Here is a 112,798-nt window from a genome sequence, read left to right as displayed (position 1 = left end):
ACTTGATCACATGGGCTCCGATGACGCCCCCGAAGGGGCGCGGGGAACTGCGCGAGCAACCCCCCACGACCCCGCACACGCCTATGGCGAACAGCACAACGGCGAATAGGCGAACACCAACCCCGGCCCACCCCTCAGAGACACGTACCCTTTCCCTCGTGGCAAACCCAGCCGTACGGATCCCGGACGCGAAGGTCGCCCTCTCGACCGCCTCCGTCTACCCGGAGTCGACTGCGACGGCCTTCGAGATCGCCGCGCGCCTCGGGTACGACGGTGTCGAGGTCATGGTGTGGACCGACCCGGTCAGCCAGGACATCGAGGCCCTGCGCCGCCTCTCGGACTACCACCGCATCCCGATCCTGGCCGTGCACGCCCCCTGCCTGCTCATCACGCAGCGCGTCTGGTCCACCGACCCCTGGGTCAAGCTCCAGCGCGCCCGGGCGGCGGCCGAGAAGCTGGGCGCGAGCACGGTCGTCGTACACCCGCCGTTCCGCTGGCAGCGCCAGTACGCCCGTGACTTCGTCACCGGGATCTGGCGGATGGCCGGCGAAACGGATGTGCGGTTCGCGGTGGAGAACATGTACCCCTGGCGCTACCGCGACCGCGAGATGCTCGCGTACGCCCCCGACTGGGACGTCACCAAGGACGACTACCGCCACTTCACGATCGATCTCAGCCATACGGCGACGGCGCGCTCGGACGCGATCCAGATGATCGACCGCATGGGGGACCGTCTCGGCCACGTCCACCTCGCGGACGGCAGGGGCTCGGCGAAGGACGAGCACCTCGTGCCGGGTCGCGGCACCCAGCCCTGCGCCGAGCTGCTGGAACGGCTCGCCCTGACCGGTTTCGACGGCCACGTCGTCATCGAGGTCAACACCCGGCGCGCGATGTCCAGCGCCGAACGCGAGGCCGACCTCGCGGAGGCGCTCGCCTTCACCCGCCTCCATCTGGCGTCGGCCGTGCAGGTGCCCCGGCGATGACCGACGCGACCGCCCGGAGGCGCGGCAGACCCCGTCGTACGGAATCCGCCGACACCCGCGACCGCATCCTGAACGCGGCCCGCGAGGAGTTCTCCGAGCGGGGCTACGAGAAGACGTCCGTGCGCGCCATCGCCAAGGCGGCCGGGGTCGACTCGGCCCTGGTCCACCACTACTACGGCACCAAGGAGCAGGTCTTCGAGGCGGCCGTCGAGGTCGCCTTCGCGCCGGCCCTGAAGGTGCGTGACGCGGTCGTCGAGGGCCCGCTCGACGACGTCGGGGAGCGCATGACCCGCGTGATCTTCGGGCTCTGGGAGAACCCGGTCACCCGCGCACCGCTGCTCGCGATCGTGCGGTCCGCGGTGAACACCGAGGCCGCGGCGGCCGTCTTCCGCCGACTCGTCTCCGCGCAGCTGATGCGCCGCATCGCCGGTCAGCTCGACGCCCCGGACGCGGAGCTGCGCACCGAGCTGGCGGCGTCGCAACTCGTCGGCGTGGCGATGATGCGGTACGTGATCAAGATCGAGCCGGTGGCGTCGGTGGACGTGGAACAGATCATTACGCGGGTGGCGCCGGTGGTGCAGGGGCACCTGACGAATCCCTGAATGCCTGAATCCCTGAATCCCTGGAGTCCCAGGAAGGCCAGTGGCCCTGCGGCCATCCGAATCCCTGAGACGTGCATCCCGCATTCCGGACATGGTGTCCGGCTGTCAGTGCCCCGGCGTACGCTCGAAGCAGTCAATATTCTCGGCAGAATTCTCCGAAGGAGCGAGCGACGATGCCCGAGCTGAGGTCCCGCACAGTCACCCACGGCCGCAACATGGCGGGCGCCCGCGCCCTTATGCGCGCCTCCGGTGTACCCGGTGCGGACATCGGCCGAAAGCCGATCATCGCGGTCGCCAACAGCTTCACGGAGTTCGTGCCGGGCCACACCCACCTCCAGCCGGTGGGCCGGATCGTCAGCCAGGCGATCGTCGAGGCCGGCGGCATCCCGCGCGAGTTCAACACCATCGCGGTCGACGACGGCATCGCGATGGGGCACGGCGGCATGCTGTACTCCCTGCCCTCCCGCGACCTGATCGCGGACTCGGTCGAGTACATGGTGGAGGCCCACTGCGCCGACGCCCTGATCTGCATCTCCAACTGCGACAAGATCACCCCGGGCATGCTGAACGCGGCCCTGCGGCTGAACATCCCCACGGTCTTCGTCTCCGGCGGCCCGATGGAGTCCGGCCGCGCCACGCTGGTCGACGGCACGGTCCGTACGCTCGACCTGGTCGACGCGATCTCCGACGCTGTGAACGACAAGATCTCGGACGAGGACATCCTCCGTATCGAGGAGAACGCCTGTCCGACCTGCGGCTCGTGCTCCGGCATGTTCACCGCCAACTCGATGAACTGCCTGACCGAGGCCATCGGCCTCTCGCTGCCCGGCAACGGCTCGGTGCTCGCGACCCACACGGCCCGCAAGGGACTGTACGAGGCGGCGGCCCGCACGGTCATGGACATCACCCGGCGCTACTACGAGCAGGACGACGAGACGGTCCTGCCGCGCAACGTCGCCACCTTCGCCGCCTTCCAGAACGCGATGGCGCTGGACATCGCGATGGGCGGCTCCACCAACACGATCCTGCACCTGCTGGCCGCGGCCCAGGAAGCGGGCGTCCCGTTCGGCCTGGAGGAGATCAACGAGGTCTCGCGCCGCGTGCCCTGCCTGGCGAAGGTCGCTCCGAACGTCGCCAAGGACCGCACGTACTACATGGAGGACGTGCACCGCGCCGGCGGCATCCCCGCCCTCCTCGGCGAACTGCACCGCGCGGGCCTGCTGAACGAGGACGTGCACGCCGTGCACAGCCCGTCGCTCGCGGACTGGCTCAAGACGTGGGACGTGCGCGGCGGCTCCCCGTCGGCGGAGGCTCTCGAACTGTGGCACGCGGCCCCGGGCTGCGTCCGCTCCGCCGAGGCCTTCTCCCAGTCCGAGCGCTGGGAAGCCCTGGACGAGGACGCCGAGGGCGGCTGCATCCGCTCCGCCGAGCACGCGTACTCCAAGGACGGCGGCCTGGCGGTCCTCAAGGGCAACCTGGCGGTCGACGGCTGCGTGGTGAAGACGGCCGGCGTCGACGAGTCGATCTGGACCTTCGAGGGCCCGGCCGTCGTCTGCGAGTCGCAGGAAGAGGCCGTAGAGAAGATCCTCAACAAACAGATCACCGACGGCGACGTCGTCGTCATCCGCTACGAGGGCCCCAAGGGCGGCCCCGGCATGCAGGAGATGCTCTACCCCACCTCCTTCCTGAAGGGCCGCGGCCTCGGCAAGACCTGCGCCCTGATCACCGACGGCCGCTTCTCCGGCGGCACCTCCGGCCTCTCCATCGGCCACGCCTCCCCGGAGGCCGCGTCCGGCGGCACGATCGCGCTGGTCGAGAACGGCGACCGCATCCGCATCGACATCCCCAACCGGACCATCGAACTGCTCGTCGACGACGCCGAGCTGGCCCGCCGCGAGCAGGCGCTGAACGGGGTGTACGCCCCGAAGAACCGAGACCGAAAGGTGTCGGCGGCGCTGCGGGCGTACGCGGCGATGGCCACCAGCGCGGACAAGGGTGCTGTGCGGGATGTGTCGATGTTGGGCTGAGGGGTTGAGGCTTTGAGGGCCTGAGATTTCGGTGCCCGGGTTTGAGGGCCGCCTCCGTGAGGGGGCGGCCCTTTCGTGTGCGACCTGGGCTGGCTGCCTGTGCGACCTGTGCTACCAGGTGGCCGGGTCGCGTGCGTCGAGGGCGAAGACGGTGCCGTCGGGGGCGGCGGCGTAGATATGGCCGTCGGCGAGGACGGGCTGCGGCGGTGAGGTCGTGACCACCTCCGAGTTCGCCCCGAGGCGCGCCGGTGTCTGCCCGACGAATCTGCCCTTCCGGGCGTCGGCGGCGAGCAGTCGTCCGTCGGCGGCGGTGAAGTACACATGGCGGCTGTCGGCGACCGGCGTCGAACTGCGGCTCACGGAGGTTTCGAGATGCCACAGCGGCTTCCGTGCCTCCATGCCGATGGCGTCGAGCGAACCGCCGGCGGCCAGCACGTAGACGTTGTTCCCGTGCACGGTGGCCTCGGCGGCCGTGCGCGGGACGGGCAGATCGACCCGGCGCGCGGCGCCGGACTCGGGGGTGTAGCGAACCACCGCTCGGGCATCCCCTGTGGCCCTGTCGAGGGAGAGGAAGAAGACGGATCCCCCGTTGGTGCCGACGGGCGTCAGGATCCCGTTCAGCCGGGTCTCCCATCGAACGGCACCCGTGTCCGGGTCCACCCCGGCGACCCGGGTGCTGGACCCGTCAAGGGAAGGGCTGGTCGCATAGGTCACCGGGTCACCGGCGAACCACGCGAAGGTGGGGTTGCTCTGGCCGGCTATCGGGTGGTTCCACTTGGTGCTGCCCGACGCGCTGTCGACGGCGGTGACCGTGCCGTCGGCGCCCGTGAGCAGCAGCATGCTGCCGGTGTATTCCACGGCGCTGTCGGCGGGCACGTTCTGTTGCCAGCGCAGTGTGCCCGAAGCGGGATCGAGGGCCTTCAGGCGTCGGTCCCCGTTCGTCAGGAGCTGCACCAGACCGCCCGACAGGACCGGTGGCCCGCTCTTGCGCACATCGGCGACGGGCCGACGCCACAGCAGGCTGCCGTCGGACGGGTCGAGAGCGAAGACCAGCCCGGATCGCGCGCAGAACAACTTGCCTGCTCCATACGAGCATTGGGACACGCCGGCGCCATTGGCCTGCGGCCTGGCCTCCCAGGAGCTGAACTCGCCCGATGTGGTCCGGGGCGCGGCGTCCTGCGGCGTGGAGCTGTCATCCAGTAGTTGAGCCGAGGCGAACCCACCGCCGACGACAAGGCCGAGGACTCCGGCTGCGATGCCCACCCGTCTGCGAAGACGTTTCCCGAACCGTCGTTCCTGCTGCATGGCGCGAGGTTCGGGCCTCGGCGCCGTATCGACCGTTCGCTGCGTCGGTATGAACGCCTGGGTGTCGTACGACGCTGCCACCGACCGCAGTTCCCGCATGAGTTCGTCCGGCGTGATCCGGTCCTCAGGCTCTTTGGCGAGGCAACGCAGCACCAATGGCGCGAGATTGTCCGGTACATCCTTCAAGTCCGGCTCATCGTGTACGACCTGATAGGCAACGACGTACGGGCTGTCGGAGTCGAACGGGCCGCGTCCGGTCGCCGCGTGGACCATCACGGAGCCGAGAGCGAAGATGTCGGCGGCGGGTCCGACCTCCCTCGGCCGCCGGAACTGCTCGGGTGCCATGAAGGGCGGCGTACCGATCAATTTCCCGGTCTCGGTACGCAGTTCGCTGTCCTTCGGCCGAGAAATACCGAAGTCGATGACCTTCGGCCCGTCCTCGGCGAGCAGTACATTGCTCGGCTTCAGATCGCGGTGCACGACCCCGACGCGGTGAATGTCGCGCAGCGCCTCCGCCAGCCCGGCCATCAACCGACGTAGCTCGGCGGGGGCCAGAGGGCCGTTCCGCTTCACCTGGTCGGCCAGCGTCGGACCGGGTATGAACAGCGTGGCCATCCAGGGGCGTTCGGCCTCCGGATCGGCGTCGACGACGGGTGCGGTGAAGGCACCGCTCACCCTCCGTGCTGCTGCTACTTCTTGCCGGAACCGCCCTCTGAACTCAGGGTCCTTGGCGAATTCGGCATGTACGACCTTCACCGCGAGCTTCAGTCCCGAGGTGCTCCGCGCGAGGTGCACCACACCCATGCCGCCCGACCCCAGACAGGACTCCAGACGGTAGTGGCCGGCGTATTCGGGAAGTTCCGCTTCCGCGCCCGCTCCGGCGTTCCGCTGTGGCGCCATGGGACCACCCCCGTGCTGTTCGTCGGCGCGCGCGACGCACGGAGCCTAGTCGATGACTCGTGCGAGACAGAGGCGACTTGCTAGCCTCCGTGTGCGAGTTACGTACATGTGTTTCTTGACTCGTTTTGAGGGAATCAACGGGGCCCATGGAATGCATGGGTTCAACGGGGGAGGTTTTCCATGGCGCTTGACCATGTCGAAGAGGCCCAGGGTGACGAGGGGGAGGCCGTCACGACGGCCGCAGCCGCGGCCGTGCGCTATTACTCGGTAGCCCCGGGCGTCCGCCTGAATGTCCGTAGCGGTCCTGGCACCAGCTACACCATCGTGCGTGTCCTGCCGACAGGCTCCCGCGTCCCGATCTTCTGCCAGACGCCGGGCTCGACGGTCACGGGCCCGTACGGCACGTCGAACATCTGGGACAACATCGCCAACGGCCAATTCGTCTCGGACGCGTATGTGAACACCGGCAGCGACGGCTACATCGCGTCGCGCTGCGACTGATCCCTTCTCGGAGAGAGAACGATGACATCCCGAAGACGCAGATCCATCATGCTCGCAGGCGCCACGGCGGCCTTTCTCATGGCGCTTACGCCTGTGGCCGAGTCCGCGACCCTGCGCTACTACCCGGTTGCCGAGGACGTCCGGCTGAACGTCCGGAGAGGACCCGGCACCAACTTCGCCGTGGTCCGGGTTCTACCCGAGGGCGCCAGAGTCCCCATTTTCTGTCAGACGCCGGGTACGACAGTGACGGGTCCGTACGGCACGTCGAACATCTGGGACAACATCGACGACGGCGAGTTCGTGGCGGACGCATACGTGAACACGGGCAGTGACGGTTACATCGCCCCGCGCTGCGGCTGAACCCACGAGGAGCCCGCGGCCACCCCGGCGCCATAATCGACCCGTGAGCGACGATTCCGGCACCCCGGCCACCCCCGCGGGCTCCAACGGCACCCCCGACACCCCGGCCCCCCGCCCCGAGCCCATCCGCTTCTTCGGCACGACGTGGGTGAACCACGACAAGGGCTACACGACCCGCCGCATCGCAGCCGCCGCAGGCTCCCTCGCGACGACAATGGCCGCCTGCCTCGTCCTCCGCTTCGCCTACGAGGGCCTCCAGATCGCCGACACCGGCAGCTTCGTCAACCTCCTGGTCGTCGCCATGTTCGCCGTCTGCACCGCACTCGCCTTCCGACACACCTGGGACGCCTTCGGCAACCGCCCCGACCCCGACCGCCACTCCTCCCTCCGCGGCCTCCTGGCCATCGGCTTCGTCGGCTCCCTCCTCGCCTACTTCATCCGCTCCCTCGTCGAGGCCCCCGGCGAGAGACTCCACCGCAAGGAGTACGCAGCGGCCCGCGAGCGCCACGAGAAGCGGACGACACGACGCTCGGGCAACCCGTCGAAGAAGAAGCGGCGGGGGAAGGGCTAGGACCGGGCCGCGCTGAGGGCCCCGGTGGGCGCGCCGAAGGCTCAGGCGGCCGTGGTCCAGCAGGCTCGACGTACGGCCATCGGCTGGAGGAGATACGTAGAGGCCCGTAGGACGACAGCGCGCCCCACACCCCTCTCACCTCTTTTCTCTCACCGGAATCTCACCGCTGCCGCCCCACCCCCGTCCACCATGTCCCTATGACGGCCTCCTCCCACCTCACCCGAGCCCTCTCCTTCAACGCAGCCGCAGCCCAGTACGCCGCCAACCGCCCCTCCTACCCGCCCGCCCTCTCCGACGCGATCGAGGATCTCGCCGGCCGCCCGCTCACCGGCGCCCGCGTCGCAGACATCGGCGCCGGCACCGGCATAGCGACCGCCCTCCTGCACGCCCGCGGCGCGGACGTGATCGGCGTCGAACCGGGCGACGGCATGGCGGCCCAGTTCCACCGCACCAACCCCGGAATCCCCCTCGTCCGAGGCACCGGCAACGCCCTCCCCCTGGCCACCGCCTCCGTCGACTTCCTCACCTACGCGCAGGCTTGGCACTGGACCGACCCGGACCACTCTGTCCCGGAGGCACTCCGCGTCCTGCGCCCCGGCGGTGCACTCGCCCTGTGGTGGAACACGTACGCCTTGGACGTCCCCTGGATCGCCGCCCAGACGCGCCGCATCGGACACGCCTTCGGCACCGACCCGGTCGTCGATACGAACGGCGCCAGCACCCGCGCCGCCGACCCCTCCGGCCGCCTCGACTTCACCCGCCGCATGGTCCGCTGGAGCCGCCGCATCCCCATCGACACCCACCTGGCCAACATCGGCAGCCACTCGATCTTCCTGGTCCAGAGCGACGAAACCCGCACCGCCTTCCTGGCCGAGGAGAAGCAGCACACCTCCTGACCCTCTTCCCCCACGGAACCGTCGAGGAGACCTACGACGTGGACCTCCTCGTCGCCACGCACTCCTGACCCCGCACAACCGTCCCCGTCCCGCCCACGTATGACGGCAGCGCAACGAGGAACCCGCGGGGGAGACAGAACAAGCGAGCCGCATCCACAGGGCACACGCGCAGAGCGCCGGAGACGCACCCCCCCGCCCCAGGAGCAGACAGACCGGAGCCCCAACCGGCTCCCGCGCCCCCGGACCAACCCCGCGCGCCCCTACACAAACCGCGCGCCCGCACGCACCCCGCGCCTACATGCCCTCCCGCGCTCACCCCACGCCCGCAACCCCCCGCCGTGGCCGCACCCCGACACGCACCCCACCCCCGACACGCACCCGCACTCCCCAACGACGCATCCCCGCCCCCCAACCCCTCGACCTTGACGCCCACCCCCCACCAGAGCATTATTCACCGCATGATGAATTACACGTCAGGCCCACCCACCCCAACCCCAAAGTCGCCCACAATCCAAGCCGCCGACCTCACCGTCGCCCGAGGCCCCCGAAGGGTCCTGCGCAGCCTCGACTTCACGGTCCCCCCAGGCCAGATCACCGGCCTCCTCGGCCCCTCCGGATGCGGCAAGTCGACGCTCATGCGGGCGATCGTCGGCACGCAGGCCAAGGTCACGGGCACCCTGGACGTCCTGGGCCGCCCGGCCGGCCACCCCAGCCTCCGCACCCGCATCGGCTACGTCACCCAGGCCCCGTCGGTCTACGACGACCTCACCGTCCGCCAGAACCTGGCCTACTTCGCGGCGATCCTGAACCCGGGCCGCGCAGCCGCAGCGCACCGGCACGAGGACGTCACCCGAGTCATCTCCGACGTCGACCTGACCAGCCACGCCGACGCCCTGGCAGGCAACCTCTCCGGCGGCCAGCGCAGCCGTGTCTCCCTGGCCGTAGCCCTCCTCGGCACTCCGGAACTCCTGGTCCTGGACGAACCGACCGTGGGCCTGGACCCGGTGCTCCGCCGAGACCTCTGGAACCTCTTCCACGACATCGCGGCCACACGCGGCGCAACCCTCCTCATCTCCTCCCACGTCATGGACGAGGCCGAACGCTGCCACCGCCTGCTGCTCATGCGCGAGGGCGAGATCCTCGCCGACGACACCCCGGACGCCCTCCGCACCCGTACCGGATCCGAGACGGTGGAAGCGGCCTTCCTGCACCTGGTCGACGAGGCAGTCGAGGCCGCCCGCACGAAGAAGACGACGCGATGAGTACGACCACGACGCCTACGACGATGAGGCCCGCCCCCACCAGCGCCCTGAACGTCTCCCGCACCACCGCCACCGCGGCGCGCGTCCTCAGCCAGCTCCGCCACGACCCGCGCACGATCGCGCTGATGATCCTGGTCCCGTGCGTGATGCTGTTCCTGCTGCGCTATGTCTTCGACGGCAACGCGCGCACCTTCGACAGCATCGGCGCGTCGCTCCTGGGGATCTTCCCCCTCATCACGATGTTCCTGGTCACGTCGATCGCCACGCTCCGCGAACGCACGTCGGGCACGCTGGAACGCCTCCTCGCGATGCCCCTGGGCAAAGGCGACCTGATCGCGGGCTATGCCCTGGCCTTCGGCACGCTGGCGATCATCCAGTCGGCGCTGGCGACGGGTCTGGCGGTCTGGTTCCTGGGCCTGGACGTCACCGGCTCCCCGTGGCTCCTCCTCCTGGTGGCCCTCCTCGACGCCCTCCTGGGCACGGCCCTCGGCCTCTTCGTCTCGGCCTTCGCGGCCTCCGAGTTCCAGGCGGTCCAGTTCATGCCGGCGGTGATCTTCCCCCAACTCCTGCTCTGCGGCCTCTTCACGCCCCGCGACAACATGCACCCCGCCCTCGAGGTCATCTCCAACGTCCTCCCCATGTCCTACGCCGTCGACGGCATGAACGAAGTCCTCAAACACACCGACATGACAGCCAACTTCATCCGAGACATCCTCATCGTCGCCGGCTGCGCCCTCCTCGTCCTCACCCTCGGCGCAGCAACCCTCCGCCGCCGAACTACCTGACGCCCCCGCCCCCCAACATCCCGCCCACCGGACACCCACCCCCGCACCCCACCCCGAATGCGAGGATGACCCCGGACGACAACCCCCGGAGGGCACCCCAGCCATGACCCAGAAAGTCGCAGTCCTCGGCACCGGCAAAATCGGCGAAGCCCTGCTCAGCGGAATGATCCGAGCCGGCTGGACCCCGGCCGACCTCCTCGTCACCGCCCGCCGCCAGGAACGAGCCGAAGAACTCCGTACCCGCTACGGCGTCACCCCGGTCACCAACCCGGAAGCCGCCAAGACCGCCGACACCCTCATCCTCACGGTCAAACCGCAGGACATGGGCGCCCTCCTCGACGAACTCGCCCCCCACGTCCCCACCGACCGCCTGGTCATCAGCGGAGCCGCCGGCATCCCCACCTCCTTCTTCGAGGCCCGCCTCGCCACCGGCACCCCGGTCGTCCGCGTCATGACGAACACCCCGGCCCTGGTCGACGAGGCCATGTCGGTCATCTCCGCCGGCACGCACGCCAGCGAAGCCGACCTCGCGCACGCCGAGGAGATCTTCGGCGCCGTCGGCAAGACCCTCCGCGTCCCGGAGTCCCAGCAGGACGCCTGCACGGCCCTTTCCGGCTCGGGACCGGCGTACTTCTTCTACCTCGTCGAAGCGATGACGGACGCCGGCATCCTCCTCGGCCTGCCCCGCGACAAGGCCCACGACCTGATCGTCCAGTCCGCGATCGGCGCCGCGACGATGCTCCGCGACAGCGGCGAACACCCGGTCAAGCTCCGCGAGAACGTCACCTCACCGGCCGGCACCACCATCAACGCCATCCGCGAACTCGAGAACCACGGCGTACGAGCCGCCCTCATCGCCGCCCTCGAAGCCGCCCGCGACCGCAGCCGCGAACTGGCCTCCGGCAACAACGCCTGAGCCGACGGCCTCCGGCATACGCGGCTTAGCCGAGCCGCCCCCGGCCCCCGCGGCTTAGCCGAGCCCCGGCACTCCGTCGCCTCACCACCTTCCAGCATGCGGAAATCCCCACGCGGAAATCCCCTCCCCGTGTTGGAAGTTGTTGATCACTGATCGCGACGCGCGTCTTGTCCCATCCTCGGGTGCGTGCATAACGTCGGACGAAGCAGCGGAAAGCGCTTTCCCTCCGGCCTTCCTGAGGTGCCCTCTATGCCATCCAGCTCCACCTCCCCCCTCCGGGCAGCAGTCGTCGGCACCGGCGCCATCGTCACCGGCAGCCACCTCCCCGCCCTCCGCGCCCACGCCGACCGCATCGAACTCGTAGCCGCAGTCGACGTAGACGCCACCCGCCTCACGGAATTCCAGAAACTGGCCGGTGAGCGGGTCACCGGCTACCACGACCTGCCCACCATGCTGGACACCGAGCACCCCGACGTCGTCCTCATCGGCACCCCACCCGCCCTCCACCAGCAGCAGACCCTCGCCGCCCTCAAGTCCGGCGCCTGGGCCCTGTGCGAGAAACCGCTCACCCTCTCCCTGGCTGAATACGACGAGCTCGCCGCCGCCGAGGAAGCCACCGGCGCCTACGCCTCCGTCGTCTTCCAGCACCGCTACGGCTCCGGCGCCGTCCACGCCCGCGACCTCATCCAGAACGGCACCCTCGGCACCCCGCGCGTAGCCCACTGCCAGACCACCTGGCACCGCGACGCCGCCTACTACTCCGTACCGTGGCGCGGCCGCTGGGCCTCCGAGGGCGGCGGCCCCACCATGGGCCACGGCATCCACCAGTACGACCTCCTCCTACACCTCCTCGGCGACTGGACCGAGATCCGCGCGATGGCCGCCCGTCTCGTCCACGCCACCGAGAGCGAGGACGTCTCCACCGCCCTCGTCCGGTTCGCGAACGGCGCCCTCGCCACCGTCGTCAACAGCGTCCTCTCACCCGACGAGGTCAGCCGCATCCGCATCGACTGCGACCGCGCCACCGTCGAACTCACCCACCTCTACGGCCACTCCAACACCGACTGGACCTACACCCCCTCTCCCGGCACCACTCCCATTCCACCACCCACCACTGACATTCCCAGCTCCCACAAGGCCCAGCTCGGCGCCCTCCTCGACGCCCACGACAAGGGCGTACGCCCCCCAGGCAGCGGCCCCGAAGCCCGCCGCACCCTCGAATTCGCCGCCGCCCTCTACAAGTCGGCCTTCACCGGCGCGACCGTCCGGGCCGGCGAGATCGCGCCCGGCGACCCGTTCTACTCAGCGATGCACGGCAACCACCCGGAATGGAGCCCCAAGTGACCGCCCCCCACACCGCCGAGCCGCAGATCCAGGTGACCCACGTCCACGGCGAACGCATCACGGTCGCATCCGGCGATGTCCGGTTGATGGAGTACGTCTACAAGCCCGACCCCGATCCGTACGAGTCCCGCAAGCCGTACATCCACCCCCTGCGCACCCTCGCCGGCCACCCCGTCTCCGGCTACCGCCCCAACGACCACCGCTGGCACAAGGGCGTACAGATGACCGCCAGCCACCTCTCCGGCCAGAACTTCTGGGGCGGCCACTCCTACATCCACGGCGAGGGCTATCTCCCCCTCCGCGACCGCATCGGCTCGATGCGCCACGACGGCTTCGACACCCTCGACGTCTCCGCCGACCGCCTCGCCTTCACCGAGCGCCTCACCTGGATCGAGAACCAGGGCGCCGAATGGGCCCGCGAAAGGCGCACGCTCACCCTCCACGACGTAGACCTGGACTCCGGATCCTGGGCCCTCGACTGGTCCATCCACCTGACCAACGTCCGCGCGGACGGCGAGCCTCTCACCTTCGGCTCCCCGACCACCGCCGGCCGCGAGCACGCCGGCTACACCGGTCTCCACTGGCGCGGCCCCCGCGACTTCACCGGCGGCCGCGCCTTCGGCCCCGACGGCCCGGACGACCGCGACGCCTCCGACGACCTCATGGGCACCCACACCCCCTGGCTCGCCTTCACCGCCGAACACGACGACATCGACGGCCACTCCACCCTCGTCTTCGCCCACGCCCCCGAGAACGACAACTCCATCCACTCCTCCCACTGGTTCGTCCGCTCCGAACCCATCCCCACCGTCGCCTTCTCCTGGGCGTTCCACGAGGAGTTCGCGCTCCCACCGGGGGAGTCCTTCTCGTACCGCTACCGGATCCTCGTCGCCGACGGCGCCTGGGACACCTCGCGCGTGGCGGCCCGACTGAAGGAGCTGAGCTGGTGACACTCCCCAACACCCCCCCACTCCCCGGCGGCATCGCCCTCTCCCATCTCTCTCCGTACGACTGGCAGGCCGCCGACGGCGTCTGCGGCGGCAGCCCCCACCTCCACCTGGTCTGCACCGAGGCCTACGTCGTCACCGGCGGCACCGGCAGCGTGCAGACCCTCAGCCCCGACGGCTACCGCGAACTCCCGCTCCAGGCAGGCACAGTCGCCTGGTTCACCCCCGGCACTGTCCACCGCATGGTCCAGGGCGAGGACCTCCGCATCACCGTCCTGATGCAGAACAGCGGCCTGCCCGAAGCCGGCGACGCCGTTTTCACCTTCCCTTCCGACTACCTGGACGACCCCGACCGCTACGCCGCCGCGGCCACCCTCCCGCCCCTCGACAGCCCCGACATCGAGGCCGCCGCCCGCAAACGCCGCGACCTCGCCGTCGAGGGCTACCTCACCCTGCGCGAGTCCCTCCGCGCCGGCGACCCCGCCCCGTACCGCGCCTTCCAGGAAGCCGCCGCCCGCCTGGTCGCCCCCAAGGCCGCCGCCTGGCGCGGGATCTGGGAACGCGGCGCCCTCGCCGCCGCCCAGCACACCGGCGCCCAACTCGACGCCCTGGCCACCGGCACCGCGGGTGACTACCTCGCCACCGCCACCGCCCTGAGCACCGACCCCCTCCGCCTCGGCGGCTACGGCATGTGCGGCCGCCGCGACGAATACCAACTCCCCAGCGGCTGACAGTCCGCGCACCACGTCCCCCCACCTCCGAGAGGAGACGCGACACCCCATGCCCGGCAATAGGACAACGATGTCCTGGGCTCTGGCCCTCACGCTCGCACTCAGTGCCCTCGGCACCGGCTGCAGCGGAGGATCGGACCAGGCCACCGGCGACAAGACCGTTCTGCGCTACACCTGGTGGGGCAACCCCGACCGGGCCGAACGCACCGAGAAGGCCATCTCCCTCTTCGAAAAGCAACACCCCCGCATCGACATCCAGACCTCCTTCGCGGGCTACGAGGCCTACAAACAGAAACTCGCCACCCAGGCCGCCGGCGGCGACGCCCCCGACGTCATGCAGCTCGACTACCGCCAGATCGACCAGTACGCCCAGGGCGGCATCCTCCTCGACCTCGGCACCCAGTCCAGCGTCCTGGACACCAGCGACATCGACCCCGGCCTCCTCGCCACCGGCAAGGTCGACGACACCCAGTACGCCATCCCACAGGGCCGCGGCACGGAGACCTTCGCCTACGACGCCCAGCAGTGGAAGAAGGCAGGCGTCGGCCTCCCGGCCAACGGCTGGACCTGGGACGACTGGGCCGACGCCGTACGCAACGTCTCCGAACGCACCGGCAAGCCCGGCTCCGTCGACCCCGGCCAGAGCGAGGACGTCTTCGAGGTGTGGCTGCGCGGCCAGGGCAAGTCCCTCTACACCAAGGACGGCGACCCCGGCTTCACCGCCGACGACCTCACCCGCTTCTGGACCTTCACCGACGGACTGCGCCGCGAGGGAGCCGTCTCCTCGGCGGAGGACACCACCCAGGTCGACGGCACCGTCGAGAACACCCCACTCGGCCGCGGCACCGCCTCCGGCGACTTCAACTGGGACGCCCCCACCGCCGGCTTGGTCCCGATCGTCGGTGACAACCTCGTCCTCGGCCCCCTTCCCGCCGGCCCTTCCGGCGTCGGTCAGTACTTCAAGCCCTCCATGTTCATGGCCGTGGCCGACTCCACCGGCCACCCCAAGGAAGCCGCCGAGTTCATCGACTTCATGGTCAACGACCTCGACGCGGCCCGCGTCCTCGGCGCCACCCGCAGCATCCCGGTCAACGACACCGCCCGCGACACCGTCGTCCCCGAACTCACCGGCATCGACAAGCAGATCGCCGACTACCAGCAGTCCGTCGAAGGCGAACTCAAACCGCCACCCCAGGCACCACCCTCAGGCGACAGCGGCCTGCAGACCACCTTCATGCGCGACTACGACCAGGTGTCCTTCGGCAAACTGTCGCCCCGCGAGGCGGCCGAGAACTACCTCACCGAGGCGAAGGCGGAGCTGAGGCAATGACCACCACCGAAACCCCCGTCGCCCGCACCGCCCAGACCGACAAGGCCCCCGCCCCGCGCCGCTCCCGACGCCGCCGCGAAGGAGCCGCCTGGGTCTTCCTCTCCCCATGGGTGCTCGGCGCGAGCGTGCTCACCCTGCTCCCGATGGCCGTGTCGCTGTACCTGTCGTTCACCGACTACGACATGTTCACCGCCCCCCGCTGGATCGGCCTGCGCAACTACACCCAGATGTTCACCGAGGACCCCCGCTACTGGCGCTCCGTCCTCGCCACCCTCACCTACGTCGTCATAGCCGTCCCCCTCCAGCTCGCGCTCGCCCTGGCAGTGGCCCTGGCCCTGAAATCGATGCGCCGCGGCAAGGCCTTCTACCGCTCCGCCTTCTACGCCCCCTCCCTCCTCGGCGCCTCCATGTCCATCGCCCTCGTCTGGCGGGCCCTGTTCAACGACGGCGGCACCGTCGACCGACTCCTCGGCACCGGCGGCTGGGTCAACCGCCCCGACTGGGCCCTCCTGGCCGTCGCCCTCCTCACCATCTGGCAGTTCGGCGCCCCCATGGTCATCTTCCTGGCCGGGCTCCAGCAGATCCCCGCCGAGTTGTACGAGGCAGCCGCCGTCGACGGCGCCGGCACCTGGCGCCGCTTCACCTCGATCACCATCCCCATGCTGTCCCCGGTGCTCTTCTTCAACCTGGTGCTCCAGACCATCCAGGCCTTCCAGGTCTTCACACCCGCCTTCGCCATCAGCGCAGGCAAGGGCGGCCCCGCCGACTCGACGCTCTTCTACACGCTCTACCTCTACGACCGCGGCTTCGTCGCCTCCCATATGGGCTACGCCTCAGCCATGGCCTGGGTCCTGCTCGCCGCCATCGGCCTGGTCACCGCCGTCCTCTTCAAGACCTCACGCAGCTGGGTCTTCTACGCCAACGAGACCGAGGGAGGGGCCCGATGACCCTCGCCACCGACGCCCCCCGCAAGACCGATCCCCACCCGGACTCACGGCGGCGCCTGCCGCTGAACCGCATCGCCCTGCACATCGGCTGCCTCGCCGCCCTGCTGGTGATGCTCTATCCGCTGGTCTGGCTGCTCGCGACCTCGCTCAAGCCCGCCGACGAGGTGATCACCAGCCTCAAGCTGCTGCCGTCCCACCTGGAGTGGTCCAACTACAGCACCGCGCTGGACGGCGTGAACGACGTCTCCATCAGCCGTCTGCTGTTCAACTCCCTGCTCGTCGCAGGCGGCGCGGTCCTCGGCAACGTCATCAGCTGCTCGCTCGCCGCATACGCCTTCGCCCGGCTGAAGTTCCGTATGCGAGGGCCCCTGTTCGCCTTCATGATCGCCACGATCATGCTGCCGCACCACGCCGTACTGATCCCGCAGTACATCGTCTTCAACCAACTCGGCATGGTGAACACATACTGGCCGCTGATCCTGCCGAAGTTCCTGGCCACAGAGGCGTTCTTCGTCTTCCTCATCGTCCAGTTCATGCGCGGTCTGCCACGAGAACTCGAGGAAGCGGCGACGATCGACGGCTGCGGCCCCTTCCGCACCTTCTTCTCGGTCATCCTCCCGCTGACCCGCCCCGCCCTGATCACCACCGCCATCTTCACCTTCATCTGGACCTGGAACGACTTCTTCACCCAGCTCATCTACCTCTTCAGCCCCGAGAAGTTCACGCTCACCCTTGCTCTCCGACAGTTCGTCGACGCGTCCAGCCAGTCCTCCTTCGGCCCCATGTTCGCGATGTCGGTGATCGCCCTCCTCCCGATCGTCCTGTTCTTCCTCGCCTTCCAACGCTTCCTCGTCGAAGGCATGGCCTCCTCGGGGGTCAAGGGATGAGCACGACACCCCACCGCGAGCCCGGCGAACTCTTCGGCCCGCGCGCCACCCTCTTCGCCGACGTCCTCAGCATCGGCCTGGCCACCACCCTCACCTGCCTCCCTCTGATCACCGCACCGGCCGCCCTCTCCACGGCCTGCGCGGTACTCAGGGGCGCGGCCAACCACGAACCCACCACCGCCGGCCGCTACTTCGCCCTGCTCCGCCAACGCCTGCGCCCCGGCGACCTGGCCGCGGGCGCACTCGCCCTGGCCGCCACCCTGCTGGTGATTGCGGACCTGGCCCTGGCCGGCGCGGGCCTGCCAGGAGCACGACTGTTCGCCACAGCGGCCACAGCACTCACAGCAGTGGCCCTCACCGTCGCCCTACGGGCCTGCGCCCGCCCCGAGTCCCTCACCGACTGGCGGGCGGCACTCCGCGCAGCCGCCACCGACACAGCACGTGACCCCGCGGGCAGCGCCCTGGTCCTGCTCGCGGTGGCCACAGCTGCACTCTGCGCCTGGATGATGCTGCCGCTCGCCCTCCTGACCCCGGGCCCCCTCGCACTAGCCCTGGCCGGAGTGGCAAGGCGAAGGGAGACAGCCGGGACTAAAGGACTAAAGGACGGGACCTAGGACGACAGCCGCCTGGCTATCTCAGGCAGGCGGCAGCAGCCCGATCGCGCGGTAGGCGGTATCCACAGTCGGCCGCGCCATCGCCCGTGCCTTCTCAGCCCCATCCCGCAACACCCCCTCCACATGACCAGGATCCGCGCACAACTCCTTGTGCCTCTCCTGTACGGGCCTGAGGAACTCCACCACGGCGTCAGCGGTGTCCTTCTTCAACGCGCCATACGACTCATATACACCGCTCAAGCCCTCCGGGTTCCCACCCGTACAGGCCGCAAGGATCTCCAGCAGATTCGCGACCCCGGGCCGCCCCTCCCGGTCGTACACGACCTCCTGCCCGCTGTCGGTCACGGCCCGCATGACCTTCTTCCGCACCACCTCGGGCTCATCCAGGAGATAGACGATCCCCGGCCCGACGTCCTCGCTCTTCCCCATCTTCGACGTCGGCTCCTGCAGGTTCATCACCCGCGCCCCCACCTTCGGATGCGTCGCCCGAGGCACCACGAACGTATGCCCGTACCGCTGGTTGAACCGCACGGCCAGATCCCGCGCCAGCTCCACATGCTGCACCTGGTCATCCCCCACCGGCACCTCATCGGTCCCATACGCCAGGATGTCCGCCGCCATCAGCACGGGATACGTCAGCAACGACAGCCGCACACTCCCGCCCCGCTCGCGCTCACGCGCCGCCTTCTCCTTGTACTGGATCATCCGCCGCATCTCACCGTCGGTGGCCACGCACTCCAGCACATACGACAGCCGCGCATGCTCATCCACGTGGCTCTGCACGAACACGGTGCACAACGCCGGATCCAGCCCCGCAGCGAGCAACAGCGTCGCCGCCTGCCGACTGAGCCGTCGCACCCGCGCCGGATCGTGATCCACGGTCAGCGCATGCAGGTCGACGATGCAGAACAGCGCATCCGCCTGATGCTGATCCACCGCGGCCCACTGCCGCATGGCTCCCAGATAGTTCCCCAGCGTCAGATGCCCGGTCGGCTTGACCCCACTGAAGACCCGCGTCATCTCTCCACCTCCTGGTCGAGACCGCCGCACCCGGCCGGCCGACCCTCCCGGAGGGAGATACGAGAACGGCCGCCGAAGCGGCGGCCGTTGGTTGCATACGTGAGTACGGCCGCCGTCAGGCGGCCCACCACAGCTGGGTACACGTACGCGTCATCACGCAGGCCAGGCTACGCCTCGACAGCCCGCCGCGGACCCAAGTTGACACGCCCAGACCCGGTACGTACTGTTCTCCGAGTTGTCCGACGTGAGCGCCGACTCCGGTCGGTCCCCGGACAGCCAATCCGTAAGTACCAACCACTACTCGACGAGCAGTGATCATTCTGCCGTCGCGTCATTGGTATGCGTATTTACGGAATGAGGAATCCGCGTTCGAGAGATCGCAGCCCCCGATTAGCTCGGGAGCCAGGAATCCGCTAAAGTCTCACTCGTCGGAACGGCTCAACGGCCGGGAAGGCAAACCCCGCTGACTGGGGATCAGGTCGAGAAAGGATCTGATAGAGTCGGAAACGCAAGACCGAAGGGAAGCGCCCGGAGGAAAGCCGCGAGAGAGAGTTTCTCGGGTGAGTACGAAGGAAGCGTCCGTTCCTTGAGAACTCAACAGCGTGCCAAAAATCAACGCCAGATATGTTGATACCCCGTCTCTCTCAATTTGAGAGGGCGTGGTTCCTTTGAAGAAATACACAGCGAGGACGCTGTGAACGGTCGGGCTTATTCCGCTCGGCGGTTCCGCTCTCGTGGTGTCGACCCGGATGACCGGGAATACATTCACGGAGAGTTTGATCCTGGCTCAGGACGAACGCTGGCGGCGTGCTTAACACATGCAAGTCGAACGATGAACCACTTCGGTGGGGATTAGTGGCGAACGGGTGAGTAACACGTGGGCAATCTGCCCTTCACTCTGGGACAAGCCCTGGAAACGGGGTCTAATACCGGATAGCACTTCCACGGGCATCTGTGGGGGTTGAAAGCTCCGGCGGTGAAGGATGGGCCCGCGGCCTATCAGCTTGTTGGTGAGGTAATGGCTCACCAAGGCGACGACGGGTAGCCGGCCTGAGAGGGCGACCGGCCACACTGGGACTGAGACACGGCCCAGACTCCTACGGGAGGCAGCAGTGGGGAATATTGCACAATGGGCGCAAGCCTGATGCAGCGACGCCGCGTGAGGGATGACGGCCTTCGGGTTGTAAACCTCTTTCAGCAGGGAAGAAGCGCAAGTGACGGTACCTGCAGAAGAAGCGCCGGCTAACTACGTGCCAGCAGCCGCGGTAATACGTAGGGCGCAAGCGTTGTCCGGAATTATTGGGCGTAAAGAGCTCGTAGGCGGCTTGTCACGTCGGGTGTGAAAGCCCGGGGCTTAACCCCGGGTCTGCATTCGATACGGGCTAGCTAGAGTGTGGTAGGGGAGATCGGAATTCCTGGTGTAGCGGTGAAATGCGCAGATATCAGGAGGAACACCGGTGGCGAAGGCGGATCTCTGGGCCATTACTGACGCTGAGGAGCGAAAGCGTGGGGAGCGAACAGGATTAGATACCCTGGTAGTCCACGCCGTAAACGGTGGGAACTAGGTGTTGGCGACATTCCACGTCGTCGGTGCCGCAGCTAACGCATTAAGTTCCCCGCCTGGGGAGTACGGCCGCAAGGCTAAAACTCAAAGGAATTGACGGGGGCCCGCACAAGCAGCGGAGCATGTGGCTTAATTCGACGCAACGCGAAGAACCTTACCAAGGCTTGACATCGCCCGGAAAGCATCAGAGATGGTGCCCCCCTTGTGGCCGGGTGACAGGTGGTGCATGGCTGTCGTCAGCTCGTGTCGTGAGATGTTGGGTTAAGTCCCGCAACGAGCGCAACCCTTGTCCTGTGTTGCCAGCATGCCCTTCGGGGTGATGGGGACTCACAGGAGACCGCCGGGGTCAACTCGGAGGAAGGTGGGGACGACGTCAAGTCATCATGCCCCTTATGTCTTGGGCTGCACACGTGCTACAATGGCCGGTACAATGAGCTGCGATGCCGTGAGGTGGAGCGAATCTCAAAAAGCCGGTCTCAGTTCGGATTGGGGTCTGCAACTCGACCCCATGAAGTCGGAGTTGCTAGTAATCGCAGATCAGCAGTGCTGCGGTGAATACGTTCCCGGGCCTTGTACACACCGCCCGTCACGTCACGAAAGTCGGTAACACCCGAAGCCGGTGGCCCAACCCCTTGTGGGAGGGAGCTGTCGAAGGTGGGACTGGCGATTGGGACGAAGTCGTAACAAGGTAGCCGTACCGGAAGGTGCGGCTGGATCACCTCCTTTCTAAGGAGCAATAGCCGACTGCGAGCAAATGTCTCGCACGGTTGCTCATGGGTGGAACGTTGATTATTCGGCACTCTCAGTCATCTCGGGCTGCCAGTACTGCTCTTCGGAGCGTGGAAAGCTGATCACGAGTGGCGAGGGTGCCGGGCACGCTGTTGGGTGTCTGAGGGAATGAACCCCCTCGATGCCGGCCCCGGTGCAGCATTGCGTAAGCGGTGCGTGACGGGTGGCTGGTCGTTGTTTGAGAACTGCACAGTGGACGCGAGCATCTGTGGCCAAGTTTTTAAGGGCGCACGGTGGATGCCTTGGCACCAGGAACCGATGAAGGACGTGGGAGGCCACGATAGGCCCCGGGGAGTCGTCAACCAGGCTTTGATCCGGGGGTGTCCGAATGGGGAAACCCGGCAGTCGTCATGGGCTGTCACCCATACCTGAACACATAGGGTATGTGGAGGGAACGCGGGGAAGTGAAACATCTCAGTACCCGCAGGAAGAGAAAACAACCGTGATTCCGGGAGTAGTGGCGAGCGAAACCGGATGAGGCCAAACCGTATGCGTGTGAGACCCGGCAGGGGTTGCGTATACGGGGTTGTGGGTTTTTTCTTGATCAGTCTGCCGGCTGGTCGGCGAGTCAGAAACCGTATGGATAGGCGAAGGGCATGCGAAAGGCCCGGCGTAGAGGGTAAGACCCCCGTAGTCGAAATCTGTACGGCTCGCTTGAAGAATACCCAAGTAGCACGGGGCCCGAGAAATCCCGTGTGAATCTGGCGGGACCACCCGCTAAGCCTAAATATTCCCTGGTGACCGATAGCGGATAGTACCGTGAGGGAATGGTGAAAAGTACCGCGGGAGCGGAGTGAAATAGTACCTGAAACCGTGTGCCTACAAGCCGTGGGAGCGTCGGAACAAGGCTTGCCTTGTTCTCGTGACTGCGTGCCTTTTGAAGAATGAGCCTGCGAGTTTGCGGTGTGTTGCGAGGTTAACCCGTGTGGGGAAGCCGTAGCGAAAGCGAGTCCGAACAGGGCGGTGGAGTAGCGCGCTCAAGACCCGAAGCGGAGTGATCTAGCCATGGGCAGGTTGAAGCGGCTGTAAGAGGTCGTGGAGGACCGAACCCACCAGGGTTGAAAACCTGGGGGATGACCTGTGGTTAGGGGTGAAAGGCCAATCAAACTCCGTGATAGCTGGTTCTCCCCGAAATGCATTTAGGTGCAGCGTCGTGTGTTTCTTGCCGGAGGTAGAGCACTGGATAGGCGATGGGCCCTACCGGGTTACTGACCTTAGCCAAACTCCGAATGCCGGTAAGTGAGAGCGCGGCAGTGAGACTGTGGGGGATAAGCTCCATGGTCGAGAGGGAAACAGCCCAGAGCATCGACTAAGGCCCCTAAGCGTACGCTAAGTGGGAAAGGATGTGGAGTCGCACAGACAACCAGGAGGTTGGCTTAGAAGCAGCCACCCTTGAAAGAGTGCGTAATAGCTCACTGGTCTAGTGATTCCGCGCCGACAATGTAGCGGGGCTCAAGCGTACCGCCGAAGTCGTGTCATTCCAGCATGTACCCCCAACGGGGGCTGGGATGGGTAGGGGAGCGTCGTCTGCCGGGTGAAGCAGCCGCGGAAGCGAGTTGTGGACGGTTGACGAGTGAGAATGCAGGCATGAGTAGCGATTCACACGTGGGAAACGTGTGCGCCGATTGACTAAGGGTTCCTGGGTCAAGCTGATCTGCCCAGGGTAAGTCGGGACCTAAGGCGAGGCCGACAGGCGTAGTCGATGGATAACCGGTTGATATTCCGGTACCCGCTGTAAAGCGTCTAACACTGAACCGGGCGATGCTAAGTCCGTGAAGCCGCCCCGGAGCCTTCGGGCAAGGGGGAGTGGTGGAGCCGGCGAACCAGACCTGTAGTAGGTGAGTGATGGGGTGACGCAGGAAGGTAGTCCATCCCGGGCGGTGGTTGTCCCGGGGTAAGGGTGTAGGACGTCAGGTAGGTAAATCCGCCTGGCAGGAGTCTGAGACCTGATGCCGAGCCGATTGTGGTGAAGTGGATGATCCTATGCTGTCGAGAAAAGCCTCTAGCGAGTTTTATGGCGGCCCGTACCCTAAACCGACTCAGGTGGTCAGGTAGAGAATACCGAGGCGTTCGGGTGAACTATGGTTAAGGAACTCGGCAAAATGCCCCCGTAACTTCGGGAGAAGGGGGGCCATCGCCGGTGATCCGATTTACTCGGTGAGCTGGGGGTGGCCGCAGAGACCAGCGAGAAGCGACTGTTTACTAAAAACACAGGTCCGTGCGAAGCCGTAAGGCGATGTATACGGACTGACGCCTGCCCGGTGCTGGAACGTTAAGGGGACCGGTTAGTCATCCTTCGGGGTGGCGAAGCTGAGAACTTAAGCGCCAGTAAACGGCGGTGGTAACTATAACCATCCTAAGGTAGCGAAATTCCTTGTCGGGTAAGTTCCGACCTGCACGAATGGCGTAACGACTTCTCGACTGTCTCAACCATAGGCCCGGTGAAATTGCACTACGAGTAAAGATGCTCGTTTCGCGCAGCAGGACGGAAAGACCCCGGGACCTTTACTACAGTTTGATATTGGTGTTCGGTTCGGCTTGTGTAGGATAGCTGGGAGACTGTGAACTCTGGACGCCAGTTCAGGGGGAGTCGTCGTTGAAATACCAGTCTGGTCGTGCTGGATGTCTAACCTGGGTCCGTGATCCGGATCAGGGACAGTGTCTGATGGGTAGTTTAACTGGGGCGGTTGCCTCCTAAAGAGTAACGGAGGCGCCCAAAGGTTCCCTCAGCCTGGTTGGCAATCAGGTGTTGAGTGTAAGTGCACAAGGGAGCTTGACTGTGAGACCGACGGGTCGAGCAGGGACGAAAGTCGGGACTAGTGATCCGGCGGTGGCTTGTGGAAGCGCCGTCGCTCAACGGATAAAAGGTACCCCGGGGATAACAGGCTGATCTTCCCCAAGAGTCCATATCGACGGGATGGTTTGGCACCTCGATGTCGGCTCGTCGCATCCTGGGGCTGGAGTCGGTCCCAAGGGTTGGGCTGTTCGCCCATTAAAGCGGTACGCGAGCTGGGTTTAGAACGTCGTGAGACAGTTCGGTCCCTATCCGCTGCGCGCGCAGGAACATTGAGAAGGGCTGTCCCTAGTACGAGAGGACCGGGACGGACGAACCTCTGGTGTGCCAGTTGTTCTGCCAAGGGCATGGCTGGTTGGCTACGTTCGGGAGGGATAACCGCTGAAAGCATCTAAGCGGGAAGCCTGCTTCGAGATGAGTGTTCCCACCCCCATGAGGGGTTAAGGCTCCCAGGAGACGACTGGGTTGATAGGCCGGATCTGGAAGGCGGGTAACCGCTGGAGGTGACCGGTACTAATAGGCCGAGGGCTTGTCCTCAGTTGCTCGCGTCCACTGTGTTAGTTCTGAGGCAACGACCGTGTTGTGTCCGGTCGTAACTTCATAGTGTTTCGGTGGTCATAGCGTGAGGGAAACGCCCGGTTACATTCCGAACCCGGAAGCTAAGCCTTACAGCGCCGATGGTACTGCAGGGGGGACCCTGTGGGAGAGTAGGACACCGCCGAACAAAACTTGAGAAAACCCCCGTGCTTTTCAGCGCGGGGGTTTTCTGCGTTCGGGGTCGGTTTAGGCTCGTAGGCATGCGCTATGACCTCGTGATCTTCGACAACGATGGAGTGCTCGTCGACAGCGAGCCCATCTCCAACAGGCTGTTGGCCGCCTATCTCACCGAGCTCGGGCATCCGACCTCGTACGAGGACTCCCTTCGCGACTACATGGGCGCCGCCATGCACCGCGTACACGATCTGGTGGAGGAACGGACCGGGCGGCGGTTGCCGGCGGATTTTGATGATGTGTTTCATGCTCGGGTGTTCGCGGCGTTCGAGCGGGAGTTGAAGCCGGTGGACGGGGCCGTGGGGGTGCTCGAGAAGTTTGCGGGGGAGGGGGTGCCGTACTGCGTGGCCTCGTCGGGGAGTCATGAGCGGATTCGGGTGGGGCATCGGGCGACCGGGTTGGACCGGTGGTTCGATGACGGGCGGATCTTCAGTTCGGAGGATGTGGGGCGAGGGAAGCCGGCGCCTGATCTGTTTCTGTACGCGGCCGAGCGGATGGGGGTCGCGCCGGAGCGGTGTGTGGTGGTGGAGGACAGTCCGTTGGGGGTGGAGGCGGCGGTTGCGGCTGGGATGGACGTGTATGGGTTCACCGCCATGACTCCTGTGGCGAGGTTGTCGGGGGCGACTCACGTGTTCGCCGGGATGGGGGAGTTGGCCGGACTGCTCGCCGCCGACCCCGCCTCCGGCAAACTTGAGGGAAATTCATCTTTGGCTTGATATACCCAGCGGTACGCCTGGGCCCTACGCTCGCCGCCATGACTGATGTGCTGCGGCGCGGTAGGGCCTCGTTGGCGTTCGGCTTCTTCGTTCAGGGTGTTGCCTTTGCGCTGCTCGTGACGCGCATCCCTGCCATCCAGGACCGGTACGGCGTCTCCGACGCGCTGCTGCCTGCCTTCCTGGCGGCGGTGCCGATTCTCGCCGGGGTGGGGAGTGTCACGACCGAGCGGCTGGTGAAGCGCATACGGCCCAGTGTGGTGCTGCGGTGGTCCCAGCCTGTGGTGCTCCTCGCGCTGCTCGGGGTCGGGGCCGGTGAGCGGACGGTTGAACTGGGCATCGCGCTGGCCGCGTTCGGGCTCGCCGTGGGGGCGCTGGACGCCTCGATGAACATGCTCGGGGTGAGTCTGCAGCGGTCGTACGGGCGCAGCATCATGCTCAGCTTCCATGCCGCGTTCAGCCTGGGCGGGATTCTCGGGGCCTCGCTCGCGTGGGTGGGGGCGCACTGGGATCTGGCGCTGTTCGTGTCGTATCTGCCGGTTGTGGTGGTGCTTCTGCCGGCTGCGCTGGTGGGGAGTCGGTGGTACGTCGACGGGGTGGCGGAGAGGAAAGGGGCGGACGTCGAGGGGGGTGGGGGTGGCGCCGTCAGTTTCAAGGTGCTGTTGCCGCTGTGTCTGGTGATGACCTTCGCGTACATCGGGGACTCGACCGTCTCCAACTGGAGTGCGAAGTATCTGGAGGATGTGCTGGGGAGTTCGGAGGAGCTGGCCACCGTTCCGTACAACGTCTACATGGTGACGACGCTGGTGGGGCGGGCCCTCGGGGACTTCGGGGTGCGGCGGTTCGGGGCCGTGGCTGTCGTACGGGGTGGGGCGGTGGTGGCTGCTGTGGGGTTTGCTGTGGTGGCTGTGGCGCCTGGGGCGTGGGTGGGGATGCTCGGGTTCACCTTGTTGGGGCTGGGGTTGTGTGTGCTGGTGCCGCAGACCTTTGCGGCGGCCGGGCGGTTGTTTCCCGGGGCTTCGGATGCGGCCGTCGCTCGGCTGAATGTCTTCAACTATGTGGGGTTCTTGATCGGTTCGCCGTTGGTGGGGGCGTTGGGGGATGCCTGGAGCTATCGCGGGGCGATGCTTGTGCCGATGGTGTTGGTGCTGGTGACGTTGGTGTACGCCCGGTCGTTCGAGAGTCAACCGGACCGATACGGTGGCGGGCATGAGCGGCCGCGCACAGCTGATGTGGGACGAGGCAGTAACGGGCTATGACTTCGGTCCGGAGCATCCGATGGATCCGGTTCGGCTTGCGCTGACCCGGGGGCTGGTGGGTGCGTTCGGGCTCGACCGGGATGTGGAGGTCGTGGCGGCGAAGCCTGCCGGGGAGTCGACGTTGCGGCTGGTCCATCGGGAGGATTACATCGCCGCGGTGAAGGCGGCGTCGGAGGATCCCGGGGCGGCGGACGGGTCGTACGGGATCGGGACGATCGATGATCCGGCGTTCGCCGGGATGCATGAGGTGTCCGCGTTGATCGCCGGGCAGTCGGTGGGGGCGGCGGAGGCTGTGTGGCATGGGGATGTGCTGCATGCGGTGAACTTCGCGGGTGGGTTGCATCATGCGATGCCGGGGGGTGCGTCGGGGTTCTGTATTTACAACGACGCGTCGCTGGCTATTGCTCGGTTGCTGGAGCTGGGGGCTGAGCGGGTCGCGTATGTGGATGTCGATGTGCATCACGGGGATGGGGTGCAGGCGGCGTTCTGGGAGGATCCGCGGGTTGTGACGATTTCGCTGCATGAGCATCCTCGGACCTTGTTTCCGCAGACCGGGTGGGCTGAGGAGACGGGGGCGGAGGGGGTCGCTGAGGGGTCGGCGGTGAATGTGGCGTTGCCGGCGGGGACCGGGGATGCGGGGTGGTTGCGGGCGTTTCATGCGGTTGTGCCGGAGTTGATTGCGGACTTTCGGCCGGATGTGCTGGTGACTCAGCATGGGGCGGATACGCATTTCGAGGATCCGTTGGCTCATTTGGCGGTTTCGCTGGATGCGCAGCGGGCGGTGCAGGTTGCTTGTCATGAGTTGGCGCATGAGTACGCCGGGGGGAAGTGGGTCGCGTTGGGTGGGGGTGGGTACGCGGTGGTGGATGTGGTGCCGCGGTCGTGGACGCATCTGGTGGGGATTGCGGCTGGGCGGGCGGTGGAGCCTGAGGCGGTGATTCCTGAGGGGTGGCGGCGGGAGGTGTTTGCTCGTACGCGGCAGTTGGGGCCTGTGCGGATGACTGATGGGCGGTGGCCTGTGGGCTTTGCTGCGTGGGAGGCGGGGTACGACCCTGCGGATCGGTTGGATCAGGCGGTGTTGGCTACGCGGAGGGCTGTGTTTCCGTTGCGGGGGTTGCTGGCGTAGGGGTTTCGCCCCCGCCGCCCCTACCCGTCCCATCCTGAAGGGGCTCCGCCCCTTCGACCCCGCCAAGGGGCTTCGCCCCCTGGACCCCCTGCGGGGCTTCGCCCCTGGACCCCCTGCGGGGCTTCGCCCCTGGACCCCCTGCGGGGCTTCGCCCCTGCACCCCACCGGGGCTTCGCCCCTGCACCCCATCGGCCTGCGGCCTCGTCCTCAAACGCCGGACGGGCTGGGGGTGGCTGAGGTGGGCTCGGCGGCGGCGGCGGCCGGGTGTGGCTGTGGCGGTCTCGTTCTCGTACGTCGGAGGGGCTGGGTGTGGCTGTGATGGGCTCGTCCTCTAGCGCCGGATGGCCTGGGTGTGGCTGAGGGGGCTCGGCTTCCGGCTGTGGGTGGGCTTCGTGTGTCAGGCAGCGCCGGGATGGTCTCCGCTACGCCAACTGTGCGGTCTTCCTCCGTTCCCCTGACGGCCATCACGCTCGTCCGTCAGCATCGCTCCCGTGTTGAGTACCGGTGCACTGCGTGCGCATCTGTTGGCTGCTCGGTTGGCTGGGGTGGTGGCTACTTCTCGGGAGGAGAGTCTGCGGAGTTATCGGTTGTTTGCGGCTCGGGATCCTCGGGTTTTGATCGGGATTGATCCTGAGTGGGCTTGGGGGGTGCGGGAATTGGTTGGGTTGATGGCGGAGAAGTGTGGGGTTTCGGATGATTTGGGGTGTGTGGACGGGCCTGATGTGATCGATCCTGGGCTGACTTTGGACGCGCTTGATGCCTTCGCCGATCGGATCGGGGCCGTCGCGGAGCGTGGCGCGCCTGTGCTGTTCGGTACCGGGCATCCGCACCGTCTGCTCGGGTTCTACGCGGCCTTGGCAGACGCTTTGTCGGCGGCGGGATGTGCCGTACTCACACCGGCGCAGGGTCGCTGTGTCGACATAACGACCCGGTTCGGTCTACGCACGTACAACCTTGACTACGTACGAGGAGTCGCGCTGATGCGAGAACCGGATGCCTTCCGCTCCGGTTGTGAGACCGGCGCACACACGCACTCACCGCTCCCGGTTCGTACCGCGCTGGCGGCGGCGGCCGAGGCCGGCGGGCCGTTGCCCGAGTTGGTGATCGGGGATCACGGGTGGGTCTGCGGAGCAGGTCAGCTGGGGTTTGAGGCCATTGGTCTTGCGGATACCGATGACCCCGCGCTCTTCGTGGGGGAGGCCGAGGGGTCCGTGTCCGTCGTCGTTCCACTTGATGACGCTGTGCGGTCTGATTACTACCTGCCGCTTACCCGCTACGTACTCAATCGAGCGTGTCTGTCACAGTAGGCCGCCGATGGGTGCACCTCTTCCCCACTCGCATCACCCGCCCCTACATTGGGGAGTGAGCACGCAGCGACGAAGAGTCACCGGAAGGGGAAGCCGGTGGCCGTCGGTCGAGTGCGGAAGGTTCAGGTGTGTCATGGCTGCTGAGCAGAGGCCTCTGAGCGAGGTTCAGTTCCTTACCGTGGCGGAAGTCGCCTCGGTGATGCGAGTGTCGAAGATGACCGTGTACCGACTGGTGCACAGTGGTCATCTGCCTGCGATCCGGGTGGGGCGGTCCTTCCGCGTCCCCGAGAACGCGGTTCACGAGTACCTCCGCGAGAGCTACGTGGGGGTGGAAACCGCCTGACGACGGTGGTCCGGGGAGATCCTCAGGGCACCATTGGATCTGCCCGGCCCCCTCGATTACGACCTCAGCGCTCGGACGGGTAGGCTAGCCCCTCGTAGGTCGTATGGGCCCATGGCGCCCAAACGCCGAGTGATGAGAAGTGAGCGAGGGTAGTCGTGGGCTCTGTTATCAAGAAGCGGCGCAAGCGGATGGCTAAGAAGAAGCACCGCAAGCTGCTCAAGCGCACGCGCGTTCAGCGTCGTAACAAGAAGTAGTCCGCCCGTCCGCGAGGACGAGGACTACGGACGGCGCAGAAGACGTCGCGAGAGCGTGACCGTGGCCCCCCACCGCACCCGGTGGGGGGCCACGTGTGTCTCCACAGGCCCAGGTGTTCTGTGCGTACGCCGGTGTTTCACATGGCTTGGTCTGTTCGTACGTCTGTGGATGCCGTCACTTCGTGCATTGGGTGGTCATCACAGCGCAACATCGAGCCGCTAAGTTGGCGACACACGGGGAACACGGCAGGGTAACGAGCAGCGGTGTGTCGGGGCAGGACGATTCCTGGAAGGAAGGCGCTGATCTTGGGGAAGGTCGTGCTCGTGACCGGAGTGGCCCGTCAGCTGGGGGGCCGGTTCGTACGACGGATCCAGCGTGACCCACAGGTGGACCGGGTGGTCGCCGTGGACGCGGTCCCGCCCGCGCATCACCTGGGCGGCGCCGACTTCATCCAGGCCGACATCCGGCAGCCGACCATCGCGCGCGTGCTCGCCGAGACGGCCGCCGACACGGTCGTCCACATGGATGTGACGGCCACCGCGCTCGGCAGCGGCAGCCGGGCGACGGTCAAGGAGACCAACGTCATCGGGACGATGCAGCTGCTGGGTGCCTGTCAGAAGTCGCCCAGCGTCAAACGGCTCGTCGTGAAGTCCAGTACGAATGTGTACGGGTCCGCGCCGCGCGATCCTGCCGTCTTCACCGAGACGACCCCGCCGAAGTCCCTGCCCAGCGGCGGCTTCGCGAAGGACACGGTCGAGGTCGAGGGCTATGTACGGGGCTTCGCGCGCCGGCGGCCGGACGTCGCCGTGTGTGTGCTGCGGTTCGCCAACATCCTCGGCCCCACCGCCGACACCCCGCTCGCCTCGTACTTCTCGCTGCCGATCCTGCCGACCGTGTTCGGCTACGACCCCCGGCTGCAGTTCGTGCACGAGGACGACGTGATCGACGTCCTGCGGATCGCCTCGCACGAGCCGGAGCGCGGCACCCTCAACAGCGGCACCTTCAACATCGCCGGCGACGGCGTCCTGCTGCTCTCCCAGTGCTCCAGGCGGCTCGGGCGGCCCACCCTGCCGCTGCTGCTGCCCGCCGTCACCTGGGCGGGCTCGGCGGTGCGTACGCTGGGGATGACGGACTTCTCGCCCGAGCAGATCCGGCTGCTGACCCACGGCCGGGTCGTGGCGACGGACCAGATGCGGGAGACGCTCGGATTCAAGCCGAAGTACACGACCGCCGAGACCTTCGCGGAGTTCGCGCGCAGTCACGGTCCCGGACTCCTGCCCCCGGAGGCCCTCGCGGGGGCTGTCGACCGGATCGCCGCGCTGCCTTTCCCGGGCAGCGGCCACCCCCCGACGCAGAGCGCCAACTGAGGAGCGCATCAACGATGGCGGATGCCAAGGTCATTCCGTTCGACGACGACCGGTCCCGCGGGAGCGCCGTACAGCGGCCGCCGCGGCGCCGGACCAGTTCGGGGAGCCGGCGCAAGAGCGGTGAACCCGCACTGGTCCGTGAGGTCCAGCCCCTGCCCGGGCGGGCGCTCGAGCAGGATGATGTCCCTGTGACGCGTGAGGAACAGCCGCCGCAGCGGCCCAAGGACGACGGCGGCCTGGAGCGGCGCATCGCGGGCGGCCTGGCCTTCCTGCGCCGCCGGCTGACGGGGGACTACGAGGTCGACGACTTCGGCTACGACCAGGAACTCACCGACCATGTCCTGATGTCCCTGCTGCGCCCGGTGTACGAGAAGTACTTCCGGGTCGAGGTGAAGGGTGTCGAGAACATCCCCACGGACGGCGGCGCCCTGATCGTCGCCAACCACTCCGGCACGGTCCCGCTGGACGGCCTGATGATGCAGGTCGCCGTGCACGACCACCACCCGGCCGGCCGTCACCTGCGCCTCCTGGCGGCCGATCTGGTCTTCGTGCTGCCGGTGATCAACGAACTGGCCCGCAAGCTCGGCCACACCCTGGCCTGCGCCGAGGACGCCGAACGGCTGCTGGCCCAGGGCGAACTGGTCGGTGTGATGCCGGAGGGCTTCAAGGGCATCGGCAAGCCCTTCAGCGAGCGCTACAAGCTCCAGCGCTTCGGCCGCGGCGGCTTCGTCTCCACGGCACTGCGCCAGGGCACCCCGATCATCCCGTGCTCGATCGTCGGGGCGGAGGAGATCTACCCGATGATCGGCAACGCCAAGACCCTGGCCCGGGTGCTCGGCTTCCCGTACTTCCCGCTGACGCCGACCTTCCCGTGGCTCGGCCCGCTGGGCGCGGTCCCGCTGCCGACGAAGTGGACGATCCAGTTCGGCGAGCCGATCCTCACGGACGGCTATCCTCCGGAGGCGGCGGAGGATCCCATGCTGATGTTCAACCTGACCGACCAGGTCAGGGAGCAGATCCAGCACACCCTCTACAAACTGCTGGTGCAGCGCCGCTCGGTCTTCTTCTGACGGACTTCTTCTGACTGAGGAAACGTTCGTACGACGACGGGGGCGCCCCTTGTGAGAAGGGCGCCCCCGTCGTCGTACTACTGCCGTACCCCCTACTCGACGTCCTCGCCTTCGATGCCGAGACCGGGCAGTAGGCCCGGGAGCAGCGGCGGAAGGGTGACGTCCGGCTCGGTGCTCGGGGTGCTGCTGCCGGACGGGGTGGCGGTGCCGGTGTTCTTCGGCGGGTCGAGCAGGCCGCCTGTGCTGCCGCCGAGCAGGCCGTCGCTCTCGGTGTCGGATTCGGACGGCTTGCTGGGCTTGGTGTCGCCGGCGCCGCCTCGGTCCGATGTGCCGCTGCCCGCGCTCGGTGGCGCGGACCGATCGGCGCCGGAGGAGCCGGTGGACGTGGATCCGGTGCCCTGCCGCTCACCGTCGCCGCCGCCCCCGTCGGTGGGAGGCTGCGGAAGCAGGGACTGCAGCGGGGCGACCTCTTCGTCTATGGCGTCGAAGACCGACGACACCTGCTCGCTGACGTCTCCCAGTTGCACGGGAAGCCGCTCGCGCAGCGCGCCCCAGGCGTCGCGGTGCGAACTCGAGAAGGTGGAGAGGGCCTGGATGGGGCCCAGGGATGCCGGGTCGCGCTCGTAAGCCGCGCTCAGCAGGCGGTGGCCCTCCGAGGCGTCGTGCGTCATACCGGACAGGGCACGGCGGATCGCGCCGACCGACTCGTGGTCGAGCTGGCCGCTGCGGTCGCGCTCCATCAGGCGCCGGGCCTCGCTGAGCCTGGTCGAGGCCTGGTCGAGGTAGGAACGGCCGCGCTCGTCGTCCCCGTCGGCCAGGTAGTTGAGCTTGAAATCCTCTATGCCGCGCTTGAGCCCGTAGAGCGAGTCGCCGGGAAGTGCCTCGGAACTCGCGGCGGCGACGCCACCGAAGGCACCGGCGGCCACCCCGACGCTGAGCCCGCCGGCGGTCAGCCCCTTGGCCAGCCGGGTGCGTGGCCGCAACTTGCCCAGCGGGCTCGCCCGATGGGTACCGCGCCCTCGATGGGACCGCTGCCCCGGCATCGCGGGCGCGGTCGCCCCGCCGCCCACGGAACCCTCTTGGAGCATGGCCTCCATGGCGGCCACCAGCTGGGCCCGCTGGACGACCTTGACCTCGGGGTCCATCACCGGCTTGGGCAGCTCGCCGAGACCGGTCGTGAGGGCCAGCAGGCGCCCTTGCTCGGTCTGTTCCGCAGCAGCCTCTGCCGGTGGTGCCTCTGACTGCTCGGCCGCCGGGCCCCGGTCGGACTCCTCCAGGGCCTGGGCGAAGGCGTTCGCCCGCCGGTGCGCCGATACGTTCGCGATCACTGGCGGCACCTCCTCTCGTCATGACGGTCGACTCCCCAGGGGGTCCTGAGGGTTGCACCCCCTGACCGAATCCACACGATCGAGTGATCGAAGACGGTCGGGGAGTGACCACAGGGAGCCTGCATCCCGCACAACGAGCGGCGTGGCACTTGGGTTACGGACGATGGATGATCCGACGGTGGAGTCAACGGAACGTCGCTGTAGGTGAGTTGGAGATGGCTGAGCGTGTACGGGCGGTCAGCGGACGTCGTCCGGGAGGAGCCGGGCAAGTGTGCGGACGGCACGGTACTGGAGGGTCTTGATCGCGCCCTCGTTCTTGCCCATGACGCGGGCGGTCTCGGCGACGGAGAGGCCCTGCAGGAAGCGGAGCGTGACGCACTCCTGCTGCTGGGGATTGAGTCGGCGCACGGCATCGAGCAGTGCGGCGTTGGAGAGGGATTCGAGCACCGAATCCTCGGGTGAGCGCTCGACCTCGTTGGCGTCGAGCATTTCCCCGGTGGTCACCTCCAGCCGGAACCGGCTGGACTTGAAGTGATCGGCGACGAGGTTGCGGGCGATGGTCACGAGCCATGCCCCGAAGTCCCGTCCCTGCCAGGTGAAGGTGCCGATTCTTCTGAGTGCCCGCAGAAAGGTCTCGCTCGTAAGGTCCTCGGCGGTCGCCTTACCTCCCACCCGGTAGTAGATGTACCGATAGACGGTGTCGCTGTACTGGTCGTAGAGACGCCCGAAGGCATCGGCCTCGCCGGCCTGTGCGCGCTCGACGAGGTCCATCATGCGGGCGCTGTCGCTGTCCGCGGCCGGGCGGCGAGCGGTGGTGGCACCGGCCGAACGCCCTCGTCTGCCGACGGCGGCGGTGCCGTCGGCAAGCGCGTAGCACGGGCCGACCGGCGCTGTGGCTACGGCGAGGGCGGGGACGGCGTACGCGGTGGGGACGAAGCCGCGCAACAGGTCGAGGACCGTTGCGCGCAGCGTAGCCAGGCCCGAGGCGTCAACCCCGACGTGTGGGTACACGGGACTCCCAGAGGCAGAGCTTCCATCACGTGCAGTGCGGGACCGTTCACCCGTCGTAGCGACGGAGGGGTACCGGATTGCGTCTGAGGAGAATAACGCTTCGTGCAGGCATTGCTACGCCCAGTTGCTCAAATCATCGATTCCGTCGCTTCTGTAACCGATTGACGGTCGATCAAGTGCCGCACAGTGACCGGTTGTTGATCGTGTGTGGTCGGGTTCCGGTCAGGAGCGGGGCGTGTTGTGGCCGTGTGCAGCCAACGGGACTGGGTGGGGCGGTGTGGGGGTACGACCACTGGATTGCCCGGCGTTCGGGCGTTGCGCGGCGTGGGGGCTGGGCGGGGGTGGGTCGCGCGGCCCGGCGCTGACGGGGTGCCGCCTGCGCCCACCCGTGCCGCCCCAGGCGGCACGACTGCCCGCAGCTGGGCGGGAGGTGCTAGCGCCTGCGGCGGCTCAGGGCGATGGCTGCTGCTGTGCCGCCTGCTACCGCGCCTACGCCGGCTGCTGCTGGGATGCCGACCTTGGCGGCCTTGCGGCCGGTGCGGTAGTCGCGGAGGCGCCAGTCGAGTTGGCGGGCGTGTTTGCGGAGCTTGGTGTCGGGGTTGATGGCGTAGGGGTGGCCGACGAGGGAGAGCATCGGGATGTCGTTGTGGGAGTCGCTGTAGGCGGCGCAGCGGGTGAGGTCGAGGCCTTCCGCCGCGGCCAGGGCGCGTACCGCCTCCGCCTTTGCCGGGCCGTGCAGGGGTTCGCCGACCAGCTTGCCCGTGTAGACGCCGTCCACCGACTCGGAGACCGTGCCCAGTGCGCCCGTGAAGCCCAGGCGGCGGGCGATGACCGTGGCGATCTCGACCGGTGCCGCCGTCACCAGCCACACCTTCTGGCCCGCGTCCAGGTGTGCTTGGGCGAGCGCGCGGGTGCCGGGCCAGATGCGGTCGGCCAGGTACTCGTCGTAGATCTCCTCGCCGATCGTCATCAGTTCGGCCACCCGGTGGCCCTTGACGATGGACAGGGCGGAGTCGCGGGCGTCCTGCATGTGCTCGGGGTCCTCGACCCCGGCCAGCCTGAACCATGCCTGCTGCCAGGCGAACTTCGCGAGATCGCGGGTCTCGAAGAACTTCCGCTTGTAGAGCCCGCGCCCGAAGTGGAAGAGCGCGGCGCCCTGCATCACGGTGTTGTCGAGGTCGAAGAACGCGGCGGCCTTGTCGTCGCCGAGGACGGGGAACTCCGGTTCTCCCTTGTCCTTGTCCTTTTCGGCGGACGGCGGCGGTTCCTGCTCCTGCGTGGACTTGCGTGCGGCTTCTGCCGACGCCTCGCCTGCCAACACGCTCCGGGCGGTGGCGGAGCGCCTACGGGGAGTGAGCCATCCAAGAGCGGCCATGGCGTGAGCATAGCCAGTCTGTTCGGTGGTTCCGGAGTCGGGAGGTTTGGTGGCTGTGAACTCTCCGCGACCGCACAGTTAAACGGTGGTCGTCGTGGCGGGAGAATGGCCGTATGAGTCCTGTCTTCCGTCGGCCCGCCGCCCGTGCCCGGCTCGTCACCCTCATTCGCAAGCCCGGCTGCCATCTGTGTGATGACGCACAGCTGGTGGTCGAGAAGGTCTGTGCGGAGCTGGGTGTTCCCTGGGAGGAGAAGGACATCACCCAGGACCCCCGACTCCATGACCAGTACTGGGAGCAGATTCCGGTCGTCCTGGTCGACGGGGAGCAGCACACGTTCTGGCGGGTGAACGAGGACCGGCTCCGCAAGGCTCTGGCCAAGCACTGACCGACCAGTCCAAGTCGGCCGGAAACTGGCTTAGGATCGACGGCGACCTGGTCTCGGGGGTGGGGATCGTTGAGGAGAGTGTTCGGTTTTGACCCCCGTGGCGGCCCGGAACGAGCGGCGCGTGACCCCGGTCACGTTGGCCGGGCAAATCGGACACCATCTTTGTGCACGCGTTCACAAAGACATAGCCTGCTTTCGACGGGGCGGTCCAGGGACGTGTGACCGCCTGCAGCCCCGCTCTACCCGCAGGAGCACCGTGGCAACTGGCCGAACTCACCGACCGGCGACCCGTAGCCGAGGGATTCCCGAGGCCACCGTCGCCCGGCTTCCGCTGTACCTCCGCGCGCTGACCGCACTGTCGGAGCGCTCGGTCCCCACGGTCTCCTCCGAGGAGCTGGCGGCCGCGGCGGGGGTCAACTCCGCCAAGCTGCGCAAGGACTTCTCGTATCTGGGCTCGTACGGCACCCGTGGTGTCGGCTACGACGTCGAGTATCTCGTCTACCAGATCTCCCGCGAACTCGGCCTGACCCAGGACTGGCCGGTCGTCATCGTCGGTATCGGTAACCTCGGCGCCGCCCTCGCCAACTACGGCGGGTTCGCCTCCCGTGGCTTCCGGGTCGCCGCGCTCATCGACGCCGATCCGGAGATGGCCGGCAAGCAGATCGCCGGGATCACCGTCCAGCACAGCGACGACATAGAGCGGATCATCTCCGACAACGGCGTCTCGATCGGGGTCATCACCACCCCGCCGGGCGTCGCCCAGCAGGTCTGCGACCGGCTCGTCGCCGCCGGCATCACCTCCATCCTGAACTTCGCGCCGACCGTGCTGTCCGTCCCGGACGGCGTCGACGTACGCAAGGTCGACCTCTCCATCGAGCTGCAGATCCTCGCCTTCCACGAGCAGCGCAAGGCCGGCGAGGAGGCCGCGGCGGCCGAGAGCGCCGGAGCGGTTGCCGCCGTGCGCGGCGAGTCCGCCGACAAGGGACCGGACGGGGACGTACCCGCCGTGATGCCGGCATGAGTCTCCTCGTCGTCGGGCTGAGTCACCGCAGCGCTCCGGTCAGCGTCCTGGAGCGGGCCGCGCTGTCCGCGGACGCCCAGATCAAGCTGCTGCAGGACACCGTCGCCGCCGAGCCGGCCACCGAGGCCGCTGTCCTGGCCACCTGCAACCGCATCGAGCTGTACGCGGACGTGGACAAGTTCCACGCGGGCGTCGCCGAGCTGTCCACGCTGCTCGCCCAGCACAGCGGGGTCGGCCTCGAGGAACTCACTCCTTACCTGTACGTGCACTACGAGGACCGGGCCGTCCACCACTTCTTCACGGTGGCCTGCGGGCTGGACTCGATGGTCGTGGGCGAGGGCCAGATCCTCGGCCAGATCAAGGACTCCCTCGCGACGGCCCAGGAGCTGCACACCGCCGGCCGGCTGCTCAACGACCTGTTCCAGCAGGCGCTCAGGGTCGGCAAGCGCGCCCACTCCGAGACCGGCATCGACCGTGCGGGCCAGTCGCTGGTCAGCTTCGGCCTGGAGCAGCTGGCCGTCGGCAAGCCGGTCGACGGCTGGGCCCGCGGCAAGAAGGCCCTGGTGATCGGCGCGGGCTCGATGTCCTCGCTGGCCGCGGCGACGCTCGCGCGTGCGGGGGTCGCCGAGATCGTGATCGCCAACCGTACGTACGACCGTGCCGAGCGGCTCGCCGAGATCCTCGCCGAGGGGGACGACACGGGCGTGGTGGCCCGCGCGGTACCGATGGAGTCGGTGCCGGTCGAGCTGACACGTGCCGACGTTGCCGTGTCGTGCACGGGGGCTACGGGGCTGGTGCTGGCGGCGGAGACGATCGCTGCGGCGATGGAGGGCCGTGGGGGCGTCGCGCAGCCCGGCGTTGACGGGGTGCCGCCTGCACCCACCCGTGCCGCGCCAAGCGGCACGTCTACCCGCAGCTTGGCGGGCGGCGACGAGAACTGTCCGCTTGATCTTGCCGCCGTGCAGCCCGGGTTCTCCCTCATGGGCGAGGCCGCCGTGGCCGGTATGGACGCGGCCACGCTGGAGCAGCACGCCACCTGGGTGGACAACGGCACCATCGACCACCGGGAAGCCGCCCGCCGTGCCGAGGCCGACGCCGAGCTGATCATCGCGCTCGCCGCGACCGCGGCCACCGCCGGGCGGATCCCCGAGCGGCGCAGGCCCGAGCCGGTGGCGGTCGTGCCGCGGCCCGAGCCGGTGCTGTTCCTGCTGGACCTGGCGATGCCGCGTGACATAGACGCGGCCGTGCACCGGCTCGCCGGGGTGCGGCTGGTGGACATCGAGTCGCTGGCGGAGGCCTCCGCGGACGCTCCGATGGCGGCCGACGTCGACCAGGTCCGCCGTATCGTCTCCGACGAAGTGACGGCGTTCGGGGCGGCGCTGCGAGCGGCGCACATCACGCCGACCGTGGTCGCGCTGCGGACGATGGCCGCCGATGTCGTGGCCACCGAGATCGCGCGTCTGGAGGGCCGGCTGCCCGGCCTCGACGACAAGCACCGGGCGGAGATCACACAGACCGTGCGGCGCGTCGTCGACAAGCTGTTGCACGCGCCGACCGTACGGGTCAAGCAGCTCGCGGCAGAACCCGGCGGCGCCGGGTACGCGGACGCCCTGCGGACCCTGTTCGACCTCGACCAGGAGACGGTGGCCTCCGTCTCGCGTGCCGAGGACAGCACCAGCAAGAAAGACCGAGGCTCGGCATGAGTGAGGACAAGGCACTGAGGCTGGGGACCAGGCGAAGCAAACTCGCCATGGCCCAGTCCGGGCAAGTGGCACAGGCCGTGAGCCAGGTGACCGGACGGCCCGTCGAGCTGGTCGAGATCACCACGTACGGCGATGTCTCCCGTGAGCAGCTCGCGCAGATCGGCGGCACGGGTGTCTTCGTGACGGCGCTGCGGGAGGCGCTGCTCAAGGGGGAGGTCGACTTCGCGGTTCATTCGCTGAAGGACCTGCCGACGGGGCAGCCGGACGAGCTGGCGCTGGCCGCCGTCCCCGAGCGCGAGGACCCGCGGGACGTGATCGTCGCCCGGGACGCGCTGAAGTTCACCGACCTGCCGCGCGGGGCGCGCATCGGTACGGGTTCGCCGCGGCGGATGGCCCAGCTGAACGGGTACGCCCGCACCCATGGGCTGGATATCGAGACGGTTGCGATTCGCGGGAACGTGGATACACGCGTGGGGTATGTGCGCGATGGTGAGCTCGATGCGGTGGTGCTGGCCGCGGCCGGGCTCAGCCGGATCGGCCGTATCGATGAAGTGACTGATTTCCTTTCGGTCGACACAGTTTTGCCCGCTCCCGGCCAGGGAGCACTCGCGATCGAATGTGCCGCGGACAACGCGGACCTGATCGCCGCGCTCGCGGAGCTCGACGACCCGTTCACGCGGGTCGCCGTGACCGCCGAGCGGTCACTGCTCGCCGCCCTGGAGGCCGGTTGCAGCGCACCTGTGGGTGCGCTGGCCGACCTTCTGGCCGACGGGCAGATTGTCAAGGAAATGCGCCTGCGCGGCGTCGTCGGCACGACCGACGGCTCGCGGATGGTGCAGTTGTCCACCACCGGTCCCGTGCCCGAGACATACGACCAAGCAATGGCGCTCGGCCGTGAACTCGCGGCCGAGATGCTTGCCCAGGGCGCGGCCGGTCTGATGGGGGAGCGAGCACATTGAGCCCCACCACCCTTCCCGCCGGTCCGGAACACGGGCACGTCACCTTCCTGGGTGCCGGACCCGGAGATCCGGGACTACTGACTCTGCGCGCCGTCGAGGCGCTGGCGAACGCGGACGTTCTCGTCGCCGAGCACGAGGTGCTCGACGTCGTACGCGCTCACGCCAGATCGGGCGTCGCCGTCGTGAACACGGATCCGGGTCCTTCGTCGGACCCGCATCCGGGCACAGGCACGCCTCAACTAACGGTTGTTGACGGTCAGTCAACAACCGCTGGCGCCCCCGCCGTGCGGGATGCCGCACATCTTGTCATGGAGGCCGCGCGGGGCGGCAGGCGGGTCGTGCGTGCGGTCTCGGGGGACCCGGGACTGGATACGTACGCCGCCGAGGAAATGCTCGCCTGCGCCGCCGCGGGTGTTCCGTTCGAGGTCGTGCCGGGTGTCGCGGCCGCCGTCGGGGTGCCCGCGTACGCCGGTGTCCCGCTGCGGGACGCGCAGGGCGCCGATGTGCGGTTCGTGGATGCGCGGACCGCGTCGGAGCGGTGCTGGACCGAGGTCGGTGCGTCGGACGGCACGGTCGTCGTGTCGACGACGCTGGATTCGGTGGGGGCTGCTGCCGGTGAGCTGGTTTCGGCGGGGCGTAAGCCCGATACGCCGATGACGGTCACGGTCGCCGGTACGACCACTCGGCAGCGGACGTGGACCGCCACGCTGGGGACCATCGCGCAGACCCTGAAGCAGGCGAAGGTGCTGCCCTCGCCCGAGGGCGCGCGGCCCGTGATAGCCGTGGTCGGGGAGCGTTCCGCCGCGGCTCAGCGTGAGCAGCTGTCGTGGTTCGAGTCCAAGCCGTTGTTCGGCTGGAAGGTGCTCGTTCCGCGTACGAAGGAGCAGGCGGCGTCGCTCTCCGACCAACTGCGGTCGTACGGGGCCGTGCCGCACGAGGTGCCGACGATCGCCGTCGAGCCGCCGCGGACGCCTCAGCAGATGGAGCGGGCGGTCAAGGGGCTGGTGACCGGGCGGTACGAGTGGATCGCATTTACGTCCGTGAACGCGGTCAAGGCCGTGCGCGAGAAGTTCGAGGAGTACGGGCTCGATGCGCGCGCCTTTGCGGGGATCAAGGTTGCCGCGGTGGGGGAGCAGACCGCGAAGGCGTTGGTCGCGTTTGGTGTGAAGCCGGATCTGGTGCCGAGTGGGGAGCAGTCGGCGGCGGGGTTGCTTGAGGACTGGCCGCCTTATGACCCGGTCTTCGATCCGATTGATCGGGTGTTCCTGCCGCGGGCCGATATCGCTACCGAGACGCTGGTTGCGGGTCTCATCGAGCTTGGGTGGGAGGTTGACGACGTGACGGCCTATCGGACCGTGCGGGCGTCGCCGCCGCCTGCGGAGACTCGGGAGGCGATCAAGGGGGGCGGGTTCGATGCGGTGTTGTTCACGTCTTCTTCTACGGTGCGGAATCTGGTCGGTATCGCCGGGAAGCCGCACAACGTGACGGTGATCGCTTGTATTGGGCCTGCTACGGCGAAGACCGCTGAGGAGCATGGGCTGCGGGTGGATGTGATGGCTCCGGAGCCGTCTGTGCACAAGTTGGCTGAGGCGTTGGCGGACTTTGGGATGCGGCGGCGGGCTGCGGCGTTGGAGGCGGGGGATGCGGTGACTCGGCCGAGTGAGCGGCGGCCGGGGGCGCGTCGGCGGCGTACGACGTAGCTGTTACCCGGCGTGGTGGCTGAGGGCGGGTGGGTCGCGCGGCCCGGCGCTGGCGGGGTGCCGCCTGCGCCCACCCGTGCCGCCCCAGGCGGCACGCATGCCCGCAGCTTGAGCTGTCTATGCAGGCGTTGGGGTCACCGTGTGGCCGTAGCGTAGGAGGTTTTTGGGGTCGTAGGTGGCCTTGTCCTGGCGTAGGCGGTTGTAGACCTCGGGGGTCCAGGCTCGGGCTCGGTCGGATTCGCTGCCGGGGCGGCCGTGGATGTTGACCATGGAGCGGCCGGTGCCGTAGGGGGCCATGGCGGTGTTGAGGGCGGCCGTGGCTGTTTCTACTGCCTCGGCTGCTTCTGGGTTGGGGATCACCGCGACTGTTTCCAGTAGGTGGCTCGCGTCGCGGGCGCAGATCGCGTCCTCTGTGGCGGTCGTGCGGGCCAACGCGCCTCCCATGTGGCGGAGTTCGACTATCAGCAGGGGGTAGTCGGGGGGTGCGGCCGGGCCTGCGTGGGCTAGGAGGGTGTCGACGGCTTCCGGGGTGAGTTCCGCCAGCAGGGCGCACGACTCCCTTGCGGGGAGCGGGTCCTGGGGTTCCGCGTAGATCGAGTCCACGTCGGTGTAGTCCATTTCGTCGACCGTGTCGAACACGACGGGGGCGGCGGAACGGATCGGGTCGAGGAGGCGTCGGCCGTCGGCCGGGTCGCCGGTCCAGGCGATCGCCACTCGGGCCCAGAAGCGGCCGCGCAGGGGTTCGGGGATCGCCGGGAGCGGGGGGAGGCGGAGGAGGGTGAACGCCGAGCACATCTGGGTGGGGACGGTGGTCGTCCAGTCGGCCCAGGCCCGGAGGAGGGGTTCCGCGTGGTCGCCGGCGCAGTAGATGCCGCCGCCGAGGATGCGGGTCAGGGGGATCAGGTCGGTCACGAGTGAGGTGACCACGCCTACGTTGCCCTTGCCGCCGCGCAGGGCCCAGAACAATTCCGGTTCGTGGGTCGCGTCCGTTTCGCGGAGGGTGCCGTCGGGGGTGACGACGTGGAAGGAGCGGACCAGGTCGGAGGCGTATCCGTAGGCGCGGCCGAGGATCGGGAGGCCGCCGCCGAGGGTGTAGCCGATCACGCCGGCGTCTGTGGAGGAGCCGTTGAGGGCGGCCAGGCCGTAGGGGGCGGCGGCGTCCAGGACGTGGCGCCATTTCGCGCCCGCGGCGATGGTTGCGGTGCGTTGGGTCGGGTTGATCTGTACGTCCGTCATGCGGGACGTGTTGATCAGGAGGCCGTTGTCGATCGGGAAGTTGGCGCCGTGGCCGGTGCCCTGGACGGCTACGGGGGTGTCTGTGGCCGCGGCCCAGCGCATCGCGGCGACTATGTCGCCGGGGGTGGTGGCGCCGACGACCACGTCCGGGATGTGGCGGGCGGACAGGTTGAAGCCGGTGACTTCGTCAGCGTAGCCGTCGTCCGTGGGGCGTAGGACCGGGCCGAGGATGTCGGAGAGGGCGAACAGGGCGGGGGTGTCGTGGGGGTGGTGGGGGTGAGGGTGGTGGGCGGTCGTCATGGGGTCCTCCCCGTCGGGGTGCTCGGGGGGCTTGTTCTTTCAGCTTGGACCCGGGGGTCGTGGGGCGCATTCGGGGGATGCCTCCCGGCGGGGGGCGCGGGTGGGTGGGGGTGCGCGTAGCGCCTTCGGTGTGGGGTGGGTCGGGGCCGCGGTGGGGGTGTCCGTCCTCGGAACGTCGCGGCTCGGTCGATCACGGAGGTGCCGGTGTTGACGCGACAACCGCTGCGGGCGGACACCCCCACCGCGTCCCCTTCCCGCCGTGGGCGAGTGCGGGTGCGTGGTCGCGTGCGCGGCAGGACGCCGGGCCGTCCGGGCGCGTGGGCGACTGCGGGTGCGCGGAATGCTGGGGCGGTCGGCCGTGCCCGCCCCAGCTGCGGGCATGCGTGCCGCCTGGGGCGGCACGGGTGGGCGCAGGCGGTGCCCCGTCAGGCCGGGTTGCGCGAACGCCCCCCGCCCAGCCACCGCGCCGGGTGCGGGGCGGCCCGACGTCTCGTCGGCAAAGGTGGGGGGCCGTTCGGCGTAGCCTCGTTGCATGGCGAAGTACGGATCGTTTCCCGGTACGCGTCCTCGGCGGCTGCGTACGAGTCCTGTCATGCGGCGGATGGTTGCCGAGACCCGGCTGTATCCGGCCGACTTCATCCTGCCCGCGTTCGTGCGGGAGGGTGTGAGTGAGCCGGTGCCTATCGCGGCCATGCCCGGGGTTGTGCAGCACACTCGGGACAGCCTGAAGAAGGCGGCTGCCGATGCTGTGGCGGCCGGGGTGTCCGGGATCATGCTCTTCGGGGTGCCGGAGGAGTCGAAGAAGGATGCCCTGGGGACGCCGGGGACCGATCCGGACGGGATTCTGCAGGTCGCGATCCGGGATGTGCGGGCCGAGGTCGGCGATGAGTTGTTGGTGATGTCTGATCTGTGTCTGGATGAGACCACCGATCATGGGCACTGTGGGGTGCTTGATGATCAGGGGCGGGTGGACAATGACGCCACCCTTGAGCGGTACGCCGAGATGGCTCAGGTGCAGGCCGATGCCGGGGCGCATGTCGTGGGCCCCAGCGGGATGATGGACGGGCAGGTCGGCGTCGTACGTGATGCCCTTCATCAGATCGGGCGGGAGGACGTGGCCGTGCTGGCGTACACCGTCAAGTACGCCTCCGCCTTCTACGGGCCCTTCCGGGAGGCTGTCGGCTCGTCGTTGCAGGGGGACCGGAAGACGTATCAGCAGGATCCCGCCAATGCGCGGGAGTCGCTGCGGGAGCTCGCCCTCGATCTGGAGGAAGGGGCCGACATGGTGATGGTCAAGCCTGCCGGGCCCTATCTGGACGTTCTGGCGCGGGTCGCGGACGTGGCGGATGTGCCGGTCGCCGCCTATCAGATCTCCGGTGAGTACTCGATGATCGAGGCCGCCGCCGAGAAGGGGTGGATCGACCGGGACCGGGCGATCCTGGAGGCGCTGACCGGGATCAAGCGGGCCGGTGCGCAGAACATCCTCACCTACTGGGCCACCGAAGTCGCCCAGAAGGTGAGGTAGTTGGTCGGCGTGGGGCGGTCAGTGGTCAGTTCAGGGCGTTCGCCATGTCCGACTGCCAGTACGTCACCGACAGCGAGCTGTCGTAGTAGACGCCCTTGGCCGGCAGGGGCGGGGTCGCCGACGCGCCGCCGGAGCTGTTCGGGGTTCCGCCCTGGAACGCGATCGTGAGCTTCTTGCCGGTGGTGCCGCCGTCGCCGCTGCCGTCGGCCGCGGCGAGGAGGACGCCCGCGTAGCCGGAGGCTCCGGGGGAGAGGGTGGGGACGGCCTGCGGCTTGCTCTCCGGCCTTCCCTGCGGCACCCACTGCATCTCGTCGAAGCGGAGCACCGGGTAGTACATCAGCGAGCATGCCTTCGAGCCGGTGTTGGTCACGGTGAGCAGCATGTGGTTGAGCGGGCGGGAGACCGGCTGGGCGGTGACCTTGGTGTTGGAGCCGTTGCAGATGGCGGGGTTGGACATGGACTTGTCGGTCTGGTCGGTCGTCTTGTTCGTCTTCTCTGTGGTCTGGTTCGGCTGTGCGGGCTGTGAGGGCTTTCCGGAGCTGGAGTTCGTCGGCTGCGATCCCTTGGTGTCGTCCGTGGGCGACGCCGTTGCCGTCGGCGTCGGCGTCAGCTTCGACGCACCCTCGTCCTTCGTGCCCGTTCCGTTGTCGCAAGCGGTGAGGGCGAGGGTGGCGAGCGTGATGCCTGCGGCGGCGAAGAGGCGGGCTTGGCGGAAGGTGCGCATGGCTGGGTCCTTGTCCGTGGGAGCTGGGTCGCTGTGGATGAGGAGAGCCTGTGCGATAGTGCGTCCCGGCCGCATCAACCGGCGGGCGATCAGGGACACTGGAACGCTGGTAACGGTCTGACCTGGGGAAACGACCATTCCCTGGAACGGTGGAATGGGATGGCGGGGGAGGGGAGAACGGTGTCGGACGGCACTGCCGCGGACGGATTCGCGGCGTTTCTGCGCCAGTTGAAGGACCGCTCCGGGCTCAGCTACGGGGTGCTCGCCAAGCGGCTGCACATGAGTACGTCGACGCTGCACAGGTACTGCAACGGGGATGCCGTACCCACGGACTACGCACCTGTGGAGCGGCTGGCGCGTCTCTGCAAGGCGTCGCCCGCCGAGTTGGTGGAGCTGCATCGGCGGTGGGTGCTGGCGGACGCGGCGCGGGGCTCCCGGAAGGGGGCGGCGGAGGCGGAGGTGGAGGCGGACGCGGAGGTGGTGGCTGAGGGGGCAACTGCGAAGACGGTGGCTGAGGAGGCTCCTGGGGACATGCCCGAGGACGCTCCCGGTCCCGCTCTGCCGCAGCAGAGCCGTCGGCTGCCTCGGCGTACCGCTCTCCTCGCCGGTGTCGCCGTAGCTGCCGTTCTCGGTGCCGTCGCGTTTGCCGTGCAGCCCTTCTCCGGTGACCAGGGCGATGACGGGCGGCGCAGTCCGGTCGGTGCGGCGGCGTCGTCCGGGGGTGTGTCCGCGACGCCGACGAAGGCCTCGCCCGGGGCGACCGCGAAGGAGACCGAGTCCGGTAGCAGGAAGGGCACGCCGTCCGTTTCGCCCTCGGTGAGCCGTACGAGCGGCGGGGGCAGTGGTGCGCCGGCCGGTGAGGTTCCCGGGAACGAGGCCGGGCCGCTGCTGACCGTGAATACGCGGCCGTACACCTGGGAAGGGCCCTGTTCGCAGCACTATCTGATCGACCGGCCCCCGGCGGAGGTCCATCCGCCGCCCTTCGAGCAGGGCGCGCCGGCGTGGGTGTCGGCGGAAGGTGCGGTGTCGGCGGGGGAGCAGTTGGTGACGCTGACCGTGCAGGGGACCGGGGAGCGGACGGTGGTCCTCGACAGTCTGGCGGTTCATGTGGTCGGCAGGGGCATGCCGCTCGCCTGGAACGACTACGTGATGGGCGTCGGCTGCGGCGGCGATGTGCCGACGCACCCCTTCACCGTGGCCCTCGACGCGGCCCGTCCGGTCGTGCAGCCCGCGGCCGGGCAGCGGGACTTCCCGTTCTCGGTGAGCGAGTCGGACCCGGAGGTCTTCCGCATCATGGCCGACGCCTCGGCGTACGACGTGCGCTGGTATCTGGAGCTGAAGTGGTCCAGCGGCACACGGCAGGGCACGGTGGTCGTCGACGACGGCGGTGAGCCGTTCCGCACGAGCGGCAACAACGGCCGTCCCTCGTACGAGTTCCCGCTCGGCGGCGAGAAGTGGGGCGAGGCGGCGGGGGCAGGGTCCTAGGGGGTTCTAGGGGGCCTAGTGGGTCTGGTCGGTCGTCGGTGCGGGGGACACCGGGGGTGGGGTCGAGGAGGTCGTCGAGCTGGTCGTGGCCGACGGGCCCTCGTCGCGCAGGCCTTCGCCGTCCTCGCACCCTGTGAGCGCACCCGCGAGCACGAGTGCGGCGAGTACGGCCGTCGTCGTGGCGAGCAGCCGGGTTCGGTCGGCGGCGAGGCGTGCGGACATGGTGGCCCTTTCGGTCGTGGGTCTCCGGGAGGCTTCAGCTTGCGCGGTGATCGGCCACGACCGCCAGGGTCGCCGGGGGATTCGGGACGCGGGACGGGGTGGGATGCCCTCTGAGCTGGGGGAATGGTCTTTCCCTCGGCTGCGGCACGGGACGGGGATCGGGGGCTGGTCCGCTGTCCCGGCCGGGCTGGGCTGGGCTAGGGGGCCTAGGACGAAAGTCCGGCGTCGGTTCCTGCCGGGGGCGGCGGCCTCGGGGTGAGTGGCGTGCCTACGGTGGGGGCATGTCCGAGTCAATCGTGGAATCCGCGGGATTCGACCTCGACGCGTACTTCAAGCGGATCGGCTGGGAGGGCGAGCGGCGGGCGGATCTGGCGACGCTGAAAGGTGTGCATCTGGCGCATGCGCGGAGCATCCCGTTCGAGAACCTGGACGCCCTGCGTCGTACGGCGCCCTCCCTCGCCCCCGTCGACCTGATGGCCAAGCTGGTCCACAGCCGGCGCGGTGGCTACTGCTACGAGCACAACACCCTCTTCTCGCTCGCGCTGGACGCGCTGGGTTTCCGCATGACCCGGCTGGCGGCCCGCGTCGCCGTCGGCGCGGACCGCATCGAGAGCCGGCCTCGCACCCACATGGCTCTGCTGGTGGAGGCTCCGGGCGATCCGCAGCCCTACCTCTCCGACGTCGGCTTCGGGGCGATCGGCGCGCTGCTCGAGCCGGTGCCGTTGCGGGCGGACACCGAGTTCCGGGGTGGCGGGCGGCGGCACCGGCTGGTGTGGGTGCCGCATCGGGGGCCGCTGGAGATGTGGATGCTTCAGGCCATCGAGGAGCGGTCCGGGGGCTGGGCGGACCAGTACGCCTTCACCGTGGAGCCGTTCGAGAAGCCTGACTTCGAGGTCATCAACTGGCATGTCGCGACGAACCCGCGCTCTCCCTTCACCCAGCAGCTCTACGTCCAGCGCACCACCGCCGAACGCCACCTCCACCTCTATGGCCGCCTCCTCACCGAGACACGCGCCGACGACGGCACGGTGACGGAGCGGGAGGTGACGGACGAGGCGGAGGCACGCCGGATCCTGGACGAGGAGTTCCTGATCGCCGCCCCCGGCAGCATGACACTGCTGGGGTGACTCAGTGCATGATCAGTCCCACCAGAAGTGCCAGGCCGGTTGGTTGAGGAGGCGGTGCTCGGCGTAGGCGCGCAGGGTCGTGTCGTTGCTCTGCCAGATGTTGTCCGGGCAGAACGCGAAGTGCTCGGCGGCGAGTGCCTCCGCGTCGGCCTGGGTCGAGGGCGGGGCCGCGACGGACACCAGCAGGTGGTCGAAGCCGAGCGCCACGACCCGTATGCCGAAGCGGTCCTCCCAGGAGCGGAGTACGGCGCACAGCCGGGCCACGTCGCCCTCGTGGTTCGCCGGGCCCGACCAGCCGATCGCCGCCGGTATGTCCGCGCTGCGGCGCGCGGGGACGAGGGCGAGGTGCGGGTCCTTGAACGGGCCGCCGCCCGCGAGGAGGAGCGAGTCCGCGATCTCGGCGGCGGCGGGTTCGGCTGATTCGATGGCGTCGGTGGAGTCGGCTGCGGGCTCGGGGACTTCGGCTAGGCCCGGCCACTCCTCGCCGTCCTCTCCCTCGCAGTCCTCCCAGAGCTCCTCCAGCACCTCGTCCGCGTCATGATCGCCCGGGTACGACACCTCTCCCGGCATCAAGTTCCAGTCCTCCGGGCCGCCTTGGCTCCCGCCGGTCTCTATCAGCACCGGCAGCAGCCCGGCCCGTCCGGCCGGTGCGCCCAGTTTCGTCCAGACGCCCACCGACGCGGGCGTCTCGGCATGCCACAACAACGGCTCATGCCAGGGGCCTTCGTCGGTCGCGTCGATCAGTCGCCCCGGCGGAAGCGTGAGCCCGAGCGCACGACCGCTCGGATCGGCCGCGAGCGTGGGCAGCGGGTTGGGAAGTGTCGCCATGTCACCGACTGTAAGGCCGACCACTGACAACGGTTCGAGGTCGTTCCGGCCTCGAAGCGGCGTAGGACGGGACACGAATCGCACACGGTTCGCGCGCGGGCGACGGAAACATCGGTGACCTTGGATGGTTCTGTCCCCGAATACGCCTTTGGGTTTGCCTCCAACACCCCGCTGAGCAGGGACGTCTACCGCGTTGACGAGAACCCGTCAGCTCCGTACGTTCTGCCTCTGGCCGGATCCGATCGGTGAGGCTCAAGCATCGATCCCATGGGGGGATTTACATGAACTGGTTCGTCGACGTTCTCAAGAAGTACGCGGTGTTCAACGGGCGTGCGCGCCGCAAGGAATACTGGATGTTCACGCTGATCTACATGGTCATCGCCATCGTGCTGTCGGTCATCGACATGGCCGTCATCGGTTCGAACATCCTCGTCCCCATCCTCACCGTCGCGCTGTTCCTGCCGGGCCTGGGTGTCACGATCCGCCGGCTCCACGACACCGGCCGCACCGGCTGGTGGGTCCTCATCAGCATCGTCCCGCTCGTCGGCCTGATCGTGATGCTGGTCTTCCTCTGCGCGGACGGCCAGGACACCAACAAGTACGGCCCGAACCCCAAGTTCGCGCCGGCCCACGCCTGACGCTTCGGCTCAGCGGGTCGCGTACGCGGTGAAAGCGGCCCAGGCCTCGGGGGAGGCGGTGAAAGTGGGGCCGCTTTCCTCGGGGTTCTTGGAGTCGCGGATGTGGATGGCGCGGCTGGACTTGCGCCAGGAGACGGCGACTTCGAGGCACGCGCCGCCTTCGCTGCTGCTGTAGGTCGACTTGAACCACTGAAGTGCGGTGCTCATGGCTCTCCTAGCAGACGATCCAGCAGGCTTCTTGACTCCTCGATGGTGAGGGCCTGCGTCCGCAGCATCGCATACTTGCGCGCCAGGATGGACACCTCATCCGGGTTGGAGACCCACTGGCTGCCGCGCTGCGACTCGGTGTAAGCGAGGTGCTGGTGGTCGGGCGTCTCGACGAGGATGAACGGGCCCGCGTCTCCCGCGTGAGACGTACGGTTCAGCGGCAGGATCTGCAGTGACAGGCAAGGGAGTTCGGAGCACTCGCGCAGGAAGCGCAGCTGTTCGAGGTGGACCTCGCTCCCTCCAGTGGGCATGAGAAGTGCCGGCTCCCAGACCACGAAGCTCAGGGTCGGCGGAACCTTGCGGTGCAGGATCTCGCGGCGCTCGATACGAGCGGTGACCTTGGTCTCCAGCTCGTCCGCTTCGTAGGCCGGGACACGCCCGCTCAGCAGAGCGTGGGCGTACGCCCTGGTCTGTAGCAGGCCGGGGACGACCGCGTTGTCGTACCACGACAGCGCAATCGCCTCCCGCTCATGCTGCATATACAGCTCCGCCCACATCGGGAACTGGTCGATCTCCGGCAGGTTCGCCACGCCCACCGACAGCATCCCCTTCGTCTGGAGGATGTCGTCCAACAGCGCCGCCAGGTCCGGTTTCAGAGACCTCCGGCCCTGTTCGATCGACGCGATCGTCTCCTCGTCCAGCTTGACGCGGTCGCCCAGCGCACTCTGGGTGTAGCCAGCGACACGACGCGCCGCGCCCAGTTGCTTGCCGAGCATCTTCATCGACGTCAGGTTCTTCGGCCGCGGCGGCCTCTTCGCGCTCATGCTGGTCTCAATCCCCCAGGGCACACGTACGTCACCGGGTACGAGCCCGTACAAAAAATCCGTACGGGTTCACCGGGTGATCAACGCTAGTCACTCTCCGCAACTCTCGTCTCGTGAACGAGACGATCCAACTCCCGCCGCTGCGCCAGAAGTTCTTCCCCCGTGACCGGCGATCCGTGCCCGCCGCACGGCGGTTCGCGGCCGAGACCCTTGCCGGGTGGGGGCTCGAAGGAAGCCCGTGCGCGGACGACGTACTGCTCTGTGTGAGCGAGCTGGTGACCAACGCGTTGATGCACGGCGTTCCGCCCGGGCGGCAGTTGCTGCTGTTCCTGCGGTACGACGGGCGCGTGGTGGGGGTCGAGGTGCACGACAGCGGGGGTGGTGCGCCGCGTGTCGTGGAGCAGCGCGACGAGGGTGGGCGGGGACTCGTGCTCGTCGCCGCGTTGAGTGATGGATGGGGGGTGCGTGAACGCGAGTTGGGGAAAGTGGTGTGGTGTGAGTTCGTCTGTCCCGTGACGGTGGGCGGTGCCGATACCGTGTCGGCCTACGGGGCGACACATAGGGGGACGGGATGGCTGACGGGCCCGTACTCGCGCGGCTGCACTTCGGGCGTGAGGATGCCGAACGGGATGTGACCGAAGGGCTGTTGCTGCGCGGCGGGTTTCTGCCCAACGCGGCCTATCGCGCGGCGCTGTCCGGGCGGAAGATGCTGATCATCGGGCGCAAGGGGTCCGGCAAGAGCGCGATCTGCATGCAGCTGTCGGCGGACGGCGGGCAGCATGCCGGGACCGTGCTGGTGACCCCCGACGAGACCGCCGGGGAGGAGATCCGGCGGTTCGAGTTGCAGGGGCTGCCGGGGGACTCGGCGAAGTCGTTGATCTGGCGGTATCTGTTCGCCGTACATGCCGCTCGCCACCTGGTGACACACGCCAAGGACGCACACCGGCGCAAGCCCGACTCCGTGAAGGCGCTGGCGCGGTTCCTGAAGCAGAACGGGGAGTCGGCCGGCGGGCGGCTCGGTGACCGGCTCGCGCAGGGGGCACGGGGACTGCAGACCTCGCTGTCCCTGGAGGCGTTCGGGGTCAAGGCGGGGCTCGACCTCGCGCAGGCCCCGTCGGAGGGCGCGCAGGCCGCCCGGCAGCTGGAGGTCGTCGAGCAGGGCGTGGCCAAGGCCTTCACCGACCTCGGCTGCGCCGGTGAGCACGGGCCGCTGCTGCTCATGGTCGACCAGCTGGAGCAGGTGTGGTCCGCCGAGTCGGACAGCAACTCCATGGTGATCGGGCTGCTGCTCGCCGCGAAGCACGCAGCGAGTCTGTACGGCGGTGCCGTGCGGTTCCTGCTGTTTCTGCGCGCCGATATCTACGACTCGCTGTCCTTCGGGGAGGGCGACAAGTTCCGCGGGGACGAGCTGCGGATCACGTGGACCGAGCAGGCGTTGCGGGATCTCGCGCTGGCTCGGGCGCGGGCCTCCGTGGGGGCCGAGATGACGGCCGAGCTGCTGTGGGGAGAGCTGTTTCCGGCGGTGGTGGAGGGGGAGGAGACCGCGAGCTATCTGTTCCGGCGGTGTCTGCCCCGGCCGCGGGACGCCATCCAGTTCCTCAACCTCTGCCAGGAGACCGCCTGGTTGATCCATGGGCGGGAGCGGATCACGGAGGGGGATGTGCTGCAGGCGGGGCGGCAGTTCTCCGACTGGAAGCTGAAGGATCTGGCGCTGGAGTATCTGGTCGCGCATCCCTTCCTGAAGCATCTCTTCCCGCTCTTTCAGAACACGGGGTACGTGGTGACGCGTGCCGCCCTCGGCAGCCGGTTCGACGCGGCGGCCGAGTCACTGCACCGGCTGTTCCCGGCGTACGCCGACGCGCTCACGCTTTCCGGCATCGTCGACGTCCTCTACGCGGTGGGCTTCCTCGGGGTGCGCCGCGGCAACGACGTGGTGTTCGCCGGGGACGACGACCTGCCCGTGCAGGCGCACGAGACGGAGTTCCACGTCCATCCCTGCTTCCGGACAGCGCTCGGGGCGACCAGCGCTATCGACCTGCGGCACTTCGCCGGGGGGGCCTTTGACATGGACCTCCCCCGCGTCGTCCAGGGCACCTTCCAGGGGGCCGACGTCACCGGGCTGACCACTCCGACCCGCGACCACCGACTGGTCCAGGAACTGCGGCGCTCCTGCCACTCCATCCTCGCCCAGACCGGGCGGGCCGTGGACCTGGCCCAGGACGCCCAGGACGAGATCAGTCGGCAGATCAACCGGGTTCTCGACGAGGCCAACAACGTCCCGTTGAACGCCAGGTCGACCTTCGACCTGGAGGACCGGCTTCTGGTCACCGCCCACTACTTCGACACTCTCGCCGCGCAGCTCCTCGCCAGCGGGCTGGACGACACCGCGGGCGCGGGCGATGTCGTACGCCGCATCGAGGAGGAGGCGCGGCGGCTGCGGCGGCAGGCGGGCGGGTCGTACGGAAGCTCGGGCAACTCGTCGGGAAGCTGAGCCACGTCGGAAACAGTGAGCGGCGGGAACGCGGCTTGGGAGGTCACACGTGCAGGGCGGCGAACTTCTCGCCGGGCGGTTCCGGATCGGCCAGTTGCTGGGTGCGGGCGGCATGGGGCAGGTCTGGGCGGCTCAGGACGAGCGGATGCGGCGGGATGTCGCGGTCAAGGTGGTTCATCCGCAGTACGGGATGGACGAGTCGGAGACGCAGGCCCGGTTCCAGCGCGAAGTGCAGCTGGCGGGGCGGCTGTCCCACCAGAACATCGTGACCGTGCACGATTGGGGTGAGGTGTCGGTCAACGGGCGCCAGACCCTCTTCCTGGTGATGGAACTCGTGCACGGAGTGCCTCTCCACAGGCAGTTGAACGAGTCCACACCGCCCTGGACGCTCGCCGTCGGCTGGAGCGCACAGATCGCCGAGGCGCTGCACGCCGCGCACAGCCAGGGCGTCGTCCACCGCGACATCAAGCCCGCGAACGTGCTCCTCACTTCCTCGGGGACGGTGAAGGTCCTGGACTTCGGGGTCGCGAAGTTCATGGGGGAGACCATCGGCGCCCGCGAACTCACGGTGACGGGTACGCCGCTCGGCTCGCCGCCGTACATGTCTCCGGAACAGGCCATGGGAGCCCGCGCGATCGACCATCGCAGCGATCTGTACTCCCTGGGCTGTCTGCTCTACCACGCGGTGACCGGCCGTCCGCCCTTCACCAGCGATGTCCAGTGGGCCGTACTGCGGATGCAGATGGAGGACACCCCGGTCGCCCCGAGCTCGCTCGTCGCGGGCCTGCCCGGGGGCCTGGACGACCTGCTCATGAGCCTGCTCGCGAAAGACCCCGACAGCCGGCCGCAGGACGCGGCCGTCGTCCACGACGCCCTGAGCACCGTGCTGTTCGAGCATGCCGTCGCGCTGCCCGACAGCAAGCCGCTGGACGCGCTCGGACCGGGGCACGGGGACTCGCTCGCGGGGCGGTTGCTGACGAAAGCGTGGGAGGTGTGGGAGCGGGCGGAGGGCGAGGGGGCCTCCGTGCGCGCGGAGGCCGAGGGGCTGTTGCGGGCGGCTCGCGCGGACGCGGAGCAACTGCTGCGGGCGGCTCGCGCGGATGCCGATCGGGTCAAGGCGGAGGCCGGGAACGGGATGGTCGACGCGGACGTCGGAGAACGGCCGGCGAGGCTGAAAGACGGCAACGATGAGCTGGCCAGGCTGGCTGCCGAGAACGATGCTCTGCTGGCCGACAACGAGGCTGCGCTGGCCAGGCTCGAAGCGGGCAACAAGAGGCTGCTCGCCGGTGTGCTGGCGCAGCAGGCTCCCGGTCGGGCCGGGAGCGATGCTCAGCCCGGTGTCCCGGCCCCCCTGTTCCTCCCGGCCGGTGACGCCGCACAGGCCCCGGACACGGCGGCCCGGGGCTTCACCATCGCCCGTCGCGGCTACTCCGTCGAGGAGGTGCATGAACGTGTCGCCGTGATCACGGCGGACATCGACCGGGCGCTGCGTCGCGCCGCCGTCGTGGAGGCGGCGATCACGGAGATGGTTCCCGAGACGGCGGCGGGCCTGATCGCCGACGCGGTCCATCGAGCCGGGGTGAACGCCGCCTTTGCCACGGCTCACCTCAAGCAATGGCGCGGAGCAAATGACGTGCACGGGTTCGCGGTGGTCAAGAAGGGCTACGACCAGAGCAGGGTCAACTGGTACATGTCCGACCTCATGTACACCTACGAGGAGGCGTTGAGGCGCCTCTCCGCCGTGGACAAGCTCTACGACGAGTTGAAGGCGGGCGGTCACCAAGGGCAATGACCGCCCGCCGTCCGTACGTCAGCGTCAGAGCCGCTCGGGCGTCCTGATGCCCAGCAGCGCCATGCCCTGGTGGAGGGTGCGGGCCGTGAGGTCGCACAGGAACAGGCGGTTCTCTGTCTGTTCCGGGGTGTCGGCCTTCAGGACCGGGCACTTGTCGTAGAACGACGTGTAGAGCGACGCCAGTTGGTACAGGTAGGCGGCCAGCTTGTGCGGTGCATACTCCGCCGCCGCCTCGAAGACCGTGTCGCCGAACGCGTCCAGGTGCAGGCCCAGCTCGCGCTCCGCCGGGGCGAGTTCGAGTTCGGGGTGCGCGGACGGTCGTACGTCTCCCGCCTTGCGGAGGATCGACTGGATACGGGCGTACGCGTACTGGAGGTAGACGGACGTGTCGCCGTTCAGCGAGACCATCTGGTCCAGGTCGAACTTGTAGTCCCTGTTCGGGGACGTCGACAGATCCGCGTACTTCACGGCGCCGATGCCGACCTGAGTGGCCCGCTCCTGGATCTCGTCCTCGGTGAGGTCCTGCGCCTTCTCCCGTACGACCTCGGCGGCCCGCTGGACCGCCTCGTCGAGGAGGTCCTCCAGCTTCACCGTCTCACCCGCACGCGTCTTGAACGGCTTGCCGTCCGCGCCCAGCACCGTGCCGTAGCCCATGTTGTGCGCGGTGACGTGCTCGGTGAGCCAGCCCGCCCGGCGGGCCGTCTCGAAGACCATCTTGAAGTGCAGGGACTGGCGTACGTCCACGACGTAGAGCAGCGTCGTCGCGTGCAGGTCGAAGACGCGGTTCCGGATCGCGGAGAGGTCGCTCGCCGCGTAGCCGAAGCCGCCGTCCGCCTTCTGCACGATCAGCGGCACCGGCTGGTCGTCCTTGCCGCGGATCTCGTCGAAGAACACGACGAGCGCGCCCTCGGACCGCACGGCGACTCCGGTCTCCTCCAGCAGCCTCGCCGTCTCCGGCATCAGGTCGTTGTACGCCGACTCGCCGACGATCTCGTCGTCCCGGACCTCCATGTCCAGCTTCTCGAAGACCGAGTAGAAGTAGACCTTCGACTCGTCCACGAACTGCTGCCACAGGTCGAGCGTCTCCTTGTCGCCGGACTGCAGGGCGACGACCCTCTTCCGCGCCCGCTCCTTGAAGTCGTCGTCCGAGTCGAAGACCGCGCGCGACGCCTTGTAGACCCGGTTCAGGTTGCTCATCGCCTCCTCGCCGTCCACCTCGGACGGCGGGGCCAGCTCACCCGGGTTCTCGATCAGGTACTGGATGAGCATGCCGAACTGGGTGCCCCAGTCGCCGATGTGATGCCGGCCGATCGTCTTCTCGCCGGTGAAGTCGATCATGCCGCGGAGGGCGTCGCCGATCACCGCGGAGCGGAGGTGGCCTACGTGCATCTCCTTGGCGACGTTCGGCTGTGCGTAGTCGATGACGGTTACGCCCGCGTTCTCCTTGGGGGGGACGCCGAGACGGTCGGGGTCCGCGTAGCGCTGCGCGAGGTTGTCGGTGATCGCCTTGTCGGTGATCGTGATGTTCAGGAAGCCGGGGCCGGAGACCTCGACGTCCTTGATCACGTCGCCGGTGGTGATGTTGGCGACGACCTGCGTTGCCAGCTCCCTCGGGTTCGACTTCGCCTTCTTCGCCAGGGCGAGGATGCCGTTGGCCTGGAAATCGGCCCGGTCGCTGCGTCGCAGTAGCGGGTCGACGGAGCCGGCCTCCGGCAGGGTTGCCGAGAGGGCGGACGCGAGGCGCTGGTTGACGGAAGCGGTGAGGGACGTGACCGGGGCCATGGGGTGGGAGCCGTTCTCCTCGTGGGTTGGACAGACACGGTCAGTATCCCATGGGGGGTAAAGGGGTTTTCTGCGGCTGCTGGCCGGTGGGGGCTGGTCGCGCAGTTCCCCGCGCCCCTAGGTGGGTCGTTGAAAAGGCGTTTTCGTTGTTGCCGTCGGAGCTGGGAGAATGAGGGCGCCAGCCGTTGACCGTACCGGCTGCCTCTGGAGAAAGAAGGACGTGCCGATCGTGGCTCAGAGCACCGAGACCATCGACTGGGTCTCCCGTTTCGCGGATGAGGTCATCGAGGAGTCGGAGCGTCGGGCCCCGGGCAAACCGGTTGTCGTCGCGTCCGGACTGTCGCCGTCAGGGCCCATCCACCTGGGGAACCTGCGTGAGGTGATGACCCCGCATCTCGTCGCCGACGAGATCCGGCGGCGGGGTCGCCAGGTCCGGCATCTGATCTCCTGGGACGACTACGACCGGTACCGCAAGGTGCCGGCAGGCGTCGCCGGGGTCGACGAGTCGTGGGCCGAGCACATCGGCAAGCCGCTGACCTCCGTCCCCGCCCCCAAGGGCTCCGCCCACCCCAACTGGGCCGAGCACTTCAAGGCCGCGATGATCGAGTCGCTGGCCGAGCTGGGCGTGGAGTTCGACGGGATCAGCCAGACCGCGCAGTACACCACCGGCGTGTACCGGGAGCAGATCCTGCACGCCATGCGGCACCGCGGCGACATCGACGCGATCCTCGACCAGTACCGGACCAAGAAGGCCCCCGCCAAGAAGCAGCAGTCGCAGAAGCCCGTCGACGAGGCCGAGCTGGAGGCCGCCGAAGGGTCGGGCGCCGCCGCCGAGGACGACGGCTCCTTCGGCTCCGCCGGATACTTCCCGTACAAGCCCTACTGCGGCAACTGCGAGAAGGACCTCACCACCGTCACCTCCTACGAGGACGACACCACCGAGCTGTCGTACACCTGCGACGCCTGCGGTTTCGCCGAGACCGTCCGGCTGAGTGAGTACAACCGCGGCAAGCTGGTCTGGAAGGTCGACTGGCCGATGCGGTGGGCGTACGAGGGGGTCGTGTTCGAGCCGAGCGGGGTCGACCACTCGTCGCCGGGGTCGAGCTTCCAGGTGGGCGGGCAGATCGTCGGGATCTTCGGCGGGAAGCAGCCCATCGGGCCGATGTACGCGTTCGTGGGCATCAGCGGCATGGCGAAGATGTCCTCGTCGCGGGGCGGGGTGCCTACCCCTGCTGACGCCCTGAAGATCATGGAGCCTCAGCTCCTGCGCTGGCTCTACGCCCGGCGTCGCCCCAACCAGTCCTTCAAGATCGCCTTCGACCAGGAGATCCAGCGGCTCTACGACGAGTGGGACAAGCTCGACGCGAAGGTGGCGGACGGGTCCGCGCTGCCCGGCGACGTCGCCGCGCACGCGCGTGCCGTGGGGACCGCCGGCGGTGAGCTGCCGCGTACGCCGCGGCCGATGCCGTACCGGACTCTCGCGTCCGTCGCCGACATCACCGCCGGGCACGAGGACCAGGCGCTGCGGATCCTCTCGGAGCTGGATCCGGAGCAGCCGCTCGGGTCGCTGGACGAGGTACGGCCGCGGTTCGACAAGGCCGAGGCGTGGATCAACACGCACGTTGCCGCCGACCAGCGCACCATCGTGCGGGACGAGCCCGACATCGCCCTGCTGAAGTCCCTCGACGAGGCGTCCCAGCAGTCGCTGCGGCTCCTCCTCGACGGGCTGGAGTCCCACTGGTCGCTCGACGGGCTCACCCACCTCGTCTACGGCGTGCCCAAGGTGCAGGCCGGGTTCCCCGCCGACGCCACGCCCAAGGAACTGCCGGCCGAGATCAAGACCGCGCAGAGGTCGTTCTTCGCTCTGCTGTACCACCTGCTGGTGGGGCGGGACACCGGGCCGCGGCTGCCGACGCTGCTGCTGGCGGTGGGGCAGGAGCGGGTACGGCGTCTGCTCGGCGAGTAAGCGGTACGTACGGCGGTACGGGAAAGGGGCCCTCCGGCGAGGGCCCCTTTCTGCTGCACGTTCTGCTTCACGTCAGGCGATGTGGTTCTCTTCCAGTTCCGCGTTGTAGAGCTTCGTGAACCGGTTGACCATGCGCTTCGCCTCGTCCGGCAGGAGCGTGATGCTGAACTCCGCCTCGACGTTCTCGCTGTACTCGCGCGGGGTCGGGTAGCCGGTGCCGCCTATCGACTTCTTGAAGACCTGGTAGTAGTCCTCTTCGGTCGGCTCGGGAGCGGGCGTGCCGCCGCCCTCGCCGAGTTCGCGGGTACGGCCCCGGCTCACCGGGATGCGGAAACTGCCGGTCTCCTCCATCGAGGGTTCTGCGGGTTCTGCGGGTGCCGGGGGAGGAGGCTCGTTGTACTGCTCCGCCTCGTATGTCGGGTCATACGGCGGCTCGTATGTCGGCTCGAATGTCGGGTCGTAGTCGCCGTGGTACTCGATGGACTGCGGGTCCCGGGCGTGCAGCCAGGGGTTCTGGTCCAGTTCGGGTGCGTAGTACTGGTACTCGGCGTCCTGGTTGCTGTCCAGCTCCAGGCGCTGCTCGCTGGGAGGTGCCGCTGCGCCCACCCGTGCCGCCCCAGCGGCACGACTGCCCGCAGCTGCGTCGACGTCGACTTCCTGCTTCGGCGCCGGAGGCAGCAGTGCCGGTTCTATGCCCGCCGCCGCCAAGCCCGCCGGGGCCGTGTCAGCCAGGGGGACGCCGTACTTGGCGAGGCGTAGGGGCATCAGGGACTCGACCGGGGCCTTGCGGCGCCAGCCGCGGCCGAAGCGGGAGCGGAGGCGGGCCTGGTAGACGAGACGTTCCTGCTCGAGCTTGATGACCTGGTCGTAGGAGCGGAGCTCCCAGAGCTTCATACGGCGCCAGAGGAGGAACGTGGGCACGGGAGAGAGGAGCCAGCGCGTCATGCGGACCCCCTCCATGTGCTTGTCCGCCGTGATGTCCGCTATGCGGCCGATCGCGTGGCGCGCAGCCTCCACCGAGACCACGAACAGGATCGGGATCACCGCGTGCATGCCCACGCCCAGCGGATCCGGCCAGGCCGCCGCGCCGTTGAAGGCGATCGTCGCCACCGTCAGCACCCACGCCGTCTGGCGCAGGAGCGGGAAGGGTATGCGTATCCACGTGAGGAGCAGATCCAGGGCGAGCAGGACGCAGATGCCCGCGTCGATGCCGATCGGGAAGACGTAACTGAAGTCCCCGAAGCCCTTCTGGAGGGCCAGTTCGCGGACGGCGGCGTAAGAACCCGCGAAGCCGATGCCGGCGATGACGACGGCACCGAAGACGACCACGCCGATCAGAATCCGGTGCGTCCGTGTCAGCTGCAGTGGCGCGGCCACCCGTACTCCCCTCCCCATGCAAGTCGTTGCGCGCAACAGAGTGGCACATGTGTACGGCGCGCGGGTTGCCGGGACGTGAGAGCCCGGTCCCAGAGAGGAACCGGGCTCCGTCAAATGGTTATGTTCTGGCGCGAGTTGGGCCCGATGTGACGGTCAGTTCTTCTTCGCCGCGGACTTCGACGGAGAGGCATCCTTCGACGGGCTCTTGGACGGGCTCTTCGACGCCGACGGTGAACTGCTCGCCGCAGAGCCGTTGGCCGACGACACCGCCGCCACCGCCTCCTTCGCCGCCTTCTGCGCGTCCTTCATCAGATCCGTCGCGCTCGGGGTCTTCTCGCCCGCCAGGCCCGCGCCGTTGTAGTCGACGGTGACGACGACGTTCTCGACCTGCACCACGACCGTCTGCTGCTTGAAGGAACCCTCCTTCTTCTTCAGGTCGTAGCGCACCGCCGTCGCCGCGTCGCCCATGCCGGTCACCGGCTCGGACTTGACGCCCTTCGCACCCTCCGCCGACTGGGCGGCCTGGACCTGCTTGTCGTAGTACTCCTGAGCCTGCTCGTCGCCGGCACCGCGCGTCGTGTCCGAGTCGAAGCGGAGCAGGGAGACATTCAGCCAGCGGAACTGCGAGCCCTTCACGCCGTTGTCGTCCAGGCTGCTCCAGGAACAGTTGCCGCGCGACGCGGCATCGTCCGAATTGCCCTCCTTGCCGGACGTCTTGGCCTTCGGTACCAGATCGCCCAGCGTCTTCTTCGCCAGCACGGTGCAGGGCTTCGGAAGCTTCGCGTACGCCGCCGCCTGAACCGTCGGCGACGGGATCGCGGACGCCGACGCCTCGTCACCCGCGCTCTTGCCCTCGCCGGCGCTGTCGGAACCAGAGCCCGAGTCGGAGTCGGAGGAGCAGCCGGCGGCGATCAGCATCACGGGAACCGCGGCCGCGCACACAAGGACGCGGCCAAGACGCTTCCTCCGCCGGTCACGCTGGTCACCCTGGTCTAGCTGTGCTCGTCGCTGCATGGTTCCTTCACTCATGACGCTCGTGCTCCTGCCGTCGGATCGGGTCCGGGGACGCTGAGGTTCCTGCGGTCGGATCGGGTCCGAGGGGCCACGGTACGCGGTGAAGGACTTGTGTGTTCCTCGTTCGGGTGCTTTGCAAAGGGCCCGTACGGCACGCTAGTCGGCCAGCGAGTCCGCCAGCTGAGAAGCCAACTTCTGCGCCCTGTCCTGCATTTCCTTGCTGTCCGGCACGGTGCCGACCGTCGCCGGCTGCTCCTCGTACTGGATCGTCACGATCACATTCGACGTGCGGAACGCCACAGTCACCGTGCGCTGCCGAGCCGTCGAACCGGCGCTGCTCAGCATGTCGTCCAGGAACGCCTCGTCGCCGAGACCGTCGAGGAGGCGGGGCTGGAGGTCGGACGGGGTGGCGGAGGGGGAGGAGCTGGGGTCGGCGGTGGAGGAGCCGGAGGGGGACGCGGTGGAGGGGGACGTGGACTGGGATGCGGAGTCGGACGGTGACGCCGACTCCGCGTCCGCCTCTGCGTCCTCCGACCCCGACTCCGATTCCGACGTGGACGCCGTGGCCGAGACCGTCGGCTCGGGGAGGTCGGCCGCCTCCTCCCTCGTCGCGAACAGCGACTCCGCCTCGCTGTCGTCGCTGACGGCGTTGTCGTACGACACCACGCGCTCGAAGTCGACGAGCAGGTGGTCCGTGGCCTCCGTCGACTCGACCTTCCAGCGGCAGCCGACCTTGCGGTCCGTGTCGAACGTCTGCGTGGGGTTGCCCGCGTAGGCGTTCTCGCGCTGCTCCTCGTCCGTCAGCTGCCTGATGCCGGGGAGCAGCGAGTTGAGGGTCTCCTGACTCACGGCGCCGCACGGCTCCGGGAGCGTGCGGTAGCGGCCCGGCTGGGCCTCGGCCGCCGCGTTGCCCGTGTCGCCCGGGTTGGAGTTGTCCGTCGGGCCGCCGTCGTCCGAGCCGCCGGTGCAGCCGGCCAACAGCGCCGCGAGGAGCGCCGCGACGCCGGATACGTAAGCCTTCCGCTGCACGGTCAGGATCCTCTCGACGGTGTCTCTTGCCGGGCCCGCCCGGCCGCTCTGCCAGTGTCCCCGCTGGTTAATCGCTTGCCGCGCGGGGGTGCCCGCTGGAGACAATGTCTATCGCACGCAACGCCGTGGACGCCGGTCCGTTGTCCCTTTCGTTGACCTTGGCGCTGGTTTTGCGATTAAAGACTTCTGTTGCACTTACGGGGATTGAGGACGATATGTCGTACGTGGAAATGCCGGGCGCGAAGGTTCCCATCCGCATGTGGACCGACCCGGCGACGGTCGACGAGGGCGCCCTCCAGCAACTGCGGAACGTGGCGACCCTGCCGTGGATCAAGGGGCTGGCGGTCATGCCGGACGTCCACTACGGGAAGGGCGCGACGGTCGGGTCCGTCATCGCGATGCGGGGGGCTGTCTGTCCTGCGGCGGTGGGGGTGGACATCGGGTGCGGGATGTCGGCGGTGCGGACGTCTCTGACGGCGAATGATCTGCCGGGGGATCTGTCTCGGCTGCGGTCGAAGATCGAGCAGGCCATTCCGGTGGGGCGGGGGATGCATGACGATCCCGTGGAGCCGGGGCGGTTCCATGGGTTCGCTACCTGGGGGTGGGATGACTTCTGGGGGCGGTTCGATGGGGTTGCCGAAGCGGTCAAATTCCGTCAGGAACGGGCCACAAAGCAGATGGGAACGCTCGGATCCGGAAATCACTTCACAGAAGTGTGCATAGGTGATGACGGATCGATCTGGCTCATGCTCCACTCCGGATCTCGGAACATCGGCAAGGAGCTGGCCGAGCACCACATCGGCGTGGCCCAGAAGCTTCCGCACAACCAGGGCCTGGTCGACCGTGACCTCGCCGTCTTCGTCGCGGACACCCCGCAGATGGCGGCGTACCGGAACGACCTGTTCTGGGCGCAGGAGTACGCGAAGTACAACCGCTCGATCATGATGGCGCTCCTGAAGGACGTGATCCGAAAGGAGTTCAAGAAGGCCAAGCCGGCCTTCGAGCCCGAGATCAGCGCGCACCACAATTACGTGGCCGAGGAGCGGTACGAGGGCATGGACCTGCTGGTGACCCGCAAGGGCGCGATCCGGGCCGGCTCTGGTGAGTACGGGATCATCCCGGGCTCGATGGGCACGGGTTCGTACATCGTGAAGGGCCTCGGAAACCCGCTGTCCTTCAACTCGGCCTCGCACGGCGCCGGTCGGCGCATGAGCCGCAACGCGGCCAAGCGGCGCTTCTCGACCAAGGACCTCGAGGAGCAGACGCGGGGCGTGGAGTGCCGTAAGGACTCCGGCGTTGTGGATGAGATTCCGGGTGCGTATAAGCCGATCGAGCAGGTCATCGATCAGCAGCGGGACCTCGTCGAGGTGGTGGCGAAGCTCAAGCAGGTCGTCTGTGTGAAGGGCTGACGGAGCAGGGCAGCCCTTCTCACTTCGCGTGCGTCACCGCGTAGATCATTACGAAGGCGACGATGTGGATGCCGAAGAGGAAGTAGGCGAGGTAGTACCAGACGATGCGTTCGCGTTTCTTTTCCAGGGCCAGTTGGCGCTGTTCGCGGTCGTGTTGCTCGGATTTTTCCTCTTCCGGCATCACGACTCCCTGTGCACCTTGGTGTTGGAGGCCTGGGCGCGGGGGCGGACGATGAGGAGGTCGATGTTCACGTGGCTGGGGCGGGTTACCGTCCAGGTGATCGTGTCGGCCACGTCGTCGGCCGTGAGGGGCTCCGCTACGCCCTCGTAGACCTTTTCCGCCTTCTGCTCGTCGCCGTCGAAGCGGGTCAGGGCGAATTCGTCGGTCTTGACCATGCCGGGGGCGATTTCGATGACGCGGACCGGGCGGCCGACGATTTCGAGGCGGAGGGTTTCGGCGAGGACGTGGGCGCCGTGCTTGGCGGCTACGTAGCCCGCGCCGCCTTCGTATGTCGCGTGGCCTGCCGTGGACGAAATCACCACCACCGTACCGTCGCCGCTCGCCTCCAGTTTCGGGAGGAGAGCCTGGGTGAGGTTGAGCGTGCCGATGACGTTCGTTTCGTACATCTGGCGCCAATCCGCCGGGTCGCCGGTCGCTACCGGGTCGGCGCCCAGTGCGCCGCCCGCGTTGTTGATGAGGACGCCGATCTTCTGGAAGGCGCTCGCGAACTCGTCGACCGACTCGCGGTCCGTGACGTCGAGGGCGTATGCCGTGGCCGAGTGGCCTGACTGGTTGATCTCCTCGGCCAGTGCCTCGATGCGGTCCTTGCGGCGGGCGGTGAGGACGACGCGGTAGCCCGCGGCCGCCAGCTGCCGTGCCGTCGCGGCGCCGATTCCGCTGCTGGCACCGGTGATGACGGCGATACGGGACGCGGCGGCGGGGGTCATACGGCAGCTCCAGAGGGGCGAGAGGGGTGGTTCGTGGTTCGTATGCGTGTGCCTCCGGCCAGGATAGGCGGGGGGCGGGCAGTGGCCGGGTGCCGTTCGAGGGGCGGGACTGTGGCACTCGGGCGGACAATGAAAGCGGGTGGTCCTCTCCCGAGTCAGGAGGTGGATCCATGGGTGAGGCTCGTGACGTGATGGACCGGCTGACGGACGCTGTCACCGGTTCGCCGGACCTCAAGGCGCTTGCCGAGATCTATGCGGAGGACGCGGTCGCGATCACGCCGGACGGCGGGGAGATCCACGGGCGTGACCACATCGTCGAGTACTGGCGTCAGATGACGGACGCGGTGCCTGACGGGACGTTCGAGACGGTGTATGCGTACGAGGTCGGGGACACCGCCATCGATGAAGGGTTCTTCAGCGGGAAGAACACCGGTCCTGTTCAGCTGTCGTCCGGGGAGTCTCTGCCTGCGACGCAGAAGGAGATCAGGATCCGCGGGGTGGATTTCGCGACGGTGCGGGACGGCCGGATCGTCAGTTATCGGCTCTACTTCGATCAGATGGAGTTCCTGGAGCAGCTCGGGCTGCTGCCCGACGAGCTGTCGGCCTGAGGTCTCGGTCTCGACCTTCGTACGTCAATTACTGCCTCCGTCACTCCCCGCGCGGCGCATACATGATCACCGCCATGCCCGCGAGGCAGATCAGTGCGCCCGCGATGTCCCAGCGGTCCGGGCGGTAGCCGTCGGCGACCATGCCCCAGGCGATCGAACCGGCGACGAAGATGCCGCCGTATGCCGCGAGGATGCGGCCGAAGTGGGCGTCGGGCTGGAAGGTGGCGACGAAGCCGTAGGCGCCGAGGGCGAGGACGCCGCCGCCGATCCAGAGCCAGCCGCGGTGCTCGCGCAGGCCCTGCCAGACCAGCCAGGCGCCGCCGATCTCGAGGAGCGCGGCGGCGACGAAGAGGGCGGCGGAGCGGAGGATGAGCATGTCGGCAGCTTCGCACGGCCGTTTCCGTGCCCGCTCCGTGCCCGTTTCCGTGCCCGCGTCACCTGATGGACGGCGCCTGCGGCTCGCTCCGCGTGGGATACATCCGTACAACCACGGACCGCGGAGTGAGGAGTCGGCTGGATGAGAACGACGCGGGTGCTGGCGGCGTGCGGTGCCGCCCTGATGATGATCGGCGGCGGGGCCTCGCTCGCCGTCGCCGGTTCCGGTCCGGAGGCCGGTCTCGCCTATCACGGTGCCGCGTCCCTGGCCGCGGGCCGGGTCGACGTACGGTTCACGCCGCGCAACGACGGGACGTCCGCCGTGCCCGCCACGTCGGTGCGGTTGGCCTGGTCGGAGCCGCTCGCCGACCGGCAGACGCTGCCGGACGGGTGTGCGCCCTCGGGGGACCGGGCGGTGCTGTGCCGGGTGGGGGCGCTGGCCGCGAAGGGGGTGGGCAAGCCGGTCAGTCTGCGGGTGCAGTTGCGGGAGGTGCCGTCGGAGGTGCTGCTGGAGATCGGCACGGTGGCGGAAGCCGGCCAGGGCAGCGGACCACAGCGGGTGCTGGTCCTGGACAGCGGGGACGAGTACTACTTCTAGATGTGCGGCGACTGCTGCGTCGTACGATCTCTGCACGACGCAGACGAAAGGGCGGGCGGGATGACGGGCGAGGGCGATGCGCGGGCGCGGCTGCTCGAGGAGCTGTCCGCGGTGTCCCGCCGCTATATGGCCTCGTACGCGCTGTTCAATCAGGCCGTCGCCGACCGTCTCGGCCTGCACCCCACCGATCTGCAGTGTCTGAATCTGCTCACGCTGGAGGGCGGTCCGGTGACGACGGGCCGGATCGCGGAGCTGACGGGGCTGACGACCGGGTCGGCGACGCGGCTGGTGGACCGGCTGGAGCGGGCGGGGTACGTGGTCCGGGAGCGGGACGCGGGGGACCGGCGGCGGGTGCTGGTGGCGACCGTGCCGGAGAAGAGTGCCGAGTTCGGGCGGATGTGGGAGCGGCTGAGTGGTGGCTGGTCGGCTCTCTTCGACGATCTGGACGATGCCGAACTCGCCCTGATCATCGGGCATATGAGGCGGACGGTGGAGTTCAGCGGGGAGCAGATCGCGCGGCTGCGGGCCGAGAAGGCCTAAGCGCTCCGCTGGAATTCGGTGCACTGTCTGCGGGTGCGTCGTGGCTGGTCGCGCAGTTCCCCGCGCCCCTTCGGGGCGCTGCCGGACCCGCTTATGACGGGTCTAGGCGCTCTCGCTCTCCTCGTCGTACCGTTCCCGTGCCTCGTGGACCTGTTCGATGTGGGTCTCCGCCCAGTCCTTCACCGCGGTGAGCATGTGGGACAGGCTGGCGCCGAGCGGGGTGAGTTCGTAGTCGACGCGGACGGGGACGGACGGGGTGACCGTGCGGGCGACGAGGCCGTCGCGTTCCAGTGAGCGCAGGGTCTGGGTGAGCATCTTGGGGCTCACTCCGGCGATCTTGCGGCTGAGGTCGCTGTAGCGCATGGGTCCGTTGGAGAGGGCGGCGAGGACCAGGCAGACCCACTTGTCGCTGATGCGGTCGAGGAGCTGGTGGGTGGGGCAGCCGCGGAGGAACGCGTCGTATTCCATGCGTGCTTCTTCGCGTCGCTGGGCCGCGGTCTTGGTCGCCATGGCTCACCTCGGGGGTATGTACGCACCTTCAGGTAACTACTTACCAGAAGATAGTAGCTCTTCCTAGGGTTGTTGCAGCAGAGGAGATACCTCTACGGACAGTGACATCTAGGAGTTATCAGTCATGCGAGCTGCTGTGGTGACGACGTTCGGCGGACCCGAGGCCGTGGAGGTCGTGGAGACCGAGGTACCGGAGCCGGGTGCGCGGCAGGTGCGGATCAAGGTGGCGGCGGCAGCGCTCAACCCTGTGGACGCGGGCGTGCGCTCGGGTGTCTTCGGTGGCGCGGGTGAGCGGCTCGGCTTCGGCTGGGACGTCGCCGGGACCGTCGACGCGATCGGCGAGGGGAGCGCGTGGAGCGTCGGCGACGAGGTGGTGGCCCTGCACCACGGCCCGGTGAAGCCGCTGGGTACGCACGCCGAGTACGTCGTCGTCGACACGGACGCGGTGGCGAAGGCGCCGGAAGGTGTGGATGCTGTCCACGCCGCGACACTTCCGCTGAACGCCCTGGCCGCCGCACAGGCCCTGGAATTCCTGGAGTTGACGCCGGATCAGTCCCTGCTGGTGACCGGCGCCGCGGGCGCGCTCGGCGGGTATGCGATCCAACTCGCCGCGCACCGGCGGCTGTCGGTGACCGCGCTGGCCCGGGAGAAGGACGAGGAGCTCGTACGGTCCCTGGGGGCGGCCCACTTCACGGCCGGCGACGGGGACGGCTTCGACGCCGTACTCGACGCGGCGGTCATCGGAGAGGCGGCCCTTGCGCGGGTGCGGGACGGGGGCGCGTACATGGGCGTCATCCCGAATGCCGCACCGGCTTCCGTGCGGGGGGTTCGGGTCGGTGAGGTGGGCGTCCTTGCCGATGGGGCGCGGCTGGCGGAGCTGGTCCGGCTGGTGGAGGAGGGGGTGCTGACCCTCCGCGTCGCCGAGACGTACGCGCTGGACGAGGCGGCCAAGGCGCACGCCCGGCTGGCGGAGGGCGGGGTGCGGGGGCGGATCGTGCTGGTTCCTTGAGGGGCCGTGGGCTTCTTGCCCGTCCGCGTCCCTGGCTGCACGGAGAGCTGACTAGTTCTTCGAGTCCGGCTTCCACTCCTGGACGAGGAGCCCGAGCAGCACCTCGTCCAGGAACTCGCCCATCACCCAGGCCGCGGAGCGCAGCGCGCCCTCGCGGACGAAGCCGTTGCGTTCGGCGGAGCGCAGCATCGCGACGTTGTCCGACAGCGTCTCGATCTGCAGCCGGTGCAGGCTGCGCACGACGAAGCCGTAGTGGCACAGCACCGCGACGACGTCGGTGCCGTAGCCCTTGCCGCGGGCGGACGGCAGCAGTCCGAGCCCGACGTGCGCGGACCGGTTGTGGGTGTCGATGCCCCACAGCGTCGCGGTGCCGATCAGGGTGTCGCCCTCCAGTTCCACCACGGAGAACGGGACGTGCCCCTGTTCCTTGTCGTCCACCACGAACGGCGACTCCGTCGAGCCGGGCGTGATCGGCCGCCACGGCCTGTTTGTGGCCCGCGTGGCGTTGGCCACGTCGTCGGCGAGCTCCGCCTGGAGGATCGGGACGTCGTCCTCGTGCCGGGCCCTGAGCCCCACCTTGCTGCCTCTGAGCATGTGAGCTTCCTATCCGACCGGGTCGGCCGGCGGCAATCCAATATGCCCGTCTAATGCCCTTGCCCCGCAGGCGCCTTGCGCGGCAGCAGCCCCACAAGGGGCAGGCATACGGCGATGGCGGCGGCGACCACGACGAGGCTGAGGGTGGTGGCGTGGGCGTCGCCGTCGCCGGACGCCTTGAAGTACACGGTCGTCACCGCCGCCGCCCCGATCGCGTTGGCCAGCTGCTGCACCGCGCTCAGTGAGCCGCTCGCGCTGCCCGACTCCTCCGTGGAGATGTCGCCGATGGTGATGTCGTAGACCGTGCCGAAGCAGGTGCCCATGCCGAGGCCGATGACCAGCAGGGGCGGGACGAGGGGCCAGGTGCCGGTCTCGTCGGTCAGGAGGGCGAGCCAGCCGCAGCCCAGCAGGATGATCACCAGGCCGGTGAGGACCAGGCGGCGGCCGAGGGTGTGGATCAGCTGGTAGCAGGCGATGGACGCGATGACGATCCCGATGGACAGGGGGATCAGGCCCAGTGCGGTGCCCGCGGGTGAGCGGCCGAGGCCCTGCTGGAGGTGGAGGGAGATGACGTAGAGGAGTCCCGCGGTCGCGGCGAAGACGACGATGCCGAGGGTCAGGCCCGAGGTGAAGCCGCGGTCCCGGAGGAGGGACGGCTTCAGGAGCGGGTTCGGGGCCGTGCGCTGGCGGTGGCAGAAGGCGGCGAACAGGGCGAGGCCGAGCAGGAGGAGGGCCAGGGGGCGAGTGGTCCAGCCGTTCGTGGACCCGTCGATGAGGCCGCCGAGCAGGCCGAGCATCGCGGCTGCGAGGAGGGTGGAGCCGGGGCCGTCGACGGCGACCGTGCGGTCGCCGGTGTCGCGGGGCAGCAGGCGTACGGCGGCCAGCAGGGCGCCGCCGCCCAGCAGCAGGTTGATCAGGAACATCGTGCGCCAGCCGAGGCCCGCTATGTCCGCGTCGACGAGGAAGCCGGCGAGGATCGGGCCGCCGACCGCGGACAGGCCCATCACCGGCCCGAACAGGCTGAACGCCTTGCCGATCTGGTCGCGGGGCCAGGTCGCGCCGAGGATTCCGAAGCCCTGCGGGATGACGAGCGCGCCGAACGCGCCCTGGGCGAGGCGGGCGACGACCAGGAACTCCGGGGTGGGGGCCAGTCCGCAGGCCAGGGATGCGATGACGAATCCGGTGAGGCCGATCAGGAACAGCCTGCGGCGGCCGTACTTGTCGCCCAGCCGTCCGCCGGGGACGAGGAGCACGCCGAGCGCGAGGGCGTAGGAGGCGCCGAGCCACTGGATCAGGCCGGCGCCGCCGCCGAGGTCCGCGGTGATGGTGGGGGCGGCGATGTTGGTGATGGTGGCGTCGAGGAGGTCGAGGACGTCGGCGGCGAGGACGACGGCGAGGATCGCCCAGCGGGTGCGGGCGGGGAGAGAAGGTTCCTTTGCGTCATGCAGTATCTGTGTCACGCAGATAAATGTGCCGAGTGGTGGTCGTGGCCGTCAAGCTGATTAAGGAATAGGGGGAGCGGCGGGGTCGTTCGACGGTATAGTTGAACGGTCAACAACTTTGGAGGATGAGCGACCATGCAGTTCGGGATCTTCAGCGTCGGCGATGTCACGCCGGACCCGACGAACGGCCGTACGCCGACCGAGCGTGAGCGGATCAAGGCCATGGTCGCCATCGCGCTGAAGGCCGAGGAGGTGGGCCTCGACGTCTTCGCGACCGGTGAGCACCACAACCCGCCGTTCGTGCCGTCGTCGCCGACGACGATGCTCGGCTATATCGCGGCGCGGACCGAGAGGCTGGTCCTCTCCACCTCCACCACCCTGATCACCACCAACGACCCGGTGAAGATCGCCGAGGACTTCGCGATGCTCCAGCACCTGGCCGACGGCCGGGTGGACCTGATGATGGGCCGCGGCAACACCGGGCCGGTCTACCCCTGGTTCGGGCAGGACATCCGCCAGGGCATCAACCTCGCCATCGAGAACTACGCGCTCCTGCACCGGCTGTGGCGCGAGGACGTCGTGAACTGGGAGGGGAAGTTCCGTACGCCGCTGCAGGGCTTCACCTCCACGCCCCGGCCGCTGGACGGCGTACCGCCCTTCGTCTGGCACGGCTCCATCCGCTCGCCCGAGATCGCCGAGCAGGCCGCGTACTACGGCGACGGCTTCTTCCACAACAACATCTTCTGGCCGGCCGACCACACCAAGCAGATGGTCGAGCTGTACCGGACCCGGTACGCCCACTACGGGCACGGCACGCCCGAGCAGGCGATCGTGGGTCTGGGCGGGCAGGTGTTCATGCGGCGCAACTCGCAGGACGCGGTACGGGAGTTCCGGCCGTACTTCGACAACGCGCCGGTGTACGGGCACGGCCCGTCGCTCGAGGACTTCACCGAGCAGACCCCGCTCACCGTCGGGTCGCCGCAGCAGGTGATCGAGAAGACGCTGGGCTTCCGCGAGTACGCCGGGGACTACCAGCGCCAGTTGTTTCTGATGGACCACGCCGGGCTGCCGCTGAAGACCGTCCTCGAGCAGATCGACATGCTGGGCGAGGAGGTCGTGCCGGTGCTCAGGAAGGAGTTCGCGGCGGGGCGCTCCGCGAGTATGCCGGACGCGCCGACCCACGCTTCCCTCAAGGCAGCTCAGGAGGTGACCACCGTATGAAGCTCGTCGTCGTGTCGGCGGGGCTGAGTGTCCCGTCGTCCACCCGGTTGCTGGGCGACCGGCTGGCCGCGGCGGTGGCACAGGCCTCCGCCGTCGACGTCCAGGTCGTCGAACTGCGCGAACTCGCCGTCGAGATCGCGCACAACTTCACCAACGGGTTCGCGGGACAGCGGCTCTCCGCCGCGATCGACGCCGTGACCGGGGCGGACGGGCTGATCGTCGTCACGCCCGTGTTCTCGGCGTCGTACAGCGGACTCTTCAAGTCCTTCTTCGACGTGATCGACCCGGACGCGCTCGCGGGCAAGCCGGTGCTGATCGCCGCGACCGGCGGTACGGCCCGGCACTCCCTGGTCCTGGAGCACGCCCTGCGTCCCCTTTTCTCCTATCTGCGGGCCATCGTCGTCCCGACCGGCGTGTACGCCGCGTCCGAGGACTGGGGCGCGGAGGGCCTGGACGGGCGGATCGAGCGGGCGGCGGGGGAGCTGGCGGGGCTGATGACCGGGGCCCCGAAGGCCGCGCGGCCTGCCGCGGACGAGATCGTTCCGTTCGAGCAGCAGCTCGCCGCGTTGCGTCCGGCAGGGTGAGACGTTCGTAAGAACGATCGCCGGGGGCCGCTCATCAGGTCGTACGATCCCCGCCCTTTGCCACTATGGACGGGTGCCCCACACTGTGCTGCTCGCTGAAGACGACCGCGCCATCCGTCACGCCCTGGAACGGGCCCTGACTCTGGAGGGCTACCAGGTCACCGCGGTCGCCGACGGGGTGGAGGCGCTGGCGCAGGCGCATCGCACGCCACCGGACGTGCTGGTGCTGGATGTGATGATGCCGGGGATCGACGGCCTCCAGGTGTGCCGGGTGCTGCGGGCGGAGGGCGACCGGACGCCGATCCTGATGCTGACGGCGCTGGTGGAGACGCAGGACCGGATCGCGGGACTGGACGCCGGCGCCGACGACTATGTCGTCAAGCCGTTCGACGTCGAGGAGGTCTTCGCGAGGCTGCGGGCGCTGCTGCGCAGGACCGGCACGGCCCCCGTCGAGGTCCCGGCGAAAGCCGCGGAGCCGCAGCTTCCACCCCGGCTCCTCGAAGCCGCCGGGCTGCGGATGGACGTACAGGCGCGGCGGGCGTGGCGCGGGCCGCGGGAGCTGGAGCTGACGCGCACCGAGTTCGAGCTGCTGGAACTGCTGGTGCGCAACGCGGGCATCGTGCTCGACCACTCCACGATCTACGACCGTATCTGGGGCTACGACTTCGGGCCCGGCTCCAAGAATCTCGCCGTGTACGTCGGCTACCTGCGGCGCAAGCTCGACGAGCCGGGTGCGCCGCAGCTGATCCACACGGTGCGGGGCGTGGGTTACGTGCTGCGGGAGGACTGAGTGGTCCGGCCCCGGCGGCTGAGGCTGCTGTCGCTGCGGACGACGTTCGCGGTGTCGTTCGCGGCCGTGACCGCCGCGGTCACCGTCCTGGTCGGCATCCTGTCGTACAGCGCCGCCGCCCGGCTCGTGCGCGTGGACCAGCAGTCCGTGTTCGACGAGGTCGTGCAGGATCTGCAGGGCACGTTGCGGCAGGAGCGGATGACGACGGAGGACTTCTCGTCGTCGGAGCCCGGGCATGATCTCGTACGGCCCGCCCGGACCGATGTCCAGGTGCTGGGTCCTGACGGTGCCGTGGTCGACCCCGGGCGTCCCGGGCTGCCCGTCACCGACGCCGACCGGCGCATCGCCGCCCGCGCCACCGCCGGGGCGCTGACCGAGCACGCGGACGTCGACGTCGGGGACGACGTGTACCGGATCGCGACCGTCGCGCTCGGCGGCGGGCGGGGCGCGGTGCAGGTGGCGCAGGAGTTCAGCGACACGGAGGATCTGCTGCGGGCGCTGCAGCAGCGGACGTTGATCCTGATGGCGGCGGTCGTCGTCGGCGCGGGGCTGTTCGGCTGGTGGCTGGCCCGTCGTATCACCCGCCGGCTCGTCATCCTCACCTCCGCCGCGGAGGACGTCGCCCGCACGCGCCGGCTCGGCATCCAGGTCCCCGTCACCGGCTACGACGAGGTGGGCCGCCTCGGTCGCGCCTTCGACCGCATGCTGGGGCGGCTCGCCCAGTCCGAGGAGGACCAGCGGCGGCTGGTGCAGGACGCGGGGCATGAGCTGCGGACGCCGCTGACGTCGCTGCGTACGAATATTTCTCTGTTGCGGCGGATCGATGAGCTGCCTGCGGGGACGCGGGACGAGCTGGTCGCGGATCTGGGGCAGGAGGCGCGTGAACTGACCGATCTTGTCAATGAGTTGGTGGATCTGGCGGCCGGGCAGTCGGACACGGAGCCGCCGCAGCGGGTCGATCTCGCCGATGTCGCCGAGGATGTGGCCGGGCTGGCGCGGCGGCGTACCGGGCGGGAGATCGTCGTGCGGGCGAGTGGGGATACGGCGACGGACGGGCGGCCGGGGATGCTGCAACGGGCCCTGTCGAATCTTGTGGAGAACGCGGCGAAGTTCGATCGGGAGGGGGTGGCGCCGATCGAGATCGTGGTTTCCGGGCCTGCGCGGGCCGGCGCGATCCGGGTGGAGGTTCTTGATCGGGGGGCGGGTATTGCTGATGAGGATCTGATGCGGATTTTTGATCGGTTCTATCGGGCTGCGGATGCGCGGTCCCTGCCGGGGTCGGGGCTGGGGTTGTCGATCGTGCGGGAGGTGGCGTTGGCGCATGGGGGTGCGCCGTTTGCCTATCGGCGGGAGGGGGGTGGGTCGGTTATCGGGTTCACGGTGGGTGGGGGTGCCTAGTAGCTCGGGGGCTTCTGTGGTTTGGCGGGTGCGGGTTTTATGTGGTTGATCGCGCCCACGCGGCGGAGCCGCATATTGAACACAGCCCCGCGCCCCTGGCGGGGCGCTGACTCCTCCCTGCGTGGAAAGGATCCGCCTCGTGTTGAGTCACGAAGAAGCTCTGGTGCTCTCGGAGATCGATGAGGCTGCTGTTGCTCGGACGTTGCTTGAGTTGATCGCTGTTCCGAGTGTTACCGGGAGTGCGGCTGAGTCGGAGCTTCAGCATCAGCTTGCGCGGCGGTTGGAGCGGCTCGGGATGGATGTTGACCTGTGGCCGTTGGATTTGGGCGCGCTGATGGCGCATCCCGAGTTTCCGGGGGCGGAGGCTGCGCGGGACGAGGCGTGGGGGCTGGTCGGGCGGACCGCGGACGGGGGTGACGGGCCGGTCTTCGTGTTGCAGGGGCATGTTGATGTCGTGCCGGCGGGGGATCCGGCCGCGTGGGAGGGGGATCCGTTCGTGCCGCGGGTCACCGGTGGTCTGGTGCATGGGCGCGGGGCCTGTGACATGAAGGCCGGGCTGGCGGCGCACCTTGCTGTGCTGGGGGCGATACGGGCCAGCGGGGTGAGGTTGTGCGGGCAGGTCGCCGCGCACTTCGTGGTGGGGGAGGAGGACGGTGGGCTCGGTGCGTTCGGGACGTTGCAGCGGGGGTATCGCGGGGACGTATGTGTCATCGGTGAGCCGACCGCCGGGACTCTGGTCACCGCGAACGCGGGTGCGTTGACGTTCCGTATTGCGGTGCCCGGCTTGGCGGCGCATGCGAGTTCGCGGGAGCGGGGCGTCAGCGCGATCGATGCGTACGTGACCTTGCACGGGGCGCTGGCCGAGCTGGAGGCCGGCCGCAACACCGGCCCCGACCCGCTCATGGCCGAGTACCCCATCCCGTACGCCCTCTCCGTCGGCACCCTCCACGCCGGCGACTGGGCGAGCAGCGTGCCCGATCTGCTCGTCGCCGAGGGGCGGTTGGGGGTGCGGCTGGGTGAGGATCCGGCTGACGCGAGGGCCTCCCTGGAACGCCGCGTCGCCGAGGTGTGCGCCGCCGATCCCTGGCTGCGGGACCATCCGGCGACGGTGACGTGGCCGGGCGGGCAGTTCGCGAGCGGGCGGCTGTTGCCGGGGCATCCCCTTCCGGAGGTGATCCGGGCCGCCTACGCCGACTCGGTCGGCGGTGACTCGGGGCTGCGGGAGCGCGGGGCGCCGTACGGCAGCGATCTGCGGCTGTATTCCGGTGCCGGGGTGCCGACCTTGCAGTACGGGCCGGGGGACATCGCGGTGGCGCACAGTGCGGGGGAGCACGTGTCGGTGCGTGAAGTGGTGGAGGTGGCGCGGACGTTGGCGGTGACGGTGTTGCGGACGGTCGGTACGAAGGGGGCCGTGGGCGGTTGATGGGGCGTACCAGATACCGCGCGAACTCCGCTCCCGCCTGGCTCAGGGAGCCAGCACGACCCTGCCGAACACCCTGCCCGCGTCCATCTCGTGGTGGGCCAGTGCGGCCTTGTCCAGCGGGAGCACCTCGTGCACGACCGTGCGCAGGTCTCCGTGGGCGACAGCGGCGAACTGGGACGACCGGACGGCCTGCCGGTCGGGGCCGGGCACGGTGTCCAGGCTGAAGGTGGCGAACGACAGCGAGCTGCGGAAGGCGTCGATCAGCCGCATGCCGAAGTCCGCGGGCGGCTGCCCGGCGACCACGCCGACCGCCACATACCGCCCGTTGGGGTTCAGCCGGTCCAGGAACCGGGGAAGCTGGGGACCGCCCACGACATCGATCACCACGTCGAAGCCCGACGGTGCGTCCGGGCCGCCCTCGCCGGAGCGGTCGAGGACATGGGTCGCGCCCAGGTCCCGCAGGCGGGCGCCACGCTCCGGGGAGGAGGTGGTGACCGCCACCGCGCCCGCACCGCCCCTGGCCGCGAGCTGGACCGCGGTGATCCCGATGCTGCCCGCCGCACCGCGCACGAGCACCGTCTCGCCGGGCGCGACACGGGCGCGGTCCAGGGCGAAGTGGGCGACCGCGCCGGAGCTGCCGAGCGTCACCGCGTCCGCGCCGGTCATGCCGTCGGGCAGCGGTAGGACGTCCTCGACCGAGGCGACGGCCTGCTCGGCGTACCCGCCGGACAGGCCGGTGAACGCCCACACCCGCCGCCCCATCCACGAGGCGTCCACGCCCTCTCCCACCGCGGTGACGGTCCCCGCCACCTCGCTGCCGAGGAGATGACCCTCCCGGAAGCCGAGCCCGGCGAGCGTTCCCCGGCGGATCACGGCGTCCACGCCGCCCACCCCGATCGCCTCCGTGACGATCCCCACCTGCCCCGGGGCAGGGACGGGCACCGGCAGGTCGACGACCTCCAGACCATCGGGGTTTCCGAACTCCCTGATCACGACGGCTTTCATCCCGGCTCCTCGAGGTGGTGAACGTACAGGTCGCAGGAGCTGCGTACGGGGTGGCATCACCCATCACCCCGCACCCATCACCCGTCGTCGGACCGTAACGGACGCCCCCGTCCGTTTGGCTAAAGTGAGAGGCCATGACCGACCGTTTGCCTCACCCTGTGCGCTCCGACGCCCGCGACAACCGGGCCCGCATCCTGGAGGCCGCCCGCGCGGTGTTCGGCGAGGAGGGCCTTGACGCGCCCATGCGTGAGGTCGCCCGGCAGTCGGGCGTCGGCCCGGCCACGCTGTACCGGCACTTCCCGACCAAGCGGGAACTGATCGAGGAGACCTACGCCGAGCAGTGGCGCGCCTGCCAGGCCGCCGTCCGCGATGCCCTCGCGGACTCGGACCCGTGGCACGGACTCCGGAGCCTGATCGAGCGGATCTGCGAACTCCACGCGCACAGCCGGGGGTTCGCCGACGCCTTCACGGCGGCCTTCCCCGAGACCATGGATTTTGACGCCGACCGAGAGCGGACCGCACGCGCGGTCGCCGAACTTGCCCGCCGCGCCCAGGAGACCGGTCAGCTGCGCCCCGGCTTCGTCGTCGACGACCTGACCCTGATGCTCATGGCCCACCGTGGAGTCCAGGACCTGCCGTGGCCCGCCCGGCTCACGGCTTCCCGCCGCTTCGCCGCCTACATGATCGAGGCGTTCCGTGCCACGCCGGAGACGGGAGCGCCCGCGCCGCTGCCGCCGGCTCCACGCCTGCCGCTCGCGCACTCGCCCAGCACGCCGTAGATCCGTCGCCGGAGAAGGGGTACGACGGCGGCGGTCCGTGTACCGCGAGCCTCGTGCGACTCCTCCCGGACAGGTCACGTCCCTCTGGGCGCCAACTTCCCCGCCCACCATCGGCATGTCCTTGACACCCCTGACGTAAGGAAGCGCCCGTGAGAACGACGCCCCGCGCCGCACGCAGAGCCGCCGCCCTCGCCGCCGGTACCGCACTGGCCACCCTCCTCGCGGCGTCCCCCGCGGGGGCGGACGCCGAGTTGCCGGTGGTGACCGCGCGCAGCGAGTCCGCGCCGCTCTTCGACGACGAGGCCGGCCAGAACTCCGACGCGGACGACCCGGCGATCTGGCGGAACCCCGCCGACCCCGGGCGCAGCCTCGTCATGGCGACCGCCAAGGAGGGCGGGCTGCGGGTCTACGACCTGGGCGCGCGCCTGGTGCAGTCGATCGCCGCGCCGAAGCCGCCGTCGGCGGACGACGCGCCCGGCCGGTACAACAACGTCGACCTCGTCACCGGCCTGCGCACCTCGTCCGGCCGGGCCGATGTCGCGGTGGTCAGCGACCGCGGCAACGACCGGCTGCGGATCTACCGCATCGACGCCTCCCGCCCGGGCGCCCCGCTGACCGACATCACCGACCCGGCCGCCGCCCCGGTGTTCTCCGCCGACCAGAGCGAGATCAACGACCAGCGCACCGCGTACGGTCTCGGCACCTGGAAGGACAAGGCCAGCGGCCGTACGTACGCCCTGGTCAGCCAACGTGAGCGCACCCGCCTCGCGCTCCTCGAACTCGTCCCGGCCGCGAACGGCAAGGTCGGCTACCGCAAGGTCCGCACCCTCGACCTCCCCTCCTCCTTCCGCCTCCCGAACGGCACCACCTGGACCCCCTGCCTGGAGCCCGGCGAACTCCCGCAGGTCGAGGGCATGGTCGTCGACCCGGCCACCGGCACGCTGTACGCCGGCCAGGAGGACATCGGCATCTGGCGGCTGCGCGCCGACCTCACTGGCAGGCCCGTCCTGATCGACAGGACCAAGGAGTACGGCGTCCCGGGCACGTACGACGAGGAGACCGAGGAGTGCACGCCGGGCGCCGACCCCGGCTACGGCGGCGAGCACCTGTCGGCCGACGTCGAGGGCCTGACGCTGTTCGAGGAGCGGGACGGCGACGGCTACCTCCTCGCCTCCAGCCAGGGCGACAACACCTTCGCCCTGTACGACCGTGAAATCGGCGACGCCAACGAGTACGAGGGCGGGTTCAAGGTCGGCGCCGCGTCCTCGACGCTGGACAGCGTGGAGGAGTGCGACGGCGCCGCCATCCTCAACGCCCCGCTGGGCAGCCGCTATCCGCGCGGTCTGCTCGTCGTCCAGGACGGCGAGGAGACGCCGGGCGTGGAGGACCGTACGGCCACCGGCTTCAAGTTCGTCGATCTGGGTGCGGTGGTGGACGCGGCGGACATGTAGGTCGCGCGTCGTGAGGTCGCGTACGGAAAAGCCGGTGAACGGAGATCGCGTGCGCAGCAGACTGGCCCCATGACCGCATCCGACGCCAAAGCCGACCTTCACTTCTATCTGCAGTCCGCCCGTGATGCCCTGCTCTGGAAGCTCGAAGGGCTCTCGGAGTACGGCATCCGCCGCCCGCACACGCCGACCGGCACGAACCTGCTGGGCCTGGTGAAACACGTGGCCACGGTGGAACTCGGGTATCTCGGCGACACATTCGGACGGCCCTCCGGTGAGGCGCTGCCGTGGGTCGAGGAGGGTGCCGAGGCGAACGCGGACATGTGGGCCACCGCCGACGAGTCACGCGAGCAGATCGTGGGCCTGTATCGCCGGGCGTGGGCACACGCGGACGCGACGATCGACGCGCTGCCGCTGGACACGGTCGGCAAGGTGCCGTGGTGGCCCAGCGGCAGGGACGAGGTGACGCTGCACCACGCCGTGGTGCGCGTCATCGCCGACACCCACCGGCATGCCGGGCACGCCGACATCATCCGGGAACTCACGGACGGTGCCGTCGGCATGAACAAGGGCAACGACAACATGCCGCCGGGTGATTCGGCCTGGTGGGAGAAGCACCGGAGCCGACTGGAGCGGGCGGCGCGGGATGCCGAGCGGGGCGCGTGACGGGATCGGGGCGGGGGCCATTCAACCGGTTCAACAGGTTCAACGGGAGGGTGAGGTTCCGTGTTCGACGCTCGAAGCAGGGCTGACGCTCGGTCCGGGAGGGGTCCCGTGCGCTTCCGGTAGACATCTGTCGTGAGCAGCCTCCCGAACGTCCGCCGGACCCCCGGAGCCGTGATGCGGAAGCAAGCCCCCTTGTTCGTCGTCGGCATCCTCGCCCTCACCACGCTGACCGCGTGCGGCACCGAGAGCGGCACAGAGGGCCGCACCGAGACCGTCACCGGCACTGAGACGGGGCCGAAAACGGCGAGCAGCGCGCCCTCCACCCCCACCTCCACCCCGTCGGCCCGCTCCTCCTCCCCGCCCGACTCGCAGGCAGACATCCGCCCGACCACCTCCGCACGCGAGGGCGACTGCGTCGGCGCCGAAGGTCCCGGTCAGGGCGGTGAGGTCTGGGTGGTCGACTGCGCCCACCGCAACGCGGTCGCCCGGGTGACGAGGCTCGTGCCGAACGGCAAGTCGGACCTCTGCATCAAGGACGACTACACCGGCTTCGACTTCCGCAACGACAAACCCAGCCTGTGCCTGATGATCTACGGCAAGGAGGGCGACTGCTACAGCGGCTTCGACGTCCGTACGCCCATCGGACCGCGGGTGCCGTGCAACGACCCGAAAGCCTTGCTTCGTCTCGAGCGGATCATCAAGGGCGACGGCCGTGACACCTGCCGTCAGATCACCCCGTACGGCGATCCGAACGCGGCCGCCCTCTTCTACAGCGACGCACCTGACTTCGCCGCGGGGCCCGGCACGTTCCGCGACCTCACGTACTGTCTGACCTCGCCGGACTCGTAGGCGGAGCTCAGCGGACCAGTTCGGCGGGCTTGGTGGCCTTGCCTCGGCTGATGCCTGGCACTCACAGCAGTGTCGGTGCGTGGAATGCGCCGAGTCCGGCGGTCAGGTCGCGGTCCAGCCAGTATCGGCGTGGCTCGGCGAGCATGACGTCGACGCTGACGGTGAGGATGCCGGGGATCCTGGCCAGCTCGTGGTCGATGAAGTGCGCCACGGCGGAGCGGTCGGTGACCAGGCCGGTGGCGAGTACGGACATGTCGCTGGCGACGTGTGCGGCGAGCCGGGTTTGCGGGAGCCGGTCGATACGGCGCATGACGTCGGGGGTCTCGCCGGGGGCGACCCGGAGCCGGAGGATGAACGGGGTCTCGAAGCCGAGCCATTCCGAGACGATCTCCAGGCGCGGTTTGACCCATCCCTCGTCGAGGACCCGGCGTACGACGCGGTGCGCGGTGGAGGTGGCCAGGCCGGCGGCCCGGGCGATGCTCGCGGCGGATGCGCGGCTGTCCTGCATCAGCTGGGCGACGACGGTGCGTTCGGCCTCGCTGAGCGGTTTGGCGGGCGGTGTCGCGGTCGCGGTGCCCTCGGGGCGGGCGCCGGCGAGTTCCAGCAGCTCTGCCGTCTCGGTGTCGGTGAGGAACTGAGGGTCCCAGGTGTGGCCCCGGCGATGGGTGCTGAGGGCGGGCAGGGCTTTGACGCGGCGCACGCCGGGGACGGAGAACATCCGGTCGATCGCCTCGCTGGTGGCCGCCTCGGAGGGGGCGTGGACGACGGCGTAGAGGGGGTGGTCGCCGGAGATCTGCGCCAGGAGCTGGAGGTGGGGCAGGTCCTGGAGCCGGCGCAGGACGGCGAGCGGGGTTTCGCCGGTGATGTCCAGGAAGACGTGGACCGGCATCGCCGTGGAGTGCATGCCCCAGTCCGCCTGCCCGATCACGCGGACCATCCGGGCCTCGTACAGGCGGTCGTAACGGCGCTTCAGCGTGCTGGCGTCGGCGGACAGGATCCCGCCGATGTCGTCCCAGGTGGCCCGGGGTGCCAGGTGCAGCGCACCGATGAGGCGCCGGTCGAGATCGTCGAGGAGGGGGCGGGTCATAGTGCCTCACCTTAGACTGCCGAAGCTTGCCGGTTAATCCCGCTGTTACGTCTAGGGGCTAGAGAATCTCTCATTCGACTGCCATTGTTCGCAGGAACATCCCTCAGATGCACGAAGAGGTACCGATGAGTGCCACCGCGATCCCGCCCCAGCCGACCGAGCCACAGTCGAGAGTCCTGCGCGCCGCGTTCCGCGCCTTCGCGGGGATCGAGAAGGTCGGCAACAAACTGCCCAACCCGTTCTGGCTGTTCTGGATCCTCGCGGGGGTCGTCGCCGTCCTCAGCGCCGTACTGGCGGCGGCCGGCGTCAGCGCCGTGCACCCCGGCACGGACGAGACCATCAAGGTGGAGAACCTGCTCAGCAGGGACGGCATCACCATGGCCGTCGAGGGAGCCGTCGACAACTTCGCGGCCTTCCCGCCGCTGGCCACCATCCTCACCGTGATGTTCGGCATCGCCGTCGCCGAGAAGAGCGGACTGTTCTCGGCCCTGCTGCGCCGGATGGTCGCGCGGGTGCCGGGCAAGTACCTGACCTTCGCCCTGTCGATGACGGCCATGGTCAGCCATGTCGCCGGTGACGCCGCCTACGTCACCCTCATCCCGCTCGGCGCACTCGTCTTCCGCGCGGCGGGCCGCAGCCCGGTGCTCGGCTGCATCGTCGCCTACGTCTCGATCTCCGCCGGCTACGACGCCTCGCCGTCCCTCACCACCACCGACGTACTGCTGTCCGGGATCTCCACCGCCGCAGCCCACACCATCGACGCGGACTACGTGGTCACCCCCGTGGCCAACTACTTCTTCGGGCTCGCCTCGTCGGTCCTCGTGGCCCTGGTGATCACGCTCGTCGTCGACAAGGTCCTCGCCCGCCGTACGGACCTGGAGCCCGACGAGCCGGTCGCCGCACTGAACGCCGACGAGCGGGAGGCGATCGAGGTCACCGAGCAGCAGCGCCGCGCTCTGCGGGTGACCGGGCTGGTCGCCCTGGGCTTCATCGCGTTCCTGGTGGCGGCGATGATCCCTTCGTCCTCACCGCTGCGCGGCGAGCACGGCGGCATCGTCGACTCCTCGCTGATCGGCGGGATGGCGCTCGTCCTGGGCCTGTTCTTCGCCGTGCTCGGCACCGTCTACGGCCGGATGACCGGTACGTTCTCCGCCTCCCGCGACATCATCGCCGCGATGGTCGACGGCACCCGCTCGATGGCCCCGATCCTCGTCCTGTTCTTCGCGATCTCGCAGTTCCTCGCCTACTTCAAGTGGACGAACATCGGCGACATCCTCGCCGTGAAGGGTGCCGAGACGCTGCGGGACCTGGACACGAGCGGCTGGACCGTGCTGGTCGGCGTCGCCGTGCTGATCACGTTCATGAACCTCGTGATCACCAGTGGCTCCGCGCTGTGGGCCCTGGCCGCCCCCGTCCTCGTACCCATGCTGATGCTCATCGGCATCGAGCCCGAGACCACCCAGGCCGTCTACCGCGTCGCCGACTCGGTCACCAACTGCGTCACCCCGATGAGCCCGTACTTCGTGATGGCCCTCGGCTTCATCCAGCAACACAAGAAGTCCGCCGGCATCGGCACCCTCGCCTCCTTCACGATCCCCATCGCCGCCGTCGTCTGGATCGTCTGGGTCGCGTTCTTCGTGGCCTGGTACCTGCTGGGCATCCCCTTCGGCATCAGCTGACCCCGCATCATCCGCAAGCCCCCCACACCGTCGTACGAGAAAGCAGATCATGACCGCATCGCCCGCCGCCGCCCTCACCACCCGTGCCCAGGAGGTCTCGTCGGAGATCGTCACCGACATCCTGACCCTGGTCCGCCACGAGACCAGCAGCTACGACCTGCCCGCCCTCGCCGCGGGCCTGGACCTCCTGCGCGAACTGGCCGTCCACCGACTCGGCCGGCCCGACCACGAACAGCGCCACCCCGGCGGCGAGTGCGGCGACACCCTCACCCTCACCTACACCGGCACCGGCCCCGGGCACGTCGCCCTCGTCGGCCACTACGACACCGTATGGCCGACCGGCACCCTCGCCGGATGGGAGCAGCCGTCGGTGGAATCCGGCGGCCGGGCGAAGCTCAGCGGGCCGGGCATCTTCGACATGAAGACCGGCCTGGCACAGGGCATCTGGGCCCTGAAGCTCGCCCGCGAGAGCGGCGCCCCGCTCCCCACCGTCACCTTCCTCTTCAACGGCGACGAGGAGACCGGCTCCCTCTCCTCCCGTCCGGTCATCGAGGCGGTCGCCCAGAAGGCCGACGTCACGCTGGTGCTGGAGCCGACAGCGCACGGTGCGGTCAAGACCGCCCGCAAGGGCTCCGGGATCTTCAAGGTCACCGCCACGGGCGTCGAGGCACACGCCGGGCTCGCGCCGCAGGACGGGGCGAGCGCGATCACCGCGCTGTCCGAGTTCGTCCTCGCCGCCGCGGCCGTCGCCGCCCCCGGGAGGGGTACGACGATCAACACCGGGCTCATCAGCGGCGGTTCGGCCACCAACGTCGTCGCCGGACAGGCCACCGCGAGCATCGACATCCGGGTCAGCAGCGAGGCCGAACAGGACCGCGTCGACGCCGAGTTCGACGCCATCAAGGTCAGCGACCCCCGCGTCCGCATCGACATCGACCACGCCTGGAACCGCCCGCCGATGACCCTCAACGCCGCCTCCGCCCCCCTCCTCGACCTCGCCCGCGACGTCGCCCGCGCACAGGGCCGCGACCACCTGCCCGACGCCGCCGTCGGCGGCGCCAGCGACGCCAACTTCGTCGCCGCCCTCGGCCTGCCGGTCCTGTGCGGCCTGGGCGCGATCGGCGACGGCGCCCACGCCCAGGGCGAATTCATCCACCCCGACACCGTCCCCGCCCAGACCGCCCTGGTCGCGGGCCTGCTGGGACGACTGGCGGATCCACTGCACGGCTGAGCAGCGCCCCCTCCATGCCGGCCGACGGCGGCACCGGCACCGGTCCGGCTAGCTGCTCGTACGCCGCCCGCAGGCGCACATCAGTGAAAGAAACCCGAGGTCAGGGCCACACCAAGCAATACGGCCGGTGTCCGGCCTCGTGCAGCCTGTGGCTGAGGTCCTGCCACTCATGCAGCGATTGGGAGGGGCGGGGTGCTGACCTGGGGTCTCGCAGGGGAATGTGCGTTGACCTGAGGAAACTGCTCTCCGTAGTTCTCACGGATTTTGCTTGATCCCGATAGTGACGGCTGATGCTCTACCGTCCGCTCACGCATCGCGCACGCATGCCGGCCATCTGGCCGGCTGTGTCTTACGTCAGCACAGACCCATGGTGGGAGCGTCGGAACGTCGTGGTCTCGGGTGGTCTCGAAGGGCCTTGCGGAGGGTGCCGGCTCCCAGACAGCTCCCAAGGAGACCAGTCATTCGGGCGGTGGTCAGTCTGCGGTTCCATGCGTTCTCCGCGGCTCGGCGTCGAAGCGTGTCGATGTTGTCAGTGCGGAGGGCTTCGACCTGGACACGGCTGAGTTCTGTGCCCGCCCGCCCCGGCGCTCGCTCACCGGACGGGCCCGCGCGCCCAGACCTCGCGGCCCGACGTGTCCGCGCCCGGCCCCGTGGCGGGCAGTTGCTTCCAGCCCCAGGTACGGAGGAGTTCCCTGATCCCGGCTGCGTCCCTGTCCCGGTCCAGACCGGCCACCACCAGGTCCTTGGGGAGGCGGGAGAGCAGCAGGTCCCCGAGGCGGGTCGCGACACCGCGGCGGCGGAGCGCGGGCAGCACCATCAGCTCGGTGAGCGCGAACACTCGCCCGGACGCGGTGAGTTCCTCCGTCTCAGGCGTCACCTCGACGGGGAAGTCGGCCCACCACGCCCCGTCGCGCTCCAGACGGTACCCGTAGGCGCAGCCGACGAGGCCGGTCGCGTCGGCGACGGCCATGTCGAAACCGTCGTGGTGCACGTGCTGCTCGAAGCGGCGCAGGAACCCCTTCCGGTCCCGGTACTCGGCCCCGGCGGCGCCGCGGTACGCCGTGACGTACACATCGGCGACGGCCTCCCGCTGCTGTTCGGCCTGCCACCGGGTGAGCCTGCGCAGATACACCTCGGCCATCCGGACTCCCATCGCGATCCCTTCGACGCGGCCCAGCTCAGTGGGCCTGTTTGTGCGTGGTGCGGTCACGGCGGCGGCGCGACGGGAACCGCCCGCGGCCCCCGTCGCGATGGTCGTGCCGGTCGGCCGGGGCGACCGGCGGGGGAGGCTGGGGAGGCGGCGTACCGGCGTTCCCCGGCTCGGCGGGGGCCTGGTGGCCGGGCAGGGAGGGGCTGTACGTACGCAAGGCGATCCTTTCGGCGTGCTGTGTGTCGAGGCGGTGGATCACATATGCGGCGACGGCGATCAGCACCAGGAAGGCGGCTGCGGTGGATGCGGCGTCCATGGCGGTCACCGCCCCGCGGCCGTGGGGACGGCGGGGGTGGAGGTCGCGCCGTCCTCGCACCCCCACGACTCCTCCGTGGTCTGCGGCCGGTCCCCCACGGCGATGTCGTGGTGGCGTGCGGACTCGGCGGCGACGAGATCGGTGGCGGTCAGTGGGGGCCCGTCCGGGTCGCAGGCGGCGGCCATGAACCGGACGGCGGTCGCGGCATCCGTCTCGGGCGGGATCACCAGGAGGTCCCAGCGACCGGCCCCGTAGGACAGCAACAGCAGCTCGTGCGGGTCGAGTTCAGGGGTGAACCAGCCGACCTTCAGTACGCGGTCGCGGACGGTCACCTTGCGCGGGACGACGGGCCAGAGCATCGGGTTGACGGCGACGCGGGTGATGCGGCCCCACAGCGGATCGAGCACGTCCGCCAGGGCGGGGAGCTCGGTGGCCAGGTCGCGTGAACGGGGCCACCAGGCGCCGTCGAGCAAGCCGCGGCCCGTCGGGGACTTCAGTGCCACACGGGCGGCGGAAGGTGGAGGGGCGGTGCGGGTGGACGTGGTGGTCGCGGTCATGATGCGAACCCGTCTTCGGGGCGACGCGGCGGTCGTCCCCGATGCCATTGCTCACCGAGGACGAGACCCGCGTGGATGCCGGAGTACGAAGTGCCCTTGGTGCCTTCACGCTACTCCTGCAAGTGGCGTCGGTGACGAGTCCGTTGCCGCCCGTCATGTCCGGCTCGTTATCCGGATGGGCCCTCGGTCGCCATCAGAGCGGTCCCGGTGAGGCGGAGGGCGGGATCGGCCGCCGCGGTCATCAGCCGGGCGGCCGCGCCGGCCCCGCTCTGTGGCGGGACGACGAGCAGGTCCCAACGGCCGGCACCGTACGAGAAGCGCCGGATGGTGTGCGGGTCGAGGCCGGATGTGTACCAGGTGGCCGTGACCGTGTGGCCCGTTCACGGGCAGGGTGCGCGGCTCCTTCGGCCAGCTCCCGTGGTGGGACGCGATGCGGGTCACGCGTCCGCGCGACGCGTCGAACACGTCGGTGAGTGCGGCCAGTTCGACGGCCAGGTCGTCGGTGCGGGGCCACCAGGCTCCGCACACCGGTCCCGGCGGGAAGGTCGGCGGGCGCAGGGCGAGCCGGGCGGGCGGGTACGTGGCGGGACGCTCGGATGCGGCCGAACTGCGGTGGGCGGTCGGTGCGTTCATGACGCACGCCCCTCTTCGGGCCGCTGTGACAGCGCGGCCCGGTTTCGTGGTGCGCCGGAAGCGACGTCGAGCGGAGTCGGCGTACGAGGAGCACCCGGTGGTCCCAGCGTACGTCTCGGCCGTTTTATGTCAGGCGGGAGTACGGTGAAGAAGGCGAGGACGTCCGTATGCCGGTGCCCGACCACCCTGGAGCATTCCCCCTCGCCGTCCACACAGGGGCAGCCCCTGACCCCGGCCGCGCCATCCGCAACGAGGCCGAGGAGCCCGTACATGTCCCTGAATTCCGCCACTCATACCCCTGAATCCCTGCCGGACGCCGCTCCGCCGCCCCCGCCTCCCTCGCAGCTGCTGCTCCGCCTGCGCCTGGCGCCCCGCGCCGGCGGACCCCGCGCTATCGACGGGGCATGGTGGCCGCGCTCGTACGACCTGCTCGCCGAACTCCCCGCACTGCTCGCCGGGCTGCCCCCTACGTGGGGTCACATCAGCAGCGTCGTGCTCAAGGGCACGGTGTGGTCACCGACGCCGGGCCGGATGCTCGTCGCCGGCCAAGTCGTCCGTCTGCGCAGGAGCCTGACGGCCACCGCCGCGCACACCGTCGTCCTCCTCGCCCCCGGCCACGGGCGCTGGGATCTGGTCGTCGTCCCCCCGGATACGACCGAGGAGGCCGCGTTGCCGATCATGGCGCGTGCGGCGGGCGCGGGTGGCGACCGCCGCCGCGCGTGACGGGAGCCGGGATGGCCGAGGTACCAACACTCCCTGTGCCGCCCCGGCCGGTTCGGACAGCCGCAGATGATGGGCGCGCGCGTACGACCGCGGTGCGGCGACGGCCATCTCGCTCGCGGTGTTCCAGTGCTCCGCCAGGACTCCCTTGACCTGCTCGATCACGGTGGCCGCCACGTCGGCCAGGCCCTGGGTGGGCGCGATGTCGTCGTCGCCGAGGCGGTGGGCCGTGGTCCGGAAGCCCAACAGACGGCTGAGTTCGCCATCAACTGTTTGATGCAGAAGGGATGCTGACGCATGTTGGGCCTGAGGTCGGGTAGGTACTCCCTCTACGTGCCCCGCGACCCCGGGTGCGGTCCTGAAAACGGCCGGACCCGTGACACCGACACGCGTTCTCTTCCCGCTCCTCGCCGGCCCCTCCGCGCTGCCCTGCCTCCTCGGCAACCTCACCGCCAGCAGCGCCCGCGACATCTGGGCGCACACGGTCATCTTCTGCGGCCACTTCCCCGGCGACGTACAGACCTTCACCGGGGACCGGCTCGACGACGAGAGCCGTGGCGAGTGGTACCTGCGCCAGATCCAGGGCTCGGCGAACATCGAGGGGAGCCCGGATCCGGCCGAAGAGTACATTGAAACGAGGAAGTCACTCCGTATCTCTCGCAGACGGGCGAGTGTCATGTCCGACTCCGGCTCCCCGCGGGTGACCAGGCTTTTGCCGGACGCCGTCCACAAGGTGGTGAAGCCCGGGACGGCTGTCGTACGGCTGGAGACCACGCACGACCGCCGGGGCGTGCTCGACGGGGCGTGGTGGCCGCGATCCCGTGACATCGCAGCCGAGCTTCCCGCCCTGATCTCCGCACTGACCGAGTACCTCGGGCCGGTCACACGCGTCGGCCTGGACGTCGGAGCCTGGAACGCGCTGCCAACTCGACTGCTCGTCGACGACCGCGTCGTCCATATCGACTCCTTCCCGGTCGGCGACGACACCGTTCTCGTTACCCGGGGCGATCAGGACCACTTCTCTCTCCTCGTGATCCCACCGCACGCGACGCCCGAAGCGGCAAGCGCCGCGATGGCCGAGGCCGTCCGCTCCGACAACGTCACGCAAGCCGAACAGATCCTCATCGACACCGGTACCGGCCGGGCGGCGCCGGGGGTGTGACGGCGGTCAGTCGCGGTCGTCGCCGGTCCGGTCCGGTGCCGGTGGCGGGATGGCGGCGGTGTCGAAGGCGCCCGAGATGATCCGCGTGGCCAGGTCCGACAGGCGCAGGTGGCGGGCGCGGGCGTACGACCGGAACGCGGCGAAGGCGTCGTCGACGGAGGTGTTCCAGCGCTCGGCCAGGACGCCCTTGACCTGCTCGATCAGGACGCGACTGGTCAGCGCGGTCTCCAGCTGGCTGTTCTCGACGTGCGACCGCTCCAGTGTGCGCTGCTGCAGGATCGCGATCGTGGCCACGTCGGCGAGTGCTTGGGCAAGCACTATGTCGTCGTCGCCGAGGCGGTGCGGTGTGGCCTGGAAGAGGTTGAGGGCGCCGACGACCCGGCGGCGCAGGCGCAGCGGGATGGCGTGCGTGCTCACATACCCCGTCTCGCGAGCTCGTGCGGCGAAGCGCGGCCAGCCGACGGTGACTTCCGACCTCGTCAGGCTGATGTTGGTCCGGGCGGTGCCGGTGCGGTAGCACTCCACGCATGGGCCTTGGTCGTGCTGGAGCGCGAACAGCTCCAGCAGGCGGGTGTGCTCGTCCGAGGCGGCGATGATCTGCAGTTCGCCCTGCGAGTCCGCGAGCAGGATTCCGGCCGCCGACACGTCGAGCAGTTCTACGCAGCGCGTGGACAGCCGCTGGAGCAGGTCGATGACGTCGAAGTCCTCGACGAGGGAGTCCGCGACCTCCACGAAGATCTCGGCCAGACGTCGTTCGCGGGCCATGCTGATCATCCCTTCCCATCGTCGGGCGAATACGGCCCGCTTACATCATTGTTGAAGTCGTCGTCGAAGCGCAGTCTGCGGGCGACGACGTCCGCCGCAATCTCGCCGAGGGGGCGCTCGCTGCTGTACGCGTGGGCGCGCAGGCGCAGCAGGGCCTCCGCCATGGACACGTCCAGCTGGACGCTGATCATTCCCGTGGCCTGGTGCACGACCGCGCGGCGCAGCACCGATGGAGGTTCCAGGGCCAAGCCGAGCCCGGGAATGTCCGCGTCTCCGTCGCGTCGGTCACCGTTCAGGAGAGTGCTGGTCAGCACGGCTGTCAGTGCGGTGGCGTCCGTGTACTGCTGCTGGCTCAGCCGCCGCTCGCCGTCGCACAGCAGGGTCAGTACGCCGATCCGGATGGCTCCGATGCCCAGCGGGAAGGAGCACACACCGTGTACGCCCAGCTCGCGCGCGGCCGGCAGTAGCGCGGGCCACCGCTCGGGGCGCACCCGGTCCAGGTCCGGCTCGACGACGGGTGAGCCGACGCGGACCGCGTCCGGCCCCGGCCCCTCGCCCAGCGTGAACTGGAGTTCCTCGAACCGCGCGCTCAGCTCGGGATGACACCACAGCGGCTCGGCCGACCGCTTGGCACCGACCAGCAGCGACAGCGTGACCCCCTCGGCGCCCAACGCCCGCGCACACGCCTGCGCCGGGTCGTCGGCCTCGCCCCGGTGCAGCGACCGCAGGACCTCGGCCATGCCGTCGCTGATCACCGTTCTCCGCTCCCTGGCGGCCGGGGCACTTCGGGGTGAGACGCCGTCCGACTTGCGCCGTACATTACGTGGCCCGGTCTGCCGCCGCGCGGTCTGCGGGTATGCCGTTCCAGGCGTCCTGGGGGCTCGCGTACCGCGGGAAACGCTCCTGCAGACCGCCGGCCCGGAACACGAGACTTGCGCCTGGCCGGTTGTGCACGACCCGCACCCATCCGAGCCGCTCATGACAGTCCTCCCACGCCGCGCACAACGGGTCCAGGACGCTGCCGTCCATGAAGGTCACGCCGAGCAGGTCGACGATGAGGAACAACCGCCCGCTGCCGTGCCGGGCGTCCTCCAGATCACGAGCGAAGGCCGGCGCGGTCGTCACGTCCAACTCGCCGCCGGCCGTGACCACACGCAACTCGTCGAACAGGTCGGGATGCGGGCCCATGCGCCCCATCTCCTCTGTCACTGGGGTGGCTTTCGCCTTGCGCAGGGCCTCTGTTGCGCGGAACTGGACAGCACGGAGAGGGCCGGGGTCACGGGCGGGCCGTATGACGAGCGTACTGCCGCGGGGGGACCGGCCGGTCGCCCTTTCTCCGGGTATCCGCGAGGGTGGTCGAAAGTGTCGTCCCTGGTCGGTTCCTGACGGGATCGAGGGCGAAGGTGCAAGGGAGTGGTGCGGGCCCAGGTCGGCGCCCGGGAGCCGGATTCCGAACTCGGCTCCCAAATGGCTCCCAAAACGGCCCCACAACCACTCAGGACCTGATCCGCACTACTTGCCACCCTCAGTGCGAATGGGAGGGGCGGGGTGGTGACCTGGGGTTTCTCGGTGAAGGGTGCGTTGAACTGGGAAAACTCCTCTTCGTAGTTCTCACCGGTCAACGCCGTTTCCCAGGCTCATGTGCCCTGGATGTGCCCTGGCCGCCTGACGGCCCCTCTCCGGCACTGAAAAGGGCGAGGTCCGAAGACCCCGCCCGCTACCAGCGAAACCCCAGCTCAGGGCCACACAAGGCAATACGGCTGATGCCCCGCCTCATGCAACCGATGGCTGAAGTCCTGCCACTCGTGCAGCAGCTGATACACATTGAACGCATCCCGGGGCCCACCCCGGTCCGGCACCGTCGACCAGATGAATGCGGCCGCGCCCACCGCCTCCTCGCCGATTCCGCGGAGGGGGTCGACGACGGTCATGGGGAGTTTGACGACGGCGTAGTCGGGGTGGAGGACGACCAGTTCCAGGGGCGGCACCTTGTTGAGGGGGACGCCCTCGATGCCGGTGAGGACCATCGCGGCCATCGTCTCGGGCTTGATCTTGGTGAACATGCCGTTCATGCCGAGCTCGTCGCCGCCGAGTTCCTCGGGGCGCATCGAGATCGGGACGCGGGCCGCGGTCGCGCCGTCAGGTGCGCCGAAGTACTTGTACGTCACCCCCACCCGACCACCATTCCTGCTCCCCGCCCGCAGCCGCTCGACCCGCTGGTCGAGCCGCTCGGGTTCCTGTCCACCCTGTGCCTGCCGTGATTCAGCCGCTTCCTCCGCCGCGCGCCGGTGCCTGCCCCCTCGGGCACGTCGAGGGCCCAGGTCGTCAGTCCCCTCGCCCAGTCCGCCACCGCGATGCATATCTCCACCCGACTGCTTTTCTAGGACGCGTGGCCCCGGCCGCGCAACCCGATCATCGTGTCAGTGACCTCCCCCACGGCCGCCCGCCGAAACGTGCGTTGAAACACCTGTCCGCAGGATCTTCGCAGCCCCTGAACAAGCCTCGCCACAGCTTGGCCGGTGAGGGCTCCCCTATGACATACGTACGGGATCCCCGTTTGAGCTGTGTGTATCAGGTCTCAGTTTCGCAGACGGGGAGACGGGTGGGGGACCACGTCCGGTTCCGCCGCCGCCTACCCTGAGGAGGTCACCAGGAGAAGCCCACGAAATCGGAGAAGGTCGGAGACGTCGCCGGACATGAGTGAACTGCCTTATTCATACGATGCGCCTGTCTCGCAGGCTCTGTTCGACCGTGCGGCCGCCGTCACACCCGGCGGCGTGAACTCGCCGGTACGCGCCTTCCGGGCGGTGGGCGGGACACCCCGGTTCATGGTGTCCGGCCACGGTCCCTATCTCACCGACGCCGACGGGCGCGACTACGTCGACCTGGTCTGTTCCTGGGGACCCATGATCCTCGGGCACTCCCACCCCGAGGTCATCGCCGCCGTCCAGGACGCCGTCTCCCGCGGTACGTCCTTCGGCACACCCGGCGAGGGCGAGGTCGCGCTCGCCGAGGAGATGGTCGCCCGGATCGAGCCGCTGGAGCAGGTGCGGCTCGTCTCCAGCGGGACCGAGGCCACCATGTCCGCCATCCGGCTCGCCCGCGGGTTCACCCGGCGCACCAAGGTGATCAAGTTCGCCGGGTGTTACCACGGTCACGTCGACTCGCTCCTCGCCGCCGCGGGGAGCGGCGTGGCCACCTTCGCCCTGCCCGACACCCCCGGCGTCACCGGAGCCCAGGCCGGCGACACCATCGTGCTGCCGTACAACGACCTCGAAGCCGTACAGGAGGCCTTCCACCGGCACCCCGGCGAGATCGCCTGCGTGATCACCGAGGCCTCGCCCGGCAACATGGGCGTGGTGCCTCCGGGCCCCGGGTTCAACCAGGGGCTGAAGGACGCCTGCCGGGAGAACGGCGCCCTCTACATCTCCGACGAGGTCATGACCGGCTTCAGGACCAGCAAGGCCGGCTGGTACGGCATCGACGGCGTCCGGCCCGACCTGATGACCTTCGGCAAGGTCATGGGCGGTGGCTTCCCCGCCGCCGCCTTCGGGGGACGCGAGGACGTCATGGCGCACCTCGCGCCCGCCGGCCCCGTCTACCAGGCCGGCACCCTCTCCGGGAACCCGGTCGCCACCGCCGCCGGCCTCGCCCAGCTGCGCCTCCTCGACGACGCCGCGTACGACACCGTCAACGCCGTCTCGGCGCAGGTCCAGGCCCTGGTCACCGAGGCGCTCACCAAGGAAGGCGTCGCGCACCGGCTGCAGACCGCCTCCAACATGTTCTCCGTGTTCTTCACGGACCGGGCGGTGCGTGACTACGAGGACGCCAGGAAGCAGGAGTCCTTCCGCTTCACCGCGTTCTTCCACGCGATGCTGGCGAACGGCGTCTATCTGCCGCCGTCGTCCTTCGAGTCGTGGTTCGTGTCCACAGCCCACGGCGAGCGTGCCGTGCAGCGGATCGCCGACGCCCTCCCGGCGGCGGCCCGAGCGGCGGCGGAGGCCCAGGCATGAGCAACCCCGACATCACCGTCGTACACGTCATGCGGCACGGCGAGGTCGCCAACCCGGACGGCGTGCTGTACGGGCGGCTGCCCGGGTACCACCTGTCGGAGCTGGGGCGGCGGATGGCCGACCGGGTCGCCGACCACCTCGCGCCCCGCGACATCACATACGTCTGCTCCTCCCCGCTGGAGCGCGCGCAGGAGACGGCCACGCCGATCGCCAAGGCGCACGGCCTGGATCTCGCCACCGACGAGCGGCTCATCGAGGCCGACAACGTCTTCCAGGGCAAGACCTTCGGTGTGGGCGACGGCGCGCTGCGGCGGCCCGAGAACTGGAAGCACCTCGTCAACCCGTTCAAGCCGTCCTGGGGTGAGCCCTACGTCGACCAGGTCGTACGGATGATGGGGGCGCTGGACGCCGCGAAGGACGCCGCCCGGGGGCATGAGGCGGTGCTGGTCAGTCATCAGCTGCCGATCTGGATCGTGCGGTCGTATGTCGAGCGGCGGCGGCTGTGGCACGACCCGCGCAAGCGTCAGTGCACGCTCGCGTCCCTGACGTCCTTCACGTATCAGGGGAACCGGATCGTGTCCGTGGGGTACTCCGAGCCGGCGCGGGATCTTGTGCCGCCGCATCTCCTTGCAGGGGCCAAGCCGGTCAAGGGGAAGGACAAGGCTTTCGGCGCGTAGGTAGTTCTTCGGCTGGCTCGCCGTGGGGGCTGGTCGCGCAGTTCCCCGCGCCCCTTAAAGGCCTTTGTTGCACTGTTGTTGCATTTGTTCCGGGATGCTTGCAATTAGCCGGAACCTCCCTGTTCCTCACGTCCTCTGACTGGGTGACCACCAGAGAACGTGACGATCGGGGATGCAATGCGCACATTCACGCGAAGGGGAGCAATCGGTCTTGGGGCCGGTGCCGCTGCTGCCGGGCTGGCCGGATGTGGCACCTTCTCCCCGTCAGAGGGGTCGTCGGGGGTCGGGGGTTCCGGGAAGGGGCCCTCCGCCAAGCCGACGGCCACGGCGCGGCCGATCGGTGACGGGTCGACGTCGTTCACCGGGAAGCAGCCCCACCAGCCGTCGAAGCCCGTGCCGCTGGAGCCCGGGCAGACGCCGCCGCAGTTCGTCATCTTCTCGTGGGACGGGGCGGGCGAAGTCGGCAACGGCCTCTTCCCGCGCTTCCTGGAACTCGCCAAGCAGCACGACGCGCACATGACCTTCTTCCTCTCCGGGCTGTATCTGCTGCCCGAGAGCAAGAAGCGGCTGTACGACCCCCCGAACAACCCGCGTGGCGCCTCCGACATCGGCTATCTCACCGACGAGCACGTCAAGGCGACGCTGACGAACGTCCGGCAGGCCTGGCTCGACGGGCACGAGATCGGCACCCACTTCAACGGGCACTTCTGCGCCGGCACGGGCAGCGTCGGCAACTGGACGCCGCAGCAGTGGAAGAGCGAGATCCAGCAGGCGAAGGGGTTCGTGAAGGAGTGGCGGACCAACACCGGGTGGACCGATATGCCCGCCCTGCCCTTCGACTACGAGAAGGAACTCGTCGGCGGTCGCACGCCCTGTCTGCTCGGCCAGGACAACCTGCTGGCCGTCGCCCGGGAGCTGGGCTGGCGCTACGACGCCTCCTCGCCCGGCGGCCGTCAGGTCTGGCCCACCAAGAAGAACGGCATCTGGGATCTGCCGCTTCAGCAGATACCTTTCCCCGGACGTTCGTTCGAGGTCCTGTCCATGGACTACAACATGCTCGCCAACCAGTCGCTCAACACGACCAAGGCGCCCGCATACAACTACCCGGGCTGGCGGAAGCAGTCGTCGGAGGCGTACATAGCGGGATTCCAGCGGGCATACGAGACGAACCGCGCACCCTTTTTCATCGGCAACCACTTCGAGCAGTGGAACGGCGGCATCTACATGGACGCGGTGGAAGCCGCGCTGAAGCACATCGCGCGCGAGAAGGAGAAGGGCGAGGACATCCGCCTCGTCTCCTTCCGGCAGTTCGTGGACTGGATGGACGTACAGAAGCCGGCGGTCCTCGAGAAGCTGCGGACCCTCGACGTCGGGCAGACGCCCGCAGCGGGGTGGAAGAGCCTCTGAAATGGGAGTTTCCGCCCGGAAGGGGGGTGCGCAAGATCCTCGGAACGGACATGCGAAACTTTTCACATGAGTGCCGCCAGCCGCGCCCCCCTGACCCTCACCGGTGCCGCAGTCGCCGCGTTGCTGCTGTCCGCCTGCACCTCCGGAGGGACCTCCGGCGGAGGCGGTGACACCAACTTCGTCATGGGCGAGGACGGCATCTCGACCGTCGAGCAGGGCGAACGGGTCGCCGCCCCCGACCTGTCCGGCGACACCATCGACGGCAAGCAGCTCGATGTCGCCTCGTACAAGGGCAAGGTCGTCGTGCTCAACGTGTGGGGTTCCTGGTGTGCGCCGTGCCGCGCCGAGGCGCCGGGCTTCGAGAAGGTCTACAAGGACCTCAAGGGCCAGGGCGTGCAGTTCGTCGGCATCAACACCCGTGACACCAGCACCAAGAACGCCCTGGCCTTCGAGAAGCAGCAGGGCGTCACCTATCCCAGCCTGTACGACCCCACCGGCAAGCTGATGCTCCGCTTCGAGAAGGGCACGCTCAACCCGCAGGCGATCCCCTCCACGCTCGTCCTCGACCGGGACGGCAAGATCGCGGCGCGTTCGCTGGCCGCGCTCAGCGAGGAGAAGCTGCGCAAGATGCTCAACCCGGTCCTCACGGAGAAGTGACGTGACCGGAGTGTCCACGCTGGCCGCCACCGGCTACAACGGCACCGTGCTCAACGGCGCCCTGCTGGTCGCCCTGCCGATCGCGCTGCTCGGCGGCCTCGTCTCCTTCTTCTCGCCGTGCGTCCTGCCGCTCGTCCCCGGCTATCTGTCCTACGTCACCGGAGTCGCCGGCACCGATCTGGCCGAGGCCCGGCGCGGACGGATGGTCGCGGGGGCCTCGCTCTTCGTGCTGGGCTTCACGGCCGTGTTCGTCTCCAGCGGCGCGCTGTTCGGATACTTCGGCTCCAGCCTCCAGGAACAGCACGGCTGGCTGAACAAGGTGCTCGGCGTCCTCATGATCGCCATGGGCGTCTTCTTCATGGGCCTGATGCCCTGGCTCACCCAGCGCGAGTTCCGCTTCCACAAGCGGCCGATGACCGGACTCGTCGGGGCCCCCTTCCTCGGCGCCCTGTTCGGCATCGGCTGGACGCCCTGCATCGGCCCCACCCTCGCCTCCGTGATCGCGCTCTCCTCGCAGCAGGGCAGCGCGGGCCGGGGGGCCATACTGACCGTCGCGTACTGCCTGGGCCTCGGCGTGCCCTTCGTGCTCGCGGCCATCGCCTTCCGTAAGGCGCTCGGTGCCTTCGGCTGGGTCAAGCGCCACTATGTCTGGGTGATGCGGATCGGCGGCACCATGATGATCGCGACCGGTCTGCTGCTGCTGACCGGCGCCTGGGACAGCATCGTGTCGGAGATGCAGAACTGGTCCAACGGCTTCACTGTGGGGATCTGATCGATGAGCAAGACGACCGCCTCCGACGCGACCTCGGCCGCCGCCGAGGACCAGGACCTGGGCGCCGCCGGCTCCCAGCTCTCCACCGCCCCCAAGGAGGAGCTGCCGGGCCTGCCCTCCATGGGCGTCGTCGGCTGGGCCCGCTGGTTCTGGCGTCAGCTCACCTCCATGCGGGTCGCCCTGCTGCTGCTTCTGCTGCTGGCGCTCGGCGCGATCCCCGGCTCGCTGATCCCGCAGTCCGGAACCGATGCCACCAAGGTCGCCGACTTCCGCGACAAGCACGACATCCTCGCGCCGATCTACGACAAGCTCGGCCTCTTCCACGTCTACAGCTCGGTGTGGTTCTCCGCGATCTACATCCTGCTGTTCGTCTCCCTCATCGGCTGCATCGTGCCCCGCACCTGGCAGTTCGTCGGCCAGCTGCGCAGCCGTCCGCCGGGCGCGCCCAAGCGGCTGACCCGGCTGCCCGCGTACACGACCTGGCGCACCGAGGCGGAGCCGGAGCAGGTCCGCGAGGCCGCGCTCACGCTGCTGAAGAAGCGGCGCTTCCGCGCCCATCTCTCCGGTGACGCCGTCGCCGCCGAGAAGGGCTATCTCCGTGAGGTCGGCAACCTCGCCTTCCATATCGCGCTGATCGTGATGCTGGTCGCCTTCGCCGTCGGCCAGCTGTTCAAGATGGAAGGCAACAAGCTGGTCGTCGAGGGTGACGGCTTCTCCAACACCCTCACCCAGTACGACGACTTCAAGTCCGGCACCCTCTTCGACACCGACGACCTGGCGCCGTTCAGCTTCAACCTGCACAACTTCACCGGCACGTACGAGACCTCCGGCCCCAACAAGGGCACCGCGCGCACCTTCAAGGCCGACATCACCTACGCCGAGGGCGCCTACGGCAAGGACAAGAAGACCGTCGTCCAGGTCAACAAGCCCCTGGAGATCGGCGACTCGAAGGTCTACCTCACCGCCCACGGCTACGCCCCCCTCGTCACCGTCCGGGACGGCAAGGGCAACGTCGTCTACAGCGACGCCGTGCCGCTGCTGCCGCTCGACTCCAACTCCACCTCCTCCGGCGTGATCAAGGTCTACGACGGCTACAAGAACGCCAAGGGCGTGAGTGAACAGCTCGGCTTCAAGGCCTTCTTCCTGCCGAGCTATGTGAAGGGCAACGAGATCTCCTCCGCTTTCCCGGCGCTGCTGAACCCGATCCTGAACCTGGAGCCCTACCACGGCGACCTCGGCGTCGACTCGGGCATCCCGCAGAGCGTGTACCAGCTCGACAAGTCGCACATGAAGGACTTCAAGGACGCCAAGGGCCAGCAGTTGAGGGAGAACCTCAAGCCCGGCGAGACCATGAAGCTCCCCGGCGGCGCCGGCACGGTCACCTACGAGGGCACCAAGGAGTGGGCCAACTTCCAGGTCACCGAGCAGCCAGCCAGCGGCTGGGCGCTCGGCGGTGCCATCACCGCCATCTTCGGTCTCGCCGCCTCCCTGTTCATCCAGCGCCGCCGGGTGTGGGTGCGGGCTGTGCGCGGTGCCGATGGGGTGACGGTGATTGAAATGGCCGGCCTGGGCCGCAGCGAGTCCGCGAAGGTGCCCGAGGAACTTGGTGAAATCGCCGGGATTCTGTACGACCAGGCGCCGGGCGCCCCCGACCCAGACGACGACTCCGCCGACGACTCCGACGACCCCTCCACCTCCCCCGACCCCCAAGCCGTACCTGCCGAAAGGCTTGAGAAGTGACTCTCGCCGCCGCAACCGATCTCGCCGCCGCGACCAACGAAAACCTCGCGAGCCTCAGCAACACGCTGATCTACTCGGCGATGGCCGTCTACACGCTGGCCTTCTTCGCCTATATCGCCGAATGGCTTCTCGGCAGCCGCAGCAAGGTCGGCCGGACGGCCGCCGCGCTGACCACGCAGAAGAAGTCCGCGGCGAAAGCGCCGGCCGTCGCGGTGAAGACGGCGGGCGGGGCCGCCGTACTGGAGCGGCCGAAGGTCGTCGTACGGGCCGCGGCGGGTGCGCGGGATGTGCCCGACGGGCCGGGGGCGCACGGCGGGGACGAGCAGGGCGACCTCTACGGGCGTATCGCCATCTCCCTCACCGTCCTCGCGTTTCTGATCGAGTTCGGCGGTGTGCTCGCCCGGGCCCTGTCGGTGCAGCGGGCGCCGTGGGGCAACATGTACGAGTTCAACATCACCTTCTCGACGGTCGCCGTCGGTGTGTACCTCGCACTGCTCGCGCTGAAGAAGAACATCCGCTGGCTCGGACTCTTCCTGATCACCACGGTCCTCCTCGATCTCGGCCTGGCCGTCACTGTCTTGTACACCGCCAGCGACCAGTTGGTTCCCGCCCTTCACTCGTACTGGCTGTACATCCACGTCTCGACGGCGATCTTCTGCGGCGCGGTCTTCTACGTCGGCGCGGTCTCCACGATCCTGTACCTCTTCAAGGACAGTTACGAGAACAAGCTCGCCACCGGCGGCACGCCCGGCCGCTTCGCGAACTCCGTCCTCGACCGCCTGCCCGCGTCGGCCTCCCTGGACAAGTTCTCGTACCGCGTCAACGCGGCCGTCTTCCCGCTGTGGACGTTCACGATCATCGCGGGCGCGATCTGGGCGGGCGACGCGTGGGGCCGCTACTGGGGCTGGGACCCCAAGGAGACGTGGTCCTTCATCACCTGGGTCGCCTACGCCTGCTACCTGCACGCCCGCGCCACCGCCGGCTGGAAGGGCCGCAAGGCCGCCTACCTGGCCCTGCTCGCCTTCGGCTGCTGGCTGTTCAACTACTACGGCGTCAACATCTTCGTCTCGGGCAAGCACTCGTACGCGGGCGTCTGAGTCCCTTACGGTGAAGGCCGGTTCATGTGACGTGAGTCACGGAACCGGCCTTCGTCGTACGGACAGGTAAAGAGGCGTGGATACGAATCTGCGCAAACGGATCCGCGCGGGGGACCACAACGCCTTCGGCGACCTCTTCGACGCGTACGCACGCTCCGTGTACAACCATGCCTTCCGGCTGACGGGGGAGTGGAGCACGGCCGAGGACGTCGTCTCGCTGACCTTCCTGGACGCCTGGCGGCTGCGTGAGCGGCTCGACGAGGAGGGCGGCTCGCTGCGGCCGTGGCTGCTCGGCATCGCCACCAACGTCACCCGCAACACCCGCCGCACCGCCCGAAGGCACGCGGCGGCCGTCGCCCGTCTGCCACCCGCCGAGGACGTACGGGACTTCGCCGACGACGTCGCCGGCCGGCTGGACGACGCGGCGCAACTGGCCGCCGTACGGACCGCGTTGGCGAAGCTGCGGCGGGCCGAGCGGGAAGTGCTGGCGCTGTGCGTGTGGTCGGGGCTGGGCTACGAGGCGGCGGCCGAGGCGCTGGGGGTGCCCGTCGGGACCGTACGATCGCGGCTTTCGCGGGCGCGGACAAAATTCGCGAAACATATGGAACCGGCTTCTCTGGACGGACAGATGAGAGGTGACCGCGCCACCGCGGTCTGGCCCATCAGGGAGGGAAACCGATGAACCAGCTTCCCGAACGCGACCTTCCGCCGGGCCGTCACCGACTCCTCAAGGAGCATCTGATGACCGAGATCCGGCAGGCACCCGTACGACGGACCGGCACGTGGCTGCGGCCCGCGCTCGTGGCGGGCGCCGTCGCGGCCGTGACCGCCGTGACCCTGACCCTCGCCGCGCCGTCCCAGTCGACGCCGGACGCCTCGAAGGAGGCCGTGGCGCTGCTGGAGGACATCGCGCTGGCCGCCGAGCAGGCGGACACGCTGAAGATCCGTGACGACCAGTTCGTGTACATCAAGAGCAAGGTCGGCTGGAGCGTGCATGAGGAGGGCAAGCCCGCGTTCCTCGAACCGATCCACGAGCGCGAGGTGTGGCTGTCGGTGGACGGCAGCGAGCAGGGCATGCTGCACGACCCCGTCGTCCGCGCCGACCACGAGCTGCTGGAGAAGAACACCCCCGGCATCCCGTCCAACACCAACTACCGGCACCTCCAGACCCTGCCCACCGATCCGGACCGGATGTTCGACTGGCTGAACAGTGTGAGCGAGGGCAGCGACAGCAAGGACGAGGCCAATTTCGTCCTCGTCGGCGACCTCGCCCGCGAGTCCCTGATGCCGCCGGCCCAGGCAGCGGCCCTCTACCGGGCGGCCGGGAAGATCTCCGGCGTCTTCGTGATCGACGACGCCGTCGACGCGGCCGGGCGGCACGGCGTGGCGGTCGCCCGGGTGGACGATGGGGAGCGGGTCGAGCTGATCTTCGACAAGAAGACCATGAAGTTCCTCGGCGAGCGGGAAGTGGCCGTCGAGGATCTCCAGTCGGGCTTCGAGAAGGGCGACGTGATGGGGCGCACCGCGATCCTGGAGCGGACGCTCGTGGACAAGCGGGGTGAGCGTCCCTAACACGTGCGCAACCCGGCGTCACGGGTCAGGCTGGTGTCATGACCCGTTCCATCGAGCAGGGCGCCAGCCGGATCCAGGGGAGCACGCACCTACTGCACTTCCTGGTGCGGCTCCCGAGGCCCATGGAGACGGTCTGGCCCGCCCTCGCCACCGCGGAAGGCCTCGCCGCCTGGTTCACCCCGGCCGATGTCCTCGAACCCCGCCTCGGCGGCGCGGTCACCCTGCGTGACGTCGGCTCCGGGAGAGTCACCGCCTGGGACGTGGAGCGGATCGCCGAGTACACGGTGGAGAGCGGCGGCCGGCTCAGGTTCCATCTCGAGCGCGCCGGTGAAGAGGGCAGCACGCTCCGCTTCACCCATGAGTTCCGGGGCGAGCGGGAGTCGGAGCAGCGGTGGCGGGCGCGGTTCGAGCGGCTGATCGAGAACGTCAGTCGACGGTGATTCAGTAGACGGTGATTCAGTAGACGGTGATTCAGTCGACGGTGATCGAGTCCAGCTTCCCCCGCAGATACACATGCGAGTCGACCGGCTCGTACGCCACCCGCCCCACCGGTGCCGGTACGGACTCCACGAGGGTGCCCGGGGTGCACTCGCCGAAGTAGACGAGGGACATCAGCTCCTCGGTGGGTGCGTCGGCGGGCGGCGGGAGGACGCGATGGCGGCCGGAGCGCCAGCGGTCGCCGGTCCAACGGGCCATCAGGTCACCGATGTTGATGGTGAAGGCCGCCGGGTCGTACGGCGCGTCCTCCCAGCCGCCCTCGTCCGTGAAGACCTGCAGACCCCCCTTGCCGGCCTGCCGGTCGAGGATCGTCACCGTGCCGAAGTCGGTGTGCGGGCCGATGCGGAACTGGCCCGGCGCGGGTGCGCCGATGACGTCCGTGCCCGGGTACCAGTTGATGTTGAAGCCGTACGTCGGATGGTCCATGTGCCGGGAGAAGAAGCCGGGTTCGAGCCCGAGGGCCTCACCGAGGAGGGACAGAAGCGTCTTCTCCAGGTCGGCCATCCGCGCCAGATACTCCTCGCAGAGCCGCTGAAGCTCCGGCACCTCCGCCGGCCAGACATTCGGCGCATACCACTCCGCGTTGGTCTCCGGGTCCTCGAACGGCTCGTGCGTCGCGAAGGTCAGCGACTCCTTCAGGTCCGGCGGGGTCTCCGTCCCCTCCGAGTACCCGTTGGCCTCCGCCCCCGGCCCGAGCCAGCCGCGCCCGCCGACCTTCGCGGCGTAGGCCTGCTTGACCTCGACGGGCAGCGCGAAGAACGCCTTCGCGGCCTCGCGGATCCGGGAGCGCAGCGAAGGGTCCACACCGTGCCCGGTGACGAGCAGGAAACCGGCGGTCTGCAGCGCCTCGTCGACGGTACGGGCGATCCGCGCCCGGACCTCCGGATCGCCGTCGAACCAGGGCTTCAGGTCGATCGTGGGGATACGGGGCTCAGTCACCGATGTCCTCATTCCACAGGGCCGGATTGTTCTTGATGAAGTCGCGCATCATGCCGACGCACTCGGGATCGTCCAGGAGCACGATCTCGACACCGTGCTCGGCGAGCCAGTCGTGGCCGCCGTGGAAGGTGGCCGCCTCGCCGATCAGCACCCGTGAGATGCCGAACTGCCGGACCAGTCCCGAGCAGTACCAGCAGGGCGAGAGCGTCGTCACCATCGTCGTCCCGCGATACGACCGCTGCCGTCCCGCAGCACGGAACGCGGCCGTCTCCGCATGCATGGACGGGTCGCCGTCCTGGACCCGCCGGTTGTGGCCGCGGCCGAGGAGCGTGCCGTCGGCGTCGTAGAGCGCGGCGCCGATCGGGATGCCGCCCTCGGCGAGCCCGGCGCGGGCCTCTTCGATCGCGGTGGTGAGCCAGGTGTGTGCCTGTGCCTGATCCATGGGTCCACTCTGCTGGCGCGGAAACACCGGGGCAACGTGCGGAAAGTACTCTCCGGGCAGCCCGTAGCCGGACGGAATGTCAGCGCCCTGGAGGTTCCTGTGCCCGCACTCACCCTCCGTGAAGTCCTGGCCCTCGACCCGGTGCGCGCGGCCGAGCCCGAGCTGCTGGCCGGCGCGGGCGCACTCGACCGTCCCGTGCGCTGGGTGCACTCCAGTGAGGTCTACGAGGGCGCCAACTTCCTCGACGGCGGCGAGCTGCTGCTGACCAACGGCTTCGGGCTCACGGACGCGGACGAGGAGGTCCGCCGGCGGTATGTGCGCGAACTGGCCGCCCGGGACGCGACCGGTCTTGCGGTGGAGGTGGGCCGCTCGCTGCCCAGCATGCCCCCCGAGGTCATCGACGAGGCGGGCCGGGTGGGGCTGCCGCTGCTGGCCCTGCACCGGGTCGTGCCCTTCGTACGGATCACGGAGGCCGCGAACCGGGCGATCGTCGCGCGGGGTCTGTCCGACCGGCATGCACTTGTACGACCGTGGGGTGATGACCACACGGCCGCGCTGCTGGCGGATCTGGCGAACCGGGCGGCGCTGAACCAGCCGGAGGTGGAGGCGCGGGCCGCGCTCGCGGGATTCCACCCGGGCCCCGGGTCACGCCTGATCGGCGTCTCGCTGCACGGCACACGCGAGGTGGGCGCCGTGGACCGGGCGGCACGGCTGCTGGGCGGGGCGGGCGTGCTGCGGGCCGCCTTCCCGGGTGACGTACTGGCTCTCCTGGCGCTGCCTGCGCAGTCTCGCCCGGGCAGCGGACGGGACCCGGTGCGGGCGGTCCAGGAAGCGTTCCGTACGGCCGCCGCCCCGGGGTTCACCGTGGCCATAGGGCCCGCGGTCGACGCCGGCGGCTGGCTGCGCTGGAGCGACACGCTGCGGGCGGCCCGTACGACACTGGAACTCGCGCTGACCGTGCCGCCCCCGGAACCCGGGGCACCGGACGGCCCCCTCGTCACCTCCTCCCGCGCCCTCGCCCTGGAACGGGAGTTGACGAGGGGCGGCGTGGACGCCAACCGGGAACGGCTCACGGGCATGGTCCAGCACGCACTCGGCCCCCTGCTCGCCTGGGAGGCGGCCCACCCGAGCGACCTCGTCCGCACCCTGGAGGTCCACCTGCGGCACGGCTGCTCACCGACCCGGACGGCGGCGCTGCTGCACATCGGCCGGCAGTCGCTGTACCAGCGGCTGGAGCGGATCGAGTCCCTGCTGGGCCTGGAGATCGACGACCCGGATCTGTTGGGGGAACTGCTGGCGGCGGCCTGTGCGCACCGGGTGATGCGGGGGATGGGGGCGGCTGTGGGAGGCGGGCTGCGGACCGTGGCCTGAGATCGGGGGTCAGGGGCGGGTGTGCAGCAGCCGGGGGGAGTTCTCGAAACCACTGCGGGCATAGGCGGGGATCGCGCGGGGGCTGGAGTGCACGGTGACCCGTTCGAGCCCGAGCGTGCGGGCACGGTTCAGCACCGCGTCGAGGAGACTGGCGCCCAGGCCGCTGTTGCGCTCCTCCGGTACGACGTACACGCATTGCAGATCGCCCGAGGCCCGGTCGAGCGCGCGCGGGCTCGGCACGCGGGGGAGGACGGCCAGCCACGCCATGCCGATGACCGTGTCGTCGCGGACCAGGACGGTGCACGTGTGCGAGGCGGCGTTCTCGCGGGCCCAGGTGGTGAAGTGCCGTAGGAAATCGGCGCGTTGGATGTCGACTTCTGGGTCATTCTCGACGATCCACTGCCAGCGGAGCCCGGCGACGGCTTCCAGGTCCCGAGGGCCGGCCGGGCGGATCGTGATGTTGCTGCTGCTCTGCATGTGCGCATTGTGCTGGGATCCGCCCGAACGCTTCCGCCCGTTCCCCCGTCTCAGTACCAACTGTGAGGGACGGAGGGGGACATGAAGCACCGTACGTGGATTACGGCCGCCATCGGTACCGCCGCTGTGACGTTGGCCGCCGGTCTGTGGATCGACGCGCTGGAGACCGGGCACACCGACGGGGGGCTCAAGGACGGGGGGCTCAAGGCGGATCCCGCCGGGGCCAAGGACACGTCGCCGTCGTCCGGTGGCGTGACCGAGTGCGTCGGGACTCAGCCCACCGGCAGTCTGCCCGGCCTCCCGGGCACACCCAAGGGCGCCAGCGACACCCCGCTGGACCGGACGCTCGCCTACATCGACCTCGCCCAGCGCCGTCACGCCGCCGCCTTCACAGGGCTGGCCGTCGACCGGCGCCACGAGACGGCCAAGGTCTGGCGCATTCCGTCCGCCGCGCTCGACGCCGACCTCTGCGGGGCCGCCGAGAAGGGCGTGACGATCCGGCTGCACGACACCGACGTCAACCGCACGACCCTGGACGCGCTCGCCGGGCGGATCAGTGAGGACATGCAGCGTTGGGAGGGCACGTTTCAGATGCGTACGGTCGGGGTCGACTCGGAGGGCTTCGTGAGCGTGGGCGTCGACGATCCGGCGAAGGCCGAGCCGATCCTGAAGAAGACGTTCGGGGAGAAGTACATCGAGGTGGAGCACACGGGGCCGATCCACGAGGCACCGGCCCGCCTCGAGTGAGACCGGGCGCTCACTGCTTCTTCGCGTCCGCCTCCTTCGCCTGAGCCCTGGCCCGCAGGGCCGCGTACAGCCCCGCGCTCACCGCGAACCCGACCAGGCACGTGATGTCGCCGAAGGACGGCCACTGCTCGGGCACCCAGCCGACGTACTTCTCCTGGTTGGAGAAGAACGGCACGGACACCACGATGCCGGTCAACAGGGCGGCGACACCGGGCCAGTTGGTGAAGGTGCGGTCGCCGAGCCGTGGCGCCAGGTCCTCGGCCGGCGTCCGCGCCCGGAGCCACCGCTCGACCAGGACGACCCCGAGCCACGGGCCCACCCAGTACGCGATCACCAGCAGGAACGCCTCGTACGCGTGCCCCGCGTCCGCGAGTGACGCCCACGCCGCCGCCGTACCCGCGAGACCGCACAGCACGACGATCGCGCCGCGCCCGAGCCACACGGGCAGCTTCAGGCCGAGGGAGGTGACCGACATGGCGGAGGAGTAGACGTTCAGGGCGTTCGCGGAGACCGCGCCGAGGATGATGGCGAGCAGGACCAAGTCGCTGAGCCAGCCCGGGAGATGGCCCGTGAAGGCGCCGGTCGGGGTGGCGCCCTCGGGGGCGACGATCGTCGCCGACGCCGCGCCGATCACGGAGACCACCGCCACGGAGACGAAGAGGCCGACGGCCGGGTACAGGGCCGTGCGGAAGCGGTTCGCCGTGCGTGGGAGATAGCGGGAGTAGTCGGAGGCGCCCGGGTTCCAGCCCGCCGTGTAGCCCCAGGCCGCGCTGAAGGCGAGCAGGAAGCCGCCGATGCCGCCGCCCGCGCCGGGGGCGGCGAGGTCCGCCTCCTTGAAGGTCCACACCCCGGCCAGCAGGAAGATCACCGCGAGGGCCGGGAACGCGTACTTCTCGAAGGCGTGGACGAAGTTGTGGCCGATGAAGCCGATCACGATCTCGGCCGCCACCACCAACAGGAGGGAGGGGAGCGGACGCAGACCGGTCAGGGTGTTGAGCGCGAAGGCGGCGCTCACACTGTTCACGGCGAACCAGCCGACACCGGCCACCAGCGCGTTCACCCCGGAGGGCAGCAGATTCCCCTTGAACCCGAAGGAGAAGCGCCCGATCGCCATCTGCGGAACCCCGAACCGCGGGCCGTCCAGCGACAGGATCCCGTGCGTCAGCGCCCCGAGCGCCGTGCCCAGCAGCAGCGCCGCCGTCGCCTGCCAGAAGGTCAGCCCGAAGAAGAGGACCGAGATCACGCCGATGTAGACGGTCGCGAACTCGATGTTCGGAGACGCCCACGTCCACAGCAACTGCAGGGGAGCGCCGTGCCGTTCGGCGTCGGGGATGGGTTCCGAGCCCGCCGTCTCGACGGCGATGACCTTGTCGCCGTACTCGGGGGCGATCGTGCCGGAGGAGTCGGCGGGAGCTGTCGTCATGCGAGACAAGTGTCCGGCCCGCACATGCCCCGGCCCAGGGGCGCATTGCCCGCTTCGGAGGGCTCTGCGGCGTACAGCTTGTCAGTCGTCCTTCGGGTCGTCGCCGCGCTTCTTGTCTTTGTCCTCCTCCTCGTCCTTCAGGGACTTGAGGAATTCGGGGTTGTCGTCGGGAGCGACGAATTTCGTACGGCGGCCCGGGGAGAAGGGGGTGATGCCGCTCGCCGGGGTCTTGCGGACCTTGCCCGCCACGAACCAGGCGACCGGGCCGACCAGCACCTGGCCGAAGAGCAGGATGATGAACACCCACGCCAGCTTCGGCAGCCCCTTCACCTCGTTCTCCGGGGTGTTCAGGCAGTCGATGAAGGCGTAGATCCACAGGGCGAGGACCAGCAGGAGGGGCAGATACCTGAGCATGAAGGCGGTGAACCCCCAGAAGACGGAGAGGGGCTTGGGACGGCCCCGGTGACGGGGCCAGGGTAGCCCTTGGCCGATACTGGACACATGGCTTACGACGATCTTCGCTCCCTGCTCAGGGCGCTGGAGCGCGAGGGTGACCTCAAGCGCATCAAGGCCGAGGTAGACCCGTATCTGGAGGTCGGGGAGATCGTCGACCGGGTCCAGAAGGCGGGCGGCCCGGCGCTGCTCTTCGAGAGCGTGCGCGGCTCCAGCATGCCGCTCGCCATGAACGTCTTCGGGACCGACCGGCGCCTGCTGAAGGCACTGGGCCTGAAGTCGTACGGCGAGATCTCCGAGAAGATCGGCGGCCTGCTCCGCCCCGAGCTGCCGCACGGCTTCGTCGGTGTACGCGAGGCCTTCGGGAAACTCGGCGCGATGACGCACGTACCGCCGAAGAAGGTGAAGTCCGACAGCGCGCCCGTGCAGGACGTCGTTCTGTACGGCGACGAGGTCGACCTCGACGACCTGCCCGCCCTCTTCACCTGGCCTCAGGACGGCGGCTCCTTCTTCAACCTTGGGCTCACCCACACCAAGGACCCCGAGTCCGGCATCCGCAACCTCGGGCTGTACCGCCTCCAGCGCCACGACAAGCGCACCATCGGCATGCACTGGCAGATCCACAAGGACAGCCGGAACCACTACCAGGTCGCCGCCCGGCGCGGTGAGCGGCTGCCGGTCGCCATCGCCTTCGGGTGCCCGCCGGCCGTGACCTACGCCTCGACCGCGCCGCTCCCCGGTGACATCGACGAGTACCTGTTCGCCGGGTTCATCGCGGGCAAGCGGATCGAGATGGTCGACTGCAAGACCGTGCCGCTGCAGGTGCCGGCGCAGGCGGAGGTCGTTCTGGAGGGCTGGCTGGAGCCCGGCGAGATGCTGCCCGAAGGGCCCTTCGGCGATCACACCGGCTTCTACACCCCGCAAGAACCCTTCCCCGCGCTGAAAATCGACTGCGTGACGATGCGGAAGCGGCCGCTCCTGCAGTCGATCGTCGTAGGCCGCCCCCCGACGGAGGACGGACCGCTGGGCCGTGCGACGGAACGCTTCTTCCTCCCGCTGCTGAAGGTCATCGTCCCGGACATCGTGGACTACCACCTGCCGGAGGCCGGGGGTTTCCACAACTGTGCGATCGTCTCGATCGACAAGAAGTACCCCAAGCACGCCCAAAAGGTGATGCACGCTGTATGGGGTGCGCACATGATGTCCCTCACCAAGCTGATCGTCGTCGTCGACGCCGACTGCGACGTCCACGATCTGCACGAGGTCGCCTGGCGGGCCCTCGGCAACACGGACTACGCCCGCGACCTCTCGGTCGTGGAGGGTCCGGTCGACCATCTCGACCACGCCTCCTATCAGCAGTTCTGGGGCGGCAAGGCGGGCATCGACGCGACGAAGAAGTGGCCCGAGGAGGGCTATACGCGGGACGGCGGGTGGCCCGAGATGGTGCTGTCCGACCCGGAGACGGCGGCGAAGGTCGACCGCCGGTGGAAGGAGTACGGCCTTTGAGTTCCGCATCCGCCGCGATCCCGCAGCCGGGACGCACCAAGGCGTTTCTGCGTCTGGTGATGATCGAGCACTCGGTCTTCGCGCTTCCCTTCGCTTACATCGCCGCGCTCACCGCGATGTTCCAGTGGGACCGGAACATTCACTGGGGCCGGCTGCTGCTGGTGACGATCTGCATGGTCGGGCTGCGCACCTTCGCGATGGCCGTGAACCGGATCATCGACCGTGAGATCGACGCCCGGAATCCCCGGACGGCGCAGCGTGAGCTGGTCACCGGTGCGATGTCGGTGAAGCATGCCTGGACCGGTGCGTTGATCGCCGTGGTGGTCTTTCTGGGCTCGGCGGCGCTGCTCAATCCGCTGTGTCTGGCCCTTGCGCCCGTCGCGGTGATTCCGATGGTGGTGTACCCCTACGGCAAGCGGTTCACGAACTTTCCGCAGGCCATCCTTGGTCTTGCCCAGGCGATGGGGCCGGTCGGCGGGTGGCTGGCGATCACCGGTGAGTGGTCCTGGGACGCGGTGATCCTGGGGCTCGCCGTCGGTGTCTGGATCGGTGGGTTCGATCTGATCTACGCCTGCCAGGATGTCGAGACCGATCGTGAGATCGGCGTGATGTCGGTGCCGGCCCGCTTCGGGATTCCGGCTGCGGTGTGGGGGGCGCGGGTCTGCCATGCCGTGACGACGGCCCTGTTCGTCTGGTATGCGGTGGTGACGGATGCGGGCTTCTTTTTCTGGTTCGGTCTTCTGATTGTCGCGAGCGCGTTTATTTACGAGCACTCGATTGTGCGGCCGCGTGATCTGTCGCGGCTGAACAGGGCGTTCTTCAGTGTGAACGGGTTTATTGGGATTGCGTTGTTCGTGTGTGCGTTGCTTGATCTGATGGTGCGGGGGTTGACGGTCTAGGGGGCGGTCTGTCGTCGGTTGGGTGCGGGTCTGTTGTGGCGGGTCGCGCAGTTCCCCGCGCCCCTGACGGGGCGCTGTAGAACCGTGGGTGACTTTGCCAGCGCCGCTCAGACGCCGCGCGCGGGTATCGCGGGGCGGCGGAACAGGTAGGCCGCCACGACCCCCGACACCAGGCCGATCAAGTGGCCCTGCCAGCTGACGCTCGTCTGAGTGGGTGCGAGGCCGGACAGGATGGAGCCGCCCCAGACCGCGGCTATCAGGAGGCCGACGAGGATGCCGAGGGGGCGGCGTTCCACGAAGCCGGTCACCAGGAGGAAGCCGAAGAGGCCGAAGATCAGGCCGGAGGCGCCCGCGGTGTTGCTGTGCGCCGGGGATATGAGCCATACGCCCAGTCCGTCCGCGACGATGATCAGCGCGCAGACGAGGGCGAACCGGCGCAGGCCGCCGAGGGCCGCGAGGAAGCCGAGGACCAGGAGCGGCACGCTGTTGGCGGCGACATGGGCGAAGCCGAAGTGGAGGAAGGCGGCGGGCACGATGTCGATCAGCTCGGACGGTTCGCGCGGGGTGATGCCGAGGCCGTCCAGCGCATGGCCGCTGATCACGTCGACCACTTCCAGCAGCCACAACAGGGCCACCCAGCCCACCATCAACTTGGCCGCGGTCTTCGCCCGATCACCACGCGTCAACGCAAGGCCCGACCCGGATCCGGCACCCCTCGCCGCGCCGGACCGCCAGCCGGAGCCCGCCCCGAACCGCGAACCGGGGCCTGCGCCGGACCGCCCACCGGAGCCGCCACCCGGCCGCTCACCGGAGCCCGCGCCGGACCGCTCACCGGACCCGCCACCCGGCCGCTCACCGGAGCCCGCGCCGGACCGCCCACCGGAGCCGCCACCCGGCCGCTCACCGGAGCTTGCCCCGGACCGCCCACCGGAGCCGCCACCCGGCCGCTCACCGGAGCTTGCCCCGGACCGCCCACCGGAGCCGCCACCCGGCCGCTCACCGGAGCTTGCCCCGAACCGCCAGCCGGAGCCCGCGCCGGACCGCTCACCGGAGCCGCCACCCGGCCGTCCACCGGAGCCCGCGCCGGACCGCCCACCGGAGCCGCCACCCGGCCGCTCACCGGAGCTTGCCCCGAACCGCCCACCGGAGCCGCCACCCGGCCGCTCACCGGAGCTTGCCCCGAACCGCCAGCCGGAGCCCGCGCCGGACCGCTCACCGGACCCGCCACCCGGCCGCCCACCGGAGTCTCCACCGGCCCCGGCACCAGGACCCGCACCCATACCCGCCATGGCATCCCCCAGCCCTAGCCCGTCACTCATAGCAACGGTCCGCACCCCTCGGCCGGTTCCCGGGGTGGGAAGCCGGATAGGCTCGGTGTCGTGAACCGAGTCAAGCCAGGAGAGACGGCGCGTACGCCTTGGATCGTAGGGGTGTCCGGCGCCTCCGGCACCCCGTATGCCGCCGCCGTGCTGCGCGCGCTGCTGGTCGCGGGCGAGAGCGTCGACCTGGTCGTCAGCCGTGCCTCCCGGCTCACCCTGCTCGATGAGACCGGCATCGCCTTCCGGGACGCCCACTGGCAGGACGACCTGCGGGAATGGCTGGCGCGAGGGGCCGACGGCAAGCCGGACGCCTTCGCCGTGGACCTCGCCGGCGTACGGCACTGGAGCGCCGGCGACCTGGCCGCGGGCCCGTCCTCGGGGTCGTACCCCGCCAAGGGCATGCTGATCGTGCCCGCCTCCACCGCCTGCGTCGCGGGCGTCGCGCTCGGGCTGTCGAAAGACCTGCTCCAGCGTGCCGCGAGCGTGACCCTCAAGGAGGGCCGCAAGCTCGTCGTCGCCGTACGCGAGGCACCGCTCAACGGGCAGACCCTGCGCCACCTGGTGACACTGGACGACGCGGGCGCGACCGTCGTGCCCACCTCGCCCGCCTTCTACCAGGGGGCCACACACATCCAGGACCTGGTGGACTTCGTGGCCGGCCGGATCCTGGACGCGGCCGGTGTCGAGCACGACCTCTACCGCCGCTGGAAGGGCGAACTCGGCGGCGGGTCCGGCCCGACCTGAACCACCGACCCACTGAGTCACGGGGCAACGCAACGCCCGAAAACTCGTCACCTCTATATCTCTCTTCGACCTATATCTCTATCGACCTAATCAGCGGAAGGCTTCTAATCGCATGGACGCGGTGGACAGGCAGCTCATCCAGGCCCTGAGAGAGAACGGCCGGGCCTCGTACGCGGAGCTGGGGCGCCTCGTCGGCCTGTCGGGACCCAGCGT

The 112,798-nt window shown here is 68.9% G+C and carries 109 protein-coding genes, 3 rRNA genes and 2 pseudogenes (2 of these 114 cut by a window edge); 77 read left to right on the top strand and 37 right to left on the bottom strand.

Going from position 1 to position 112,798, the window contains the following annotated elements; genetic code table 11:
- The 4 genes from OG828_RS22045 to ilvD form a co-directional block, all read left to right on the top strand.
- Positions 1-109 carry the 3' end of a Ppx/GppA phosphatase family protein gene (locus OG828_RS22045; protein ID WP_328359501.1) on the top strand. Its footprint begins 908 nt before the window's first position, so only the last 109 of its 1,017 coding nucleotides appear in the window; its start codon lies beyond the left edge, outside the window; its stop codon occupies positions 107-109.
- A 49-nt stretch (positions 110-158) separates the two neighbouring features.
- On the top strand, positions 159-983 hold the full coding sequence (locus tag OG828_RS22040; RefSeq protein ID WP_328359498.1) for a sugar phosphate isomerase/epimerase family protein: 825 nt from the start codon (positions 159-161) through the stop codon (positions 981-983).
- Positions 980-1,585 (top strand): TetR/AcrR family transcriptional regulator, encoded by a 606-nt coding sequence (locus OG828_RS22035; protein WP_328359494.1) that lies wholly within the window; start codon positions 980-982, stop codon positions 1,583-1,585. Before OG828_RS22040 ends, OG828_RS22035 begins: the two co-directional genes overlap by 4 nt.
- A 173-nt stretch (positions 1,586-1,758) precedes the next feature.
- Positions 1,759-3,612, top strand: a complete 1,854-nt coding sequence (ilvD, locus tag OG828_RS22030) for a dihydroxy-acid dehydratase (RefSeq protein WP_328502087.1) — start codon at positions 1,759-1,761, stop codon at positions 3,610-3,612.
- 111 nt (positions 3,613-3,723) lie between these two features.
- Here ilvD and OG828_RS22025 read toward each other — a convergent pair whose 3' ends face one another.
- On the bottom strand, positions 3,724-5,817 hold the full coding sequence (locus OG828_RS22025) for a serine/threonine-protein kinase (RefSeq protein ID WP_328502086.1): 2,094 nt from the start codon (positions 5,815-5,817) through the stop codon (positions 3,724-3,726).
- A gap of 180 nt (positions 5,818-5,997) precedes the next feature.
- On the opposite strand from OG828_RS22025, the gene OG828_RS22020 reads away from it, so the two are divergent.
- The 14 genes and pseudogenes from OG828_RS22020 (at position 5,998) to OG828_RS21955 (ending at position 17,908) form a co-directional block, all read left to right on the top strand.
- On the top strand, positions 5,998-6,318 hold the full coding sequence (locus OG828_RS22020; RefSeq protein ID WP_328359485.1) for an SH3 domain-containing protein: 321 nt from the start codon (positions 5,998-6,000) through the stop codon (positions 6,316-6,318).
- 48 nt (positions 6,319-6,366) lie between these two features.
- Positions 6,367-6,678 (top strand): SH3 domain-containing protein, encoded by a 312-nt coding sequence (locus OG828_RS22015; protein ID WP_443062511.1) that lies wholly within the window; start codon positions 6,367-6,369, stop codon positions 6,676-6,678.
- 43 nt (positions 6,679-6,721) lie between these two features.
- Entirely contained in the window at positions 6,722-7,249 is a 528-nt protein-coding gene (locus OG828_RS22010; RefSeq protein WP_328502085.1) for an EamA/RhaT family transporter, read from the top strand.
- A 197-nt stretch (positions 7,250-7,446) separates the two neighbouring features.
- Positions 7,447-8,213, top strand: a pseudogene (locus OG828_RS22005) (class I SAM-dependent methyltransferase).
- Between the two features lie 390 nt (positions 8,214-8,603).
- Complete coding sequence (locus tag OG828_RS22000; protein WP_328502084.1) at positions 8,604-9,407, top strand: ABC transporter ATP-binding protein; 804 nt, start codon at positions 8,604-8,606, stop codon at positions 9,405-9,407.
- Entirely contained in the window at positions 9,404-10,192 is a 789-nt protein-coding gene (locus tag OG828_RS21995) for an ABC transporter permease (protein ID WP_328502083.1), read from the top strand. Before OG828_RS22000 ends, OG828_RS21995 begins: the two co-directional genes overlap by 4 nt.
- Positions 10,193-10,295: 103 nt before the next feature.
- A complete protein-coding gene (proC, locus tag OG828_RS21990; RefSeq protein ID WP_328502082.1) occupies positions 10,296-11,108 on the top strand; it encodes a pyrroline-5-carboxylate reductase in 813 nt (270 codons plus the stop codon).
- A 249-nt stretch (positions 11,109-11,357) separates the two neighbouring features.
- Positions 11,358-12,452, top strand: coding sequence for a Gfo/Idh/MocA family protein (locus OG828_RS21985; RefSeq protein WP_328359468.1), 1,095 nt, complete (start codon positions 11,358-11,360; stop codon positions 12,450-12,452).
- A complete protein-coding gene (locus tag OG828_RS21980; RefSeq protein WP_328502081.1) occupies positions 12,449-13,402 on the top strand; it encodes a PmoA family protein in 954 nt (317 codons plus the stop codon). The genes OG828_RS21985 and OG828_RS21980 overlap by 4 nt, the downstream gene beginning before the upstream one ends.
- Positions 13,399-14,130 (top strand): cupin domain-containing protein, encoded by a 732-nt coding sequence (locus OG828_RS21975; protein WP_443062426.1) that lies wholly within the window; start codon positions 13,399-13,401, stop codon positions 14,128-14,130. Before OG828_RS21980 ends, OG828_RS21975 begins: the two co-directional genes overlap by 4 nt.
- A 49-nt stretch (positions 14,131-14,179) precedes the next feature.
- Positions 14,180-15,460, top strand: coding sequence for an ABC transporter substrate-binding protein (locus OG828_RS21970; RefSeq protein ID WP_328359462.1), 1,281 nt, complete (start codon positions 14,180-14,182; stop codon positions 15,458-15,460).
- Positions 15,457-16,407 carry a carbohydrate ABC transporter permease gene (locus OG828_RS21965; protein WP_210578020.1) on the top strand — a complete coding sequence of 317 codons (951 nt, stop codon included), beginning with the start codon at positions 15,457-15,459 and terminating at the stop codon, positions 16,405-16,407. The genes OG828_RS21970 and OG828_RS21965 overlap by 4 nt, the downstream gene beginning before the upstream one ends.
- Positions 16,404-17,294, top strand: a complete 891-nt coding sequence (locus OG828_RS21960; protein ID WP_328502080.1) for a carbohydrate ABC transporter permease — start codon at positions 16,404-16,406, stop codon at positions 17,292-17,294. Before OG828_RS21965 ends, OG828_RS21960 begins: the two co-directional genes overlap by 4 nt.
- Entirely contained in the window at positions 17,291-17,908 is a 618-nt protein-coding gene (locus OG828_RS21955) for a hypothetical protein (protein ID WP_328502079.1), read from the top strand. The genes OG828_RS21960 and OG828_RS21955 overlap by 4 nt, the downstream gene beginning before the upstream one ends.
- 21 nt (positions 17,909-17,929) lie before the next feature.
- Here OG828_RS21955 and trpS read toward each other — a convergent pair whose 3' ends face one another.
- A complete protein-coding gene (gene trpS / locus OG828_RS21950; protein WP_328439227.1) occupies positions 17,930-18,928 on the bottom strand; it encodes a tryptophan--tRNA ligase in 999 nt (332 codons plus the stop codon).
- 764 nt (positions 18,929-19,692) lie between these two features.
- Here trpS and OG828_RS21945 point away from each other — a divergent pair.
- From OG828_RS21945 to OG828_RS21895, 11 genes are all read left to right on the top strand, one after another.
- Positions 19,693-21,218, top strand: a 16S ribosomal RNA gene (locus OG828_RS21945).
- A gap of 273 nt (positions 21,219-21,491) precedes the next feature.
- A 23S ribosomal RNA gene (locus tag OG828_RS21940) occupies positions 21,492-24,612 on the top strand.
- A 70-nt stretch (positions 24,613-24,682) separates the two neighbouring features.
- Positions 24,683-24,799 (top strand): 5S ribosomal RNA (gene rrf, locus OG828_RS21935).
- Together the 16S, 23S and 5S rRNA genes form the textbook arrangement of a ribosomal RNA operon.
- 73 nt (positions 24,800-24,872) lie before the next feature.
- Positions 24,873-25,562, top strand: coding sequence for an HAD family hydrolase (locus tag OG828_RS21930; protein ID WP_328502078.1), 690 nt, complete (start codon positions 24,873-24,875; stop codon positions 25,560-25,562).
- Between the two features lie 38 nt (positions 25,563-25,600).
- A complete protein-coding gene (locus tag OG828_RS21925; protein WP_328502077.1) occupies positions 25,601-26,818 on the top strand; it encodes an MFS transporter in 1,218 nt (405 codons plus the stop codon).
- Positions 26,769-27,944 (top strand): acetoin utilization protein AcuC, encoded by a 1,176-nt coding sequence (locus tag OG828_RS21920; RefSeq protein ID WP_328502076.1) that lies wholly within the window; start codon positions 26,769-26,771, stop codon positions 27,942-27,944. The genes OG828_RS21925 and OG828_RS21920 overlap by 50 nt, the downstream gene beginning before the upstream one ends.
- Before the next feature lie 491 nt (positions 27,945-28,435).
- On the top strand, positions 28,436-29,251 hold the full coding sequence (locus OG828_RS21915; RefSeq protein ID WP_328502075.1) for a phosphatase: 816 nt from the start codon (positions 28,436-28,438) through the stop codon (positions 29,249-29,251).
- Between the two features lie 133 nt (positions 29,252-29,384).
- Entirely contained in the window at positions 29,385-29,594 is a 210-nt protein-coding gene (locus OG828_RS21910; RefSeq protein WP_016437488.1) for a helix-turn-helix domain-containing protein, read from the top strand.
- Positions 29,595-29,749: 155 nt separating this feature from the next.
- The gene (locus OG828_RS21905) at positions 29,750-29,848 is read left to right on the top strand and encodes a 30S ribosomal protein bS22 (RefSeq protein ID WP_003948845.1); all 99 of its coding nucleotides are present in this window, start codon (positions 29,750-29,752) and stop codon (positions 29,846-29,848) included.
- 306 nt (positions 29,849-30,154) lie between these two features.
- A complete protein-coding gene (locus OG828_RS21900) occupies positions 30,155-31,216 on the top strand; it encodes an NAD-dependent epimerase/dehydratase family protein (protein WP_328359435.1) in 1,062 nt (353 codons plus the stop codon).
- A 14-nt stretch (positions 31,217-31,230) separates the two neighbouring features.
- Positions 31,231-32,286: a lysophospholipid acyltransferase family protein gene (locus OG828_RS21895; protein ID WP_328359432.1), complete on the top strand. Its 1,056-nt coding sequence runs from the start codon at positions 31,231-31,233 to the stop codon at positions 32,284-32,286.
- A gap of 92 nt (positions 32,287-32,378) precedes the next feature.
- On the opposite strand, the gene OG828_RS21890 is transcribed toward OG828_RS21895, so the two are convergent.
- The 3 genes from OG828_RS21890 to OG828_RS21880 all read right to left on the bottom strand — a co-directional run bounded on the left by OG828_RS21890 (position 32,379) and on the right by OG828_RS21880 (position 36,000).
- Positions 32,379-33,614, bottom strand: a complete 1,236-nt coding sequence (locus OG828_RS21890) for a DUF5667 domain-containing protein (RefSeq protein ID WP_328502074.1) — start codon at positions 33,612-33,614, stop codon at positions 32,379-32,381.
- Positions 33,615-33,851: 237 nt separating this feature from the next.
- Complete coding sequence (locus tag OG828_RS21885; RefSeq protein WP_210582793.1) at positions 33,852-34,625, bottom strand: ECF subfamily RNA polymerase sigma factor, BldN family; 774 nt, start codon at positions 34,623-34,625, stop codon at positions 33,852-33,854.
- Between the two features lie 433 nt (positions 34,626-35,058).
- Entirely contained in the window at positions 35,059-36,000 is a 942-nt protein-coding gene (locus tag OG828_RS21880; protein ID WP_328359424.1) for an HAD family hydrolase, read from the bottom strand.
- Positions 36,001-36,113: 113 nt separating this feature from the next.
- On the opposite strand from OG828_RS21880, the gene OG828_RS21875 reads away from it, so the two are divergent.
- From OG828_RS21875 to OG828_RS21855, 5 genes are all read left to right on the top strand, one after another.
- Positions 36,114-36,386: a glutaredoxin family protein gene (locus OG828_RS21875; RefSeq protein WP_328359421.1), complete on the top strand. Its 273-nt coding sequence runs from the start codon at positions 36,114-36,116 to the stop codon at positions 36,384-36,386.
- Positions 36,387-36,642: 256 nt separating this feature from the next.
- Positions 36,643-37,407, top strand: coding sequence for a redox-sensing transcriptional repressor Rex (locus OG828_RS21870; protein ID WP_328359418.1), 765 nt, complete (start codon positions 36,643-36,645; stop codon positions 37,405-37,407).
- Positions 37,404-39,110, top strand: coding sequence for a glutamyl-tRNA reductase (locus OG828_RS21865; RefSeq protein WP_328502073.1), 1,707 nt, complete (start codon positions 37,404-37,406; stop codon positions 39,108-39,110). The genes OG828_RS21870 and OG828_RS21865 overlap by 4 nt, the downstream gene beginning before the upstream one ends.
- Complete coding sequence (gene hemC, locus OG828_RS21860) at positions 39,107-40,069, top strand: hydroxymethylbilane synthase (protein ID WP_328359412.1); 963 nt, start codon at positions 39,107-39,109, stop codon at positions 40,067-40,069. The genes OG828_RS21865 and hemC overlap by 4 nt, the downstream gene beginning before the upstream one ends.
- Complete coding sequence (locus OG828_RS21855; protein ID WP_328359409.1) at positions 40,066-41,769, top strand: bifunctional uroporphyrinogen-III C-methyltransferase/uroporphyrinogen-III synthase; 1,704 nt, start codon at positions 40,066-40,068, stop codon at positions 41,767-41,769. Before hemC ends, OG828_RS21855 begins: the two co-directional genes overlap by 4 nt.
- Before the next feature lie 117 nt (positions 41,770-41,886).
- Here OG828_RS21855 and OG828_RS21850 read toward each other — a convergent pair whose 3' ends face one another.
- Positions 41,887-43,305: an FAD-binding oxidoreductase gene (locus tag OG828_RS21850; protein ID WP_328502072.1), complete on the bottom strand. Its 1,419-nt coding sequence runs from the start codon at positions 43,303-43,305 to the stop codon at positions 41,887-41,889.
- Between the two features lie 532 nt (positions 43,306-43,837).
- Between OG828_RS21850 and hemB the strand changes: the two genes are divergently transcribed.
- Positions 43,838-44,830 (top strand): porphobilinogen synthase, encoded by a 993-nt coding sequence (hemB, locus tag OG828_RS21845; RefSeq protein WP_328502071.1) that lies wholly within the window; start codon positions 43,838-43,840, stop codon positions 44,828-44,830.
- 25 nt (positions 44,831-44,855) lie between these two features.
- Here the strand turns inward: hemB and OG828_RS21840 are convergent, their stop codons facing one another.
- A complete protein-coding gene (locus OG828_RS21840) occupies positions 44,856-45,554 on the bottom strand; it encodes a DUF4232 domain-containing protein (protein WP_328502070.1) in 699 nt (232 codons plus the stop codon).
- Positions 45,555-45,734: 180 nt separating this feature from the next.
- Here OG828_RS21840 and OG828_RS21835 point away from each other — a divergent pair, with 180 nt between their 5' ends.
- Positions 45,735-47,039, top strand: a complete 1,305-nt coding sequence (locus OG828_RS21835; RefSeq protein ID WP_328502069.1) for a helix-turn-helix domain-containing protein — start codon at positions 45,735-45,737, stop codon at positions 47,037-47,039.
- A 15-nt stretch (positions 47,040-47,054) separates the two neighbouring features.
- Here the strand turns inward: OG828_RS21835 and OG828_RS21830 are convergent, their stop codons facing one another.
- The gene (locus OG828_RS21830; RefSeq protein ID WP_328502068.1) at positions 47,055-47,261 is read right to left on the bottom strand and encodes a hypothetical protein; all 207 of its coding nucleotides are present in this window, start codon (positions 47,259-47,261) and stop codon (positions 47,055-47,057) included.
- A gap of 281 nt (positions 47,262-47,542) precedes the next feature.
- On the opposite strand from OG828_RS21830, the gene OG828_RS21825 reads away from it, so the two are divergent.
- Positions 47,543-48,388, top strand: a complete 846-nt coding sequence (locus OG828_RS21825; protein ID WP_328502067.1) for an arylamine N-acetyltransferase family protein — start codon at positions 47,543-47,545, stop codon at positions 48,386-48,388.
- 12 nt (positions 48,389-48,400) lie between these two features.
- On the opposite strand, the gene OG828_RS21820 is transcribed toward OG828_RS21825, so the two are convergent.
- The gene (locus tag OG828_RS21820; protein ID WP_328502066.1) at positions 48,401-49,216 is read right to left on the bottom strand and encodes a DUF4253 domain-containing protein; all 816 of its coding nucleotides are present in this window, start codon (positions 49,214-49,216) and stop codon (positions 48,401-48,403) included.
- Positions 49,217-49,497: 281 nt separating this feature from the next.
- Between OG828_RS21820 and OG828_RS21815 the strand changes: the two genes are divergently transcribed.
- Positions 49,498-49,854 (top strand): DUF805 domain-containing protein, encoded by a 357-nt coding sequence (locus tag OG828_RS21815; protein ID WP_328359386.1) that lies wholly within the window; start codon positions 49,498-49,500, stop codon positions 49,852-49,854.
- 9 nt (positions 49,855-49,863) lie between these two features.
- On the opposite strand, the gene OG828_RS21810 is transcribed toward OG828_RS21815, so the two are convergent.
- Both OG828_RS21810 and OG828_RS21805 read right to left on the bottom strand, forming a co-directional pair.
- The gene (locus tag OG828_RS21810; protein WP_328502065.1) at positions 49,864-50,061 is read right to left on the bottom strand and encodes a DUF397 domain-containing protein; all 198 of its coding nucleotides are present in this window, start codon (positions 50,059-50,061) and stop codon (positions 49,864-49,866) included.
- Complete coding sequence (locus tag OG828_RS21805; protein WP_328502064.1) at positions 50,058-50,885, bottom strand: helix-turn-helix domain-containing protein; 828 nt, start codon at positions 50,883-50,885, stop codon at positions 50,058-50,060. Before OG828_RS21805 ends, OG828_RS21810 begins: the two co-directional genes overlap by 4 nt.
- 113 nt (positions 50,886-50,998) lie before the next feature.
- Here OG828_RS21805 and OG828_RS21800 point away from each other — a divergent pair, with 113 nt between their 5' ends.
- From OG828_RS21800 to OG828_RS21790, 3 genes are read left to right on the top strand one after another with little or no spacing between them, the layout of a single operon-like run.
- Positions 50,999-51,520 (top strand): ATP-binding protein, encoded by a 522-nt coding sequence (locus OG828_RS21800; RefSeq protein WP_328502063.1) that lies wholly within the window; start codon positions 50,999-51,001, stop codon positions 51,518-51,520.
- The gene (locus OG828_RS21795; RefSeq protein WP_328502062.1) at positions 51,457-53,376 is read left to right on the top strand and encodes a P-loop ATPase, Sll1717 family; all 1,920 of its coding nucleotides are present in this window, start codon (positions 51,457-51,459) and stop codon (positions 53,374-53,376) included. The genes OG828_RS21800 and OG828_RS21795 overlap by 64 nt, the downstream gene beginning before the upstream one ends.
- Before the next feature lie 49 nt (positions 53,377-53,425).
- Positions 53,426-55,168 (top strand): serine/threonine-protein kinase, encoded by a 1,743-nt coding sequence (locus OG828_RS21790; RefSeq protein ID WP_328502061.1) that lies wholly within the window; start codon positions 53,426-53,428, stop codon positions 55,166-55,168.
- A gap of 24 nt (positions 55,169-55,192) precedes the next feature.
- On the opposite strand, the gene argS is transcribed toward OG828_RS21790, so the two are convergent.
- Complete coding sequence (gene argS, locus OG828_RS21785; RefSeq protein ID WP_328502060.1) at positions 55,193-56,950, bottom strand: arginine--tRNA ligase; 1,758 nt, start codon at positions 56,948-56,950, stop codon at positions 55,193-55,195.
- 220 nt (positions 56,951-57,170) lie between these two features.
- On the opposite strand from argS, the gene lysS reads away from it, so the two are divergent.
- Positions 57,171-58,916 carry a lysine--tRNA ligase gene (gene lysS / locus OG828_RS21780; RefSeq protein WP_328502059.1) on the top strand — a complete coding sequence of 582 codons (1,746 nt, stop codon included), beginning with the start codon at positions 57,171-57,173 and terminating at the stop codon, positions 58,914-58,916.
- 72 nt (positions 58,917-58,988) lie between these two features.
- Here the strand turns inward: lysS and OG828_RS21775 are convergent, their stop codons facing one another.
- From OG828_RS21775 to OG828_RS21765, 3 genes are all read right to left on the bottom strand, one after another.
- On the bottom strand, positions 58,989-60,293 hold the full coding sequence (locus OG828_RS21775; protein ID WP_328502058.1) for a DUF2637 domain-containing protein: 1,305 nt from the start codon (positions 60,291-60,293) through the stop codon (positions 58,989-58,991).
- 153 nt (positions 60,294-60,446) lie between these two features.
- On the bottom strand, positions 60,447-61,322 hold the full coding sequence (locus tag OG828_RS21770; protein WP_328359360.1) for a DUF3558 domain-containing protein: 876 nt from the start codon (positions 61,320-61,322) through the stop codon (positions 60,447-60,449).
- A gap of 141 nt (positions 61,323-61,463) precedes the next feature.
- Positions 61,464-62,336, bottom strand: a complete 873-nt coding sequence (locus OG828_RS21765; protein WP_328502057.1) for a DUF3558 domain-containing protein — start codon at positions 62,334-62,336, stop codon at positions 61,464-61,466.
- Positions 62,337-62,551: 215 nt separating this feature from the next.
- On the opposite strand from OG828_RS21765, the gene OG828_RS21760 reads away from it, so the two are divergent.
- Positions 62,552-63,745 (top strand): RtcB family protein, encoded by a 1,194-nt coding sequence (locus tag OG828_RS21760; RefSeq protein ID WP_328504910.1) that lies wholly within the window; start codon positions 62,552-62,554, stop codon positions 63,743-63,745.
- A gap of 19 nt (positions 63,746-63,764) precedes the next feature.
- Here the strand turns inward: OG828_RS21760 and OG828_RS21755 are convergent, their stop codons facing one another.
- The gene (locus OG828_RS21755; protein WP_328359354.1) at positions 63,765-63,926 is read right to left on the bottom strand and encodes a hypothetical protein; all 162 of its coding nucleotides are present in this window, start codon (positions 63,924-63,926) and stop codon (positions 63,765-63,767) included.
- On the bottom strand, positions 63,926-64,693 hold the full coding sequence (locus OG828_RS21750; RefSeq protein WP_328502056.1) for an SDR family oxidoreductase: 768 nt from the start codon (positions 64,691-64,693) through the stop codon (positions 63,926-63,928). The genes OG828_RS21755 and OG828_RS21750 overlap by 1 nt, the downstream gene beginning before the upstream one ends.
- Before the next feature lie 170 nt (positions 64,694-64,863).
- Between OG828_RS21750 and OG828_RS21745 the strand changes: the two genes are divergently transcribed.
- Positions 64,864-65,301, top strand: a complete 438-nt coding sequence (locus OG828_RS21745; RefSeq protein WP_328359348.1) for an ester cyclase — start codon at positions 64,864-64,866, stop codon at positions 65,299-65,301.
- A 40-nt stretch (positions 65,302-65,341) separates the two neighbouring features.
- Here the strand turns inward: OG828_RS21745 and OG828_RS21740 are convergent, their stop codons facing one another.
- Complete coding sequence (locus tag OG828_RS21740) at positions 65,342-65,677, bottom strand: YnfA family protein (protein ID WP_210582489.1); 336 nt, start codon at positions 65,675-65,677, stop codon at positions 65,342-65,344.
- Positions 65,678-65,818: 141 nt separating this feature from the next.
- Between OG828_RS21740 and OG828_RS21735 the strand changes: the two genes are divergently transcribed.
- Positions 65,819-66,274, top strand: coding sequence for a hypothetical protein (locus OG828_RS21735; RefSeq protein ID WP_328502055.1), 456 nt, complete (start codon positions 65,819-65,821; stop codon positions 66,272-66,274).
- A 60-nt stretch (positions 66,275-66,334) separates the two neighbouring features.
- On the top strand, positions 66,335-66,814 hold the full coding sequence (locus OG828_RS21730) for a MarR family winged helix-turn-helix transcriptional regulator (RefSeq protein WP_328439185.1): 480 nt from the start codon (positions 66,335-66,337) through the stop codon (positions 66,812-66,814).
- A gap of 102 nt (positions 66,815-66,916) precedes the next feature.
- Here OG828_RS21730 and OG828_RS21725 read toward each other — a convergent pair whose 3' ends face one another.
- Positions 66,917-67,324: a winged helix-turn-helix transcriptional regulator gene (locus OG828_RS21725; protein ID WP_328502054.1), complete on the bottom strand. Its 408-nt coding sequence runs from the start codon at positions 67,322-67,324 to the stop codon at positions 66,917-66,919.
- Positions 67,325-67,448: 124 nt separating this feature from the next.
- Between OG828_RS21725 and OG828_RS21720 the strand changes: the two genes are divergently transcribed.
- A complete protein-coding gene (locus OG828_RS21720; protein WP_328502053.1) occupies positions 67,449-68,333 on the top strand; it encodes an NADP-dependent oxidoreductase in 885 nt (294 codons plus the stop codon).
- A gap of 51 nt (positions 68,334-68,384) precedes the next feature.
- On the opposite strand, the gene OG828_RS21715 is transcribed toward OG828_RS21720, so the two are convergent.
- The gene (locus OG828_RS21715) at positions 68,385-68,927 is read right to left on the bottom strand and encodes a GNAT family N-acetyltransferase (protein ID WP_328359329.1); all 543 of its coding nucleotides are present in this window, start codon (positions 68,925-68,927) and stop codon (positions 68,385-68,387) included.
- A gap of 50 nt (positions 68,928-68,977) precedes the next feature.
- A complete protein-coding gene (locus OG828_RS21710; protein WP_328502052.1) occupies positions 68,978-70,387 on the bottom strand; it encodes an MFS transporter in 1,410 nt (469 codons plus the stop codon).
- A gap of 117 nt (positions 70,388-70,504) precedes the next feature.
- Between OG828_RS21710 and OG828_RS21705 the strand changes: the two genes are divergently transcribed.
- The 5 genes from OG828_RS21705 to OG828_RS21685 all read left to right on the top strand — a co-directional run bounded on the left by OG828_RS21705 (position 70,505) and on the right by OG828_RS21685 (position 75,785).
- Positions 70,505-71,590, top strand: a complete 1,086-nt coding sequence (locus tag OG828_RS21705) for an LLM class flavin-dependent oxidoreductase (RefSeq protein WP_328439179.1) — start codon at positions 70,505-70,507, stop codon at positions 71,588-71,590.
- Positions 71,587-72,174 carry an FMN reductase gene (locus OG828_RS21700; protein WP_328439177.1) on the top strand — a complete coding sequence of 196 codons (588 nt, stop codon included), beginning with the start codon at positions 71,587-71,589 and terminating at the stop codon, positions 72,172-72,174. The genes OG828_RS21705 and OG828_RS21700 overlap by 4 nt, the downstream gene beginning before the upstream one ends.
- Positions 72,175-72,259: 85 nt before the next feature.
- Entirely contained in the window at positions 72,260-72,964 is a 705-nt protein-coding gene (locus OG828_RS21695) for a response regulator transcription factor (protein ID WP_328372045.1), read from the top strand.
- Entirely contained in the window at positions 72,965-74,362 is a 1,398-nt protein-coding gene (locus tag OG828_RS21690) for a HAMP domain-containing sensor histidine kinase (protein WP_328502051.1), read from the top strand.
- Between the two features lie 139 nt (positions 74,363-74,501).
- Positions 74,502-75,785, top strand: a complete 1,284-nt coding sequence (locus tag OG828_RS21685; RefSeq protein ID WP_328502050.1) for an ArgE/DapE family deacylase — start codon at positions 74,502-74,504, stop codon at positions 75,783-75,785.
- Between the two features lie 42 nt (positions 75,786-75,827).
- On the opposite strand, the gene OG828_RS21680 is transcribed toward OG828_RS21685, so the two are convergent.
- On the bottom strand, positions 75,828-76,790 hold the full coding sequence (locus OG828_RS21680) for a zinc-binding dehydrogenase (RefSeq protein WP_328502049.1): 963 nt from the start codon (positions 76,788-76,790) through the stop codon (positions 75,828-75,830).
- A 134-nt stretch (positions 76,791-76,924) separates the two neighbouring features.
- Between OG828_RS21680 and OG828_RS21675 the strand changes: the two genes are divergently transcribed.
- The 4 genes from OG828_RS21675 to OG828_RS21660 all read left to right on the top strand — a co-directional run bounded on the left by OG828_RS21675 (position 76,925) and on the right by OG828_RS21660 (position 80,532).
- Complete coding sequence (locus OG828_RS21675) at positions 76,925-77,569, top strand: TetR/AcrR family transcriptional regulator (RefSeq protein WP_328502048.1); 645 nt, start codon at positions 76,925-76,927, stop codon at positions 77,567-77,569.
- Positions 77,570-77,718: 149 nt separating this feature from the next.
- Positions 77,719-79,020, top strand: a complete 1,302-nt coding sequence (locus OG828_RS21670) for a phytase (RefSeq protein WP_328502047.1) — start codon at positions 77,719-77,721, stop codon at positions 79,018-79,020.
- Between the two features lie 69 nt (positions 79,021-79,089).
- The gene (locus OG828_RS21665) at positions 79,090-79,683 is read left to right on the top strand and encodes a DinB family protein (protein WP_328502046.1); all 594 of its coding nucleotides are present in this window, start codon (positions 79,090-79,092) and stop codon (positions 79,681-79,683) included.
- A gap of 132 nt (positions 79,684-79,815) precedes the next feature.
- A complete protein-coding gene (locus OG828_RS21660) occupies positions 79,816-80,532 on the top strand; it encodes a hypothetical protein (protein WP_328502045.1) in 717 nt (238 codons plus the stop codon).
- 61 nt (positions 80,533-80,593) lie between these two features.
- On the opposite strand, the gene OG828_RS21655 is transcribed toward OG828_RS21660, so the two are convergent.
- Positions 80,594-81,619 (bottom strand): Lrp/AsnC family transcriptional regulator, encoded by a 1,026-nt coding sequence (locus OG828_RS21655; RefSeq protein WP_328502044.1) that lies wholly within the window; start codon positions 81,617-81,619, stop codon positions 80,594-80,596.
- 125 nt (positions 81,620-81,744) lie between these two features.
- Between OG828_RS21655 and OG828_RS21650 the strand changes: the two genes are divergently transcribed.
- Together OG828_RS21650 and OG828_RS21645 are read left to right on the top strand one after the other, a co-directional pair.
- A complete protein-coding gene (locus OG828_RS21650) occupies positions 81,745-83,298 on the top strand; it encodes an AbgT family transporter (RefSeq protein ID WP_328502043.1) in 1,554 nt (517 codons plus the stop codon).
- Between the two features lie 49 nt (positions 83,299-83,347).
- The gene (locus OG828_RS21645) at positions 83,348-84,529 is read left to right on the top strand and encodes a M20 family metallopeptidase (RefSeq protein WP_328359291.1); all 1,182 of its coding nucleotides are present in this window, start codon (positions 83,348-83,350) and stop codon (positions 84,527-84,529) included.
- Between the two features lie 592 nt (positions 84,530-85,121).
- Here the strand turns inward: OG828_RS21645 and OG828_RS21640 are convergent.
- From OG828_RS21640 to OG828_RS49580, 4 genes and pseudogenes are all read right to left on the bottom strand, one after another.
- Positions 85,122-85,682 carry a hypothetical protein gene (locus OG828_RS21640; RefSeq protein WP_328359288.1) on the bottom strand — a complete coding sequence of 187 codons (561 nt, stop codon included), beginning with the start codon at positions 85,680-85,682 and terminating at the stop codon, positions 85,122-85,124.
- A 25-nt stretch (positions 85,683-85,707) separates the two neighbouring features.
- Positions 85,708-85,995, bottom strand: a complete 288-nt coding sequence (locus OG828_RS21635) for a hypothetical protein (RefSeq protein ID WP_328359285.1) — start codon at positions 85,993-85,995, stop codon at positions 85,708-85,710.
- 5 nt (positions 85,996-86,000) lie between these two features.
- Positions 86,001-86,552 carry a DUF5994 family protein gene (locus OG828_RS21630; RefSeq protein ID WP_328359282.1) on the bottom strand — a complete coding sequence of 184 codons (552 nt, stop codon included), beginning with the start codon at positions 86,550-86,552 and terminating at the stop codon, positions 86,001-86,003.
- Between the two features lie 167 nt (positions 86,553-86,719).
- Positions 86,720-87,185 (bottom strand): annotated as a pseudogene (locus tag OG828_RS49580) (DUF5994 family protein).
- Positions 87,186-87,455: 270 nt separating this feature from the next.
- Here OG828_RS49580 and OG828_RS21625 point away from each other — a divergent pair.
- The 3 genes from OG828_RS21625 to OG828_RS21615 all read left to right on the top strand — a co-directional run bounded on the left by OG828_RS21625 (position 87,456) and on the right by OG828_RS21615 (position 89,067).
- Entirely contained in the window at positions 87,456-87,908 is a 453-nt protein-coding gene (locus OG828_RS21625; protein WP_328502042.1) for a DUF5994 family protein, read from the top strand.
- A gap of 126 nt (positions 87,909-88,034) precedes the next feature.
- On the top strand, positions 88,035-88,199 hold the full coding sequence (locus tag OG828_RS21620; protein WP_328502041.1) for a hypothetical protein: 165 nt from the start codon (positions 88,035-88,037) through the stop codon (positions 88,197-88,199).
- A gap of 382 nt (positions 88,200-88,581) precedes the next feature.
- The gene (locus OG828_RS21615) at positions 88,582-89,067 is read left to right on the top strand and encodes a DUF5994 family protein (RefSeq protein WP_328439151.1); all 486 of its coding nucleotides are present in this window, start codon (positions 88,582-88,584) and stop codon (positions 89,065-89,067) included.
- Positions 89,068-89,073: 6 nt separating this feature from the next.
- Here the strand turns inward: OG828_RS21615 and OG828_RS21610 are convergent, their stop codons facing one another.
- The 4 genes from OG828_RS21610 to OG828_RS21595 form a co-directional block, all read right to left on the bottom strand.
- Positions 89,074-89,841, bottom strand: coding sequence for a GAF and ANTAR domain-containing protein (locus OG828_RS21610; RefSeq protein ID WP_328359268.1), 768 nt, complete (start codon positions 89,839-89,841; stop codon positions 89,074-89,076).
- Positions 89,838-90,587, bottom strand: a complete 750-nt coding sequence (locus tag OG828_RS21605) for an ANTAR domain-containing protein (RefSeq protein WP_328439149.1) — start codon at positions 90,585-90,587, stop codon at positions 89,838-89,840. The genes OG828_RS21610 and OG828_RS21605 overlap by 4 nt, the downstream gene beginning before the upstream one ends.
- Before the next feature lie 64 nt (positions 90,588-90,651).
- The gene (locus OG828_RS21600) at positions 90,652-91,020 is read right to left on the bottom strand and encodes an STAS domain-containing protein (RefSeq protein ID WP_328359262.1); all 369 of its coding nucleotides are present in this window, start codon (positions 91,018-91,020) and stop codon (positions 90,652-90,654) included.
- Between the two features lie 548 nt (positions 91,021-91,568).
- Positions 91,569-92,006 (bottom strand): hypothetical protein, encoded by a 438-nt coding sequence (locus OG828_RS21595; RefSeq protein ID WP_019061278.1) that lies wholly within the window; start codon positions 92,004-92,006, stop codon positions 91,569-91,571.
- 522 nt (positions 92,007-92,528) lie between these two features.
- Between OG828_RS21595 and hemL the strand changes: the two genes are divergently transcribed.
- The 10 genes from hemL to OG828_RS21545 all read left to right on the top strand — a co-directional run bounded on the left by hemL (position 92,529) and on the right by OG828_RS21545 (position 102,207).
- Positions 92,529-93,845, top strand: coding sequence for a glutamate-1-semialdehyde 2,1-aminomutase (gene hemL / locus OG828_RS21590; protein WP_328502040.1), 1,317 nt, complete (start codon positions 92,529-92,531; stop codon positions 93,843-93,845).
- On the top strand, positions 93,842-94,522 hold the full coding sequence (locus OG828_RS21585) for a histidine phosphatase family protein (RefSeq protein ID WP_328359256.1): 681 nt from the start codon (positions 93,842-93,844) through the stop codon (positions 94,520-94,522). The genes hemL and OG828_RS21585 overlap by 4 nt, the downstream gene beginning before the upstream one ends.
- Before the next feature lie 177 nt (positions 94,523-94,699).
- A complete protein-coding gene (locus OG828_RS21580; protein WP_328502039.1) occupies positions 94,700-95,929 on the top strand; it encodes a hypothetical protein in 1,230 nt (409 codons plus the stop codon).
- 66 nt (positions 95,930-95,995) lie between these two features.
- The gene (locus OG828_RS21575) at positions 95,996-96,586 is read left to right on the top strand and encodes a TlpA family protein disulfide reductase (protein WP_210580993.1); all 591 of its coding nucleotides are present in this window, start codon (positions 95,996-95,998) and stop codon (positions 96,584-96,586) included.
- Position 96,587: 1 nt separating this feature from the next.
- The gene (locus OG828_RS21570) at positions 96,588-97,358 is read left to right on the top strand and encodes a cytochrome c biogenesis CcdA family protein (protein WP_328439141.1); all 771 of its coding nucleotides are present in this window, start codon (positions 96,588-96,590) and stop codon (positions 97,356-97,358) included.
- Between the two features lie 3 nt (positions 97,359-97,361).
- Positions 97,362-99,098 carry a cytochrome c biogenesis protein ResB gene (gene resB, locus OG828_RS21565; RefSeq protein WP_328502038.1) on the top strand — a complete coding sequence of 579 codons (1,737 nt, stop codon included), beginning with the start codon at positions 97,362-97,364 and terminating at the stop codon, positions 99,096-99,098.
- Complete coding sequence (ccsB, locus tag OG828_RS21560; RefSeq protein WP_328359242.1) at positions 99,095-100,195, top strand: c-type cytochrome biogenesis protein CcsB; 1,101 nt, start codon at positions 99,095-99,097, stop codon at positions 100,193-100,195. The genes resB and ccsB overlap by 4 nt, the downstream gene beginning before the upstream one ends.
- A gap of 76 nt (positions 100,196-100,271) precedes the next feature.
- On the top strand, positions 100,272-100,877 hold the full coding sequence (locus OG828_RS21555; protein ID WP_328502037.1) for an RNA polymerase sigma factor: 606 nt from the start codon (positions 100,272-100,274) through the stop codon (positions 100,875-100,877).
- Positions 100,874-101,767 (top strand): CU044_5270 family protein, encoded by an 894-nt coding sequence (locus OG828_RS21550; RefSeq protein WP_328502036.1) that lies wholly within the window; start codon positions 100,874-100,876, stop codon positions 101,765-101,767. The genes OG828_RS21555 and OG828_RS21550 overlap by 4 nt, the downstream gene beginning before the upstream one ends.
- 38 nt (positions 101,768-101,805) lie before the next feature.
- Positions 101,806-102,207 carry an SRPBCC domain-containing protein gene (locus OG828_RS21545; RefSeq protein ID WP_328502035.1) on the top strand — a complete coding sequence of 134 codons (402 nt, stop codon included), beginning with the start codon at positions 101,806-101,808 and terminating at the stop codon, positions 102,205-102,207.
- A gap of 31 nt (positions 102,208-102,238) precedes the next feature.
- On the opposite strand, the gene OG828_RS21540 is transcribed toward OG828_RS21545, so the two are convergent.
- Together OG828_RS21540 and OG828_RS21535 are read right to left on the bottom strand one after the other, a co-directional pair.
- The gene (locus tag OG828_RS21540) at positions 102,239-103,216 is read right to left on the bottom strand and encodes an isopenicillin N synthase family dioxygenase (RefSeq protein ID WP_328502034.1); all 978 of its coding nucleotides are present in this window, start codon (positions 103,214-103,216) and stop codon (positions 102,239-102,241) included.
- Complete coding sequence (locus OG828_RS21535) at positions 103,197-103,646, bottom strand: nucleoside deaminase (protein WP_328502033.1); 450 nt, start codon at positions 103,644-103,646, stop codon at positions 103,197-103,199. The genes OG828_RS21540 and OG828_RS21535 overlap by 20 nt, the downstream gene beginning before the upstream one ends.
- A 99-nt stretch (positions 103,647-103,745) precedes the next feature.
- Here OG828_RS21535 and OG828_RS21530 point away from each other — a divergent pair, with 99 nt between their 5' ends.
- On the top strand, positions 103,746-105,017 hold the full coding sequence (locus tag OG828_RS21530; RefSeq protein WP_328502032.1) for a PucR family transcriptional regulator: 1,272 nt from the start codon (positions 103,746-103,748) through the stop codon (positions 105,015-105,017).
- 9 nt (positions 105,018-105,026) lie between these two features.
- On the opposite strand, the gene OG828_RS21525 is transcribed toward OG828_RS21530, so the two are convergent.
- Entirely contained in the window at positions 105,027-105,494 is a 468-nt protein-coding gene (locus OG828_RS21525) for a GNAT family N-acetyltransferase (protein ID WP_328439128.1), read from the bottom strand.
- An 81-nt stretch (positions 105,495-105,575) separates the two neighbouring features.
- On the opposite strand from OG828_RS21525, the gene OG828_RS21520 reads away from it, so the two are divergent.
- Positions 105,576-106,241, top strand: coding sequence for a hypothetical protein (locus OG828_RS21520; protein ID WP_328502031.1), 666 nt, complete (start codon positions 105,576-105,578; stop codon positions 106,239-106,241).
- A 10-nt stretch (positions 106,242-106,251) separates the two neighbouring features.
- On the opposite strand, the gene OG828_RS21515 is transcribed toward OG828_RS21520, so the two are convergent.
- Complete coding sequence (locus tag OG828_RS21515; RefSeq protein ID WP_328502030.1) at positions 106,252-107,664, bottom strand: purine-cytosine permease family protein; 1,413 nt, start codon at positions 107,662-107,664, stop codon at positions 106,252-106,254.
- A gap of 81 nt (positions 107,665-107,745) precedes the next feature.
- On the bottom strand, positions 107,746-108,078 hold the full coding sequence (locus tag OG828_RS21510) for a PLD nuclease N-terminal domain-containing protein (protein WP_328502029.1): 333 nt from the start codon (positions 108,076-108,078) through the stop codon (positions 107,746-107,748).
- 87 nt (positions 108,079-108,165) lie between these two features.
- Here OG828_RS21510 and OG828_RS21505 point away from each other — a divergent pair, with 87 nt between their 5' ends.
- Positions 108,166-109,623, top strand: coding sequence for a menaquinone biosynthesis decarboxylase (locus OG828_RS21505; protein ID WP_328359209.1), 1,458 nt, complete (start codon positions 108,166-108,168; stop codon positions 109,621-109,623).
- Positions 109,620-110,522 carry a menaquinone biosynthesis prenyltransferase MqnP gene (gene mqnP, locus OG828_RS21500; RefSeq protein WP_328502028.1) on the top strand — a complete coding sequence of 301 codons (903 nt, stop codon included), beginning with the start codon at positions 109,620-109,622 and terminating at the stop codon, positions 110,520-110,522. The genes OG828_RS21505 and mqnP overlap by 4 nt, the downstream gene beginning before the upstream one ends.
- A 107-nt stretch (positions 110,523-110,629) precedes the next feature.
- Here the strand turns inward: mqnP and OG828_RS21495 are convergent, their stop codons facing one another.
- Positions 110,630-111,169, bottom strand: coding sequence for a rhomboid family intramembrane serine protease (locus OG828_RS21495; RefSeq protein WP_328442372.1), 540 nt, complete (start codon positions 111,167-111,169; stop codon positions 110,630-110,632).
- 732 nt (positions 111,170-111,901) lie between these two features.
- Between OG828_RS21495 and OG828_RS21490 the strand changes: the two genes are divergently transcribed.
- Together OG828_RS21490 and OG828_RS21485 are read left to right on the top strand one after the other, a co-directional pair.
- On the top strand, positions 111,902-112,585 hold the full coding sequence (locus OG828_RS21490) for a UbiX family flavin prenyltransferase (RefSeq protein WP_328439121.1): 684 nt from the start codon (positions 111,902-111,904) through the stop codon (positions 112,583-112,585).
- Between the two features lie 112 nt (positions 112,586-112,697).
- Positions 112,698-112,798: the 5' portion of an Lrp/AsnC family transcriptional regulator gene (locus OG828_RS21485; protein WP_210581025.1), read on the top strand. Its footprint extends 355 nt past the window's final position; the window shows 101 of its 456 coding nt (coding positions 1-101); its start codon is at positions 112,698-112,700; its stop codon lies off the right edge, out of view.

Origin of the sequence: Streptomyces sp. NBC_00457 (assembly GCF_036014015.1) — a bacterium.
In the GTDB taxonomy this organism is placed as follows: domain Bacteria; phylum Actinomycetota; class Actinomycetes; order Streptomycetales; family Streptomycetaceae; genus Streptomyces.
Note: the sequence above shows the minus strand (reverse complement) of the source record. Positions and strands in the feature narration are given on the sequence as shown.

Bases quoted from the DNA above. Each gene is read 5' to 3' on its own strand.
- OG828_RS21995 (WP_328502083.1), top strand. From the start codon at position 9,404: ATGAGTACGACCACGACGCCTACGACGATGAGGCCCGCCCCCACCAGC.
- OG828_RS21740 (WP_210582489.1), bottom strand. From the start codon at position 65,677: ATGCTCATCCTCCGCTCCGCCGCCCTCTTCGTCGCCGCCGCGCTCCTC.
- OG828_RS21495 (WP_328442372.1), bottom strand. From the start codon at position 111,169: ATGGTGGGCTGGGTGGCCCTGTTGTGGCTGCTGGAAGTGGTCGACGTG.
- ilvD (WP_328502087.1), top strand. From the start codon at position 1,759: ATGCCCGAGCTGAGGTCCCGCACAGTCACCCACGGCCGCAACATGGCG.
- OG828_RS21615 (WP_328439151.1), top strand. From the start codon at position 88,582: ATGTCCGACTCCGGCTCCCCGCGGGTGACCAGGCTTTTGCCGGACGCC.
- OG828_RS22035 (WP_328359494.1), top strand. From the start codon at position 980: ATGACCGACGCGACCGCCCGGAGGCGCGGCAGACCCCGTCGTACGGAA.
- OG828_RS21520 (WP_328502031.1), top strand. From the start codon at position 105,576: ATGAAGCACCGTACGTGGATTACGGCCGCCATCGGTACCGCCGCTGTG.
- OG828_RS21965 (WP_210578020.1), top strand. From the start codon at position 15,457: ATGACCACCACCGAAACCCCCGTCGCCCGCACCGCCCAGACCGACAAG.
- OG828_RS21650 (WP_328502043.1), top strand. From the start codon at position 81,745: ATGAGTGCCACCGCGATCCCGCCCCAGCCGACCGAGCCACAGTCGAGA.
- OG828_RS21545 (WP_328502035.1), top strand. From the start codon at position 101,806: ATGACCCGTTCCATCGAGCAGGGCGCCAGCCGGATCCAGGGGAGCACG.
- OG828_RS21585 (WP_328359256.1), top strand. From the start codon at position 93,842: ATGAGCAACCCCGACATCACCGTCGTACACGTCATGCGGCACGGCGAG.
- OG828_RS21550 (WP_328502036.1), top strand. From the start codon at position 100,874: ATGAACCAGCTTCCCGAACGCGACCTTCCGCCGGGCCGTCACCGACTC.
- proC (WP_328502082.1), top strand. From the start codon at position 10,296: ATGACCCAGAAAGTCGCAGTCCTCGGCACCGGCAAAATCGGCGAAGCC.
- OG828_RS21675 (WP_328502048.1), top strand. From the start codon at position 76,925: ATGACCGACCGTTTGCCTCACCCTGTGCGCTCCGACGCCCGCGACAAC.
- trpS (WP_328439227.1), bottom strand. From the start codon at position 18,928: ATGACGCGGGTCTTCAGTGGGGTCAAGCCGACCGGGCATCTGACGCTG.
- argS (WP_328502060.1), bottom strand. From the start codon at position 56,950: ATGGCCCCGGTCACGTCCCTCACCGCTTCCGTCAACCAGCGCCTCGCG.
- OG828_RS21755 (WP_328359354.1), bottom strand. From the start codon at position 63,926: ATGCCGGAAGAGGAAAAATCCGAGCAACACGACCGCGAACAGCGCCAA.
- OG828_RS21745 (WP_328359348.1), top strand. From the start codon at position 64,864: ATGGGTGAGGCTCGTGACGTGATGGACCGGCTGACGGACGCTGTCACC.
- OG828_RS21715 (WP_328359329.1), bottom strand. From the start codon at position 68,927: ATGCTCAGAGGCAGCAAGGTGGGGCTCAGGGCCCGGCACGAGGACGAC.
- OG828_RS21680 (WP_328502049.1), bottom strand. From the start codon at position 76,790: ATGAAAGCCGTCGTGATCAGGGAGTTCGGAAACCCCGATGGTCTGGAG.
- OG828_RS21970 (WP_328359462.1), top strand. From the start codon at position 14,180: ATGCCCGGCAATAGGACAACGATGTCCTGGGCTCTGGCCCTCACGCTC.
- OG828_RS21575 (WP_210580993.1), top strand. From the start codon at position 95,996: ATGAGTGCCGCCAGCCGCGCCCCCCTGACCCTCACCGGTGCCGCAGTC.
- OG828_RS21655 (WP_328502044.1), bottom strand. From the start codon at position 81,619: ATGACCCGCCCCCTCCTCGACGATCTCGACCGGCGCCTCATCGGTGCG.
- OG828_RS21720 (WP_328502053.1), top strand. From the start codon at position 67,449: ATGCGAGCTGCTGTGGTGACGACGTTCGGCGGACCCGAGGCCGTGGAG.
- OG828_RS21840 (WP_328502070.1), bottom strand. From the start codon at position 45,554: ATGCGCACCTTCCGCCAAGCCCGCCTCTTCGCCGCCGCAGGCATCACG.
- OG828_RS22025 (WP_328502086.1), bottom strand. From the start codon at position 5,817: ATGGCGCCACAGCGGAACGCCGGAGCGGGCGCGGAAGCGGAACTTCCC.
- OG828_RS21895 (WP_328359432.1), top strand. From the start codon at position 31,231: ATGGCGGATGCCAAGGTCATTCCGTTCGACGACGACCGGTCCCGCGGG.
- OG828_RS21930 (WP_328502078.1), top strand. From the start codon at position 24,873: ATGCGCTATGACCTCGTGATCTTCGACAACGATGGAGTGCTCGTCGAC.
- OG828_RS21665 (WP_328502046.1), top strand. From the start codon at position 79,090: ATGACCGCATCCGACGCCAAAGCCGACCTTCACTTCTATCTGCAGTCC.
- OG828_RS21600 (WP_328359262.1), bottom strand. From the start codon at position 91,020: ATGGGCCCGCATCCCGACCTGTTCGACGAGTTGCGTGTGGTCACGGCC.
- hemL (WP_328502040.1), top strand. From the start codon at position 92,529: ATGAGTGAACTGCCTTATTCATACGATGCGCCTGTCTCGCAGGCTCTG.
- OG828_RS21955 (WP_328502079.1), top strand. From the start codon at position 17,291: ATGAGCACGACACCCCACCGCGAGCCCGGCGAACTCTTCGGCCCGCGC.
- OG828_RS22015 (WP_443062511.1), top strand. From the start codon at position 6,367: ATGCTCGCAGGCGCCACGGCGGCCTTTCTCATGGCGCTTACGCCTGTG.
- OG828_RS21610 (WP_328359268.1), bottom strand. From the start codon at position 89,841: ATGATCAGCATGGCCCGCGAACGACGTCTGGCCGAGATCTTCGTGGAG.
- OG828_RS21865 (WP_328502073.1), top strand. From the start codon at position 37,404: ATGAGTCTCCTCGTCGTCGGGCTGAGTCACCGCAGCGCTCCGGTCAGC.
- OG828_RS21705 (WP_328439179.1), top strand. From the start codon at position 70,505: ATGCAGTTCGGGATCTTCAGCGTCGGCGATGTCACGCCGGACCCGACG.
- OG828_RS21795 (WP_328502062.1), top strand. From the start codon at position 51,457: ATGGCTGACGGGCCCGTACTCGCGCGGCTGCACTTCGGGCGTGAGGAT.
- OG828_RS21820 (WP_328502066.1), bottom strand. From the start codon at position 49,216: ATGGCGACACTTCCCAACCCGCTGCCCACGCTCGCGGCCGATCCGAGC.
- OG828_RS21700 (WP_328439177.1), top strand. From the start codon at position 71,587: ATGAAGCTCGTCGTCGTGTCGGCGGGGCTGAGTGTCCCGTCGTCCACC.
- OG828_RS21810 (WP_328502065.1), bottom strand. From the start codon at position 50,061: ATGAGCACCGCACTTCAGTGGTTCAAGTCGACCTACAGCAGCAGCGAA.
- OG828_RS21910 (WP_016437488.1), top strand. From the start codon at position 29,385: ATGGCTGCTGAGCAGAGGCCTCTGAGCGAGGTTCAGTTCCTTACCGTG.
- OG828_RS21920 (WP_328502076.1), top strand. From the start codon at position 26,769: ATGAGCGGCCGCGCACAGCTGATGTGGGACGAGGCAGTAACGGGCTAT.
- OG828_RS21630 (WP_328359282.1), bottom strand. From the start codon at position 86,552: ATGACCGCGACCACCACGTCCACCCGCACCGCCCCTCCACCTTCCGCC.
- OG828_RS21880 (WP_328359424.1), bottom strand. From the start codon at position 36,000: ATGGCCGCTCTTGGATGGCTCACTCCCCGTAGGCGCTCCGCCACCGCC.
- resB (WP_328502038.1), top strand. From the start codon at position 97,362: ATGAGCAAGACGACCGCCTCCGACGCGACCTCGGCCGCCGCCGAGGAC.
- OG828_RS21815 (WP_328359386.1), top strand. From the start codon at position 49,498: ATGAACTGGTTCGTCGACGTTCTCAAGAAGTACGCGGTGTTCAACGGG.
- OG828_RS21525 (WP_328439128.1), bottom strand. From the start codon at position 105,494: ATGCAGAGCAGCAGCAACATCACGATCCGCCCGGCCGGCCCTCGGGAC.
- OG828_RS21515 (WP_328502030.1), bottom strand. From the start codon at position 107,664: ATGACGACAGCTCCCGCCGACTCCTCCGGCACGATCGCCCCCGAGTAC.
- hemC (WP_328359412.1), top strand. From the start codon at position 39,107: ATGAGTGAGGACAAGGCACTGAGGCTGGGGACCAGGCGAAGCAAACTC.
- OG828_RS21635 (WP_328359285.1), bottom strand. From the start codon at position 85,995: ATGGACGCCGCATCCACCGCAGCCGCCTTCCTGGTGCTGATCGCCGTC.
- OG828_RS21770 (WP_328359360.1), bottom strand. From the start codon at position 61,322: ATGAGTGAAGGAACCATGCAGCGACGAGCACAGCTAGACCAGGGTGAC.
- OG828_RS21875 (WP_328359421.1), top strand. From the start codon at position 36,114: ATGAGTCCTGTCTTCCGTCGGCCCGCCGCCCGTGCCCGGCTCGTCACC.
- OG828_RS21805 (WP_328502064.1), bottom strand. From the start codon at position 50,885: ATGAGCGCGAAGAGGCCGCCGCGGCCGAAGAACCTGACGTCGATGAAG.
- hemB (WP_328502071.1), top strand. From the start codon at position 43,838: ATGGCGAAGTACGGATCGTTTCCCGGTACGCGTCCTCGGCGGCTGCGT.
- OG828_RS21625 (WP_328502042.1), top strand. From the start codon at position 87,456: ATGTCCCTGAATTCCGCCACTCATACCCCTGAATCCCTGCCGGACGCC.
- OG828_RS21580 (WP_328502039.1), top strand. From the start codon at position 94,700: ATGCGCACATTCACGCGAAGGGGAGCAATCGGTCTTGGGGCCGGTGCC.
- OG828_RS21850 (WP_328502072.1), bottom strand. From the start codon at position 43,305: ATGACGACCGCCCACCACCCTCACCCCCACCACCCCCACGACACCCCC.
- OG828_RS21645 (WP_328359291.1), top strand. From the start codon at position 83,348: ATGACCGCATCGCCCGCCGCCGCCCTCACCACCCGTGCCCAGGAGGTC.
- OG828_RS21540 (WP_328502034.1), bottom strand. From the start codon at position 103,216: ATGAGGACATCGGTGACTGAGCCCCGTATCCCCACGATCGACCTGAAG.
- OG828_RS21535 (WP_328502033.1), bottom strand. From the start codon at position 103,646: ATGGATCAGGCACAGGCACACACCTGGCTCACCACCGCGATCGAAGAG.
- OG828_RS21730 (WP_328439185.1), top strand. From the start codon at position 66,335: ATGACGGGCGAGGGCGATGCGCGGGCGCGGCTGCTCGAGGAGCTGTCC.
- OG828_RS21960 (WP_328502080.1), top strand. From the start codon at position 16,404: ATGACCCTCGCCACCGACGCCCCCCGCAAGACCGATCCCCACCCGGAC.
- OG828_RS21985 (WP_328359468.1), top strand. From the start codon at position 11,358: ATGCCATCCAGCTCCACCTCCCCCCTCCGGGCAGCAGTCGTCGGCACC.
- OG828_RS21510 (WP_328502029.1), bottom strand. From the start codon at position 108,078: ATGCTCAGGTATCTGCCCCTCCTGCTGGTCCTCGCCCTGTGGATCTAC.
- OG828_RS21925 (WP_328502077.1), top strand. From the start codon at position 25,601: ATGACTGATGTGCTGCGGCGCGGTAGGGCCTCGTTGGCGTTCGGCTTC.
- OG828_RS21760 (WP_328504910.1), top strand. From the start codon at position 62,552: ATGTCGTACGTGGAAATGCCGGGCGCGAAGGTTCCCATCCGCATGTGG.
- OG828_RS21825 (WP_328502067.1), top strand. From the start codon at position 47,543: ATGTCCGAGTCAATCGTGGAATCCGCGGGATTCGACCTCGACGCGTAC.
- OG828_RS22000 (WP_328502084.1), top strand. From the start codon at position 8,604: ATGATGAATTACACGTCAGGCCCACCCACCCCAACCCCAAAGTCGCCC.
- OG828_RS21505 (WP_328359209.1), top strand. From the start codon at position 108,166: ATGGCTTACGACGATCTTCGCTCCCTGCTCAGGGCGCTGGAGCGCGAG.
- OG828_RS21640 (WP_328359288.1), bottom strand. From the start codon at position 85,682: ATGGGAGTCCGGATGGCCGAGGTGTATCTGCGCAGGCTCACCCGGTGG.
- OG828_RS21735 (WP_328502055.1), top strand. From the start codon at position 65,819: ATGAGAACGACGCGGGTGCTGGCGGCGTGCGGTGCCGCCCTGATGATG.
- OG828_RS22020 (WP_328359485.1), top strand. From the start codon at position 5,998: ATGGCGCTTGACCATGTCGAAGAGGCCCAGGGTGACGAGGGGGAGGCC.
- OG828_RS21830 (WP_328502068.1), bottom strand. From the start codon at position 47,261: ATGTCCGCACGCCTCGCCGCCGACCGAACCCGGCTGCTCGCCACGACG.
- OG828_RS21750 (WP_328502056.1), bottom strand. From the start codon at position 64,693: ATGACCCCCGCCGCCGCGTCCCGTATCGCCGTCATCACCGGTGCCAGC.
- OG828_RS21725 (WP_328502054.1), bottom strand. From the start codon at position 67,324: ATGGCGACCAAGACCGCGGCCCAGCGACGCGAAGAAGCACGCATGGAA.